Source organism: Buttiauxella agrestis (assembly GCF_900446255.1).
GTDB classification, from domain to species: domain Bacteria; phylum Pseudomonadota; class Gammaproteobacteria; order Enterobacterales; family Enterobacteriaceae; genus Buttiauxella; species Buttiauxella agrestis.
On the sequence record NZ_UIGI01000001.1, the window covers coordinates 4,596,763 to 4,712,105 of the forward strand.

Sequence of the window (115,343 nt, forward strand, 5' to 3'; positions counted from 1 at the left end):
CTGCCACGGGAGAGGATGTCCAGCCCCGCTCGAGCCGTAGGCTGGATTGCCTTCTCGAACATCAATGAGCCTTGCAAAATGTCACTCACCCCTTCTTTTTCCCGGACCCCAAGCAATTCATGCAATTTGCCGAGCCGTAAATCGGCATCAATTAATAAAATTGATTTTCCGGTGTCGGCCATAATCGCCGCCAGGTTACTGCTAATAAATGTTTTCCCCGCACCTGGGGTGGCACCAGAAATAAGAAGACTGTTCTTTCCCGCCTGTTTGAGTGCAATAAAAATAGACGTTCGTAAGCTGCGAAGGGATTCAATAGCCAGATCCTCCGGATGTTCCTGCGCAAGCCAGATATCCTGGCTGGTCTTTCCAGAAGTGAGCTTATGGCGCCGCTTACGTTGTGAGTATTCGCTAACAGGAATGGAAGCCAACACATCTACGCCGTGGCGTTCAATCATGTCTACATCTTCAAGCGTGCGACGGAACACATGAAGCGCCAGGCAATAACCGCAGGACAGTATGCCCCCCAGAAGCGCACCTAAAACGACATTAAGCCCCTTATTGCTACCCGTGGGAATGGGATTGCTAACGGCTTCATCAATAATTCTGATGCTGGCAACAGTGCTGGCACGGGTTATACCTAATTCATGCTGTTTGGACAGCAACTGCATATAAATTTCCTGCCCGGCTTCTATATCCCTTTTAATACTCAAAATCTCCTGCTGTTTTTTTGGCATGGCCGCAATGACCTGCGAGAGCGCATTTTTGTCTTGATTGAGTAATGCCTCTTTTTCCAGCAGAGCACGATAAACCGGATGGTTGGAGGTATATTTTTTCGAAAGTTCAACCTTCGCCAGTTGCAACTCATTTTGCTGTGACTGAATAGCGACGGATGAGTCCAGTGCCGCCTTCACTTCCATAGGCAAATCAATAGAACCATTTTCTTCTTTAAAATTATGCAACTGCCTGTCAGCCTGATTCAGTTTTTCCTGCACACCGGGGAGAAGGCTGTTAACAAAATCAAGTTTTTTGGATGCCTCTTCCGCCTTTCGCTGCCGGTTATCCTCCATGAAATTCAGGCTGATACTATTGAGGATAGCGATGATTTTTTGTTTATCTGGCCCAGAGAATGAAACATTGAGCAATCGACTGTCTTTATTAAGCTCCACGGCGGTAAGGCGTTTAAGCAACGCCTGTGTCACAGCATATCTTGAGTATTTAGTGAGGATAAACTTAGTCCCCTCTGGCGCATTCAATGCGGCAACATTTAGAGTAAAACCGTTTTGCTTCAGAGTTTGGTGAGTCTTTCCTGATACGACGCCTGATTCACCAGTATCAATCTGATAGCGGTCAGGGCCTAATACCGTGAGAGTCCATGGTTTGTCTTCGTTTTCAGTGGGTACATTGAAACTCGATACTGAAATGTCATGCGGGGATTCTTTTGTAAACGCTGAAAGCCATTGACCAATAAAAGGAAACTTCTTTTCCCGAACATCAATCTGCAACCCAAGTTTATCGATGGTTTGGTTAAGTACCCGGCGAGAGGTGAGGATGCCTATTTCGGTTGCCGAGGAAGTCGATTCATCAATCAATGGGTCCATCAATTTACTAATAAGATTATTTTGCGTATTTTTTTCCAGTTGGACTAATACACTTGCGGTATAGAGTGGTTCTATATTCACGCTATATAAAAAAGCAAGGAGCGCGCAGAGTAGTGTCGTAATAATTATTTTATACTTATGCGCGAAAAGTGTTAATAAAATATCTACCAGGTCTATTTCTTCCGTGCCATTCAGCTGCGCGGGAAAATGTTCATTTGTTTTCATAGGTTGTCGTTCCATCTATTTAATCTTGTAAGGCTTGAGTCCATGTATTTGCAGCAGCAACCAGTCGTTGATAAACAAATCGATAGTATTCCTGGCTTTTTTTATAAGGATCAGGAATATCTTCCCGGCCATTCCAGTAAGTGAATAGATGGCATTTACCGCTGAGTTGCGGATATTGTTGAGAAATAATGCGAGCTTGTTTTTTTTCCATGACAAGAATGAGATCATGCTCAAGCCCCTGTTCAAGAGTAAATTTTTGCGAGCAATGATCAGCAAGCGCAATACCATTTTCCCTGGCAAGTTCCGCCATCGTGCTATCTGCTGGCATTCCTGGTGAGGCGATTAATCCCACAGAATGCACCGTGATATGCGGCAGAAAGCTGCAAAGTAACCGCTCGGCGACGGGCGAACGGCAAAGGTTTCCCATGCAGATAACCAAAATTGACGTGATCACTTATTCATTCCAGCCGCGAATGAAACGCGTTGTTTCTGTAATATCTTTAATTCCGCTGATAGTCGGAATTAGCTGGCTGATCACGCGATTCCAGCGAGCAATGGGTGCGCTGGTAACATAGACAATGTCGTAAGGTTCGAGTTGAAAGGCCGCGCCCATAACCAGAGCGCTAGCGTCTGAAGCATTCAGTTGATAAATCTTTGCTATTTTATTGTCAGATTGTTTATCACGCAGGGCGCGGATGATGAAAATACCCGTCGCATCAGAAGTTATTTGATTCACACCTTCCGCCCGACCCAGGGCTTCCGCGAGAGTCATACCACTGCTATCCATTTTCAGCATGGTTTGTTTATTGACTTCACCCATCACAAAAACTTTCAATTCATCATTGCGGGGTACATAAAAAATATCACCTGCGAGAAGTAACCGATTTTGTGTCAGGTCGCCGGATTTAAGTAATGCTTTTAAAGAAATAATTTCTTTTTTGCCTGCCCGACTTAATACCGCATGATTCCAGTCAGCAAACTCTGTCAATCCTCCGGCTTTATTGAGAGCGTCAACAATCGTGAGAGGGACATTGGTTATCGCTTGCTGCCCTGAATTTGCGACTTCCCCAGTGATGTAAGCCTTTTGAGAGCGGAAATCTGCCACGCTTACATCAACCTGCGGGGATTCAATCCATGGTGCGAGTTTTTCCGTTAGTATTGTGCGTACATCCTCTAGTGTTTTTCCCGCAACATGAACCTTTCCCGCATAGGGATAAAATATAGTGCCATTAGCTTGCACCCAATTCCCAGTATCGCTCGCACTACGATATTGCCCGGCCGGGGTTGTGAGTTCAGGGTGATCCCAAACTGTCACCATCAGTATATCGCCCACGCCAATTCGGTAATGGTATTCTTGTAATAGTGCTTCAAGGGAAGGATTGGCTTGCGCCGTAACGCTGGGAACCAACAGCGAAGCGATAATCTTTGGTGAAATCGGATAAATGTCGACCAGTTCATTCACATCTACTGGGCTATTCTTATCGTTAACAATATTTTTATTGGAAACATTCAGATGAGTACCCGGCACCACGGTGCAACCGCCAATAAAAATAACCAGTGACAGGTTTATTATTTTTGAAAATATTATTTTTTTCATCATGCTCACAAAAACAAAAGTAGTACGACAGTAACAAATGAACTGTCATTTTAATAAAAACCGACTTTCTTGATGCCTAAATGAATAAATACATGCGGATTAAAAACCGAATAATATCCATAAAGCCCAGGTTGTCAACTTCGTGAAAATTAACGTTTTATTAAGAACTACTAACATCCTTGTGATGATAGCGATCGTTGTACTAAATTAAGAAAAAGTGAGGTTTTTATTTTTCATATTACTCTGCAAAAAATACAAAAAATGAATTAACATTACAGAATACATAATCAACAGGAATAGTTATGGACATCCGGACGCTGCGTTATTTTGTTGAAGTGGTTCGCCAGCAAAGTTTTACCCGCGCTGCCCAGAAGATGTTCGTGACTCAGCCAACCATCAGCAAGATGCTACGCAATCTCGAAGATGAACTGGGTTGTACGCTGCTGATCCGCGATGGCCGCAAGCTCTTGATGACGGATACCGGCGAAGTGGTATATCAGCGCGGTTTGGCGATTTTGGCGGAGTTTCGTCAGCTAGAAGCCGAACTTGGCGATATTAACCATCTGAATAAAGGCGTGCTGCGCCTCGGTATTCCGCCAATGGTGGGTATGCTGATGGCCGGGCCGATTAGCCTCTATCGCCAGCGCTACCCCGGTGTCGAGCTGAAGATTTCCGAATTTGGCGGCTTAACGGTGCAACAAGCCGTGCTCAACGGCGAGCTGGATTTAGCCATGACCGCACTTCCGGTTGATGACGAGCACACGTTCTCCTCGCTCCCTCTGCTGCACAATCCACTGTGCGTTCTGGTTCCGCGTTCCGGCCCGTGGATGAAGCGCGAAAGTATCGACCCAATTGAACTCGCCGCACATCCATTGCTGATTTATAACGAAGATTTCGCCCTGAGCCGCCAGCTCATTCAGCTGTTCCACGAGCACGGCTTTACGCCGCGCATTGCGGTGCGCAGCGGGCAATGGGATTTCCTCGCTGCGATGGTGCAGGCAGGCGTGGGGATTGCCATTTTGCCGGAAACGATTTGCCAGAAGCTGGATAAAAACACGCTGATGTGGCTGCCGTTAAATAGCGATTTAACCTGGCAACTGGCGATGATTTGGCGCGAAGGGGTTTATATGTCGCAAAGTGCGCAGGCGTGGATTGCGTGCTGTAAGGAGTTTTGGCCGGTAGTGAGTGACAATGGTGGATGACGCTTCGCTTATCCACCCTACAAAACACACACCGTAGGGCGGGGTAAGCGCAGCGCCACCCGCCGCTTATTGCTGCTCGACCAGCAACGCTTCGAGCAAATCGAGATCGTGCAGCAGTTTCATCAGCGTTTCATTGCTGATTTTCTGCGTGGCACGTAAATGGTACAGCTCGGCGCGTTCGGAACGTAATGCCGCCAGGCGGAAGCGTCGCTCAAGATTTTCTTCCAGCTCGCTGCTTTCCACATCGTTACGCCCGTCTGCCCGGCGACGCAAATTCCCGATAACCCGCGAACTCACCTCTTTTAGCAGTTGATCGTCGATGTTTTCGTTCACATCGGCTTGCAGACGCTCTTCCATTTTCTCAATGGCGGTAATCGCGACTTCTGCCGTGGCGGCGCGGGCGATACGTTCTTCCTTGCGTGCCATTGATTTATCGGGAACTTCCACGTTACGTAATAAAATCGGCAGCATGATAACGCCCACAAATAACGAGAACAGAATCACGCCCGCCGCGAGGAAGATAAGCTCATAACGCGCCGGGAAAGGCGTACCGTCGCCCAATAGCAGCGGAATTGAGAGTACACCTGCAAGCGTAATCGCCCCTCGCACACCGGCAAATGACGCAATGCAAAGCTCGCGAGTTGAGTAGCTGCCGAACTCCAGCGGACGCTTTTTCATAAAGCGCAGGCTGATGCGTTTCATGGTCCACAGCCATAAGAAACGTACCCCAATCAGCGCGAAATAGATAAGCCCGACATCAACAAACAGCATCCATAATTCAACGTTCGGGTCGGCATTCGCCGCCGCGACGGAGGTTTTCAGAATGCCCGGAAATTGCAGGCCCAGCATCAGGAAAACCATGCCGTTGAACACGAATTCGAGCATTGCCCAGACGCTGTTCGCACGCAGCCGCATCGCCAGTGGTGCGCTGCGCAACACGCCGGAACGCGTGATAGTCATACCCGCCGCAACGGCGGCCAGGATACCGGAAACGCCGATGTGTTCGGCAATCAGATAAGAAGCAAACGGCAACAGCAGAAGCAGCAGGATTTGGGTGGCCGGTTCGTCGCCGCTCCAGCGGCTCATCAGGCGCAGTGATTTACCATACAGCCAGCTCACGGCAATCCCCGCCAGCAGGCCGCCAATCGCCACTTTTAAGAACTCTACGGTCGCGCCACCGACGGTAAACACCATCGTGCCTACCGCCACCGCGACCGCCATTTTCAGCGATACCAGGCCGGATGCGTCGTTCATCAACGCTTCGCCCTGCAAAATCCCCATGATTTTCTTCGGTATGCGCCCTTCTCCGACAATGCCGGAAAGTGCCACGGCATCGGTCGGCGAGAGCACCGCCGCCAGTGCAAACGCCGGAATGAGCGGAATGCCCGGCACCAGGAAGTAAATCAGGAAGCCAATGCCGACCACCGTAACCAGCACCAGCACCAACGCCAGGCCGATAATTTCCCGCCCATGGTTGAGAAATTCGTGCGTCGGCGTTTTCCAGCCATCGGCAAATAGCAGCGGCGGAATAAACAGCACCAGGAACAGTTCCGGGTTGAAATCGACGTGTAATCCAAAGTGCGGCCAGGCGAGCAAGGCTCCAATCGCAATTTGCATTAACGGAAGTGGGATCTGGAACGGCAGCATGCGTGTAGCCACACCAGAGAGCGAAACCACAAGGGTCATGATGAGAATAGTAAAGAAGATTTCCATGCTTTCCTTAGTCGCGGTGTTTTGTGAAACCCTTTTTGCAGGATGTTGTTATACCCAATAGTAAAACAACTTTTTACCCCCGTCATACTTCAAGTTGCAGGTGCGTTGACTGCATCCGCGCGCCCCAGTCACATAGTTCACTATGCTCCTGGGGACTTGCGGTCTTGTCGCCTTTCTGCAACTCGAATTATTTAGGGGTTCACCGGAAGGAAACAGGAAAAGATTTGAGGTGTTTGGGAGGGATATTCTGAAAACTTTTTAATCAAAATAATTCAAGTTGCAGCCAGGCGGCAAAAGAGCGAATCCCCAGGAGCTTACAAAAGTAAGTGACTGGGGTTCGCGAGTGCAGCCAACGACCCTGCAGCTTGAAGTATGAAGTTAAATAGCCCAGCCGCCTGCGTAGAATGCGACCAATGCGATGGCAATCACCACCGTTCCGATGTTCAGCTTGCGCCATTCACCCGATACGATGCGGCCAATCACCAGAGAGGCGAAACCAATCATGATGCCGGTAACGATGTTACAGGTCAGCACGATGAACACCGCAGTGATCAGGCCCGCCATAGCATCAACGAAATCAGCGAAATCGATTTTTGCTACGTTGCTCAACATCAGCAAGCCCACATACATCAGCGCCGGAGCGGTGGCGTAAGCAGGAACCAGATAAGAGAGCGGTGAAAGGAACAGAATCAGCAGGAACAATACGCCAACGGTGATTGCCGTCAGGCCAGTTTTACCGCCCGCCGCCGTACCTGCCGCAGATTCGATGTAAACCGCCGCAGGCGCCGCACCCACCAGGCCCGAGAACACGGAGCTGAGGGAGTCGGTGGTCAGCGCTTTGCCGCCATCAATGATTTGACCGTCTTTATCCAGCAGATTTGCCTGGCCCGCAACGGCGCGAATGGTGCCGGTTGCATCGAATACCGCCGTCATGACCAGCGCCAGAACGCTTGGCAATACCACTGGGTTCAGCGCGCCCATAATATCCAGGCTGCCAATCAGTGAGTTACCCGCTTCGTCTTTCAGCGAAGGCATCGCGAAGATGCCGGAAAAATGCACTGTCGGATCGAAAATCAGGCCGAAAACAGAAATCCCGATGATAGTCAGCAAAATGCCGCCAGGGACTTTCAGTTTTTCCAGACCAATGATTACCGCCAGGCCAATCAAAGACATAATCACCGGGAAGCTGGCGAAATGGCCAAGCGCAACAGGCAGGCCGTCCAGTGGGTTTTTGATAACCAAACCGACACCGTTTGCCGCAATCAGCAGCAGGAACAGGCCGATACCGATACCGGTGCCGTGCGCAACGCCCATCGGCAAGTTACGCAAAATCCAGCTACGAATACCGGTTGCGGAGATGATGGTGAACAGCACACCCATCAGGAACACGGCACCTAACGCAACCGGAACGCTGATGTGTTGGCCGAGCACCAGGCTGAATGCGGTGAACGCGGTCAGTGAAATAGCGCAACCAATGGCCAGCGGCAGGTTCGCCCACAAGCCCATCACCAGAGAGCCAACACCGGCGACCAGACAAGTTGCCACAAAGACCGCCGCAGGAGGGAAACCTGCTTTACCGAGCATGCCCGGTACCACGATCACGGAGTACACCATCGCGAGAAAGGTCGTTAAACCCGCAACAACTTCCTGGCGAACGGTGCTGCCACGTGCAGATATTTTGAACCAGGCGTCGATGCCGCTGGTTGCACGCGGAGAATGATTAGACATAGTGAAAAATCCCCTGAGATTTTTATGATTAAGTCGGTATGCGTGGCGGAATCCGCTTCTAATTAAACGTTCATATTCAAAAAAAACGACGAATAAATCCCTGTGCTGCGTTTGCGACAAAAAAGGGCGTCACAAAAAAAGCAAACGTTTAACTCCACGCATACAAACTGTGCGTCAAAATTAAGGCAAACGATTATCCGGCCTTCTTACATGGATTTTCAACCGAACTTTGCCGCTTTTTGCCGAAAAATGCGTTAGCCGGTCAAAATATCGCCACCTCATGCGCAAACGTTATCGTCGATGCGCAATTTAGCAACAATGATGCAAGATACGGGTAATGCATTTTCCTGGCTCATAGGATTTTTCAATATCCAAAACTAATATCCTAAATCATTCGATTCGCATTGCGGCGGCAAGAGAAAGAGTCCCAATGAGCTGACATAAGTCAGTGATTTGGGCGAGTGAGCGCAGCCAACAAAAAGGCGAATTGAAGAATGACGGATATTACGGGATTTCGAATGGCCCGCCTTGCTGAATTGCCCGTTGCCAGGCAGGGCGCATTTGCACCTGGTTATACCAATTCTGCAAATTCGGCAGGTCGCTTATGCCACCGCGAGACAGCAAAGCGATAACCGGGAAACTCATCTGAATATCCGCCGCACTTATCGCTTGCCCGGCAAACCAGGGCGTTTTTTGCAGACAATCTTCGAGGTAACGCGCATGCGTCAAAATCTGTTTGTTCAGATACGCCTTTTGCACGCCCTGCCCCAAAACATTGCCGACCGGACGTAACAACCACGGCACAGGCGCTTTGCCCAGGCTACCAAAGACCAGTTTCATCATCAGCAAGGGCATCAGCGATCCTTCGGCATAATGGAGCCAGAATCGATAACGCAGTTTATCCTCGCAGGAAATCGGCTTGAGACGGCTTTCGGGGTCATAGGTTTCTTGCAGATATTCGATGATTGCCCCGGATTCCACGAGGATATTGCCGTTATCTTCCACCACCGGCGATTTCCCTAGCGGGTGCACGGCTTTTAATGACTCTGGTGCGAGCATCGTGGGTTCGCGCTGATAGCGAACGATCTGGTACGGCACCTGAAGCTCTTCAAGCATCCATAATATGCGCTGTGAGCGGGAGTTATTGAGATGATGAACGGTAAGCATGAGTTAACCTTCTGTTTAGCAAGATGAGTTAACTATAGGAAACGTTGCGCAATGTGGCGCATTAGAATTGTTCAAAAAACATGCAAACTCACCTTGAAACCTGACTATGCCTGGCTACACTTAAATTGTCAGTGCAATCCGGAACCTCCTGAGAATGTGTAATTGAGGGACGCTGATGTCGGGGGAAACCCTCCTTGCGAAAAGCGGGATAGATCGAAAGACAAAGACCGGGTAATAAACTAAAGCGCCGAAGTTGGGCGCTTTAGTTTTGCCTGCGATTCACCTTAATCATCTTCTAAAAGACGTGCGCCAGTCCCCTCTTCACCAAGTTTATCGCCAGGATTTCGCAGCGGGCAGTCGGCACCCGATAAACAACCGCAGCCGATGCAGCCATCAAGTTCGTCACGCAGCGCAGTCAGCATGTTGATGCGCCGATCGAGCTCTTCACGCCATTGCGACGACATCTTTTTCCAGTCGTTTTTATTAATTTTATGGCCGTCCGGTAGCACGCCAAACTCTTCACCAATAGTCGACAGCGGAATGCCGATTCGCTGGGCGATTTTAATAATGGCGACGTTTCGCAGCACATCACGCGTATAACGCCGCTGGTTTCCGCTATTTCGTCTGCTTTTGATCAGCCCCTTGCTTTCGTAGAAGTGCAAAGCGGAAACAGCCACGCCGCTGCGCTTTGCCACTTCACCAGGACTGAGTAACGGTTTAAAGCGCGGTGTTTTCTTTTCCATAATCCTCTTTACCTCAAGTTAACTTGAGGAATTATACTCGCTGCCAACAAAACCTGCTAACGAACACACAGGCTTGAGGATGACTTATGGCGCATCAGGACATTATTCAAACTTTGACTGAATGGATTGACGATCACATTGATCAACCGCTGAACATTGACGTTGTGGCAAAAAAATCAGGCTATTCAAAATGGTACCTTCAACGAATGTTCCGTACCGTTAAGCGCCAGACGTTAGGTGAATACATTCGCCAGCGCCGTCTGTTGATGGCAGCGAAAGAGCTGCGAAATACCCAGCGCCCCATTTTTGATATCGCGATGGACTACGGTTATGTTTCTCAGCAAACATTTTCCCGCGTTTTCCGCCGTGAGTTTGACCGCACACCGACTGATTATCGTCACCACGCCTGACGGTATTTGCCGCAGTATTGTTGCCTGAACATTCGAGAAATGGGTCAGAAAATGCGCCACAGAACTGGCGATTAAAAGAACAAATGTGATATAGTTCACAAATCCTGTGAGACAGGATTCTTCTTACATTTTTTGTACCCACTTATTCCCCTGACGGTCCCGAGTTGTCATTGCTGCGCCTTATGTCGCGCATAACCGTTTAGCGTGATGAGTTATGTGATTAAGGAACAATTTTCATGGCGGCAATTACTACCAGCGTTTTATTAATGCGCTGGCCTTTAGTCAGTGCGGTTCTGATGTTTTTAGCCAGCACGTTGAATATCCAGTTTCGCAAATCCGATTACACGTTTTTTGCCATCGTCAGCAGCATGCTGGGGATTGCGTCTGCGTTGTGGTTTGCGACCGGCTTATTGGGGCTGGAGTGGGCCGATTTCCCGGTCATCTGGGCATCGTTTAAAGACATTATGGTTGAGATCTCAAGCCATGCGCCACCTGAATGGCCGATGGTAATGACCTGATTGGTCAGCCAGAAATGTGAAAGGCCTCTGTTAAATACGAGGCCTTTTTTGTTTTTGTCGATCAGCGTTTTGCGTCGCGAGCATTCACCGTGCTTTGCCTGAATACCAATTCCGCTTTGGCTCTGCTGCCCGGTGGTTCATCATGCCGGGCGAGTTTTTCCAGCATCATCTGGCAGGCTTCTCGCGCAAGATGCTTCTCGTTTTGGCGCATTGCCCAAATATTATTCGCAAGGAAACTGAGCATAATATTGTCATCGAAGGTGCCAATGTTTATCTCGTGCGGAATATAGCCGTAGCGCTCGCGCAATACCCCTAGCGCACCTTGTAAAATTGGCAACGACGACGCAATAAAATGCTGCGGCCAGCGGTGATGGGTATCGATATAATCCGCCATCATTTTTTCACCGTCGCTTAGCTGGTTATGCCCGGCGCTGCTGATGTGCTCGGGCATAATTTTGATGCCATGCTGTTTCATCGCCGCGCGATAACCGGTCAGGCGGTCAACGATTGACGGTGAATTCGGGTCGCCAACGAAGAACTGAATCGGCGCGTGAGTGTGGTTCAGCATCGCGTCCGTCAGCCGAAAGCCGCTATCCACGTTATCCGTCACCACGCAACACGCGCCTTCAACGCCAAAATCCCTGTCGAGAAACACCAGCGGTTTCTGGCAGTTTTTCAGGTAATGCGCCTGGCTTGTTGCGTTGGTCGAGACGACAAAAATCCCATCAACGTTGCGATTCTCCAGCGATTTCACCAACAAGTTTTCATACGCCGTATCGTTGTTGGTGCAGCTAATCATTAACTGATAACCCTGCTCACGACAGCGTGCTTCCAGTAATTCGGCCAGTGCAGAAAAGAAGGGGTTAGACAGGCGCGGGATCACCAGGCCAAAGGTGTCCGTCTTATTAAGCTTTAAACTCCGCGCAGCAAGATTGATGGTATAGCTATGTTTTTTAACGTAACTATTGATTCTTTCCTGGGTCTTTTCGCTAATGCGATATTTCTGCGCATTGCCATTCAACACGGCTCGCACCGTGGTGATTGAAACGCCAAGATCCGTGGCGATTTGCTCAATTGTCTTTGCCAATCTGACTCTTCCTTAGCTGGTTTGTCTACGCCATAAGGCTTTTAAACGCGGGCCAAAAATCGGTAACAACAGCGTCAGTATTGCGATACCTAAAAACACTGCGCAGACCGGGCGCGTGAGGAATATCATCGGGTCGCCTTCGGAGATAACCAGCGTGCGGCGGAAATTCGACTCTGCCATCGGCCCAAGAATAATACCGATAACAATGGGCGACATCGAAAAATCCAGCTTAATCAGAATATACGCCGCAAGCCCTGCGCCCATCATGACAAACACATCGGTCATATCATGGTTAACGGAATATGCCCCAACCGAGCACAACACAAAGATAATCGGCACCAGTACACGGCGCGGCACGCTCATCACTTTGGCAAATAAGCGCATCCCCATAAAGCCCATGATGCCCATAAAGATATTCGCCGCAAACAAACCGATGAAAATGGAATTGACTTCAACCGGATGATCCGTGAATAACTGCGGCCCGAGCGCCAGCCCTTGCACCATAAACGCGCCCATGATAATTGCCGTCGCGCCATCGCCCGGAATACCCAGCGTCATCAGCGGCACCATTGCGCCACCCGCCACGGAGTTTGCCCCCGCTTCCGGCGCTGAAACGCCTTCCGGTGAACCGTGCCCAAATTCTTCCGGGTGTTTTGACCAGCGTTTGGCTTCGTTATAAGCAATAAACGAGGCGATATCGCCGCCAGTCCCAGGAATTGCACCGATACCCGTACCGATGATTGATGAGCGGATATAGGTTGGCATCACGCGTTTAATATCAGACCAGGTGGGCAGAATGCGGTCAATTTTACTTTTGGTCTGGCGAACAATTCCCGCCAGCTTTTCGCGATGATCCTCTTCAAGGCTTAATAAGCCCTGCGAGAAAGCGAACAGGCCAACGAGAACTGGAATAAAGGAAATCCCACCCATCAGGTAAATTGAATCAAAGGTAAAACGCATGCCGCTGGTCATCGGGTCCAGACCAATGGTGGCAATAAATAAGCCCAGCACGCCGCCGATTAAACCTTTAATAACCGACTGCGAGGAAACGCTGGTAATAATGCTGATGCCAAAAATAGCGAGAGCAAAATATTCCGCGGAAGAAAATCCGGTAGCCACTTTTGCCAGCAGCGGCGCAATTAAAACCAGTGCGATGGTACTGAACACGCCACCGAACATCGATGCCAGCGTGGATAAACCCAGCGCGCGTCCCGCTTCGCCACGTTTTGCCATCGGATAGCCATCAAGCACCGTGGCCGCAGAAGCAGGCGTGCCTGGCGTGCTGATTAATATCGCCGTAATTGAACCGCCATAAACCGCACCGCAATAAACCCCCAGCAGCATCAGGATGCCGGTCATTCCCTGGAAGGAATACGTTAGCGGCAGCAGCAGGGCGATACCCATATTCACCGTTAAACCCGGTAGCGCACCAATGATGATCCCCGCCAGAACGCCAAGCAAAATCATGCCGGTCGTTTCTAAGCTAAAGACAATCATCAGGGCATCAAGAATTTCGTTCATCTTAGCCTCTTAGAATGACTCGGAAAATATGGATTCCGGCAGCGGTGAATTAAAGACAACTTCAAATGAGACATATATACACAGCACAATCAGCGCGGTGGTAATGGCTAAAAATAGCGGACGCCGCTCACCCATTACCCACATAATTGCGGGGATCAAAATTACCGATGAAGCAATAAACCCGGCATAACAAAGGGCCACCGCGTATATCACCATCAGGACCGTGACACCGTAGGCTTTACGCACCGGATAAGAGCTAAGATCGGCTTTTTCGCCATCTGCAGTATCACGTTGCAAATAAATACTTATCCATTGGATAACACCTAAGCCAATAAATAACCAGGCCAGGGTATAGGGCCAGAAACGCTCACCTAATATGCCGTTTTCATCAAACATCGGCATATTGCGCGAGAGGAAGATAATCGCTATCCCCAATACCAGAGAGAACATCCCAACAAAAAAATTCTGCGTTCGCATTGTCGAATCTCCCTCCTGCCGGCATTCACCGACAGGAGATGGGTGATATTTTTATCGATTATTTCTTCGTGGTTTCGGCAATCAGTTTGCCGTACAACTCGTGGTCGTCTTTCATCATTTCATAGGCATCGTCACCGGTAATCACGACCGGCATAATGCCTTGTTTCTTCAGCGCTTCCTGGTATGCCGGGGTTTTCACCACTTCGGTAAACGTATCAACCAGTTGTTTCTTGATGTTGTCGTCCACTTTTGCGGTGGTCGCCAGAACCGCCCAGGCGCGCATTTTTACGTTTACATCCAGATTCAGCGCTTCTTTAAATGTCGGAACATCCGGGAATAACGGGAATCGTTTTTCATCCATCACACCGAGTACTTTTAAAATACCGGCATCGACCTGAGATTTAACTGAACCCGGAGTGGTTAACACCGCGTCTATGTGCTCGCCCACTAATGCGGCGATGGAAGGACCGGTGCCTTCGTTATAAGGAATACGGTTGAATTTCGTGCCAGTAATTTTCTCAATGTTGATGGTCGCGAGATCGTAAATGGCACCCATGCCGGAGTTACCCACTTTAATTTTCCCTGGGTTCGCTTTCGCGGCATCAATAAATTCTTGCAGCGTGTTGTACGGTGATTTGGCATTTACCACCACCGCAACCGGGTCAGCGATGGTAGTGACGATGGGAGTGAAATCTTTATACGTTACCGGTGATTTCCCCTGGTGCGGGAACATCGCCAGCTCAACGGTCGTCATCACCAGTTTGTAGCCGTCCGGACGCGCTTTTGCGACTTCCAGCAGGCCCGTAATTCCGTTGCCCGCAGGTTTATTAACCGGAACCATCATGGTGCCGGACGGCATTCTGTCACGCGCAAATTCAATGACGGTACGCGCGGAAGTATCCGTGCCGCCACCAGGGTTTTTAGGGATAACGACATCAATGTTCTTTTTCGGGTAGGTCAGGGTTTGTTCGGCATGAACGGCACCAAACGGTAGCAACATCAATAGGGCACATAACAGGTTCTTTTTCATAGGGTCTCCACTGTTTTTATTTGTTGTGTGTAATTGTCTGATAAACGATGTTTGTTCGGTTGAAAGTCCAGGTCAGATGTAAAACCTCCCCCTCGGCAATAATGGCTGGATAGGAAAACTCACCTTTGCTGTGTTCTAAAGCCCAGGGTTGCGACCACGTTGCGCCATTATCCTGCGATTCCAGTAAAGCAATCGGATAACGGCGACCCCAGTTTCCTTCGATGGGATTACATGCCAGAACCAGCGTTCCATCACTGAGTCTCACCACATCAATTCCACTGTTATTATTAGGAAGCGCTGTGGCATAGGCCGCGCACCAGCTACGACCATAATCAACAGAATCAGTACGATAGATCTTTCCACGCGTGCTGCGTAGCAACGCATGAATATTCCCCGGTTGGGATTCCCACAACGTGGGCTGAATCACACCATCCCAGGCAAACACTTGCTTTAAATTGCACTCCCACAGCGCATTATCTTTAAGCCCCTGCCAGGTGTTTTCGTCCGCGCCTTGCTCCGGTGCCTGGTGCTCAAAAGGAATATCGACTTTGTACCAGGACTGCCCGCAGTCCGCAGAAACATCGACAAACGCATCCCAGTGCTGGTCATTTTCCGTTGAACCTGGCGCTAACCACTCGCCGTTACTCATCACCAGAATTTTATTTTTCACCGGCCCGCGTGGCTGTGTATCGCCGCTTATCAGTGAGCGCGGTGCGCTCCAGCTCAGGCCACCATCGTGCGAAACCGCCACGCGCGTCGTCCAGGTGTGGACGTCCGGTCCGACTTTATAGAAAAGCCATACCGCGCCTTGCTGGTAGTGAAGCACCGGGTTCCAGTGCGCCACACCCGGCTCTGCCATGATGCGCTGTGCAGGCAACCATTCACTGTTTTCAGAGCGCGACAGCCAGATGGCGGTGTCGCCACTGCCTTCTTTTGTTCCGGCAAAAAAAGCCACCAGCACGGAATTATGCTCCGGCAATGCCACCAGCGTGGAGGCATGGCATTGGGCAAAATCCGTTTGCGTTTCGGACAGTAAAAACTGGCGGCTTTGCTGAGTGAACGGCATCGGTTATCTCCTTATATCGCCAGCGTTTTCTGAATATCGCGCCCCAACTGCACCATGCTGTCGATAGCCTGCGGGAAGAAGGTTTCACGATAGCCCTGGCTGCTGCGGACCCGGCAGGTGTGGGTTGAGAAATTACCAATTTGCTGCTGGAAAGATTTCGCGCAAACCGGGTAATCCAGGTTTTCTGCCAGGGCTGCCGTGGAAAGGTAATCTGCCAGTCGTTGAGCTTTTTCTGGCTGTGTCTGGAAGTTTTCGTACAACCAGACATACAGCTCAGGATGGAAGTTCGCCATCACGCCGCTGTAGGCCTGGCAACCTTCTTGCAGCGATGAAAGCAGCGTCTGACTATTCGCGTTTGCCAGATGCAGGCGGCTACCTTTGGTTAATGCCAGGCGGCGCTTGATCATCGGCAAGCTGCAACAAGTGTCTTTGATAAAGGTGTAGCGACCGCTTTGCGCACACCACGCCACGGTTTCTTCACTCAACAAACGCTTATAAGGGAACGGACATTCGTAAATACCGAGATCGACATGCTTTGGCACATCTAAGGTCAGGCGCTGTAGATTTTCCAGCGCTAGTGCGTCGCTTTCTCCGGCCAATGCCAGGCGGTTACTGATGAGAATCACCGCGTCCACGCCGGTATCCGACATCTTAATCAACTGCTCACGCTGGTGATTGAAGGCGTTGGCGGTATGGCCGGAAGCCACCACCGGCACGCGACCTTTCACGCACTTCACAACGAATTTCACCAGTTCGAGAGATTCTTCGTCGCTGAGAAAGAACATTTCACTCGACTGGCAATCGGCGAATAAGCCATGCACGCCAGCCGACAGATACCACTCGATCAAGCGTTCCAGCGATGTCCAGTCGATCTCTTTTTGTTCGGTAAATGGCGTTAACATCACCGGCCAGATACCACGGTATTTTTGCTCGTTCATCCACTCGTCCTCTTACAACAACCGAATTGCGTCACCGGCAACGTGAACCCGAATACCCTGGGTCAGCGACTGAGCAACGAAGGCCTGCAAAACCGTTTGCAGTTCATTTTCTGGAACATACGCCACCGTCAGGTGGTTACTTTGATGGCCTGCCATCAGGTCGTCGCGCCCGACACCATCCAACACGGCGTTAAGCAAAGGCCATTCGTAGCAGGTCGCACGGCGACGGCGTTCGAACTCGTCGGCCGGTAATTCCACCGCGTGCCCGGTGCCGATATGCATGATGACGTCAGTCCCTTCGTAGTGCGCACGCGCCCAGATAAAGCGCCCGGCTTTGCCCTGGCCGCTAATGGTGGAGCCACCATACGGGAAGTACATCGCTGGCTGGCGATAACCTGTCGCCCCGGCAATTCCCCCTTTCAGGTGTTCAAACGGTACGGCACCAGAAATTTCCAGATCCCAGTAAAATGTATCCTGATAAACGCTGCCCCAGCGGATGTCGTGCAGCGTAGTTTCGGCAGGTAAGGAGAAGGAGGTCAGCAAGCGCCACAGCATGGTTTGCGGGATGGCGGTGCCCATATCGACTTCATTGATACATGGGATCGGCTGGCCTTCGCAGATGATATTTCCCTGCTCGTCAGGGATAGGGAAACGCTCGGTTGAGCCAATCGCACCTTCGGCAAAATCAGAAGCCGCGCAGCTATCTTTCAGGCCTTGCTGGTATTGCACACCCACCGCAGAAAGACCAAAACGCTGCACAAATCGCGCCATCGCAATCATCATGGCGCACTGCTCTTTAACTTGTTCGCGGGTCAGTTCTTCGCGGCTGTTTTCACCAAACTGGAATTTCATGCCGCGTTCCTGATACCAGGCCAGGCACGTTTCACGCAGGTCGTCAGGCACTTTTGCCATTTCCACCAGCAGCGCCGACTGCGAAAGGGATTCGATTGGCATGCCGATATTCACCATCGCCTGCTGCGGGAATACGCCGTTAATCATCCCCATACAGAAGGTGTCGAACAGGCCGAGGATCTCTTTGTTTTTCAGGATAAATTCACCGGCGTTTCGCCCCATTGCCCCGGCTTGCGTCGCCATCACCGGGTGGGTAGGTGCTATCTCTTGCAAATAGCCGGTGGAGTGCTGCAAAGAACCATAGCGCAACCAGGTTTGCAGGCCATTGACGAACAGGTCGTCATCGAAATTTTCTGACCACAAACGCGAGTACGATTTCCCGAGGCTGGTCAGCGATCCCGCCAGGCAGAGCATGCCCACCAGACCCGGCCACGTGCCGTCAAAGTTTGCCAGCAGCAAAACCGGCCCTTTGTGATGAACCAACGAAGGTGCAACGTGATGAGAATATTGCCAGGCGGTCAGCAGCACTATCACCGGCGCGTTTTCGTCAATTTGAGCGAACAGCGAGCTACCCTGGCGCTGGCTGCTGATAAATCCGTGGCCACGCTCTTCATCTATCGGATGAGCGCGCTTCATGCTGTAACCCAGCGAACTCAGGGCATCGTGCAATTTCGCTTCGTATTTTTGTTGTACCGGCCAGCAGGCGAGGTTCGCTGATTCGCGTAAATCTGCATTAGTCACCATCAGGATTTCATTGTTACCCGCAGTGATTTTTTGCGACACAGAAGGCAGAGTTTGTGTAAGCACTTTCTTTTTCCTTTTATGTAATTAAGAGGCCACGAGGGTTTTCTGCATCACAGCCTGATAGCGCTGCTGGTCCTGGTACATTTGCAGGTAAACCTGATATTTCGCGTCGTGGAATGCACGGTGTGCAGCGTCGGGCTCAATGGTTTTATCGCGCCTGACCATGGCGCTAGCCGCCGTTGAAAAACTGCTGAATGCCTTGCAGGCAACAGCGCCATTGAGTGCCGCCCCAAGCGTAACGGCATCTTCTTCTTCAACCAGATGGATGGCGCGCCCGGTGACGTTGGCGTATTCGCGCAGCCAGAGCGGATTTTTACTCGCGCCGCCGCATAGCGTTATTGAGTCAATGCGCTGGCCGTTGTGTTCCATGGTGTCGATGATGTGGCGCGTGCCGTAAGCAATGGCCTGCAAGGTGGCGAGGTACAATCGCGCAAGCTGAGACGGGCCTTTTTCGAGCGTCAGCCCGGCGATCATGCCACGGGCGTTAGCGTCGGATCGTGGAGAGCGGTTGCCGTGGTGGTCCGCCAGAATATGGAGTTGGCTGGTAGGATATTTTTCTGCGGCTTCGAGTTGCGCGACCCACTGGTTAAGGATTTGGTAAACCCTACAGCCCAGCGCGTCGGCTTCATTTTTTAATGCAGGCCAGGCGTCGCTTTGCGTCAATGCCCAGTCCACCAGCGCCCCGGCAGCACTTTGCCCGCCTTCGTTGAGCCACCAGCCTGGGTACATCGCAGCGAAATAAGGTCCCCACACGCCAGGCACCGATTTCGCCTCTTTGCTGACAATCATGTGGCAATTAGAGGTGCCGCTGATAATCGCGAGATTAGCTTCAGGAGCCGCCGCCACTAATGCCAGGCCGCCCGCGTGGGCGTCAATCAAACCGCTGGCGACAACGACATCAGGCGTTAAGCCCAGTTGCGCGGCCACATCAGTGCGCAGAGTGCCTACGGGCTGCCCCACTTGAATAATGCTCGGTGGGATTTTATTCACCAAATCCGCTAATTCGACGGACTCAAGCAAACTCTGGCTAAAGCGTTCTTCATGCGCCAGATAGTTCCATTTGCAGGTCAGCGTACAAACGCCTGCCGCATCCACGCCCGTGGCACGCCATACCAGGTAATCGGCTAAGTCGAAGAACCGCCAGATGGCGGCATAACGCTCAGGAAAATGGTTTTTCAGCCAAAGAATTTTAGGCAATTCCATCTCAATGCTGACCTGTCCACCGACGTATTGCAGCGCGGAATCATTCGTGGCGTTGATACGTTGGGTTTCTTCGCCTGCACGGTGATCCATCCACATCACGATGTCGTGGTCAGCATCACCTTCCTCGCCTACCGCCACCGGCTGCCCGCGTTCACCCACTGCCACCAGTGAACATGTCGCGTCAAATCCAATCGAGACCACTTGCTGTGATTGCGCACCCGCAAGGCTTATCGCCTCGCGCACCGTGGTGCACACCTGCTGCCAGATATCACTGGAGGATTGTTCGACTCGGTTAGTCTGGTAGTGAAATTGCTGGATGGGACGAACAGAAAACGCCAGGCGGGTGCCTTCCATTGTGTAAATACCGGCTCTGACACTTGCGGAACCCACATCAACGCCAACAAATAATTTCGTCATTTTCGTGCTCTCATCGGCTACTGCGTCGAGAAAGCATATTGGTTAAGTGAATAGTTAAACACAACTGCTCACTGTTTAATTTGTGATCAGCCCGACAAGCTGGAAGGAGCTTCAAATGAAGATTAAAGGTTAAGATGTTGTTTTTGAATTGTTTAATGATGCGCGATTTTTAGACTATTTTTTGGAGCACAACGAAGCGACTGAAGAAAAGCACCAGGCCAGTTTGCACCTGGTGCTGTACTGAAATTACGTCCCGGAATAGATATCAAAACTGAAGTATTTATCCGCCAGTTTCTTGTAGGTTCCGTCCGCAATGATTTGGCTTATCGCGCCATTTAGCGCTTCGCGTAATTGCGCATCATCTTTACGCAAGCCAATCGCCGCACCTGCCCCAAATAATTCCGGGTCCTGTAATGCTTTGCCGACCATAGCAAAATCTTTGCCCTGCGGTTTGTTCAGGAAGCTATATTCCGCCATCACCCCGGAAAGGACTGCCGCGTCGATGCGTCCGGATTCTAAATCCTGTACCACTAATCAGCCCCCTGATAAGCCACCACGTTAACCCCGGCACTGCGCCAGTTTTTATTCGCGTAAGTTTCCTGGGCAGAGCCTTGCTCAACGCCGATGGTTTTACCTTTCAGCTGATCAATTTCCGGTTTGATGGGATTATTTTTATGTGCGACTAAAAAGACCGGACCGTTATATATTTTGTCGGTAAAGGCGATTTGTTCTTTGCGTTTTTCCGTCATGTACATGCCGGAAAGAATGGCATCAAATTTTCTGGCTTGCAGCGCGGGAATAATGGCATCAAAGTTATTTTCCACCCACACGCATTTAGCCTGTAGCTTCTCGCAAATAGCATTGCCTAAATCAATATCAAAGCCGACCACTTTCCCCGCGGCATCTTTTGACTCAAAGGGAGCAAATGTAGGATCCACTCCGAAGCGTATTTCTTTAATATTATTTGCGAATGTCGAGCTTGTCGCCAGCAGAGCAATTAATGGCAGAATGTATTTTTTCATATTAGCTCCAGGATATTAGCGACAGTAAGTTTGTACTAAGCGGGAAAAGAATGAGGCACCGGTGGAAATAATGTCATCATTAAAGTCATAACCTGGGTTATGCACCATGCAGCCGCCTTTCTCCCCTTTTTCGCCATTGCCTAATAAGAAATAGCTGCCCGGTCTTTCTTGCAGCATAAAGGCAAAATCCTCGCTGCCGGTGGAAGGAAGCACCGTATCGAGCACCGCATCTTTACCGAAAAACTCGACAGCCAGCTCACGGGCAAAGGCCGTTTGTTCATCATCGTTAATCAAGACGGGATAGGAGTCGTAAACTTCCACGTCGCAGCTGGCGCCAAAGCTTTTCGCCGTGAAGTCAGCTAATTCTTCAATTCTCTTAATCAGCAGGTCGCGAATTTCTGGTTTCATGGCGCGCACGGTTAATTCCATTACCGCGCTGTCGGGAATTACGTTGGAGGCAATGCCCGACTGGAAGGTTCCAACGGTAACAATGGCGGTTTCGCCAGGTGTGACATTGCGGGAAACAATGGTTTGCAATGCGGTGATTAGCGCCGCGCCCGTCACAATGGGGTCAACGGTACGTTGCGGATAAGCACCATGGCCGCCGTAGCCTTTGATGGTGATTTTTACGGTGTCTGCCGAGGCCATAAAGTTGCCTGAGTAGAAACCTAGTTTTCCGGTCGGCAAGCCTGGCATATTGTGCAGGGCAAAGACACGGTCGCATGGGAAACGCTCGAACAATCCCTCTTTAATCATTAAGTCCGCGCCGCCAATGGCTTCTTCGGCTGGCTGGAAAATGAGATGGACTGTGCCGTTAAATTCGCAGGATTCAGAGGCAATATATTTTGCCGCCGCCAATAAAATAGTGGTGTGCCCGTCGTGGCCGCAGGCGTGCATTTTCCCGGCCACGGTACTGGCCCAGGGTAAATTCGTTTCTTCAAAAATAGGGAGTGCGTCCATATCAGCCCGCAAGCCAATAGATTTATTCGAATCCCCTTTTTTCAAAGAACCCACAACCCCAGTGGTGCCAATTCCTCGCGTGACTTTATATCCCCAGGATTCAAGTTGCTTTGCTACTAAATCACTGGTTTTAAACTCCTCCAGACTTAATTCCGGGTTAGCGTGTAAGTAATGCCGTATAGCAATCATTTCATCTTCTGAGGCTTTTATTTCTGGAATTACGAAATCCGTCATGCTGCTCTCCGGTGGAGTTATAAGTGTTTGTGTTTGCATAAACAACTTAGCTGGATAACGTTTTAATGCAAGCAGGAATACTTATGACGCGGAGCAATACATTCAGATTGTTAATAGTTAATTTAATCTGACCGGATAAAAAAACCCGCGGATATTATCAATATCCGCGGGCCTTATAATGCACTCACTCTAACGAATGATCTTAGAATGGAATATCGTCATCGAAGTCCATTGGTGGCTCATTGTTAGATGGCGCTGGAGCACTCTGCTGCGGACGAGATTGCGCGCCGCCGCTGAACTGGTTGCCACCCTGCTGTGGTTGCTGAGGCTGACCCCAACCACCTTGCTGCTGGCCTGGAGCGCCACCACCGGCAGGAGCACCGCCCGCTGCACGGCCGCCCAACATTTGCATGGTGCCACCCACGTTAACCACGATTTCGGTAGTGTATTTTTCAACGCCAGCCTGGTCGGTCCATTTACGCGTCTGCAATGCGCCTTCGATATAAACCTGGGAGCCTTTACGCAGGTATTCGCCTGCAACTTCTGCCAGTTTCCCGAACAGCACAACACGGTGCCATTCAGTTTTTTCTTTAGTTTCGCCGGTTTGCTTATCGCGCCAGGACTCTGACGTGGCCAGAGTAATGTTGGCAACTGCGCCACCATTTGGCATGTAGCGCACTTCCGGGTCTTGACCCAGATTCCCGACGAGAATCACCTTGTTTACGCCTCTGCTGGCCATGATCGTGTCTCCTGAAACGTTTATTAATAGTGTAAACCCTCGATTCTACCACGCCACCCCTAATCTTTATAGCTGCGGGATGCATTCCAGAATGTCGGCAGGATATACATTATTGCATTAAAGCACTGGATATCCATTCAGGTTTTATTGTGTCATAATTAGCCGTTTGTGATCGTCGGCGGCCTCCTGTGCGGCCTGGCAAAAAGCGTTTAAACCGGGAAAGGTGAATGGATAAGATCGAAGTTCGGGGCGCCCGCACCCACAATCTCAAAAATATTAACCTCGTTATTCCGCGCGACAAGCTGATTGTCGTGACTGGGCTTTCGGGTTCTGGCAAATCCTCACTGGCTTTCGACACCTTATACGCCGAGGGGCAACGTCGTTACGTTGAGTCCCTCTCCGCCTATGCGCGTCAGTTCCTGTCGTTGATGGAAAAGCCAGATGTCGACCACATTGAAGGCTTGTCGCCTGCGATTTCTATCGAGCAGAAATCCACCTCGCACAACCCGCGTTCAACCGTCGGCACTATTACAGAAATTCATGATTACCTGCGCCTGCTGTATGCCCGCGTGGGTGAGCCGCGCTGCCCGGATCACAACGTGCCGCTAGCGGCGCAAACCGTCAGCCAGATGGTCGATAACGTTTTAGCGCAGCCGGAAGGCAAACGCCTGATGCTGCTTGCCCCCATCATTAAAGACAGGAAAGGCGAGCACACGAAAACGCTGGAAAACCTCGCAAGCCAGGGCTACATCCGCGCCAGGATCGACGGCGAAGTGTGCGATCTCTCGGATCCGCCAAAATTAGAATTACAGAAAAAACATACCATTGAAGTGGTCGTTGACCGTTTCAAAGTGCGCGAAGATATCGCGCAGCGTCTGGCGGAATCCTTTGAAACCGCGCTGGATTTATCCGGCGGTTCTGCGGTTGTCGCCGATATGGACGATGAAAAAGCGGAAGAGTTGCTGTTCTCGGCAAACTTCGCCTGCCCGATTTGCGGCTACAGCATGCGCGAGCTGGAACCACGTCTGTTCTCGTTCAACAACCCGGCCGGTGCCTGCCCAACCTGTGATGGGCTTGGCGTGCAGCAATATTTCGACCCGGAGCGTGTCGTACAAAACGGCGAGCTTTCCCTTGCGGGCGGCGCGATTCGTGGTTGGGATCGCCGTAATTTCTACTACTTCACCATGATGCGATCGCTTGCGGAGCATTATAAATTCGATGTCGAAACGCCGTGGAATGAGCTGAGCGCCAGCGTGAAAAACGTGGTGCTCAATGGTTCTGGCAAAGAGAGCATTGAATTTAAATATATTAACGACCGTGGCGATACGTCTGTACGCCGCCATCCGTTTGAAGGCGTTCTGCATAATATGGAACGTCGCTATAAAGAAACCGAGTCTTCCGCGGTGCGGGAAGAACTGGCGAAATTTATCAGCAACCGTTCATGCGCAAGCTGTGAAGGTACGCGTCTGCGCCGTGAAGCACGCCATGTGTTTGTTGAAAACACGCCGCTGCCAACGATCTCTGATATGAGCATCGGTCATGCGATGGAATTCTTCCACAACATGAAGCTCAGTGGGCAACGTGCGCAAATCGCTGAAAAAATCTTGAAAGAGATTGGCGATCGCCTGAAATTCCTGGTGAACGTCGGCCTGAATTATCTTTCCCTTTCTCGTTCCGCAGAGACACTTTCCGGCGGTGAAGCGCAGCGTATTCGTCTGGCCAGCCAGATTGGCGCAGGTCTTGTGGGCGTAATGTATGTGCTCGATGAGCCGTCAATTGGTCTGCATCAGCGCGATAACGAGCGCCTGCTGGAAACGCTGATTCACCTGCGTGACCTCGGGAATACCGTGATTGTGGTCGAGCACGACGAAGATGCGATCCGTGCCGCAGACCATATTATTGATATCGGCCCAGGTGCGGGTGTTCACGGCGGCCATGTCGTTGCTGAAGGCACGATGCAGGATATTATCGACGCACCGGAATCACTGACCGGGCAGTTCCTCAGCGGTAAGCGTGAAATTGCGCTGCCGAAAAACCGCGTTCCAGCAGATCCCGAGAAGGTGTTGAAGCTGGTTGGCGCGAAGGGCAACAACCTGAAAGATGTGACGTTGACGCTGCCCGTCGGCTTGTTTACCTGTGTGACCGGGGTTTCTGGTTCCGGTAAATCGACGCTGATTAACGATACGCTTTTCCCGATTGCTCAAACCCAATTGAACGGTGCAACGCTTGCAGAACCTGCGCCGTACCGCGAAGTTCATGGTCTGGAGCATTTCGACAAAGTTATTGATATCGACCAAAGCCCGATTGGGCGTACACCACGTTCAAACCCGGCGACTTATACCGGCGTGTTTACGCCAGTGCGCGAGCTGTTTGCGGGCGTGCCGGAGTCCCGTGCGCGGGGTTATACGCCAGGGCGTTTTAGCTTTAACGTGCGTGGTGGGCGTTGTGAAGCGTGCCAGGGCGATGGCGTTATCAAAGTTGAGATGCACTTCCTGCCGGATATTTACGTGCCGTGCGATCAGTGCCGTGGCAAGCGTTACAACCGCGAAACGCTGGAAATAAAGTACAAAGGCAAGAGCATCCACGAAGTGTTGGATATGACCATTGAAGACGCTCGTGAATTCTTTGATGCCGTACCTGCGCTGGCGCGTAAGCTGCAAACGTTAATCGACGTTGGCTTGTCTTACATTCGCCTGGGTCAGTCTGCGACCACGCTGTCGGGCGGTGAAGCACAACGTGTAAAACTGGCGCGTGAGCTTTCTAAACGCGGCACCGGGCAAACGCTGTATATCCTCGATGAGCCGACGACTGGCCTGCACTTTGCAGATATTCAGCAATTGCTGGAAGTTCTGCACCAGTTGCGCGACCAGGGCAACACCATTGTGGTTATCGAGCATAATCTGGATGTGATTAAAACCGCAGACTGGATTGTGGACCTTGGCCCAGAAGGCGGTAGCGGCGGCGGTGAAATCCTCGTTTCCGGTACGCCAGAAACTGTCGCAGAGTGCGAAGCGTCACATACCGCTCGTTTCCTCAAGCCATTGCTGAAATTGAAATAGTCAGTCAGAAAGCTGCTGCCTGGTTTGCTGAGGCAGCAGCGATAACGCCTGCTGATACGAAGCATCCACCAGGTAGTAAATCTGCGAGTCCGGAAGTGTGCCATCCAGGTAAAGCGTGCTCCAGTGCGCTTTATTCAAATGCGCGCTAGGATGCACATCACTATGTTGTTCACGTAATAAATCGGCAAGTGCCGGGCTTGCCTTTAACGACACTGCCGGGCGCGCTTCCACGTCATGCACCATCGCGTACATCACATCTGCCACTTTGATTTGTGTGGCTTTCCAGTCGCTATGAACCGCTTGTTCGGCTCCGGGCTTGTTCATGCAGTACTGCAATAACTCCGAATTGGTCATTTTAATTCCCCTAGAGAGACTCCCGTGAAAAGGATGTGCTAGCCAGTTTAAGAAACCAGCACCTCTAAGTGTGCGAGCAACTCGCCAAAAGGTAAAACTCAACGGGGAGATTTTGATGAAAAAAACGGCAGCGGGATGGGTATAGCGTCATTAAAACCGATTTTACCCTAAATAATTCGAGCTGAAGGACAAAAGGCTTTAGCCTTTTGAGCAGCGCTTGCGCTGACCTCGACAGAGGCGAGGCTTTGCCGAGTAACGCGGCAAGTGAACTCATCCCCAGGAGCTTACTAAAGTAAGTGACTGGGGTGAGTGAGTGTAGCCAACGCACCTGCGGCTTGAAGTATGACGGGTAAAATTAGTATTCGGAGTTAACGATAACCTCTTCGCCAAATGCCCCTGCTTTTGGCAATGGCTGATAGCTCGAGTTAGAAGCACGTAACAGACGAATACCGCGCGCGCCTACGTCCTGCGCGGCAGTAATATCACCGTCTGAATCGCCGTAGAACACTTTGATTTTCTTATCTTTCAGCCACTGCGTTTTGGTGTTTTGCCCTGGCTGGTCGCCCGCGAAAATAACCGGGTTCACGCTGGCCTGCGGGATCTTGAAATCATTTTGCAGCGTTTTAGTCACGGTTTCTGTTTTAGTCGGGCTGCGGCCGGTGACGAAGTAAATGCTGTCGCCGCGTTTCAGGTGCATGGCTATCAGGTTTTTCGCCACCTCTTTTGGCATGCTGAAATCATCCCAGCCGTTGTTCATTTTTTCCCAGAACGCAGGGTTTTTCAGGTAATCCGGTTTACCTGGTGAATACTCTTTTTGCCCGCGATAGAAGCCAGGGCTTGAGAAGAGAACCGTGTCGTCGATATCAAAACCTACCGCCATCGGCGCACGCCCTGACAGGCTATTTTCGATTTGTGCGACCGACACCCAGTGCACAGGTACTTGCTGCGCCAGTTGCGCAACAGTGACGCCAGGATTCAGTGGAGCGGGAGCTGATTCTTTTGCGAGAGCAGACTGATTCAATCCAAGTAACAAACACGCGGCACTCAGTGCCATCGTTAGCTTACGCATTATTTTCCCTCTTTCTCGTTAATTTTTATGATTATAAATCGGAACAAGTGGTCAAAAATCAGATCGACAATACCGAGGCCTAAGCGCCAGAGAAAGGTTTTTTTCAAGATTTGTCATAGAAAAAGGCGATGATCACACATCGCCTTTTGGGGAAAGAAGTAAGTGAGTACTTACATTACTGCGGCAAACGCCTGCGCTACGCGCTGCACGTTGTTGCTGTTCAACCCGGCAACACACATGCGTCCGCTGGCAATCAGATAGACACCAAACTCATCACGTAGACGGTCAACCTGTTCCGCGCTCAAACCGGTGTAGCTGAACATCCCGCGTTGTTGCAGCAGGTAGTCAAAGTTGCGGTCTGGCATTTCAGCTTTCAGAACAGACACCAGTGCCTGGCGCATATCGAGAATACGGCGACGCATGGTTTCGACTTCCGCCAGCCAGTTGGCTTTCAGTTGTTCGTCATTGAGCACCAAAGCCACAACCTGCGCGCCAAAGTTTGGCGGGCTGGAGTAGTTACGGCGCACGGTGGCTTTCAATTGGCCCAATACACGGCTCGCGGTTTCGGCGTTTTCACACACAACCGACAGTCCGCCGACACGCTCGCCATACAGCGAGAAAATCTTGGAGAATGAGTTGCTGACCAAAGCGGGAAGACCCGCGCTGGCAATAGCGCGAATGGCGTAAGCGTCTTGTTCCATACCCGCGCCAAAGCCCTGATAGGCGATGTCGAGGAAAGGAATCAGTTCGCGAGCTTTGAGGATTTCGACCACCACATCCCACTGCGCATCAGTCAGGTCAGAACCTGTCGGGTTATGGCAGCAAGGATGCAGCAGCACAATGCTTTGCGCAGGCAGAATGTTCAGTGTTTCCAGCAATGCCTCGAAGCGCACGCCATTGGTTTCAGAATCGAACCATGGGTAGGTGTTCACTGCAAAACCGGCACCGCCAAAGATGGCGACATGGTTTTCCCAGGTCGGATCACTGACCCAGACCTGGGAATTTGGGAAATAAGTTTTCAGGAAGTCCGCACCGACTTTTAACGCACCAGAGCCGCCAAGTGTTTGAATCGTCGCGATACGCCCTTCGAGCAAAGCCGGGTGATCTGCCCCAAACAGCAACGGAGCAATCGCGCTGCGGTAGGTATTCAGGCCTTCCATCGGCAGGTAAATCGACGCGCCATGTGGTTGAGAATTCAGACGTTCTTCTGCCTGAGCGACAGCCTGTAACTGCGGGATGACCCCATTTTCGTCGTAATAGAGGCCAATGCTGAGGTTTACCTTGTCGCTACGCGGATCAACTTTGAAACGTTCCATAAGGGAAAGGATTGGGTCGCCAGCATAGGCGTCAACTTTTTGAAACACGGTGAGGTTCTCCTGGTTTACAGTGTCGCGGACAACCAATGTAAACCAGGGAAGGACAACTAGTCCAGATACTCCATCGCCACCCTTGAAGTCAGGCGCGTGATAAGTTCGTAAGCACTCACTTTTGTGATTTCTGCAATGCGTTCGACCGGCAGGTTATCGCCCCACATCACCACGCTATCGCCCACTTTTTCTGCTGAGTTCGGGCCAAGATCGACACAAATCATGTCCATGGCAACACGCCCGACAATCGGCACTTCGCGGCCATTCACCAGCACTGGCGTACCGGATGGTGCTGCGCGTGGATAACCGTCGCCGTAGCCAATTGCCACCACACCCAGGCGGGTATCGCGCTGCGCAATCCAGGTGCCGCCGTAACCTACCGCTTCACCCGCTTTGTGTTCGCGAACGGCAATCAGGCTGGAAGTGAGAGACATCACCGGCTGAAAACCAAAATCCGTGCCCCACGGTTTTTGCTCCAGCGGAGAAACGCCGTACAAGATAATGCCAGGGCGAACCCAATCCAGATGCGAGTCCGGCCACAACAGGATGCCGCCAGATGCGCCAATGGAACGCTCCCCTGGTTTGCCTGCGGTAAACGAATTGAAAATATCGAGCTGGCGCAGCGTGGCGTCAGATTCCGGCTCATCAGCACGCGCAAAATGACTAACGATATTTACCGGCTGGCTGACGTTTTTACAGCGGCAAAGGCGCTGATAAAAGGCCTCGGCTTCTTCAGGCAAGATGCCCAAGCGGTGCATGCCGGTATCCAGCTTCATCCATACGGCAATCGGATGGCTTAACTCGGCCTGCTCCAGCGCTTCAAGCTGTTCGATACAGTGGACGGCGGTCTGGAAATTTTGCCCGGCAATCGTCGGCAGGTCGGTTGCATTGAAGAAACCTTCGAGCAGCAGGATGGGCTGAGTGATTCCCCCTGCACGCAATCGAACACCTTCTTCAAGACGTGCAACGCCGAAAGCATCGGCATCAGTCAGGGTAAGGGCCGTCTCCAGAAGACCATGCCCATATGCGTTTGCTTTCACAACCGCCACCATTCGACTGTTTGGTGCCAGTTCGCGCAGGCGTTGCAGGTTGTGTCGCAGAGCGCGGCGGTTAATTTTTACGGTTGCCGCTTGCATGTTCGTTCCTTGCGAAATTTTTGTATATGGAATTGGAATGCCCAAATCCTCTAAATCATTCGGGCTGCAAGAAGGCGGCAAACTCGTGAATCCCCATGAGCTTACACAAGTAAGCGATTAGGGTAAGCGAGTGCAGCCAACGCACTTGCAGCGTGAAGGATAACGAGGATTTAATCTTCGTCGTATTGAGGACCAGCATAGTTATCGAAGCGCGAGAACTGCCCGTTAAACGTCAGGCGCACGGTGCCGATTGGGCCGTTACGCTGTTTACCGAGGATGATTTGCGCGATGCCTTTCTCGTCACTGTTATCGTTATAAACTTCGTCACGATAGATAAACATGATTAAGTCGGCATCCTGCTCGATGGAGCCGGATTCACGCAAGTCGGAGTTGACCGGGCGTTTATCAGCACGTTGCTCCAAAGAACGGTTAAGCTGCGAGAGCGCCACCACCGGCACCTGTAGCTCTTTTGCCAACGCTTTCAGGGAACGCGAAATCTCGGCGATTTCCAGCGTACGGTTATCAGACAGCGACGGCACGCGCATCAATTGCAGGTAGTCGATCATGATCAGGCTCAGGCCGCCATGTTCGCGGTAGATACGGCGAGCACGCGAGCGCACTTCCGTTGGCGTCAGGCCGGATGAGTCATCAATGTACATGTTGCGTTTTTCAAGCAAGATGCCCATGGTGCTGGAAATTCGCGCCCAGTCTTCATCGTCGAGCTGACCGGTACGGATTTTGGTCTGGTCAACGCGTGACAGCGACGCCAGCATACGCATCATGATTTGTTCGCCGGGCATCTCGAGGCTGAAAATCAGCACCGGTTTTTCCTGCAACATCGCGGCGTTTTCGCACAAGTTCATCGCAAACGTGGTTTTACCCATCGACGGACGCGCCGCCACAATGATCAGATCCGACTTTTGCAGACCCGCAGTTTTCTTGTTCAAATCCTGGTAGCCCGTATCCACACCCGTTACGCCATCGTGCGGTGTCTGGTAAAGCGTTTCGATACGCGAGACTGTCGCTTCGAGGATCTGGTCGATGCTTTTTGGCCCTTCGTCTTTATTCGCGCGGCTCTCAGCAATCTGGAACACGCGGGATTCGGCGAGGTCGAGCAAGTCTTCGCTGGTGCGCCCTTGCGGGTCGTAACCGGCATCGGCGATTTCATTCGCCACAGAAATCATTTCACGAACTACGGCACGTTCACGCACGATATCGGCGTAAGCGCTGATGTTCGCCGCACTTGGCGTGTTTTTTGATAATTCGGCCAGATAGGCGAAACCGCCAACGCTTTCCAGATTGCCCTGAAGTTCAAGGGATTCAGAAAGCGTGATCAGATCGATGGGCTTGCTCATTTCGAGCAAACGCTGCATCTCGGTGAAGATCATGCGGTGTGGACGGCTGAAAAAATCGTTAGCCACGACGCGCTCGGAAACGTTATCCCAGCGTTCGTTGTCCAGCATTAAACCGCCCAACACCGACTGCTCCGCTTCCAGAGAATGTGGCGGCATTTTCAGCCCTTCCATCTGACGATCGCGGGGTTCTTTCGGTTTGTTGAAGGGTTTATTTCCTGCCATAGTGAGGGAGTTACCAAAATCAGATAAGAGAGACGAGAGTTTACTCTATCTCCCTCCGAGGAAACAGAAGGAGTTCTCATGGCAACACGCATTGAATTTAGTCAACACGGCGGGCCTGAAGTGCTAAAAGTCGCGGAATTCACCCCAACGGCCCCCGCAGAACACGAAGTGCAAGTTGAGAATAAAGCGATTGGTATCAACTACATTGATACATACATCCGCAGCGGTTTATACCCGCCGCCGATGCTACCCAGCGGTCTCGGTACAGAAGCTGCGGGGGTCGTGACTAAAGTTGGCAGTGCAGTAACACATCTTAAAGTCGGCGACCGCGTGGTGTACGCACAGTCCGGGCTTGGCGCATACAGCAGCGTTCACAATGTGCCTGCCGATAAAGCCGCAAAACTTCCGGACGCTATCTCTTTTGAGCAAGCTGCCGCGTCGTTCCTCAAGGGGCTGACAGTCTATTATCTGCTGCGTAAAACCTACGATATCAAAGCCAATGAAGTTTTCTTATTCCATGCTGCGGCCGGTGGCGTTGGGCTGATCGCCTGCCAGTGGGCGAAAGCGTTGGGTGCCAAATTAATCGGCACGGTCGGCTCTGCGCAAAAAGCAGAAAGCGCCAAACAAGCTGGCGCCTGGCAGACCATTAATTATCGCGAAGAGAATCTTGTCGAACGTGTAAAAGAGATAACGAACGGCAAAAAAGTAGCTGTGGTGTATGACTCGGTTGGGAAGGATACCTGGGAATCATCGCTGGATTGTCTTCAGCGCCAGGGTTTGATGGTGAGTTTTGGCAACTCCTCCGGCCCGGTTACGGGTGTGAATCTGGGCATTTTGAACCAGAAAGGCTCGCTGTATGTTACTCGTCCGTCACTAAATGGTTACGTGACCACGCGTGAAGAGCTTGAGGAAGCCTGCAACGAACTGTTCTCGTTGATTGCCAGCGGCGTGATAAAAGTCGATGTGTCTGATAACCAGAAGTTTGCGTTGAGCGATGCCGCTCTGGCTCATACAACGCTGGAGAGCCGCAGCACGCAAGGCTCTAGTTTACTGATTCCATAAAAGAATTTGGGCCTCCCGAGGGAAGCCCATTCTTTTTTTGTTCGCACGGTATGTAGGGTACAGCGCGATGAATTCGTGTTTTCGCAACCCGTTAATAATGTCAGGTTTGGTAAATAATTGATATCCCGCGACCCGCAAACTTAGCCAGAAAGATGCGAGGTTGTGATCAACTCCGCAATACCCGAGCAATTCACAAAGGTATTACCGTCTAAAGTTAGCGTTTGTCAGCAACCAATGACAGTGCATGTTCCACGACATCAATTCCGGCACCCGCTTTATGGGCGTTTTCGCTCAGGTAACGACGCCACTGACGCGCACCGGGGATCCCCTGGAACAGACCAAGCATATGGCGAGTAACATGGCCTAAGTAAGTGCCGTTTGCCAGTTCACGCTCGATGTACGGGTACATGGCGCGAACTGCCGCAACGGTATCGACTTCCTGCGAATCAATGCCAAAAATCTCACGATCCACCGCCGTCAGCAGGCCAGGGTTTTGATAGGCTTCGCGCCCGATCATCACGCCATCCATATGTTCCAGATGCGCTTTCACTTCTTCCAGCGATTTGATACCGCCGTTAATCGACATCGTTAAATGCGGAAAATCACGCTTCAACTGGTAAACACGCGGGTAATCCAGCGGTGGAATTTCACGGTTTTCCTTCGGGCTTAAACCCGAAAGCCAGGCTTTACGGGCATGAATGATGAACATTTCACATTCGCCCTTCCCGGCAACCGTACCGATAAAATCGCACAAGAATTCGTAACTGTCCTGGTCATCAATGCCGATACGCGTTTTGACGGTGACAGGGATAGACACCACGTCGCGCATCGCTTTGATGCAATCAGCAACGCGCTGCGCATCCGCCATCAGACATGCGCCAAACATACCGTTTTGCACCCGATCAGACGGACAACCGACGTTCAGGTTAATTTCATCGTAGCCACGTTCTTCAGCCAGTTTCGCGCATTGTGCCAGCGCGGCCGGGTCGCTACCGCCTAACTGCAACGCGATGGGATGTTCGTCTTCGCTGTACGCCAGATAATCCCCTTTGCCATGAATAATCGCACCGGTGGTCACCATTTCGGTGTACAGCAGTGTCTGGCTTGAAAGCTGACGCAAGAAATAACGGCAGTGGCGATCGGTCCAGTCGAGCATCGGTGCAATGGAAAAACGATGTGGCTGGAATGGAGTCGGGCTGATTTGTGAGGACATAGGCACTGGCGTTTACGGGCTACGGTTAAAAAAGGGTCGCTACTATAGCATAAAGCAGCGTCGGGACACCCGCTCGTCCCGACGGCTATTTTTATCAGAAGGTGACGCTAAGCTGTGCGCCTGCACCCCATGTCTGGTCCTCGCCGTACAGCCCCATTAAATCAACATGTACGCGATTAAAGGGTGCAAAGCCAACACCGCCGGTAAAGACGTTGCTATCGTTTGCTTTAACATCTGCGCGATAGCCCGCCCGCACGGCAAGCCATGACAGCGGCGTAATTTCTGCACCGACCCCAACGTACTGCGAGTCTTCTTCGCTTTTGAAGCCTTTGGTTTCGGTGAGATCGCCATCGGCGCTAAGGGTAATGAGGTCGTTATGCCAGGAGACACCTGCGGTCACTAATGGACGAATTTGGTAAGTGTCTTTGTAATTAACCGTCTCACCGGTTCTACCATTAGTGATAAGGATGTCTTTGGTATCAATGTCACGTGAAACAAGGTTCTGACCGCTCAAACCTACCGTCCAGTTTTCGCCAAAATCGGCTGCCATACCCGCATCGACGTTGAAACCCGTGTCGTCATTACGGTAGCGACTACTGTTCCAGTCGTTGCTGTCATAGGAATAGATCGACGTGGTGTAGTTGTATAACCAGGTTTTTTGCAGCTTTGGCGTGATGCCAAATGAAACCGGTACGCCACCCAGATCAAACTGCTTCGCCAACGCTACACCATAGTCGGAGACAATAGCAGCGCGACCTGATGCGGTAGAGTTCAGCTGGCTGGTAATAGCATCGGAGCCGTTAATAGCGGCGTCCAACGCCACCCCACCTGCAACAACATTAGAATTAGCAATGCCGTTGAGGTAATCAATATCTTGTTGATCAATAGAGGAACTGACGTGCGCACGCGCATAAGCTTTCGCAACAAATGCCACCGAAAGCACGTCATTCGGAATGCTGACTGCGATGCTCGCCCCCGCTTTAGCGTTTGCGGTTTTCCCTTTCAGATCGTTTAGTTCACCAGCCAGATCGCCCGCCGCCCCCTGAAGCTGATTGAGTGACCCATTTGGGTTTAACAGGATATCCTGCAGGGTAAGATCGTCGATAACATTTTTGTATTGATCGACCTTATCGCTAATTTCATCAATCTGATCCTGCAGATTATCTTTATCAGTAATTTGCCCGCTGACCGCCGGCAGAATTACCGTCACCGTGTCATCCTCCTTTGCCTTTGCCAGCAAGGCGGGGTTGGTGAGTACACCACTGCCATAACTTGCGGAGGCAACACCTGTGCCCCCCATTGCATCACTACGTGCTTCAGCCCAGGTGCCAGCCGCGAAGACCGGATTTGCCACAAATAAAGATGCAGCGCTAAGCGCCACCAAACTTTTAATTTTTTTCATTCACCGCTCGTCTGTTGATCAGTTGTAATAACTAGCCCCCGCCAGTTATGACTGAACGCAGGCAGACTATTGCTGTGAATAAAAAGTTAAAAAGTGAGCTGTTTCGCCCATAGAAATCCTGTTTCTATCCATCAGGATTATCGGTTCAAAATTCCTTTGCAGACTTATTTATAGTTTACCGTTCGTTTTTCGGGAAGGCAGACCATCATGCTGACCAAAGAATTGCGGCGGATGGTCAATCCAGCGATCTTTACGTTGTGCTGCGTAAGAGGGGTTTAAGGGGTAGTAAATTCTGTTTTCCGCTTTATTGGCTTCGCCGACAATCAGCAACCGAACTTCATGTTCGGTGTTATTAATAAAAGTATGGCAAACGCCTGTCCCTGCCGGGAAACCGACACTATCACCTGGTTCCAGCGCATAGAGGTGCCCGTTAATCCACACTTGTGGATGCCCTTCCAGGACATAAGCAAACTCTTCTTCACTGCTTTCGGCATGGGGATAAGAAGTCCGGCGGCCGGGTAGCAGGCGTTCGTGATGAATCCCCAGGCGTGTTAAACCTAGTTTGCGAGCCAGCGGCGCGCCAATGGAAAATAATTCAGTGCTATCGGGATAGGTTGAATCATCTTCACCTTCCAGTTCTTTCCAGTGGCGAATGCAATCAGGTTTATTCATAACAAACTCCGGGATAGTCATCTCAAAAGGATGTGACCAGAATGGCGCACCATTCGGCGTTTTTTGCGCATTGTGGTAAAGTGTAGGGCTAATCTACAGGGGAATGCTGATGGACATCACGACTTCACAAAACGTGTTAGCGCAGGCTGAAAAACTATGCGAGCAGCGTAATGTGCGCCTGACGCCACAACGCCTTGAAGTGCTGCGTTTGCTGACACAGCAGGCAGGTGCAATCAGCGCTTATGACTTGCTGGATTTACTGCGTGCCAGCGAACCGCAAGCTAAACCCCCGACGGTGTATCGTGCGCTCGATTTTCTTCTCGAACAAGGTTTTGTACACCGTGTAGAGTCAACCAACAGCTATGTTTTATGCCATCTTTTTGATCAACCGACTCACTCATCAGCCATGTTTATCTGCGACCGATGTGGCGCGGTGAAAGAACAGGGTGCGGAAGGCGTAGAAGATATTATGCAGCAATTAGCAGCCCAATCAGGCTTTGCTCTGCATCATAATGTTATTGAGGCGCATGGATTGTGCAGTGCTTGTGCGGAGGTTGAAGCGTGTAGCCACCCGGAAGCGTGTGGGCATGACCATTCGATTCAGTCAAAGAAGAAGTCGCGTTAGGGTATTTGGTACGTCCGTGTACCTGGGCAGGGCTGAGAGTTAACACATCTGAGGGAAACTAATTACCAACGGTATTTGTTGCGAGTTTCCCAATCAACGACCTCTTCCTCTGCCTTATCCTTTTCATATCCATAACGTTCCTGGATTTTGCCGACAAGCTGATCGCGTTTCCCTTCAATGACGGTCATATCATCGTCAGTCAGTTTGCCCCATTTCTCTTTTACTGTGCCTTTGAACTGTTTCCAGTTACCGCCGATTTCGTCTTTATTCATAATAATATCCTCATCGTTCGGTGAAAAATTACTAACAAAAAATTACCATCGTCCGGGTGCTTCCGTTTGGCTGACACCCTGTTTCTGCTGGACGTGGAAATAATTGTAGTCAAGGATATGGCGGTATGGGGAAAACTAAGAATGTTTAACCTAACGGCTTAATTTTGAACATTGTTAAACCAGGTGTTTTTCTGCCAGTGGCGACGCCATATCCAGCCCAGCGACAAACCTCGTAACGCAAGGAATACAGCCAGCGAAAGCCACAGCCCGTGGTTGCCTAAATACGGTACGGTAAACATCGACAGGCCAAAGCCCAACGCCGCGACAGCCATGCTATTGCGCATTTCAGTCCCTCGAGTTGCACCAATAAACATGCCATCAAGCAAATAGCACCACACGCCGACAACGGGTAAAATTATCTGCCAATACAAATAGATATCCGCTTGCCGTTGCAGCTCAGCAATTGACGTCAAAAGGGAAACAATTTGCTCACCCAACAAGGCATAAACGGCGGCGAATGCCAGCGCGACTAAACCTGCCTGGCGACATGCAGCCCCCCAGACTTCGAGTAATTGCCCCCGATTTCTGGCCCCATAAGCCTGCCCGGAATGCGCCTCAACGGCATAGGCAAAACCATCGAGCGCGTAAGCGGTGAAGGTCAGCAACGTCATTAGTACCGCATTCACCGCGACGATTTCACTGCCCAAACGCGCGCCAAAGATGGTCACGGAGGCAAAGCAAATCTGTAATAACAGCGAGCGGAGCATGATGTCACGGTTAAGCGCCAACAAGCGCCGAACATTACCGCGCCAAGCCTGTTTGAGTATTTCACCACTGATTCCACGCAGGCCCATGACCTTTTTCACCATGAGCAAGCCGATGATAAATGTGGCGTATTCAGCCGTGACGGTAGCGAGTGCAGCCCCCTGAACATTCATATGCAGCCCCATCACCAGCCACACGTCGAGCACAATATTCAGAACGTTACCGACCACTAACAAGATAACCGGCGCGCGTGCGTATTGAACGCCCAGCAACCAGCCGAGCAAGACCAAATTAGCCAGGGAAGCCGGGGCGCTTAGCCAACGAATCTCAAGAAAACGTCGCGCTTGATAGAGCACATCCTGATTACCACCGACAATACGCAGAGCCAGTGAGATTAGCGGTTCGCGCAGCAAGACAATGGCAATACCCGCTCCGAGTGCCAGCAATAAAGGCTGAACCAGTGCGCGAGCTAAAGCGGAGGGGTTGTTTGCACCAAAGGCCTGGGCGGTTAAGCCGGTGGTACTCATGCGCAGAAACAGCAATAACATAAACAGGAAGCTGGTTGCTGTCGCACCAATGGCAACGCCGCCCAAATAAACAGGACTATCCAGATGACCAATAACGGCGGTATCGACAAGGCCAAGCAGCGGGACGGTAATGTTGGAGAAAATCATGGGTAAAGCGAGGCGCCAGAGCGCACGATCCGCTGTGGAGAATAATTGCATGACCTCTCCTGAAGGAGATCAAAGAGAATTAAGACAGTGATGCGCACTTAAATGCGCATCACCTAAAGAGATTTTACAGCCAGTCACCGTTGCGAATTACGCCAACAGCCAGCCCTTCAATCGAGAAGTTATGCTCGCGCAGGTCAACCACTATCGGCTCGAATTCGCTGTTTTCTGGCAGCAGGTGAACGGTATTCCCCTGCTGTTTCAAACGTTTAACTGTCACTTCATCATCAATGCGCGCCACCACAACCTGGCCGTTACGCACATCCTGAGTTTTATGCACCGCCAGTAAATCACCGTCCATAATACCGATGTCTTTCATAGACATCCCACTGACGCGCAGCAGGAAGTCGGCATTCGGTTTGAACAGTGAAGGATCTACCTGGTAATGGCCTTCGATATGCTGCTGCGCAAGGAGTGGTTCACCCGCAGCGACGCGCCCAACCAGCGGGATGCCGGTGATCTCTTCCACCAGCAAGCGAATGCCACGCGAAGCGCCGGAAACAATCTCAATCACGCCTTTACGGGCGAGAGCTTTTAAATGTTCTTCAGCAGCGTTCGGTGAACGGAACCCCAGACGTTGAGCAATCTCGGCACGTGTCGGTGGCATGCCGGTCTGGCTGATATGATCCCGAATAAGATCAAACACCTCTTGCTGCCTGGTAGTTAACGCTTTCATTCCGCCCCCTGGGTGTTTATACAGTTATGCTGTGAGTATATACAGTTAAAGGCGAATTTGGAACCACAAATTAAGCAAAAAACCAGGCACTTAACTATTCTGGAAAGACTATCGCAAATGCTGCCAAAGCAGCGTGACCCAGGTAATTACTGCAAGGATAATGGCGATTAATACAGCGGCTGAGCCCATATCTTTCGCTCGCCCGGAAAGCTCGTGATAGTCAGTACCAACACGGTCAACGAGGGCCTCAATAGCGCTATTGAGGATTTCGACAATCATCACCAGCACGACTGAACCAATCAGTAAAATACGGGTAATAGGGTCAACATCTAACCAGCAGGCAATAGCGATGGCGATGACAGCCGAAACGCCCTCCTGGCGGAAAGCAGCTTCGTTGATCCAGGCCGCTTTTAGCCCTTTCCATGAATAGCCTGCAGCTTTGATAATACGGGTAAGTCCAGTGGTACTACTCGCCATTTTGGGCAACCTTTTCAAATTATTTGCATCAATGCTTGTCAAAATTATAACGCCACAGAAATCTGGGTCAGATTCTGATATTCTTGCGGCGAATTTGCATCATTAACCTGAGGCTTTACATCGTTTATGTCAGGCTGGCCAAGAATCTACTACAAATTACTTAATTTACCATTAGGCGTTCTGGTAAAGAGCAAGTCTATTCCGGCAGATCCACAAGCCGAACTGGGCTTAGATCCCACACGTCCAATAATGTACGTGCTGCCCTATAACTCAAAGGCGGACTTATTAACCCTGCGCGCTCAATGCCTCGCGCATAACTTGCCCGACCCTCTCGAGCCGTTAGAAATCGACGGAGCGGTGCTGCCGCGCTATGTCTTTATCCATGGCGGGCCGCGTGTATTCACTTATTACACGCCAAAAGAAGAGTCGATCAAGCTGTTCCATGATTACCTCGATTTGCACCGTAGCAATCCAAATCTGGATGTGCAGATGGTGCCTGTTTCGGTCATGTTTGGCCGTTCACCGGGGCGCGAAAAAGGCGAAGTGAATCCGCCATTAAGAATGCTCAACGGCATTCAGAAATTCTTCGCCGTCTCCTGGCTTGGCCGCGACAGCTTTGTGCGTTTTTCTGCACCGGTTTCGCTGCGCCAGATGGCAACCGATCACGGTACAGATAAAAAAATCGCTCAGAAACTGGCGCGAGTGGCACGTATGCACTTCGCACGTCAGCGCCTGGCGACTGTCGGGCCGCGTCTGCCGGTACGCCAGGATCTGTTTAACAAACTTCTGGCATCAAAAGCTATCGCCCGCGCGGTAGAAGACGAAGCGCGTAGCAAGAAAATCTCCCATGAAAAGGCGCAGCAAAATGCTGTCGCGCTGATGGAAGAAATTGCGGCCAACTTCTCTTATGAAGCCGTTCGTTTGACCGACCGCGTGTTAGGTCTGACGTGGAACCGTTTGTACCAGGGCATTAACGTTCACAACGCTGAGCGTGTGCGCCAACTGGCTCATGACGGCCACGAGATTGTCTATGTGCCCTGCCACCGCAGCCACATGGACTACATGCTGCTGTCTTACGTGCTTTATCACCAGGGGTTAGTTCCTCCGCACATCGCGGCGGGTATCAACCTGAATTTCTGGCCAGCAGGCCCGATTTTCCGTCGCCTGGGCGCGTTCTTTATTCGCCGTACCTTTAAAGGCAGCAAACTCTATTCCACCGTGTTCCGTGAATATCTTGGCGAGCTGTTTAGCCGTGGCTATTCCGTTGAATACTTTGTGGAAGGTGGGCGTTCCCGTACCGGGCGTTTGCTTGACCCGAAAACCGGCACGCTGTCGATGACCATTCAGGCCATGCTGCGCGGCGGTACTCGTCCAATTACATTGGTGCCAATTTACATTGGCTACGAGCATGTAATGGAAGTGGGGACTTACGCCAAAGAACTGCGCGGTGCGACTAAAGAAAAAGAGAGCTTTATGCAGATGGTGCGCGGGCTGAGCAAGCTGCGTAACCTCGGCCAGGGCTATGTGAACTTCGGCGAACCGATGCCGTTGATGACATTCCTCAATCAGCGTGTTCCTGAGTGGCGTGATTCAATCGATCCAATCGAAGCGATTCGCCCGGCGTGGCTGACGCCAACGGTCAATGAAATTGCTGCCGAGTTGATGGTGCGTATCAACAATGCAGGGGCGGCAAATGCCATGAACCTGTGCTGTACCGCATTACTTGCGTCGCGTCAGCGTTCACTTACTCGTGAACAATTGACCGAGCAGCTCAATTGCTACTTGAGCCTGTTGCGTAATGTGCCGTATTCACCAGATGCGACTACGCCAGACCAGTCAGCAGAAGCACTGATTGAACACGCGTTGCAAATGAACAAGTTTGAAGTAGAGAAAGATACTATCGGTGACATCATCATTCTGCCGCGTGAGCAGGCGGTACTGATGACTTATTACCGTAACAACATCTTGCATATGCTGGTGTTGCCTTCTCTGCTGGCCGCGATTATCACGCAGCATCGCCACATTTCACGCGGAGAGCTTCTGCGTCAGGTCGAATTACTCTACCCGATGCTGAAAGCTGAGCTTTTCCTGCGCTGGGAAAAGGCGCAGCTTGTCAGTGAAATGGACGCGCTGCTCAATGAGATGGTTCGTCAGGAACTGATTACTCTTGCGGGTGATGAAGTACTGATTAACCCGGCTCGTTCACGCACTATGCAGCTTCTGGCTGCGGGTGTTCGTGAAACACTGCAACGTTACGCGATTACTTTCTGGCTGTTGAGCGCTAATCCGTCCATCAACCGCGGGACACTGGAGCGCGAAAGCCGCACCGTTGCCCAGCGCTTGTCTGTTTTGCATGGTATTAACGCACCGGAGTTCTTTGATAAAGCCGTGTTCACCTCGCTGGTATTAACCCTGCGTGATGAAGGCTATATCAGCGATACCGGGGATGCGGAGCCAACCGAAACCATGAAGGTCTACCAGATGCTGGCTGAACTGATCATGCCGGATGTGCGTTTGACGATTGAAAGTGCAACCTCGCAGGCTGCGACTGAGTAAAACGAAACAGGCGGGGAAACCCGCCTGTTTTTTTAGACTTGTAGGGCGTATAAACGAAGTGCCATCCGCCATTTAGTTTTTGATATCAAAAGTGCAGGTAACTCAGCACCAGGCCTATAAACAACACCAGCCCAACGTAGTTATTATTCAGGAATGCACGGAAACAGGCGTCACGATCGCGGTTCGCAGTCAGACGTTGCTGATGGATAAATAGCGCGCCCGCCAGAGCAATCGACCAGTAAAACGCCCCGCCCAACCCGTTCAGCCAGCCAATCACTGCCAGCAGTACCATCACCGAAACCTGCAAAACACCGATGATAAAATTGTCATAGCGCCCGAACAGTATCGCCGTGGATTTAATGCCAATTTTTAAATCGTCATCGCGATCGACCATTGCATATTGGGTGTCGTAAGCCACGGCCCAGCAGATGTTAGTCAAAAACATCAACCAGCAACTCAGCGGAACAGACTCACTCACCGCAGCAAATGCCATTGGGATTGACCAGCCGAATGCCGCACCTAACACCACCTGCGGCAGGTGGGTATAGCGTTTCATAAACGGGTAAACCCAGGCTAATGCCAGCCCCGCTACCGATAACAAAATTGTCATGGTATTGAGTGTCAGCACCAGTAAAAACGACAGCAGAACCAACACAGCAAATAAGATGCGTGCTTCTTTCTCGCTGACTGCCCCACTCGGCAGTGGCCGGTGCGCAGTGCGTTTGACATGCCCATCAAATTTACGATCGGCGTAGTCGTTTACCACGCAACCCGCAGCGCGCATCATCCAGACGCCAGCGATGAACACACATAAAATGGTCAGCGGCGGCACACCCGGTGTCGCTAACCACAACGCCCATAACGTGGGCCATAGTAATAAAAGCGAGCCAATCGGCTTATCAAGCCGCATCAGGCGTTGATACGCCTGCCATTTGCCTTGTTTCAGACTCCACTCCATTATTTTTCCTCTACATACAGCGGGGATGCGGGGAGAAACAGCTCGGTCAGCACTAATGGTTTTCCGGCTAATCTCAGGCGGGAACGACGCCCCCACAGCTCCTCATTGCGGCCAATCTCAATGAAATCCCGTGTCAGGGAAGATGCACTAAACAGGTAACGTCCAAGAGGTGTGGTTCCGAGTTGCTGCAATGCAAGCTCTGGCCCCTCGAGGGTAGATTCAGGAACGATGGTTCGCCCCAAAAGCCAGGGTTCATCGTCACCGCAGAGCATGATTTCACGCAACCAGTAACGTTTGGCTTCAGGCAGCAAATCAGCTTCGGGGATATCGGCGCGCGAATCGAAAAAACCTTCACGCACAATACGCACGCTGACTCGCGAGCAATATTGTTCAAAGCGCTGGGTCATTGAATCTTCAAGCAACAACCAGTCAAGAAGCGATGCACTCAGCCCCTCGGGGATCGTAGCCTCAAAGCGTAAGGCGCGCAGTGGCGAAAGCGCGTCAGACATGTGAATTTCTCCGAAACAAAACCGAAAGTCATTGTAACGCAGAATAGGTATGGCGGGGCAGGAAAAGCACAACAAGCGTTTAACAATGCCGAGTCAACTTGAAGGATGAAGAAGGAAAAAAGGTGCGCCAGGCGGCGCACCAAACCTCAAACATCAGCACTGCGGGGAGACGGTCACCCCTTGCCTTTTACACTGCTGATAAAAGTTTTACGGGCAGTCGTCGATCCCAGGCGTTCAGCTTCGTCGAGCAGTTTCAGGGCTTTGTCTACATCGCCTTTCGCTACTGCATCTTTGATTGCCTGGTTGAAGTACGTTTCGGTGTCACTTAGCACTGGCTCAGATTTTTTGGCAGGTGCTGCTGCGGCGGGTGCCGCCACTGGCGCGGCAACGGCTACCGGGGCAACGTATGTTGCGGCTGGCGCTGCGGTATTACCCACAGTGACCGGGCCTGGGCCGGATGAACCAAATAACGGTCCAACCAGAATGCTGGAGCTTGAAGAGGTTTTGACTTTCACTTTCAAGAGGCCGTCAGTGGTATGGCGGGCAATCGGGTCTGGAATATCCGGTACAGCGTTACCCGTGCCTTTTGCATAGGCTTTTGCCGGGTCGAGCATTTTGGTGGTTTGCTGTGTGTCTTTGTTGGTGGTGAAAACTAATAAATATACTTTTTGCTGACCCAGCGCAGGCGTCAGTTTAATCGTCCCTTCCAGGCGGTCGGCTGACATCACGCCAGGCTCCTGGTAGGTAAAGTAGCTCGACGGGAAATAGGCAGCAGGCGTCAAGTTCTGGTCAAGAACCAACACGTTCGGCGCAAATACCCCATTTTGTTTCACTTCACTGGTCAGCGTAATGTTCAGCTCACCAATATTGGCCGGCACGCTATAAGCCGCAACGGGGCCAGTAATATCGCCAGCACTCAGACGCTGTCCGGCGATAGAAAGATCGGTAGTTTGGGTTTTCGACTGATCCACTGGCGTCCATTGCAACTGTTGGAGTGCAGAAGCTGGGACGGCGGGAGCGGCCGAAATATCCTGTGGAACGATGTTGACGTCAGCCAGGCTTACGGCTGGCAGGCTTGCAAACAATCCCGCTGATAAGCAGATTGCGACGAGACTTTTTTTCATTTTCATTGTTATAACCTCGAGTGGAAGTCGATGAAAAGGTAGCCAGGCAATAGCGCTTTTCATCTGAAACGAGTATTGGCATACAAGGGTAATAATGATGAGGAGCCCAGTGGCGAGCCCCTCATCGAGTCATAACATCAGGTTAAAGCAGTATTACCACCAGATTTCCATCTGGGCACCGAAGGAGAACTCATCGCTGTCGCCGCGACCGAAGGACATGCCGTTAAAGCCGTCGCTGGTTGCTTTGCCAAAGTTTGGGTTGCCAGCAGCGCTGCCAGTGGTGTCATAACCCCATTTCTCATCCCACTTCGCATAAGTTGCGAAGACACGAATTGCCGGACGGGACCAGATGCTGTCGCCTGCCTGCCATTGTTGTGCCAGGGTGATTTTGTACTGGTTGTTGGTGTCGCCGGTGTTCTGGGACTTCACGTTGTCGTAACCGACTTCCAGCAAGGTACTCATGATTGGCGTCCATTTGTACATTGGACGGATACCGACGGTCCACCATTGGGTGCCGTTGTTGTTATCCCAGCTGATGTCCTGGTACATACCCACATACATCAGGTCCCAGTTGTCAGCCAGCGTCACAGCACCGTGGTCGATAACGCGCAGCAAGTGACCGTTGTTGTTGATGCCATAAGCGTACGGGCTACCGTCTTCGTTGTTGCCAAGACCAATACCGCCACCCTGAGACAGGCCTTTACCCTGCGAGGTCATGGAGTCAGTCGCGTACTGTACAACGAACTTGTTATAGCCTTTCAGCATGCTCTGGGTGTGTTCTGCGGTGAACATCCAGCCATCTTTAGAGGCTTCTGGCTGCAGATAGTAGTCGTCGTTAACGTTGGTGTGACCGTAATCAACACCGAATTCCAGCGTACCGCCTGGGTTAACTTCCATCTGACCTAAACGCACGTCGAAGACGTCGTTCGCAGTCGCTGTGGTGTAATCGCGAATATTGTCGCTGCCGAATGTAGAAGAACCACCCGCTTCAGTAGAACGTGTTGCAGCCAGGGAAAGTTTACCGAAGCCTACGTCTACGTTTTCCAGACCTGCACCCGGACCAGAAATATCCCAGTAGTAGAAGTCGATCATGTGTACGTCATGACGTTGATAGAAACGCTTACCGGCCCAGATAGTTGCGCCTGGCAGTGCATCAATCAGGTTTTTACCCTGCACGTTTGCTTCACGGAATGCCGGGCTGGTTGCTTCCCAGTCATTCTGCTGTGCTACGGAGTAAGCCACGTTGGTATCAAAGTAGAAGCTCTTATCGCCTTCTTTCCAGACTTCCTGACCAAATTTCAATTCCGCATAGGTTTCACATTCGTTACCAAGACGGTATTTAGATTGAGCACCAGTTGCCTGGAAGCACTGTTGTGCGCCGCCGCTACCGGTCCAGCCGATACCAGAACGGGCATAACCGTGGAAATCCACTGCCATTGCCTGAACAGACATAACGCCTGCTGCTACGGCGACTGCCAGTGGGAGTTTGCGCAGAGTAATCATCGTTCTATCTCCTGAGATCATTGCTTTTCTTTTTTATGGGAATGCTTAAACACCTGGCTCTTGATGCAGCCGACGACAAGCAGTGCCATCTTCACGGAACAGATGGCAGCGCTCTGGCGGCAAGCCAATAGCGAATGTGGCACCCTCTTTTACCAACACCACGTCATTCTGGCGGTACACCAGGTTCTGACGGATGGCGGGGATTTGGATATGAATCTGAGTTTCATGGCCGAGCTGCTCGACAACCTGTACTTCACCTTCAAGGGTCACGTCAGCGATGTCGCTTGGCAGCAGATGCTCCGGGCGAATCCCCAGAGACATATTGGCGCCGACCTGAACTTCTTTGCTTTCAACCGGCAGCCAGACTTGCTGACGGTTCGGTAATTCAACCTGCACTTGATCGATAGCCGTGGCGGTGACTTTCACCGGCAGGAAGTTCATTTTTGGCGAGCCGATAAAGCCCGCAACAAAACGGTCAGCCGGGTAGTGATACAGCTCAAGCGGCTTGCCAACCTGCGCGACACGCCCGGCGTCCAGCACCACAATTTTGTCGGCAAGCGTCATCGCTTCGACTTGGTCGTGGGTGACGTAAATCATGGTGCGGCCAAGGCGCTTATGCAGTCGGGAGATCTCAATGCGCATCTGCACACGCAGTGCCGCATCAAGGTTTGAAAGAGGTTCGTCGAGCAAGAAAACGCGGGGTTCAGCCACCAGCGTACGACCAATCGCCACACGCTGACGTTGCCCACCAGAAAGGGCTTTCGGGCGACGCTCTAATAAATGTCCCAGTTGCAAAGTTTCTGAAACCTGGGTGACACGCTGATTGATATCGCTTTTCTTCGCGCCCGCGAGCTTCAGCCCGAAGGACATGTTTTCAGCAACAGAAAGATGGGGATAAAGAGCATAAGACTGGAACACCATGCCGACGCCGCGTTCAGCGGGCGGAATGTCATTCATACGGGTATCGCCGATAAACAAATCACCGCTGGTGATGGTTTCCAGCCCCGCAATCATGCGCAACAAAGTGGATTTACCGCAGCCTGACGGTCCAACAAAAACCACGAACTCACCTTCCTGAATGTCCAGGTTGATATCTTTCGATACCACCACGTCACCCCAGGCTTTTGTTACGTTCCGTAGCTGTACGCTTGCCATGTACTTCTCCCTTCATTCCGTCACGCTGCTGATTGGCAGGTGATTCAAGATGTGTCGGACTATGACGGATCAATACATTTCATGAATCCTCCACCCTGCTGTTTTTTATGGGGGAGGAGGCGGGAGGATGAGAGGGGCTGGTCTGCAACCGGTTGCAGTGGGCGCGACAGTTTTTCGTGATCGTGGTTTCAAATTTCTGGGTGGTTTTGTGTGCTCCAACACACATAACTGTCAGTTATGGAATGCAGATCACAGATACCAGGGTGGGGGCGTAGGGCTAAGGAGGATGAGAAGCACTTGCCATCTGCGCAAACTGGCAACCGTAACGCCACTACCTTGACCTTGATGTATCCACGCGCAAAGCAAACCACCATTCAAAGGATGGGAATAAATATGAAAATTAAAACTGGCGCCCGCATCCTCGCTCTGTCTGCCCTGACAACGATGATGTTTTCCGCCTCTGCACTGGCAAAAATAGAAGAAGGTAAATTGGTCATCTGGATTAACGGTGACAAAGGCTATAACGGCCTGGCAGAGGTCGGTAAGAAGTTTGAAAAAGATACCGGTATTAAAGTCACCATCGAACACCCGGACAAACTGGAAGAGAAATTCCCACAAGTTGCGGCGACAGGCGATGGCCCGGATATCATCTTCTGGGCGCACGACCGTTTCGGTGGTTACGCACAATCGGGCCTGCTGGCCGAAATCTCTCCAGACAAAGCTTTCCAGGACAAGCTGTATCCGTTTACCTGGGACGCCGTTCGTTACAACGGCAAAATCATCGCTTACCCAGTTGCGGTTGAAGCCCTCTCTCTGATTTACAACAAAGACCTCGTACCTAATCCACCGAAAACCTGGGAAGAAATCCCGGCGCTGGATAAGCAGCTGAAAGCGAAAGGTAAGAGTGCGTTGATGTTCAACCTGCAAGAACCGTACTTCACCTGGCCGCTGATTGCCGCTGACGGCGGTTATGCGTTCAAACTCGAAAACGGCAAATATGACGTGAAAGATGTGGGCGTGGACAGCGCGGGTGCGAAAGCGGGCCTGAGCTTCCTGGTCGACATGATCAAAAACAAAGAAATGAATGCGGATACCGATTACTCCATCGCAGAAGCGGCCTTTAATAAAGGCGAAACGGCGATGACCATCAACGGCCCGTGGGCCTGGTCGAACATTGATAAGAGCAAAATCAATTACGGCGTGACGCTGCTGCCAACGTTCAAAGGCAAAGCGTCTAAACCATTTGTTGGCGTGCTGAGTGCCGGTATCAACGCCGCCAGCCCGAACAAAGAGCTGGCGAAAGAGTTCCTGGAAAACTACCTGCTGACCGATCAGGGTCTGGCTGAAGTGAACAAAGATAAGCCATTAGGTGCCGTTGCACTGAAATCTTACCAGGACCAGCTGGCGAAAGATCCACGTATCGCCGCTACCATGGATAACGCCCAGAAAGGCGAAATCATGCCTAACGTGCCGCAAATGTCTGCGTTCTGGTATGCCGTTCGTACCGCTGTTATCAACGCCGTTAGCGGTCGCCAGACTGTTGATGAAGCGATGAAAGACGCTCAGGGACGTATTACTAAGTAAAAAAATGGCGGATGCCGCGCTGCTTATCCGCCCTACGTAACCCCGTAGGGTGGATAAACGTAGTGTCATCCACCGCTTTGAAAAGCTGTTGAGGAACACCCCATGGATGTAGTTAAAAAGAGCCACTGGTGGCAAAGCGATGTGCTGAAGTGGTCAGTCATCGGCCTGTTGGGACTGCTGGTTGGTTATCTTGTCGTATTAATGTACGCCCAGGGGGAGTACCTGTTTGCCATTATGACGCTGATCTTAAGCTCACTTGGCCTGTATATTTACGCTAACCGCAAGGCTTATGCCTGGCGTTATGTTTACCCCGGTCTTGCCGGCATGGGATTGTTCGTCCTGTTCCCACTGGTCTGTACCATCGCCATTGCTTTCACCAACTACAGCAGCACCAACCAACTGACGCAGGAACGTGCACAAGAAGTGCTGATGGACCGCCAGTATCAGGCGGGCAAAACCTTTAACTTCGGCCTGTACCCGGCGGGTGACGAGTGGCAACTCGCGCTGACTGACGGCGAGTCAGGTAAGAATTTCATCTCCGATGCCTTTAAATTTGGTGGCGAACAGCACCTGAAATTGAAAGAAGCGAATGCGCTGCCAGAAGGTGAAAAAGCCAATCTGCGCGTGATTACGCAAAACCGTGCGGCACTGACCCAAATCACGGCTGAAATGCCTGATGAAAGCACACTGACCATGAGTTCCCTGCGCCAGTTCTCCGGCACTCGCCCTCTGTATACCGTGGCTGATAACGGTGAGATGACCAACAACCAAAGCGGCGTGAAGTATCGTCCAAACAATAAAATTGGTTTCTACCAGTCAGTTAACGCCGACGGTAACTGGGGCAACGAACAGTTAAGCCCAGGCTACACCGTGACTATCGGCTGGAAGAACTTCCTGCGCGTGTTCCACGATGAAGGCATCCAGAAACCATTTATGGCGATTTTCGTCTGGACGGTGATCTTCTCCATCCTGACGGTGATTCTGACCGTAGCTGTCGGCATGATTCTGGCCTGCGTCGTACAGTGGGAATCCCTGAAGGGTAAAGCGATTTATCGCGTGATGTTGATTCTGCCCTACGCGGTGCCATCGTTTATTTCCATCCTGATTTTCAAAGGTTTGTTCAACCAAAGCTTCGGTGAAATCAACATGATGTTGAGTTCGCTGTTTGGTATCAAACCCGCCTGGTTTAGCGACCCGACCACCGCGCGTTCAATGATTATTATCGTGAATACCTGGCTCGGTTATCCATACATGATGATTCTGTGCATGGGCTTGTTGAAAGCGATCCCGGACGACTTATATGAAGCCTCGGCAATGGACGGCGCAGGCCCATTCCAGAACTTCTTTAAAATCACGCTGCCGCTGCTGATTAAGCCGCTGACGCCGCTGATGATTGCCAGCTTTGCCTTTAACTTTAACAACTTCGTGCTGATTCAACTGTTAACCAACGGTGGTCCGGACAGGCTCGGCACCACAACGCCTGCGGGCTACACGGACTTGCTGGTGAGCTACACCTACCGCATCGCCTTTGAAGGCGGCGGCGGCCAGGACTTTGGTTTAGCTGCGGCTATCGCCACGCTTATCTTCATCCTGGTTGGCGCATTAGCGATTGTTAACCTGAAAGCCACCCGCATGAAGTTTGATTAAGCCTGAAAAGACCAGGCGCAATTGGCGCAGTCAGTTTGAACACGGACTGCGCGGAAAAACCGGAGCGTACACGTAGTACGTGAGGATTTGACTCACTTCGTTCACCCTGCGGGCCGCCCTATGGGCGTTCAAATGTGAACATTTGTGAGCACAGCCCAGGTTCAAAATGGCAAGCAAAATAGCCTGGAGCGGTGTTTAAGGAGTAATAAATATTATGGCTATGGTACAACCCAAATCCCAAAAGCTGCGTCTGTTTACTACGCACTTACTGTTATTGATATTTATCGCGGCAATTATGTTCCCACTGCTGATGGTTATTGCGATTTCACTGCGTCCGGGTAACTTCGCCACCGGCAGCCTGATCCCGGATCAAATTTCCTGGGAGCACTGGAAATTAGCCCTGGGTTTCAGCGTGCAACATGCCGATGGTAGCGTAACGCCACCGCCGTTCCCGGTGCTGTTGTGGTTGTGGAACTCGATCAAAATCGCGGTGATTACCGCGCTGGGTATCGTGACGCTTTCAACGACTTGTGCTTACGCTTTTGCCCGTATGCGTTTCCCTGGCAAAGCGACGTTGCTGAAAGGAATGCTGATTTTCCAGATGTTCCCGGCGGTGCTGTCACTGGTGGCGTTGTACGCCTTGTTTGACCGCCTCGGCCAGTACATTCCGTTTATCGGCTTGAACACGCACGGTGGGGTTATCTTCGCCTATCTTGGCGGTATCGCGCTGCATGTGTGGACGATTAAAGGCTATTTCGAAACGATTGATAACTCGCTGGAAGAAGCGGCAGCGCTTGACGGTGCAACCCCATGGCAGGCCTTCCGACTGGTGTTACTGCCTCTTTCCGTGCCGATTCTGGCGGTAGTATTTATTCTGTCGTTCATTGCCGCGATTACCGAAGTCCCGGTTGCATCGTTGCTGCTGCGCGATGTGAACAGCTACACCCTGGCGGTCGGTATGCAGCAATATCTCAACCCACAAAACTATTTGTGGGGCGACTTTGCCGCAGCCGCTGTGCTTTCAGCCATTCCGATTACTGTCGTGTTCTTACTGGCGCAACGCTGGCTGGTGAGTGGCCTGACGGCTGGCGGGGTGAAAGGTTAAGATTTCCTGTTAGTTATTGCTCTACCTTGTTTTAAAAGCCACTGTACCCCTCATTTGACTTTGTATTTTCTTCGGCGGCCTGCGGGCCGCCTTTTTTATTCTCGTTTTAAGCGGCTGCTATTACACAACCACAGCGTAATCACCAGCAGCAAAATCGCCCCGGAATAAATCAGCACATCCAGCGGTTGCTTATGATCAATGATGATCAGCCGCACAATGGCCGTAATACCGATATAGATAAAGTAACGCAACGGGAAGTGATACCCCGACTGAAAGTACTTAACAATCAGCGCGATAAATTCGAAATACAGGAAGTAAACCACCAACCCTTCGATAAACAGATATTTGCTGGCCTGTTCGCTGGGCGCGAAGAGCACATTAGCCAGGTGCAGCGTTTCTTTGCCAAGAAAGATGATGAGAATCAGACCAAGAGTGAGCAGAGCCAGATTAAGGACCGTTTGCATAACGGTAGCGATTAACTCGACGCGGGCGATAGATGTCATAAAACACCTCGTGGGTTAGGATACCGAAGTGTTGTTATACGTTGAAAGTGTGATCTGGATCTAGATTTTTTACTTATATACGCAAAGTGCCCAAAGCAACAATCTAGGGCAGGATTTGATAAGTAATAATTGAGAGGATGCTGATTTTTACTGAGGTTGCGGGCAGTTTGCTTTACACTGGTCGCCACTTCTTAAGAGGCCGCAACAATGTCCACATCAAGACTAACACAACAAGATATGACCGAAGCCGAGCAGCGCGAACTGAAAACGCGGCTAGACCGCGCACGCATCGCCCATGGTCGCCCCCTGACAAACTCAGAAATCAACCACGTTAAAAAAACTTATATCGACCAACTGATAGCAGAACGTGAATTGGCGGCCAAAAAAGTCCGCCAGATTAAAAAACAGAAAGCGTTAAAACCGGATACGTCTGCAACCTATTCCTGGTCTGCAAACAGCCACTCTCGTGGGAAACGCTAACTTAGCGACCCTTTTTCTTGCGTCCTGGCTGAGCGAAGCGTTTACGTGAAGCAAGCTCTGCCGGGGTTTTAGCACTGCTCTTCGACCCGCTCACGGCAGGTTTTTTAGCAACAACCGCCTTCGGTTTTGCTTTTGCCTTAGCGGCTGGCTTCGCTTCGGAAGAAGAGTTTTCAATCAGCTTAAATAACTCAATCAATTCATCGTCGGTTAAATCACGCCATTCACCCAACGGCAGCCCTTTCATGCTGACATTCATGATGCGGGTACGCTCAAGCTTCGTCACGTCATAACCAAAGTGTTCGCACATCCGGCGAATCTGACGGTTAAGCCCCTGCACCAACGTGATACGAAACACAAATGGAGCTTCTTTCTTCACTTTGCATTTCTTGGTGACGGTTCCCAGCATTGGAACACCCGCCCCCATGCCGCGAATGAACTCGTCAGTGACCGGTTTGTTGACCGTAACAACATATTCTTTTTCGTGGTCGTTCCCGGCCCGCAGGATTTTATTCACCAGATCGCCATGATTGGTGAGGAAAATCAGCCCTTGAGAGTCTTTATCCAGACGCCCAATCGGGAAAACGCGTTTGCTGTGGTTAACGAAATCGACAATGTTATCTTTCTCACCGTCTTCCGTTGTACTCACGATGCCCACAGGCTTGTTCAGCGCAATCAGCACCAGATCGTCTTCATCACGGGGTTCAATGAGCTGGCCATTAACCTTCACCACATCTCCGGAAAATACCTGATCGCCAATCGCGGCGCGTTTACCGTTAATAAAAACATTTCCCTGTTCGATGTAACGGTCGGCGTCACGGCGCGAGCAGATGCCGCTCTCGCTAATGTATTTGTTCAGACGTATAGATGAGTTAGGCAGCATGGTTCCTCCGTAAAACCGGGAATATACCTTACCTGAGGGGCGATGCGAACAGGCAGAGCGCAGATTGTCTGATTATCCCGGCATGTCTCGCATAACGGAAATGTAAGTTGCGGCGTGCTTTCCAGATTGATAACGACTCAGTTGTAAGCCGTCTGCGTAAACGAATAGGTTCGGGTTCCTGGCCACTATTCATTACGTATTTTATAAACTACAATCAAATGAAAGAACTCATACAATCTGCCACTTTCCGAAAGTGGTTTTCAAACATCAGGGACAAGCGAACGCGAACTGCCATCATCTCACGGCTCTTTCGTTTAGCTGCTGGTTTGCCCGGAGATGTTGCTGCAGTTGGTGAAGGCATAAGTGAATTAAGAATTCATTATGGCCCCGGATATCGGATCTATTACCGACAACAAAAAAACGAAATTATATTAATTGCTTGCGGCGGTACTAAGCGTTCGCAATTGCATGACATTGCTATGGCAAAAATACTGATAAAAACCTGGGAGGAGCAAGAGGATGAGTGGAACATTTACGATCTTTGATCCCGCAAATGCATTGGTAGATGACGAAGAAATTGCCTTTTTCATGGCCGACGCACTAGAAACAGGCGATGCTGCATTCATAGCCCAGGCTCTGGGCGTTGTGGCGCGGGCAAAAGGAATGACATCCGTTGCTACTGAGACGGGCTTGTCTCGCGAGCAGTTGTATCGCTCATTCAGTGAAGAAGGAAACCCTACGCTCAAAAGCACTCTGGCAGTGATGAAAGCGCTGGGGATTGAATTGACGATTAAATCCCCGCACTCCTGACAAAAAAGGCAATAAACGCGAAGTTCATTGCCTGTAGAGCGGTTTTACTTAGACGGTGACGCCGCCATCACCGCTAATTTCTTCTGAATATCTTTATCCAGATTATTCACCCAGTGATTATAAGAACGGTGAATTTCGCCATCGGATGCCAACAAATTCACACTGCTCACATAGTTAATTGAGTAGTTTCTTTCACTGTAATTAATGCGAACTGTCACGCTGTGCTTGCGGATATTTTGCGTCGCATTAATGACTCCAGGGCCTGCCACGGACATGATCCAGTCTCGCCCTTGACCGGCATTGATAATCGCGTTTTTAACCTGCTCCGCCGTTACGTGCTGAGTGATAATGGTCTGCGGCGTGCGCACTGGCTCGGTTCGTTCGAGTGCTGTACAACCGGCTAGCGCCACAACGCAAAGCACACTGGCAACTATCTGTTTTAGCTTCATCATTAAATTCCTTTTTTATAAAAATTACCGTCCCGATTATAAACAGATAGCCACGTCAGGATAATTAGTATTCGTCTCTTTCGTCATCATCAGGTTGCTCAAGAACGCTGTAAGCGACGGCACAAAACAGTGAGTTCAGGCGCTTCATATCACCGAGCAAACCGAGGTGTAGCGAGCTGGTTTCGATACTTTGGACGTTTTGCTGATGCAGGCGATCAACGTGCGCATGCGAGAAGCGGCGATTCAAAATACGGAAGCGATGTTTATTACGGCGCAAACGGCGAGCGCTGTTCACGTCTGCGGAGAAAAATACCGACAGGCTGAGTTTCAGGTTGCTAGTTAATTGCTGGAGCAGAATATCCAGCTCTTTCAGACCATCTGGCGAAAATGCCCGACGTGCAGCCAGCGATTTATCTGCCACTTCGCTACCCATGCGTTCCAGAATATCCGCCGCCTGCTCAAGGTTCAGCGACATCTCAATAATTTCAGCCCAGCGACGAGATTCAACTTCTGCCAGTTCCTCTTTTTGCATCTGCGCCATATACAGTTTGATTGCGGTATACAGCACGTCCACGTCGTCAGCGAGTTTGCGTAATTCTTTCTCCTGACGCGGTTCGCCATGCATGACTTTGCTCCAGGTTTCGAGCATCTGCTCGAGAACATCACCCATGCGCAAGGTTTCACGTGCGGCGTTGGAAAGCCCGAGCGCTGGCGTATCCAGAGCCGTGACATCAAGATGTTTTGGCTTCATCCGCGCATCAACTTCTGGTACTTCGCTGATTACACTCCGGCAAAAACGCGCCATCGCACCCGCAAATGGCACCATCGCCAGGCAGCGAATCAGGTTGTAGAACACGTGGAAATAGATAACCAATTCAGATTCCGGCTGCGAAAGTTTTTGCATCGCGTCTGCAAGAATATGAACAAACGGCAGGACTATCACCCCGCCCACCAGCTTGAATAACAAACTTCCGAGCGCGACACGGCGAGCAGCTGCATTGGCGGTACTGTTATTGATCATCGCCAACAGGCCAGAGCCAAGGTTGGCACCAATCACCAGGCACAGTGCGACATCAAACGAGATAATTCCGGCGGACGTCAGCGTGGCGGTCAGCAGCACAGCGGCAAGGCTGGAATAACTGATAATGGCGAACATTGCGCCAATCAGCGCATCAAGCATGATATCGCCCGTCAGCGAGGCGAAAATAACCTGTACACCGGAGGCCTGGGTTATCGGCGTCACAGCGGCAACAATCAGCTCCAGCGCCAGTAAAATCAGCCCAAGGCCAATGCCTACACGGCCAAGTTGCCCGGCACGTGTTTGTTTGCGGCTAAGGAAGAAAATAACGCCGATGAAGATGAGTAGCGGTGAAAGCCAGGAAAGATCGAAGGTCAGGATTCGCGCCATCAGCGCAGTACCCACATCGGCCCCCAGCACAATCACCAGCGCAGGGGTAAGCGCCACCAGATCCTGTGCCACAAAAGAGGTGACCAACATGGTGGTCGCGTTGCTGCTTTGCACCAGCGCGGTAACACCAATCCCGGCACAAAAGGCGAACGGTTTTTTTTCAACACTGCGGCTGAGTACGCTACGGAGATTTGCACCGTAAACGCGCATGATTCCGGTACGCACAATGTGCGTACCCCATACCAATAGCGCCACCGCAGAAAGTAGATGCAGTAATGTCAGCACACTTTCTCCTGGAAATGATAAGACGAGAAATTCCTTCTCTTTCCAGTATATAACGCCTGGTGAGAATTAAACGTTTCGGGATGTAAGAAGGGGAAAAGGAAGGAATTTATTGATCGGCCGTCGATGTCGCAGCCAGTTTGAACTCGGACAGCGCACAGCCCCCGGAGCGTACACGTAGTACGTGACGGGGGCGAGCACTGCCCAGGTTCAAAATGGCAAGTAAACCAGGCCGAAACGAACTAATCCGCGTCGTAGCCCAGGTTTGGGGCTAACCAGCGCTCCACATCCGTGACTGACATCCCTTTGCGACGTGCGTAGTCTTCCACCTGGTCGCGCTGAATCTGCGCCACGGCGTAATATTTGCTGTCAGGGTGGCTGAAATACCAGCCGGAAACGGATGCGCCAGGCCACATGGCGTAGGATTCAGTGAGTTTCATACCCACGACATTTTCTACGTCCAGCAGCTCCCAGATGGTCGCTTTCTCAGTATGTTCCGGGCAGGCTGGATAACCTGGCGCCGGGCGAATCCCCTGGTAGTTTTCGCGGATAAGCTCTTCGTTACTGAGATTTTCCGTTGGCGCGTAGCCCCAGTAAACTTTACGCACGCGTTCATGCAGATACTCGGCAAAGGCTTCCGCCAGGCGGTCAGACAGCGCTTTCACCATGATTTTGTTGTAATCATCGTGCTGTGCTTCATACCCTTCCGCTAACGCGTCTTCTTCCATACCTCCGGTGACGGCAAAGGCACCGATGTAATCCGCTTTGCCACTGTGTTTTGGCGCGACGAAATCGGCGAGGCAGTAGTTGGCGAAACCGACTTTCTCAGTTTGCTGGCGCAAATGATGAGCCACCGTTTGCACACGAGTCCGGGACTCATCGCGGTAAATTTCGATGTCGTCGTCCACACGGTTTGCCGGGAACAACCCGACAACGCCACGCGGCGTCAGCAATTTTTCTGCATGAAGTTTGTCGAGCATGTCGTTCGCGTCTTTGAACAAACGCTGCGCTTCTTCACCGACCACTTCATCTTCCAGAATGCGCGGATATTTCCCGGCCAGCGACCAGGTCATAAAGAACGGCGTCCAGTCGATGTAATTACGCAGCGTCTCGATGCTGGCCGTCACTTCCTGTACACCAGGGCGATGGGGAACCGGAGGCGTGTAGCTTGTCCAGTCAAAGGCCAGATCGTTTTCACGCGCGGCGGCAAGTGACACTGGCGGCGTGCGTGGTTTTTTACGCGCATGCTGAGTACGCACCGTGACGTATTCTTTGCGCGTGCGTTCTACAAAATCATCGTGCTGAGTCGGAGAAAGTAGCGCTGAAACCACACCGACGGTACGCGAGGCATTTTGCACGTAAACCGTTGGGCCGCTGTAGTTCTGCTCGATTTTCACCGCCGTATGCGCTTTAGAAGTCGTCGCCCCGCCAATCAGCAGCGGCAGCGTAAAGCCCTGGCGCTCCATCTCTTTGGCGACGTTAACCATTTCGTCCAGCGACGGCGTAATCAGGCCAGACAGACCAATAATATCGGCGCCCACTTCACGCGCGGTTTTCAGGATCTTCTCGGTTGGCACCATCACACCAAGGTCGATGATTTCGTAGTTATTACATTGCAACACTACGCCGACGATGTTTTTGCCGATGTCATGAACATCGCCTTTCACCGTTGCCAGCACGATTTTTCCGTTGGTGGAGCCTTTTTCTTTGCTGGCCTCAATATACGGCTCAAGGTACGCCACCGCTTGTTTCATCACGCGGGCAGATTTCACCACCTGCGGCAGGAACATTTTCCCTTCGCCGAACAAGTCGCCAACGACGTTCATGCCGTCCATCAGCGGGCCTTCAATAACCTGAATCGGGCGTTCGGACTGCTGACGGGCTTCTTCGGTATCGAGTTCAATAAACTCAGTGATACCTTTCACGAGTGAGTATTCGAGGCGCTTTTTCACATCCCAACTACGCCATTCGGCTTGTTGAGCGTTCGCGCTATCGTCACTTTTGCTGCCGCGATATTTTTCAGCCAGATCCAACAAGCGTTCGGTGCTGTCATCACGACGGTTCAGAATCACATCTTCGACGGCATTACGCAGTTCTTCAGAGAGATCGTCGTAAATCGCCAGTTGTCCGGCATTCACAATCCCCATGTCCATACCATTGCGAATGGCATAATAGAGGAACACGGCGTGAATCGCTTCACGTACCGGATCGTTACCACGGAAAGAGAACGACACGTTCGATACGCCACCGGAAATCATCGCATGCGGCAGTTCGCGTTTGATGTCTTCACAGGCACCGATAAAGTCCTGGGCGTAGTTGTTGTGTTCTTCAATACCCGTCGCGACGGCAAAAATATTCGGGTCAAAAATAATGTCTTCTGGTGGGAAGCCAACTTCTTCGGTCAGAATTTTGTAGGCGCGACGGCAAATTTCGATTTTGCGCTCGCGGGTGTCGGCCTGACCGACTTCGTCAAACGCCATGACCACCATCGCGGCACCGTAGCGGCGCACCAGTTTTGCATGGTGGATAAACGGCTCGATCCCCTCTTTCATGGAGATCGAGTTCACGATGCCTTTGCCCTGAATGCATTTCAGGCCTTTTTCGATGACGTCCCATTTCGAGGAGTCAATCATAATTGGCACACGGGCGATGTCTGGCTCACCGGCAATCAGGTTGAGGAAACGCATCATCGCCGCTTCGGCGTCGAGCATCCCTTCATCCATGTTGATGTCGATGATTTGCGCGCCGCTTTCAACCTGTTGAAGTGCGACTTCCAGTGCTTCGTTATATTTATCTTCTTTGATCAGACGCTTAAATTTGGCAGAACCCGTCACGTTTGTACGCTCACCGACGTTCACAAACAGGCTTTCGGCGGTGATATTTAGCGGTTCAAGCCCTGCTAAACGACAGGCAACGGGCAGGTCAGGCAGTTTACGCGGCGCCACGCCCTCAACGGCTTTGCTCATCGCGGCGATATGTTCCGGCGTGGTGCCACAGCAACCACCGATGATATTCAGGAACCCGGCCTGCGCCCATTCGCCAATCTGTTTTGCCATTTCTCTGGCATCCAAATCGTATTCACCGAAAGCATTCGGCAGCCCGGCGTTAGGGTGCGCGGTAACGTAGCATTCGGCAATGCGCGAAAGTTCTGCCACGTACTGACGTAATTCATCTGGCCCCAGTGCGCAGTTCAGGCCGAAAGTCAGCGCGTCCGCATGGCGCAATGAGTTATAGAACGCTTCGGTCGTTTGCCCGGAAAGCGTACGGCCAGAGGCATCGGTGATGGTGCCGGAAATCATGATCGGGAGATCAACGCCCAGCGCTTCAAATTCGGTTTTCACGGCAAAAATCGCCGCTTTGGCGTTCAGGGTATCGAACACCGTTTCAATCATTATCAGGTCAGAGCCACCTTCCACCAGCGCACGGGTGGATTCGCGATACGCGTCCACCAGTTGGTCAAAGCTCACGTTACGGAACGCAGGATCGTTAACGTCTGGAGAAATAGAGGCGGTGCGGTTGGTTGGGCCTAACACACCTGCCACGTAGCGCGGTTTTTCAGGCGTGCGTGCAGTCCATTCATCGGCGCAGGCGCGGGCCAACTTCGCCGCTTCGTAGTTTATTTCTGCCGACAGGGATTCCATTTGGTAATCCGCCATCGCGATGGTCGTTGAGTTGAAGGTGTTGGTTTCGACGATGTCGGCACCGGCTTCAAAGTAGGCGTAGTGAATAGCGGCAATCGTTTCCGGTTTGCTCAGCACCAGCAAGTCGTTGTTCCCTTTCAGGTCACACGGCCAGTCAGCAAAGCGCTCACCCCGGAAATCGCTCTCATCAAGACGGTAACTCTGAATCATGGTTCCCATGCCACCATCCAGTACCAAAATGCGTTGTTGCAACTGCTGATGCAGTTTTTCTACTTTGTTGCTCAACTCAGACTCCTCGCGCGTATTGTGCTTCATCCACATATCGTTTTTGTTGTGGGATGTAATTTCATCCTACCACAGGTGCCTTCGAGGTCTGCTTGAGAGTTTTTCAGGGTGAACAGAAATACAATATGTCGTGTTTGAGCCATTCCAAAGACTCCGAATGATATATATACCTTTTCAATTACACTGAACTATACAAACTATTTATATAACAATTCGATTTTATTTCGGACACTATCAGCATCTCTTTTATGAGAGAAATCAACTTCGCCTCAATCGAAGGGAATAACATCTTTTCTTTTATAATGAGAATAGAAAAGATGACTTACTCACCTGATGAACTCTTCGCTTCCTTATCTAATGCAAAGGAATATACCTTCACTTCGCCCTTATTGCCTGGAGAGTACTTTTGCACTGAACCTGATACTCCACTGCCTCCATTCTCAGCACCTATTATTGATGATGAAAGCGGCATTTGTCTTGGTTACGCACGTAAGCACGGAGGTGGTCTTTATGATATTTTTGATGCAGAAGGGAAACTTGTTACTTACCATGAGCTCCCTTTAGAATCGCCACTCGTTGATCCTATCGATATTTTATTCTTAGGAGCTTTGTTATATAAAGGCGTTCGCCTGGGTTTTCACACTTTTGAAGCGCTCACAGAACGTAGGATCGCTGTTAAATTCTCATCAATATTTACCGAACAAATTATCGGCATGCTTCGTGGACGGTTAAAGGTTGGCTTATCTGCAAAAATGTTAAAGTTCACACCTACCCCAGCTCGTCATATGAGTGAAGCGGGCAGCTATGTTCCCGTTTATATTCTTGAAAAGGCGATACGTTATGGTAAAAGATTGCCTGATATAAAAGGGAACTCCGGGCGAATCCTGAAACGCTATGAAATAAAAATTCGCCGATCGAGGTATAATGACACGGCTAAGATATTTGAAAACAAAGACTACACTTTAGAAGTCATTGTCGACGAAAGAACATGGACAATAACTCACTTTGCCTATAAATCTTGAGGTAAACATGCTGAAAATAGTTAATAGTGTTATTGAATTGGAAATAACACCTTTTGAAAAAATAACCAACACTCCAGAATTTGGTTTTTATCATAAATTATTGAATATGTATGTCGAATTCAAATCAAAAGGAATTCATCTTGCAACAACATGGGATTGCTATCTTGGGGAACTAGAGGAATTTCAACATAACCTTTGTCATTTACGAGAAAATAATGCCGCCGATGAAGTAACTTTTAGCCCAATGGAAGGAATGATTACATTGATTGTTGGAAAAAACATCATACCTTTTGAAACATATTATTTGAAATTCAAATTATCAACCGAAGCACATGCTGATATTTTTATCGAAGGTAGTACCGGCTTAGATCAGACTTACATTCAGGAAATTATCCAGGGAGTGCACGAACTTATCGTTTACTAGTTCACCTGACTGCTCCGATGAGTCTGATGCTGGTTGCATTATCGCCAAATAAAACGAAAATGATTTCCACGATACGAAAACAGGAGTCAGTTATGGTTGCTGCCGTTCCCGCTAAACGTGGAAAAAAACCACGCGCTGCCACAGTGGCTGCACCTCAGCCAACCGGGCAAGTTCAGTCACTGACGCGTGGCCTGAAACTGCTTGAATGGATTGCCGAATCGCATGGTAGCGTTGCGCTCACCGAGCTGGCACAACAGGCTGGTTTACCGAACTCCACCACACATCGACTGCTCACTACCATGCAGCAACTCGGCTTTGTTCGCCAGATTGGCGATCTCGGCCACTGGACGATTGGCGCACATGCGTTTGTCGTCGGCAGTAGCTTCTTGCAAAGCCGTAATCTACTCGCCATTGTTCACCCGATCCTGCGCAAACTGATGGAAGATTCCGGCGAAACGGTAAATCTTGCGGTGCTTGATCATAGCGATCACCAGGCGATTATCATTGACCAGGTGCAATGCGCGCAGCTTATGCGTATGTCAGCGCCGATTGGCGGCAAGCTCCCGATGCACGCTTCAGGTGCCGGGAAGGTGTTTCTGGCAAATCTGAGTGACGAGCAGGTCGCAGCTTTACTGCATCGTAAAGGGTTGCACAGCTACACGCCTGCAACGCTCACTTCTCCGCTGCATCTGAAAGAAGATTTGGCACAGACTCGCAAGCGCGGTTACTCGTTTGATGATGAAGAACATGCGCTGGGGCTGCGTTGTGTGGCGTCGTGTATTTATGACGAGCACCATGAAGCGTTTGCCGCGATTTCAATTTCCGGCCCAATTTCACGCGTGACAGATGACCGCGTTACCGAGTTAGGTGCGTTAGTGATCAAAGCGGCGAAAGAGATTACTCAGGCTTACGGCGGCGGGCGCTAATAATGTTAAGCTGTGAATAATTTAACCAATGTTTCAACCTACTGTCATTTAAAAGGAATTTAAAAATGCTAACCCAGTCTGAGCTTAATAAAATCAAGGAAATGCTTTACGAACGGCAACAGCTTCAACCAATAAGCGTTATTTTACCGTCGTTGCAAGAACCAGCAAATAAAATGAATATCTACCAGTTACAACGATATCAATTAGATAATTATTATTTAATACCAAAAGTAATGAGTTCAAATAGTTTATCTGACGTTAATGGGCGATTCATTTTTGTGATCAAGGCAAACGAACCAGGGGTAATTTATTGCGCGAAGGCTTTCGATCAGCTTAATCGATATTTATCGGACAATAAACGAGGTATTGAAGGTCATACATCACTAACAAAAAGAAAAGATGTTTTGTTTGCAGGCAGTTTGATATTTAATAATAAAGAGTTAGTTTCCTGGTCCAATGATAGTGGTCATTATCAACCGAAATCAGAATTAAGACATATAAATTTATTACCTCATATAAAAATGCTCCTGCCAGAAACATTATACATCCCGATTAGTTTTGATCAGTTAAGTACCGGACAACATAGTGTTGCCAGCAGCGGCCGAATGAATGATTTCTCATCTATTGATTCAACTTCTTCAAATAGCTCATACAAATGGCCATCATAGTCTGATATATATTACAAACAAGTAATATGGCGCTGGCAAAAACGCTGCCGTTTGCGGTAGGCAAAAACATCCTCCACATGCCCGTTGCGGATTCTTTCCTGCAATGCGCGCCAGTAATCAGCACGGAATAAGTCGCCGTGCATTTCATCGAATATCAGGCGAATACGCGGGTCGGCGCATAAATAGTGGCGAAACTCTTCCGGGAAAACATCTCCGGGCGCCACGCTGTACCACGGTTCGGCAGAGAGTTCGTCCTCCGGATAACGCGGTGGAGGAACGTTGCGGAAATTCACTTCGGTCATATAGCAAATTTCATCGTAATCGTAGAACACCACACGCCCGTGACGGGTGACGCCAAAGTTTTTAAATAGCATGTCGCCGGGGAAAATATTCGCCGCCGCAAGCTGGCGGATAGCGTTGCCATATTCTTCAACGGCATCGCGTAATTGCTGGCCTTCCACCTGTTCCAGCCACAGATTCAACGGCACCATTCTGCGTTCAATATACAGATGGCTGATGGCAATACTGTCGCCAAGATCGGTCAGTTTTTCAGGCACTTCCAGCTTTAACAGGTCAAGCAGCGGCTGGCTTATCTGATGTTTAGACAGCACAAAATTTTCAAACTCCTGAGTATCGGCCATACGACCGACACGATCGTGTTCCTTCACCAGTTGATAGCATTCGCGAACGCGCTCGGCAGTGACTTCTTTTTGCGGGGCAAACTTATCTTTAATCACTTTAAAAACCCGGTCAAAACCAGGAAGAGTAAATACCAGCATCACCATGCCGCGAATACCCGGCGCTTCAATAAACTGCTCATCGGTGGCTGAGATATACGTCAGATATTCGCGATAACTTTCTGTTTTACCGTGTTTTTGACAACCAATCGCCATGTACAGCTCGGCTGTGGTTTTTCCCGGCAAAAGTTCACGCAACCATTCGACTAATGCCGCAGGTTGCGGGGCGTAAACCATGAAATAAGAGCGGGCAAAACCAAAAACGATGCTGGCTTCAGCGCTGCTGGTTAAGCAGGTATCTACCACTAAATGTCCGTCATCGGTGCGATGTATCGGCAACAAAAAGGGCACCTTGCCCGTCGGAAGAACCAGCTTCCCGACCAGCCAGGCGGCTTTATTTCGATAAAATAATTCGTTGGCAATTTCGATAGATGCCTGCTGCAAAGCCTCATTACCAAAGGTTTCAGTCAGATGCGCGATGATATACCCGGCGTCACGGGCCAAATTTTGCCACGGCAGGCGCAAAGGCAAATCCCGAAGTACTGAGCGTAAAAGCGGCTGCCAGCCTAAAGCTGGGGTAAAGGTTTTTGACAGCGGGCGAGGAATAGCGCGAAAGCGCGTTTCATCCTGAGAGCTGAAAATAAAAAGCCGCTCGGGAGATAACGAGCGGTGATCGAAGAGCCGACAATAAACTGAATTGAAAAAGCTTTCGGCAATTTCAAAGCGAGGGTAATCGGGCAATAACTGGGTGTACTGCGCTTTAACACGCAATAAAAATTCGTCGTCCGTATGCTGACCATCGGTAATGCAGCGCAATTGTTCAACTACCAGACCGACGTGGTGATCGTAGAGATGGATGCGGCTTTTCATCGCCCGCTGTACCGCGTGCCAGTCGGCTTGTTCGAAGCGCTGCTGCGCTCCGGAGGTGACTTCAAGAAAGCGGCCATACTGCGCGTCAAAACCTTGCAGGATAGTGTGGGCGATTAACAATTCCAGCCTACGAGTCATAGGTTTCTCCGTCGTGAATTTCCCCCTCACCCTGACCCTCTCCCTGAGGGAGAGGGGATTGATCGTGTTTTTCTCCTTCTCCCTCAGGGAGAAGGTTGGGATGAGGGTTGTTTTAGAACTGCTCTTCTTCCGTTGAACCCGTTAATGCAGTGACTGAAGAAGCCCCCCCCTGAATAATCGTCGTTACACGGTCAAAATAGCCGGTGCCCACTTCCTGCTGATGGGAAACGAAGGTGTAGCCTTCAGGCGCCGCAGCAAATTCTGGCTGCTGCACTTTTTCAACGTAATGGCGCATACCTTCGCCCTGCGCGTAAGCGTGCGCCAGGTCGAACATGTTGAACCACATGCTGTGAATGCCAGCGAGCGTAATGAATTGATATTTGTAGCCCATTGCTGATAGCTCTTCCTGGAACGAAGCAATAGTTTTATCGTCGAGGTTTTTCTTCCAGTTAAACGATGGCGAACAGTTGTAGGCCAGCAGTTTGCCTGGGAAGCGAGCATGGATGGCATCAGCAAAGCGACGCGCCTGTTCAAGGTCAGGTTTGGACGTCTCGCACCACACCAAATCGGCATATGGCGCGTACGCCAGGCCACGGCTGATAGCCTGCTCAATGCCAGCACGAGTACGGTAGAAACCTTCTTGAGTGCGCTCGCCCGTAACAAATTCGCGGTCGTATTCGTCACAATCAGAGGTGATTAAATCCGCAGCATCGGCATCGGTACGGGCAATGACTAGTGTTGGAACGCCCATTACGTCTGCTGCCAGGCGGGCAGCGACAAGTTTCTGAATGGCTTCCTGAGTCGGCACCAGCACCTTGCCACCCATGTGACCGCATTTCTTCACGGATGCCAGTTGGTCTTCAAAGTGTACCGCTGCTGCACCGGCCTGAATCATCGATTTCATCAGCTCAAACGCGTTCAGTACACCACCAAAACCGGCTTCCGCATCGGCTACGATCGGCAGGTAGTAATCGACATAGCGCGGATCACCTTCCTCAATGTTGGATGCCCATTGGATCTGATCGGCGCGACGGAATGTGTTGTTGATCCGATCGACCACCGCCGGTACGGAGTTTGCCGGATATAACGATTGATCCGGGTACATGCTGGACGCGAGGTTGGCATCTGCCGCAACCTGCCAGCCAGACAGATAAATGGCTTCAATACCCGCTTTCGCTTGTTGCAACGCTTGCCCGCCAGTTAACGCGCCAAGGCTGTTGATGTAGCCCTTTTTCGATTCACCATGCAGCAAGCGCCACATTCTGGCCGCGCCATTTTGCGCCAGCGTACATTCCGGGTTCACAGAACCACGCAATTTCACGACCTCTTCCGCGCTGTATGGGCGCTTGATGCCTTCCCAGCGAGCTTGCGTCCAGTCTTCTTGTAATTGTTGAATTTGTTGGTTGCGTGAGGTTTTCATAGCAGATGCTCCATATTTTTTTATGTCGTAGGGTTTAAGCAAGCAGGCGGTAGCCCGGCAGCGTCAGGAAGTCGATTAACGTCTCGGAAGTGGTGATTTGCTCCATCAGGCGAGCCGCTTCATCAAAGCGTCCCTGGCTGAAACGCTTGTCGCCGAGTTCTTCCTGAATAACGAACATTTCTTCGGCCAGCATATGGCGGAACAGCGCCTTAGTGACCGTTTCGCCGTTACTCAACGTTTTCTCATGGTGAATCCACTGCCAGATAGAGGTACGGGAAATTTCTGCCGTCGCGGCATCTTCCATCAAGCCGTAAATCGGCACGCAACCATTGCCCGAAATCCATGCTTCGATGTATTGCACAGCAACGCGGATATTGGCACGCATGCCTGCTTCGGTGCGCTCGCCAGGGCAAGGCTCAAGCAGTTGTGCCGCCGTAATCGGTGCATCTTCCTCACGCAAAATATGTAGCTGGTTTTTATTGTCACCCAGCGCTTTATCAAAGACTTCCACGACCGTGTCAGCAAGCCCGGGATGCGCAATCCAGGTACCATCGTGGCCGTTGGTCGCTTCCATTTGCTTGTCTGTTTTAACTTTATTGAGCACCCATTCGTTGCGGGCACTCTCTTTACTCGGAATGAATGCCGCCATTCCGCCCATGGCAAAAGCACCACGGCGATGACATGTTTTGATCAGCAGACGTGAATAAGCGTTCAGGAAAGGTTTGTCCATGGTGACGGACTGACGATCCGGCAGAACACGATCCGGATGGTTTTTTAATGTTTTGATGTAGCTGAAAATATAGTCCCAGCGACCACAGTTCAGCCCAACGATGTGATCGCGTAGTGCATGCAGGATCTCATCCATCTGGAATACCGCTGGCAGCGTTTCAATCAACAGCGTCGCTTTGATGGTGCCGCGCGGGAGGGAGAAATGATCTTCGGTAAAACTGAACACTTCGCTCCACCAGGCCGCTTCCTGCCAGGATTGGGTTTTAGGCAGGTAGAAATACGGGCCACTTCCTTTTGCCAGCAAAGCATCCACGTTGTGGAAGAAGTAGAGCGCAAAATCAAACAGGCTGCCTGGGATCGGCTCATCACGCCAGATCACATGTTTTTCCGGCAAGTGAAGACCACGCACGCGGCAAACGAGGACCGCTGGATCAGGCTTCAGCTGGTAAATTTTCCCGGCTTCGTTGGTCCAGCTAATGGTGCCGTTGATCGCATCGTGCAGGTTGATTTGCCCATCGATAACTTTGCTCCAACTGGGTGCGAGCGAATCTTCAAAGTCAGCCATAAACACTTTGACGTTAGCATTCAACGCGTTAATCACCATCTTGCGTTCGACCGGCCCTGTGATCTCGACCCGTCGATCCAGTAAATCGTTCGGCACCCCACGAATCGTCCATTCAGATTCTCGAATGGAACTTGTTTCCAAAATAAAATCTGGAAGCTTACCGGCGTCGATTTCTGCCTGCTGAACGGTGCGTGCCGCCAACAGCTTATTACGTTGTGGAGTAAACCGGGTGACGAGTTCACTGAGAAACTCTACTGCATCGGGCGTCAGAACCTGCCGCTCTTGTTCACCAAACGGCTGGCTAAAGGCCAACTCTTCGCTAACTGTCTGTTGTGTCATTGGATTTATCCCCTCATCTCATCCCGTCGCTAAAACCGATTTTATCTGGTACGTCCAGTGAGGTGTTTTCACTCAACAGGTTTAAGACTACTTCATGATTTTTTAAAATCAAAAACTATTTCCATTTTTGAAATGGAAATAGTTTATCGTATTGATATATATGAGATTAAAATTTATTCATTTGGGGAATGTATTTTTAGAAAACAAAAAAGGCACCCGAAGGTGCCTTGATCTCAGTGCTGATGGGATGCTGAAACGCTTAATCGAGCGTTGGGTTCATATGGCGCAGATCGAATGGCGTGATCTGGTAAACGTAGTAATTTAGCCAGTTGGTGAACAACAAATTCCCATGGCTACGCCATGTAGCATGCGGCTTTCTCTGCGGATCGTTATTCGGGAAGTAGTTGTACGGGACGTCAGGATTCAGGCCTGCTTCGACGTCACGGAAATATTCACCTGACAGCGTGTGCGCATCATATTCCGGATGGCCCGTGACAAAAGCGATGCGTTTATCTTTGCTACCAAAAAGGTAAGCATCCCCTTCTTCTGACTCAGCCAGAACTTCGAGATCGGTATAGTCACGGATCAAAGATGCCGGGAAATCTGCATAACGTGAATGTGGCGCCAGGAAGGAGTCATCAAAGCCGCGTGTTAACAGGGCGTGTGGATAAGTGAGGTTGTGTTCATATACGCCAGAGAGCTTATCTTTACGCGTTTGCTTCGGAATCCCGTAGAGGATATTTAGCGCTGCCTGCACCGCCCAACACACAAATAGCGTTGAGGTGACGTGATCTTTTGCCCAGTGAATCACTTGTTCAATTTGCGGCCAATAAGCCACATCATTAAATTCAACCAGGCCCAATGGCGCACCGGTCACGATCAAGCCATCAAAATTTTCATCCTGTATATCTTCAAAATTACAGTAGAAATTATTGAGATGTTCAGTCGGTGTATTACGGGATTCACGGGAATCAATGCGCAACAGCTGGACGTCAACCTGTAGAGGAGAGTTAGAAAGCAGACGTAAAAACTGGTTTTCCGTCTCAATCTTTTTTGGCATCAGATTAAGTATGAGCACCTTTAGCGGACGGATCTCCTGATTACTCGCACGCGATGTCGTCATAACAAAGACATTCTCATCACGCAGGAAATTGACGGCTGGTAACTCATCCAGTACCCGAATTGGCATAACCTTTTATCCTCACAGCATACGTATAAACGTTTAGACATCCAGATAGCTGAAGATAACTCGCCGCCTGTCAAATGTCGAGTAATCATAAGATAGTTGAAAATGTTTCACTTAAGCACAGATTTTACGGGTAGTGGAATAGACTGGGTAATAGCTTGTTTTGCAGTGGATTATAATGATGAAATTGGCTTGCAGAGATAGGACTATGAAGGGTGATCGCATAAATCGCAGACAGCAAAAAGCCCTGTACGTCAGTACAGGGCTTTCCACTTATTTGGAGCCTGGCAGTTCCCTACTCTCGCATGGGGAGACCCCACACTACCATCGGCGCTACGGCGTTTCACTTCTGAGTTCGGCATGGGGTCAGGTGGGACCACCGCGCTACTGCCGCCAGGCATATTCTGTTTCATCAACCGTTGTGTTATTCACACAACCATCAACTTAAAATCTCGGTTCAAGCTGAAAATCAAATGCTTAGTCTCTCAACCAAAACACCTTCGGTGTTGTAAGGTTAAGCCTCACGGATCATTAGTACTGGTTAGCTCAACGTATCGCTACGCTTACACACCCAGCCTATCAACGTCGTAGTCTTCAACGTTCCTTCAGGGGAATCAAGTTCCCAGGGAGAATTCATCTCGGGGCAAGTTTCGCGCTTAGATGCTTTCAGCGCTTATCTTTTCCGCATTTAGCTACCGGGCAATGCCATTGGCATGACAACCCGAACACCAGTGATGCGTCCACTCCGGTCCTCTCGTACTAGGAGCAGCCCCCCTCAATTCTCCAGCGCCCACGGCAGATAGGGACCGAACTGTCTCACGACGTTCTAAACCCAGCTCGCGTACCACTTTAAATGGCGAACAGCCATACCCTTGGGACCTACTTCAGCCCCAGGATGTGATGAGCCGACATCGAGGTGCCAAACACCGCCGTCGATATGAACTCTTGGGCGGTATCAGCCTGTTATCCCCGGAGTACCTTTTATCCGTTGAGCGATGGCCCTTCCATTCAGAACCACCGGATCACTAAGACCTGCTTTCGCACCTGCTCGAGCCGTCACTCTCGCAGTCAAGCTAGCTTATGCCTTTGCACTAACCTCACGATGTCCGACCGTGATTAGCTAACCTTCGTGCTCCTCCGTTACGCTTTAGGAGGAGACCGCCCCAGTCAAACTACCCACCAGACACTGTCCGCAACCCGGATCACGGGTCTACGTTAGAACATCAAACATTAAAGGGTGGTATTTCAAGGTTGGCTCCATGCAGACTGGCGTCCACACTTCAAAGCCTCCCACCTATCCTACACATCAAGGCTCAATGTTCAGTGTCAAGCTATAGTAAAGGTTCACGGGGTCTTTCCGTCTTGCCGCGGGTACACTGCATCTTCACAGCGATTTCAATTTCACTGAGTCTCGGGTGGAGACAGCCTGGCCATCATTACGCCATTCGTGCAGGTCGGAACTTACCCGACAAGGAATTTCGCTACCTTAGGACCGTTATAGTTACGGCCGCCGTTTACCGGGGCTTCGATCAAGAGCTTCAGCTTGCGCTTAACCCCATCAATTAACCTTCCGGCACCGGGCAGGCGTCACACCGTATACGTCCACTTTCGTGTTTGCACAGTGCTGTGTTTTTAATAAACAGTTGCAGCCAGCTGGTATCTTCGACTGCCTTCAGCTCCATCCGCGAGGGACTTCACCTACCGACAGCGTGCCTTCTCCCGAAGTTACGGCACCATTTTGCCTAGTTCCTTCACCCGAGTTCTCTCAAGCGCCTTGGTATTCTCTACCTGACCACCTGTGTCGGTTTGGGGTACGATTCGTTGTTACCTGATGCTTAGAGGCTTTTCCTGGAAGTGCGGCATTTGTTACTTCAGCACCGTAGTGCCTCGTCATCACACCTCAGCGTTAGATAAGAGTCCGGATTTACCTAAACTCTCCGCCTACATGCTTAAACCGGGACAACCGTCGCCCGGCTAACATAGCCCTCTCCGTCCCCCCTTCGCAGTAACACCGAGTACAGGAATATTAACCTGTTTCCCATCGACTACGCCTTTCGGCCTCGCCTTAGGGGTCGACTCACCCTGCCCCGATTAACGTTGGACAGGAACCCTTGGTCTTCCGGCGAGCGGGTTTTTCACCCGCTTTATCGTTACTTATGTCAGCATTCGCACTTCTGATACCTCCACCAGACCTCACAGTCCAGCTTCAACGGCTTACAGAACGCTCCCCTACCCAACAACGCCTAAGCGTCGCTGCCGCAGCTTCGGTGCATGGTTTAGCCCCGTTACATCTTCCGCGCAGGCCGACTCGACCAGTGAGCTATTACGCTTTCTTTAAATGATGGCTGCTTCTAAGCCAACATCCTGGCTGTCTGTGCCTTCCCACATCGTTTCCCACTTAACCATGACTTTGGGACCTTAGCTGGCGGTCTGGGTTGTTTCCCTCTTCACGACGGACGTTAGCACCCGCCGTGTGTCTCCCGTGATAACATTCTTCGGTATTCGTAGTTTGCATCGGGTTGGTAAGCCGGGATGGCCCCCTAGCCGAAACAGTGCTCTACCCCCGAAGATGAGTTCACGAGGCGCTACCTAAATAGCTTTCGGGGAGAACCAGCTATCTCCCGGTTTGATTGGCCTTTCACCCCCAGCCACAAGTCATCCGCTAATTTTTCAACATTAGTCGGTTCGGTCCTCCAGTTAGTGTTACCCAACCTTCAACCTGCCCATGGCTAGATCACCGGGTTTCGGGTCTATACCCTGCAACTTAACGCCCAGTTAAGACTCGGTTTCCCTGCGGCTCCCCTATACGGTTAACCTTGCTACAGAATATAAGTCGCTGACCCATTATACAAAAGGTACGCAGTCACCCCATAAAAGAGGCTCCCACTGCTTGTACGTACACGGTTTCAGGTTCTGTTTCACTCCCCTCGCCGGGGTTCTTTTCGCCTTTCCCTCACGGTACTGGTTCACTATCGGTCAGTCAGGAGTATTTAGCCTTGGAGGATGGTCCCCCCATATTCAGACAGGATACCACGTGTCCCGCCCTACTCTTCGAGTTCACAGTATGTGTATTTTTGTGTACGGGAGTATCACCCTGTACCCTGCGACTTTCCAGACGCTTCCACTAATACACAAACTGATTCAGACTCTGGGCTGCTCCCCGTTCGCTCGCCGCTACTGGGGGAATCTCGGTTGATTTCTTTTCCTCGGGGTACTTAGATGTTTCAGTTCCCCCGGTTCGCTTCGTTAAGCTATGTATTCACTTAACGATAGTGCAACGAATTGCACTGGGTTTCCCCATTCGGAAATCGTCGGTTATAACGGTTCATATCACCTTACCGACGCTTATCGCAGATTAGCACGTCCTTCATCGCCTCTGACTGCCAGGGCATCCACCGTGTACGCTTAGTCGCTTAACCTCACAACCCGAAGATGTCTCGTGAGACACAATCGATGTTGTGAAAATTTGAGAGACTCGAACACACCGCATTTTCCTTTCTTATTACGGAGAAAGGAAACAGTGTGTCGTTTCAATTTTCAGCTTGTTCCGGATTTTTAAAGAGCAATATCTCAAACGTGACTCGAAAGTCAGTTTTGAGATATGTGTGATAATGTCTTTCACATCATTATCTTAAGATGGCGTCCCCAAGGGGATTCGAACCCCTGTTACAGCCGTGAAAGGGCAGTGTCCTGGGCCTCTAGACGATGGGGACACGATATCCCGTTGAAGGGATCGCTTGCTCATTTACTTCTATCAGACAATCTGTGTGAGCACTACGCGGGTTTGTATCTATTAGGTAAGGAGGTGATCCAACCGCAGGTTCCCCTACGGTTACCTTGTTACGACTTCACCCCAGTCATGAATCACAAAGTGGTAAGCGCCCTCCCGAAGGTTAAGCTACCTACTTCTTTTGCAACCCACTCCCATGGTGTGACGGGCGGTGTGTACAAGGCCCGGGAACGTATTCACCGTAGCATTCTGATCTACGATTACTAGCGATTCCGACTTCACGGAGTCGAGTTGCAGACTCCGATCCGGACTACGACGCACTTTATGAGGTCCGCTTGCTCTCGCGAGGTCGCTTCTCTTTGTATGCGCCATTGTAGCACGTGTGTAGCCCTACTCGTAAGGGCCATGATGACTTGACGTCATCCCCACCTTCCTCCAGTTTATCACTGGCAGTCTCCTTTGAGTTCCCGGCCGAACCGCTGGCAACAAAGGATAAGGGTTGCGCTCGTTGCGGGACTTAACCCAACATTTCACAACACGAGCTGACGACAGCCATGCAGCACCTGTCTCAGAGTTCCCGAAGGCACTAAGCTATCTCTAGCGAATTCTCTGGATGTCAAGAGTAGGTAAGGTTCTTCGCGTTGCATCGAATTAAACCACATGCTCCACCGCTTGTGCGGGCCCCCGTCAATTCATTTGAGTTTTAACCTTGCGGCCGTACTCCCCAGGCGGTCGACTTAACGCGTTAGCTCCGGAAGCCACTCCTCAAGGGAACAACCTCCAAGTCGACATCGTTTACGGCGTGGACTACCAGGGTATCTAATCCTGTTTGCTCCCCACGCTTTCGCACCTGAGCGTCAGTCTTTGTCCAGGGGGCCGCCTTCGCCACCGGTATTCCTCCAGATCTCTACGCATTTCACCGCTACACCTGGAATTCTACCCCCCTCTACAAGACTCTAGCCTGCCAGTTTCGAATGCAGTTCCCAGGTTGAGCCCGGGGATTTCACATCCGACTTGACAGACCGCCTGCGTGCGCTTTACGCCCAGTAATTCCGATTAACGCTTGCACCCTCCGTATTACCGCGGCTGCTGGCACGGAGTTAGCCGGTGCTTCTTCTGCGAGTAACGTCAATCACTGCGGTTATTAACCACAATGCCTTCCTCCTCGCTGAAAGTACTTTACAACCCGAAGGCCTTCTTCATACACGCGGCATGGCTGCATCAGGCTTGCGCCCATTGTGCAATATTCCCCACTGCTGCCTCCCGTAGGAGTCTGGACCGTGTCTCAGTTCCAGTGTGGCTGGTCATCCTCTCAGACCAGCTAGGGATCGTCGCCTAGGTGAGCCATTACCTCACCTACTAGCTAATCCCATCTGGGCACATCTGATGGCAAGAGGCCCGAAGGTCCCCCTCTTTGGTCCGAAGACGTTATGCGGTATTAGCTACCGTTTCCAGTAGTTATCCCCCTCCATCAGGCAGTTTCCCAGACATTACTCACCCGTCCGCCGCTCGTCACCCAGAGAGCAAGCTCTCTTGTGCTACCGCTCGACTTGCATGTGTTAGGCCTGCCGCCAGCGTTCAATCTGAGCCATGATCAAACTCTTCAATTAAAAGCTTGATTTACTTCAACTCGTGAAGCGGTGCTCAAAAATTAACTTTCGTAATAATTCAACTAAATGAATTACTGCTTGGTCACTCTTCAAGACTTGATATTTTTTTGATACCCGAAGGTATCTGAGATATCAATCCTGCGAGTGCCCACACAGATTGTCTGATAAATTGTTAAAGAGCAGTGAGTTAGGCGCTTTCGCTTGCTAACTCGAGGTGGCGTATATTACGCTTTCCTCTTTCAGAGTCAACCCTTAATTTCAGGATATTTGACTCTCATCGCCGCCGTTACTCTGTGATGTTGTTCACATGTTCCGTGTCGATGGAGGCGCATTATAGGGAGTTCTTCTGAGGCTGCAACCCTAAATATGCAGTAATTTTACTGACTGCTGCATTCCACAGCAAAACCCCGCCTTATACGCAGTTGTGCACAAAGTTATCCACAATCGTGATGAAGTCCTAAATTATGCGAGCGTGACGCAAACGTTTTCGCTACAATGTGCGCGCAATAAAAGGACGCCCCGTTTTGGGGCGTTAGCTGAGTTTTAGGGAAAATAACTAAAATTCAGCTAACGCTCTTCTATATGCGAACCAAAGCTAAGGGATCAAACCATGCAACAACGTCGTCCTGTACGCCGCGCTCTGCTCAGTGTTTCTGACAAAGCCGGTATCGTCGAATTCGCCCAGGCGCTCTCCCAACGTGGCGTGGAGCTGCTGTCCACTGGCGGAACCGCTCATCTGCTGGCTAAAGCTGGCCTGCCGGTAACCGAAGTCTCTGACTACACCGGTTTCCCGGAGATGATGGATGGACGCGTCAAAACCCTGCATCCAAAGGTGCATGGTGGCATTCTCGGTCGTCGTGGCCAGGATGATGCGATCATGGAACAACACGCTATCTCCCCAATTGATATGGTTGTCGTCAACCTCTATCCGTTCGCCCAGACTGTTGCCCGTGAAGGTTGCTCTCTGGAAGATGCGGTAGAGAATATTGATATCGGCGGCCCAACCATGGTGCGCTCGGCGGCGAAGAACCATAAAGATGTGGCAATCGTCGTAAAGAGCAGCGACTACGAAGCGATTATTAGCGAGCTGGATACTAACGAAGGCTCCCTCACGCTCGAGACACGTTTCGATTTGGCGATTAAGGCATTCGAACACACCGCCGCCTACGACAGTATGATCGCCAACTACTTCGGTAGCATGGTTCCTGCATATCACGGCGAAAGCAAAGATCCTTCCGGTCGCTTCCCTCGCACGCTGAACCTGAACTTCATTAAGAAGCAGGATATGCGCTACGGTGAAAACAGCCACCAGCAAGCCGCCTTCTATATAGAAGAAATTAAAGAAGCGTCGGTTGCCACCGCGACACAAGTTCAGGGCAAAGCGCTTTCTTATAACAACATTGCTGATACTGATGCGGCACTGGAATGTGTGAAAGAGTTCAGCGAACCTGCCTGCGTTATCGTGAAGCATGCCAACCCTTGTGGCGTGGCAGTCAGCGATTCCTTATTAGATGCATACGACCGTGCCTATAAAACAGATCCGACTTCCGCATTCGGCGGCATCATCGCGTTCAACCGTGAACTGGACGCTGAAACTGCACAAGCGATTATCTCTCGCCAATTCGTCGAAGTGATTATTGCGCCGTCAGCAAGCGAAGAAGCACTGAAGATCACAGCCGCTAAGCAAAACGTTCGCGTTCTGACTTGCGGCCAGTGGCAGCAGCGTGTTCCGGGTCTGGATTTCAAACGCGTCAACGGTGGTGTGTTAGTCCAGGATCGCGATTTGGGTATGGTAACAGCCGCAGACCTGCGTGTTGTCAGCAAGCGCCAGCCAACAGAGCAAGAACTGCGTGATGCGCTGTTCTGCTGGAAGGTGGCGAAGTTTGTTAAGTCTAACGCTATTGTCTATGCCCGCGAGAATATGACTATCGGTATAGGCGCAGGCCAAATGAGCCGCGTTTACTCCGCCAAAATTGCCGGTATCAAAGCCGCCGATGAAGGCCTGGAAGTGAAAGGCTCTGCAATGGCATCTGATGCGTTCTTCCCGTTCCGTGACGGTATTGATGCCGCTGCGGCAGTCGGCGTGAGCTGTGTTATCCAGCCTGGCGGTTCAATTCGCGATGACGAAGTGATCGCTGCCGCTGACGAACACGGGATCGCAATGATCTTTACCGACATGCGCCACTTCCGCCATTAATCCGGAGCGACCATAAATGAAAGTATTAGTGATTGGTAATGGTGGGCGTGAACACGCGCTGGCCTGGAAAGCATCGCAGTCGCCTTTGGTTCGCACGGTATTCGTCGCCCCCGGCAATGCGGGCACGGCTCTGGAACCCGCTTTACAAAACGTGGCGATTAACCCAACGGATATTTCCGCGCTGTTGAGCTTTGCACAGAATGAAAAAATCGACCTGACGATTGTTGGCCCGGAAGCGCCGCTGGTGATTGGCGTGGTCGACGCCTTCCGTGCGGCGGGCCTGAAGATCTTTGGCCCAACTCAGGGGGCTGCGCAGTTAGAAGGTTCAAAAGCTTTCACCAAGGATTTCCTGGCTCGCCACAAAATCCCGACCGCTGAGTACCAAAACTTCACTGAAGTCGAACCCGCTTTGGCTTATGTCCGTGAAAAAGGCGCGCCGATTGTCATTAAGGCCGATGGCCTGGCCGCAGGTAAAGGCGTAATCGTAGCGATGACGCTGGAGGAAGCTGAAGCTGCGGTAAACGATATGCTGGCGGGTAACGCCTTTGGCGACGCCGGGCACCGCATCGTTGTAGAAGAGTTTTTGGATGGCGAAGAAGCCAGCTTCATCGTGATGGTGGATGGCGAAAACGTTCTGCCAATGGCCACCAGCCAGGATCACAAGCGTGTGGGTGATGGAGATACGGGTCCCAATACCGGCGGTATGGGCGCGTATTCTCCGGCTCCGGTTGTGACGGATGAAGTCCACCAGCGTGCAATGGACCTGGTTATCTGGCCAACCGTGCGCGGCATGGCGGCGGAAGGGAATACTTATACTGGTTTCCTGTACGCTGGCCTGATGATCGACAAGCAAGGCAATCCGAAGGTTATCGAGTTTAACTGCCGCTTTGGCGACCCGGAAACTCAACCGATTATGCTGCGCCTTCAATCAGACCTGGTTGAGCTGTGCCTTGCCGCGTGTGATGGCAAGCTGGATGTGACAACATCGAAGTGGGACGAACGCCCATCTCTGGGTGTCGTGATGGCGGCTGGCGGTTATCCGGCGGATTATCGTAATGGGGACGTGATTCACGGCCTACCACTGGAAGAAGTCGCAGACGGCAAAGTGTTCCATGCCGGAACCCAACTGCGTGAAGACGATATGGTTGTGACTAACGGTGGCCGCGTTCTGTGCGTGACCGCATTAGGTGATACCGTCGCACAAGCGCAGCAGCGTGCTTACGAGTTGATGAAGGATATCCACTGGGATGGCAGTTTCAGCCGCTCAGATATTGGCTATCGCGCCATTGAACGTGAAAACGCGAAGTAATATTTGAAGTGATATTAAAGACCGCCGCGTGGCGGTTTTTTTACATCTAGAATGTCGCCGGCTTAGGCTGCCAGCTACAGTAATCCTGATTCGCGACCAGCAGAAGTTGTGATCCTTCTGGCGCTTCAAGCCAGGCCACGCTCACCTCCATCGAGGAGTGACGTTGACGATTCGCGATATGACTCAAAGATACGCTGTCGAGTTTAGGCTTGATTGTCTCACCTTCGCAGGTGGTGACTGTTCCATCGTCATGCCAGCGCCCTTGCCGCAAAACTACACGTCCAATACGTAATGCTTCGCTGGTTGCTTTGGTCCGGCTCGCTTGATACTGATACAAAGCGATTTGGTCGTTGGAAAGCTGTTGCTTTTGGCCGTTCACTTCGCGCTGCATAAAGCTCAACTCGCCGTTTTCATCAAAGCGAACTTTGATGTGTTCAGACGGCTCGCTCTGAATTGTCGTTTCAATCGACATTAGCTTTTCACCCAACCAGCGGTAATCACTGGTGGTCGTAGCGCCTTTCTGTATTGGACTCAGAACCGCAAGCATATGAATGCTGTGGTCGTCGCTATTATCTTTACGCCAGATACGCACCACACCTTTATCGGCGATATAGCCACTTGCCGTAAATGGTGGAAGCGGAGGCTGACTGCTGCATGCCATTAGCAGCACTGTGCCTGTCAGTACGACCAAAGGACGCCAGACAAACAAAAGGGGCGTAAACGCCCCTCTGCTAAAACTGTTCACTGACACTATTAGCTCTTAACAGCGTCTTTCAGTGCTTTGCCTGAAACAAATGCCGGCACGTTAGCTGCGGCGATTTTGATTTCATTACCGGTCTGTGGGTTGCGGCCAGTGCGCTCAGCACGGTGGTTTACCTTGAAGGTACCGAAACCAACCAGTTGGACAGCATCACCTTCTTTCAGAGACTCAGTAATTGCAGCCAGGGTGGATTCCAGAGCAGCTTTAGCCTGTACTTTAGACAGATCAGCCTTGTCAGCAATTACATCAATCAGTTGAGTCTTGTTCATAAGTTATCCTTACAATGTGTTTATCGCTTGCTAAGCATCGAGTGCGACGGAAATGCCAAAAAAGCACTCTCCTGCATACACGCACCGATAGCCACTTTTTTTCGCCCCACAAATGTAGACCAGACGGGGGGCTAATTGGAAGCCTTCAGGGGTGACAATTCGGACTGTAAGTCACGTTTTGCTGTCTTACTGCTGCAAATTTATACCAATATTGCTGCTACCCGCTTCGCGCAGGTCTGCACGCAGCCCTTTGATCAGCTCAATGTCGCGTTCTTCGCAGTCGGCTAACAGGCGGAAAATCTCCCATTGAATGTCCCATTCTTCTTCAACGGCAGGGTTTTCTCTCAGCTCTTCGTCGGTCATTTCACGACCAGCCTGGGTCATTTCCAGCATCGCAACGGTCGTAATTGACGCCTTACTGACTTCAATCGCATGTTCCAGAGTTTCCCCGGAAAGACGTGAATGAAGGAGTTCGCTCAACGCAACGCATGCATCAATCGCCGGGTAGACACCGTAAATATCATAGTCATCAGCAACCGGGATGCCTTCCTCGAGCTTCTCAAGTTGGCTATCAAAGTTTACTTTCGCATCTTTGACCGTCAAGGTTTCCCAAATCAAATCAAGAATTTTGCGATATAACTGAGGATCACCAAATTCAGTCTGCTGGCAGAACATGGCGTAATTCGGATACATACGTTCGCATAAAGAAGCCATGAAAGTGACATGTTGCCAGCTTTCCAGTTTCTCCAGGCGCAGATGGATTGGGTTTTGTAACATAGCGATGTCTCAAAGACGGAATATTAGCGGCAGTTTACCTTAATCACCCCTGAATTGCTTGCCACCGCGTGAAAGCGGGGCGACCTGATGCCACGGCATCAGCCCAGCGAGTCGGCTCCGGTAAACGATATCCCACCAGACAACGATTCACCCATAACAAGGCCGTATCGAGGCTGACACGATGGCCTGTTGAGACAAACAACGGATTGCAGCGCTTTTTACTGCGCAGCACCCACGCCAGCGCTTCGCCTTTATCAGTCAGCAAATGGCACGAACCGAGTTCTTCCGATAACGGTTCAAACTTCCCACACAAACGTTTCTTGGCAACGCCGATGGTTGGAACGTCCACCAGCAGGCCAAAATGGCTCGCCACACCCAAACGCCGGGGATGCGAAATACCGTGGCCGTCAACAAACAGCAGGTCAGGTTTTTGCGACAGCAATTCCCACGCGGCAAGCAGTGCGGGATATTCACGAAATGAAAGGAAGCCGGGGATATAAGGCATTGAGGTGGCGACTCGCGCCACCTGATATTCAACCAGCTCGAGGGAAGGATATTTTAAAAGCACGATGGCGGCGCGCGTGACGTCGCCGCCCTGCTCAAACCCGACGTCAGCCCCGGCGATTAACCGGGGAGGATCTTGCTCCAGGCGATCTTCGCGGATCACCTTGGCTGCCAGTTCGATCTGTTGTTTACGAAGGATTGCAAGATCCATCCACTCTCCTGACTCTTACAGGTGATACGGTTTCGACAAACGGTGCACCGCTTCAACAAATGCACCCGCGTGCTCTGGCGGCACATCCTGATGAATACCGTGACCGAGGTTAAAGACGTGGCCTTCACCTTTACCGAACCCAGCCAGAATCGTTGCGACTTCTTCTTCAATACGCGCAGGCTGTGCGTACAGCATTGACGGGTCCATATTGCCTTGCAACGCAACTTTATGGCCAACACGGCGGCGAGCATCAGCGATGTCGGTCGTCCAGTCTAAGCCCAGCGCATCACAACCCGTTTCGGCCATCGCTTCCAGCCACTGACCGCCGCCTTTGGTGAACATCGTCACCGGCACGCGACGACCTTCGTTTTCACGCAGCAAGCCATCAATGATTTTGTGCATGTAATAGAGCGAGAACTGCTGATAATCACGCCCGGTCAGCACGCCACCCCAGGTATCGAAAATCATCACCGATTGCGCACCGGCTTTGATTTGCGCATTCAGGTACAGCGTGACGCTTTGCGCCAGCTTATCGAGCAGAAGATGCAGCGCTTGCGGATCGGCATACATCATTTTTTTGATAACGGTAAACGCTTTGCTGCTGCCGCCTTCAACCATATAAGTCGCCAGCGTCCATGGGCTGCCGGTGAAACCAATCAGCGGCACTTCGCCTTTTAGCTCACGGCGAATAGTACGCACCGCGTTCATCACATAACCCAGTTCATCTTCTGGATCAGGAATGGGCAGTTTTTCGACATCGGCACGGCTGGTCACAGGCGAACGAAAACGTGGGCCTTCACCGGCTTCAAAATAGAGACCTAGCCCCATCGCGTCGGGAACGGTGAGAATATCGGAGAAGAGGATCGCCGCATCCAGCGGGTAGCGACGCAGCGGCTGCAATGTCACTTCACAAGCCAGCTCCGCATTTTTGCACAGCGACATAAAATCGCCTGCGACAGCGCGCGTGGCTTTGTATTCTGGCAAGTAACGACCTGCCTGCCTCATCATCCATACTGGCGTGGTATCTACAGGTTGGCGTTGCAGCGCCCGCAGGTAACGGTCGTTCTTCAGTTCAGTCATTTTGAATTTCCTTTGGCTGTATCGCTCAAGTTTATCACTCATAGTCCGCGCGACACAGGGCGACGGTATCTTCAATCAAACGACGCGCCACCGTACCTGGCGGCGGCAACAGCGGGAGCTGATCATATCGATACCAGCCCGCGTCAATTAACTCTTTCGGGTCAATTTTAATCTCGCCACTGTGATAATCCGCCATAAACGCAGTCATCAACGATTGCGGGAACGGCCAGGGTTGCGAGGTGACGTAACGTAAGTTTTTCACGCGGATGCTGCTTTCTTCCATCACTTCACGGGCCACAGCTTGCTCGAGGGTTTCCCCGACTTCGACGAACCCAGCCAGCACGGTGTAAATCCCGTTGCGATGGCGTGTGTGTTGGGCGAGCAGAATATGATCGTCGCGGCGAATCGCCACAATGATGCACGGTGAGATTTGCGGGTAGTAGCGTTCCCGACAATGGGAGCACAGCATCGCCCATTCTGTCTTACTAACGTGCATCTCGTGGCCGCAATAACCGCAGAATTTGTGCGAACGGTAAAACTCCGCCAGTTGCACGCCACGGCCCGCCAGTTGGAACAACCCCACATCCTGGTCAATCACCTGGCGCACAGACCCCATATCCGCCTTGCGATTTTCTCGCACCAGCCAGACAGGCTCATTTTCCCATTCGCCGATGGGTATCCCCACCGCGCCATCTAATTGAAATTCCTCTGCCGCTCCGTGAGGTAGCTCACCTTTAGGCAGCCACAGTTTTTGTTCATGACTGACGATAAACCAGCCCTGATCTAACTTTTGAATTACGCGTTCCATAACCTGGTGCACATCCCCGAGTTCGCTGGTATAAACAAATAGTCGTAACACTTTTGGGTACGTTTGCGTCACATCTCTACTCACGGAGTCAATCATGCTTAACCAGTTAGAAAACCTGACTGAGCGCGTTGGTGGTAGTAATGAGTTAATCGACCAATGGCTTCATGCCCGCAAACATCTGTTGGTAGCTTATTACAATATGGTTGGGATCAAGCCTAACAAGGAATCCCATACCGCGCTCAATGAAAAGGCTCTGGATAATTTTTGCCATAACCTCGTGGATTATCTTTCTTCCGGCCATTTTAATATTTATGAACGCATTATCAGTGAAATGGAAGGTAGCAGCCCACTTTTAGCCGCCACTCATCTTTACCCACAGCTTGAAGCCAACACCCAGCAAATCATGGATTTCTACGATTCGCATCTCGAAAGCGCAATCGATCATGATAACTATATTGAGTTCCAGAAAGCACTTTCCGGCATTGGTGAAGCATTAGAATCACGCTTTTCGCTGGAAGATAAACTGATTCAGTTGGCGTACGACCACGATCTAAATGACAGTGCGAACGAGACCGGTAGCCTTGCACGTCCGGCTTGAGTTCTGCTCTGTTAACGCGTAATTTACATATTGACCCGTAGCAATACGGGTTTCTTCTTGTCGGAGTGCCGAGTGTTTAACTTAGTTAAGCACCGGCTGAGACCGTTAATTCGGGATCCGCGGAACCTGATCAGGTTAATACCTGCGAAGGGAACAAGAGTAATTCTGCTTTTGGGTTCACCCGTGCGCGGGCGCCCCACATTCATTACTCCTCCGTTGTTCTGACAAGCCACTTCCTGATAATTACTGGAATGAGCTATGTCTACTACTGAAAAAAAACCAAACCGTCGCGAACAGCGTGCTGCTGCCCAACACTTTATCAATACCCTCGAAGGCACTGCTTTCCCTAACTCTCAGCGCATTTACCTCACCGGCTCGCGTGATGATATTCGCGTGCCGATGCGTGAAATCCAACTTAGCCCGACTGCCACTGGCGGTAGCAAAGAAAACCCGCAGTTCACCCCTAACGATGCCATTCCGGTTTATGACACTTCTGGCGCGTATGGCGACCCGGCTATCAGCATCGATGTCCTGCGCGGCCTTTCGCCACTACGTGAAAACTGGATTGCCGAACGTAATGATTGCGAAATCCTGACCGACCGCAGCTCTGCCTACACCAAAGAGCGCCTGGCCGATGACGGTCTGGATGAATTGCGTTTCGAAACACAGCTCACGCCTAAGCGGGCTAAAGCCGGGAAAACCGTCACGCAACTGCACTATGCACGCCAGGGAAGAGTGACTCCGGAAATGGAGTTCATCGCCATTCGTGAAAATATGGGCCGCGAGCGTATTCGCGATGAAGTGTTACGCCACCAGCATCCAGGCCAGGGTTTTGGCGCTCGTCTGCCAGAAAATATCACGCCGGAATTTGTGCGCGACGAAGTGGCGGCTGGACGGGCAATTATCCCCGCCAATATCAACCACCCCGAATCCGAGCCGATGATTATCGGGCGTAATTTCCTGGTGAAAGTGAACGCCAATATTGGCAACTCGGCGGTCACATCTTCAATCGAAGAAGAAGTGGAGAAGCTGGTGTGGTCAACGCGCTGGGGCGCAGATACCGTGATGGATCTGTCTACGGGCCGCTATATCCACGAAACCCGTGAATGGATTTTGCGTAACAGCCCGGTCCCCATCGGCACCGTGCCAATTTACCAGGCGCTGGAGAAAGTGGATGGCATCGCCGAAGACCTGACCTGGGAAATGTTCCGCGACACGCTGTTGGAACAGGCCGAGCAAGGCGTGGACTATTTCACGATTCACGCCGGAGTACTGCTGCGTTATGTGCCGATGACCGCTAAACGCCTCACCGGGATTGTTTCGCGCGGTGGATCGATTATGGCGAAATGGTGCCTGTCGCATCATCAGGAAAACTTCCTGTATGAGCACTACCGCGAAATCTGCGAAATCTGCGCGGCTTACGACGTTTCACTCTCTTTAGGCGATGGCCTGCGCCCCGGCTCCATTCAGGATGCCAACGATGAAGCACAATTCGCTGAGCTGCATACGCTTGGCGAGTTAACCAAAATCGCCTGGGAGTACGATGTGCAGGTGATGATTGAAGGTCCGGGGCATGTGCCAATGCAGATGATTCGCCGCAACATGACCGAAGAACTGGAGCATTGCCACGAAGCGCCGTTCTACACGCTCGGCCCGCTGACCACCGATATTGCACCGGGTTACGACCATTTCACCTCGGGTATTGGTGCGGCCATGATTGGCTGGTTTGGCTGCGCGATGCTGTGTTACGTCACGCCAAAAGAGCATCTCGGCCTGCCGAACAAAGAAGATGTTAAACAGGGGCTGATTACCTACAAAATTGCGGCCCATGCCGCAGACCTCGCAAAAGGCCACCCTGGTGCGCAGATACGCGATAACGCCATGTCGAAAGCCCGCTTTGAATTCCGCTGGGAAGATCAGTTTAACCTCGCACTCGACCCGTTCACTGCCCGCGCGTATCACGATGAAACGCTGCCGCAGGAGTCCGGCAAAGTCGCGCACTTCTGTTCCATGTGCGGGCCAAAATTCTGCTCAATGAAAATCTCCCAGGAGGTTCGCGATTTCGCTGCTAAACAAGCCATAGAAGTCGGACTGGAAGATATGTCGCAAACCTTCCGGGCAAAAGGTGGCGAAATTTATCTGCGTCAGGAGGAAGTGTGATGAACAAACCTGCATTTCCCGCTGTGCCGCAGCGGCTGGGTTTATATCCGGTAGTTGATAGCGTTAAATGGATTGAACGACTGTTGGGAGCAGGCGTGCGCACCATTCAATTGCGCATCAAAGACAAACACGACGATGACGTTGAGGCCGATATTGTTGCGGCCATCAATTTAAGCCAGCGATACAAAGCGCGCCTGTTTATTAACGATTACTGGCGGCTGGCAATAAAACATCGCGCTTACGGCGTGCATCTCGGCCAGGAAGATATGGATGTGGCTAATCTGGATGCTATTCGCGACGCGGGTTTACGCCTCGGGCTTTCGACACACGACAATATGGAAATGGATCGCGCCCTGTTGGCGCGCCCTTCTTACATCGCATTGGGGCATGTTTTCCCGACCAACACCAAACAGATGCCGTCCGCCCCACAAGGGCTGGCGCAGCTAGCTGCACATATCAAAACGTTGGGCGATTACCCGACTGTCGCGATTGGCGGGATAAGCATTGAGCGCGTTCACTCCGTGCTAAAAACAGGTGTGGGCAGTGTCGCGGTGGTTAGCGCAATAACTCAGGCTGCTGACTGGCGAGCGGCTACCGCACAGTTGCTGGAACGAGTGGGGGCTGGCGATGAATGATTCCGACTTTATGCGTTACAGCCGCCAGGTGCTATTGGAAGACATCGCCATTGAAGGGCAGCAAAAGCTGCTCGCCAGCAAAGTCTTAATCGTCGGATTAGGCGGACTGGGTTCCCCGGCGGCGTTGTATTTAGCTGCCGCAGGCGTTGGCACCCTGATTCTGGCCGATGATGACAAGGTGCATATCAGCAATTTACAGCGCCAGATTCTATTCACCACACAAGATATCGACCAACCAAAATCGCGGGTCGCCCGGCATCATCTCCAGAAGCTTAACCCGGATATAAACCTACAGGCGATTAGCGAGCATCTGGCGGGTGAGGCGCTCACGCACGCCGTAAAAAGTGCCGATCTGGTACTGGATTGCAGCGACAACATGGCAACGCGCCATGCGATTAACGCCGCCTGCGTCGCGCACAACAAACCGCTGATCTCCGCAAGTGCCGTGGGATTTGGTGGGCAACTTATGGTGCTGACGCCGCCATGGGAAAACGGTTGTTACCGCTGCGTGTGGCCTGATGAACACGAACCGGAACGCAACTGCCGCACGGCAGGCATCATCGGCCCGGTGGTGGGCGTGATGGGCACATTGCAGGCGCTTGAAGCGATAAAACTCCTCAGCGGTATGGCTCCGGCTGCGGGTTCTCTACGCCTGTTTGATGCCCGCCAACATAGCTGGCGCACTCTCATCATGCAGAAAGCAGCAGGCTGCCCCGTTTGTGGAGGGCAACATGCAAATCCACTTTAACGACGAGCTAATGCAATGCCCGGACAACCTGACGCTGGCGATGCTGCTGGAACAACTCAGTTTATTGAAACCAGGCGTTGCATTAGCGATCAATCAGAGAATCGTTCCACGTGAGCAATGGGAAAACCATTTGTTGAATGATGGCGACCAAATCGTGCTTTTTCAGGCCATAGCCGGAGGTTAAATGCTACAGATTGCTGATAAAACTTTCTCGTCACACTTGTTCACCGGCACCGGAAAATTTGCCTCACCGCAGGTGATGGCCGACGCCATTCGCGCCTCGGGTTCGCAATTAGTGACGATGGCGATGAAACGGGTCGATTTGCGTAATCGTAACGATGCGATTCTGGCGCCTTTACTGGAAGCAGGCGTGCAATTGTTACCCAACACTTCAGGTGCTAAGACGGCGGAAGAAGCGATTTTTGCCGCTCAACTGGCACGTGAAGCGCTCGGTACGCATTGGGTTAAATTGGAAATTCATCCTGATGCTCGCTACCTCTTACCCGACCCTATCGAAACGCTGAAAGCTGCGGAACAACTCGTAAAAATGGGGTTCGTGGTTCTGCCTTATTGCGGAGCCGATCCGGTTTTGTGTAAACGGCTTGAAGCAGCAGGATGCGCGGCGGTGATGCCACTGGGGGCACCTATCGGCTCAAATCAAGGCTTACAAACGCGAGCGCTGCTGGAAATTATCATCGAACAGGCAAGAGTTCCGGTTGTCGTTGATGCTGGAATTGGCGCACCAAGCCATGCCGCTGAAGCCCTGGAAATGGGAGCTTCAGCGGTATTAGTCAACACCGCCATTGCCGTGGCACGTGACCCGGTACAAATGGCGCACGCATTTCGCCTCGCCGTTGAGGCAGGCTTAATTGCCGCGCAGTCTGGTTTAGGAACACGCCACCAGCAGGCACATGCATCCAGCCCGTTGACGGAGTTTCTGCAATTTAGCCAGGAGAGTATGTGATGGCACAAACCTTCACCGACTACTGGCACCAGCTGGACTGGGATGACATTACGCTTCGTATCAACAGCAAAACGGCTGCCGACGTAGAACGTGCGTTGGCAGCACAGAAAATCACACGTGATGATTTCATGGCTTTGCTCTCCCCTGCCACCAGCCAATTTCTGGAACCGCTCGCGCAAAAGGCACAGTATTTAACTCGCCAGCGTTTTGGTAACACGGTGAGTTTTTATGTGCCGCTTTATCTGTCAAATCTCTGTGCTAACGATTGTACTTACTGTGGATTTTCCATGAGTAACAAGCTCAAACGTAAAACACTCAATGCACCAGAGATTGAACGCGAGTGCGAGGCGATTCGCAAACTGGGCTTTGAGCATTTGCTGTTGGTGACCGGTGAGCATCAGACCAAAGTGGGGATGGACTATTTCCGTCAGCATCTTCCCACCATTCGCCGCCAATTCAGCTCATTACAAATGGAAGTACAGCCGCTGGAGGAACACGAATACGCCGAACTGAAAACCCTCGGTCTGGATGGCGTGATGGTTTACCAGGAAACTTATCACCAGGCGGTATACGCGCAGCACCATCTACGGGGTAATAAGCAGGATTTCTTCTGGCGCCTGGAAACACCTGACAGACTGGGTCGTGCGGGAATAGACAAAATCGGTCTTGGTGCGTTAATTGGATTATCAGATAGCTGGCGCACCGACTGTTTTATGGTGGCTGAACATCTCCTGTGGCTACAGCAAAATTATTGGCAAAGCCGCTATTCGATTTCATTTCCGCGATTACGCCCGTGCGCAGGCGGGGTGGAACCCGCATCTGTGATGACTGAAAGCCAACTTGTGCAGGTGATATGTGCATTTCGTCTGCTCGCCCCTGACGTTGAGCTTTCACTTTCTACGCGCGAGTCTCCATGGTTCCGGGACAACATGATTCCACTCGCCATAAACAACGTCAGTGCGTTTTCAAAAACGCAGCCTGGCGGCTACGCCGATAATCATCCTGAACTCGAGCAGTTTGCTCCACATGATGGGCGTACTCCGGTGGAAGTGGCTGAGGCATTAACACGCTCAGGCTTACAACCCGTCTGGAAAGATTGGGATAGTTTTCTGGGAAGAACCTCGCAGTAGCTTTGCATGCTGAAAGGGCGGCAACTTTACCTTTTCGTTGCCGCCCCGCCTTTCGATTAATAAACGGTGACTTTCGCGACCTTCGCAACTTTACCGTCTCGGGAAGGAGTATCTGGTGTGACGCCCAGCTCGATAGCGCTGTAAAGCCCGGCCAACTGCGCAAAAGCAACATAGAGTAAAGTCGTCCAGGATTCGTGATAATCCGCCAGTTCCGGAGAAGCAAAGTGGAAATAGCGATCCCCCGCTTTAACGCCAGCAGGCAGAGCATCATGGCCTATCGAGATCACCTGCGCGGCTGCACTTCGTTCACGAGCCAACTCAGTCATCATGTCGATGTCATAACGGTGAATTTCCGGTCGTGCTGCAAGATAGCCAATAAGTGTGGCATCGCGATTGATGATGAGCTTCGGCCCATGGCGGAACTCCAGCATTGAATGCCAGGCCGTCATCACCTGCCCGTTTCCCATTTCCAGCAGTTTGAGGCTGGTTTCACAGGCAATAGCTTTTAGCGATAATGAGCCGACCGCAACTACGTTGTTACGTGATTCTGCTGCCCACTGTTCGATTTCAGAGGCGTAGTTATTCAAGAAGTGGTTCATACCACGTTGCAAAACCGGCAGCACTTTTTCTGCTTCAGGCCAGCCTGCTGGAGCCACCAGCAGCATCAGGTACCACAAGGGAACGGTGAACTCGGAGGTTGCAGCAAAACTGCCGTTAGAAGTGCCTTCGGGTACCGGGACAAAAAGCCCTTCGGGATGCTGCTGCGCAAGCTGAGCCAAACGGCTACTGGCATTGTTCGTCACCACGAGATGGCGCAATTTCGGGTTAGCGGTGAGTGCTCGCTCCACAACCTTTACTGTTTCTGGAGTGTTACCCGAACTACTCACGGAAACCAATACAGTATTTTCTTGTACGCTTCCAGACATGAGTACCAGATCCGTTGCCGGAACCACTTCGATGTGATTTGGAACGACACTTCGCAACCAATTCACGCTCGCTTGTGCGGCCAACAAAGAGGAACCCGCACCAGTAATGAGAATGCGCGTGCGGGGCTCGCACTTCGCCCAAAATGCTTCAATATCCGCATGACGCGCTTTGATTTGTGCCAACCCTTCTTGCCATAAACGCGGCTGAGCCACGATGGCTTCAACGGTTAAACTGGCTCCCTTTTGCTGCCAGTACGCTTCATTATGATTTAACATCTTTATTTTCCACCTGTTACGAAACTTGCGCTACGCCGAAGAAGTGCTTTAGCATGCCGACATCCGCGCTATTCCAATTCATTAACAACCCTATCGGGGGAACCATGAAACCGGTATACATCCTTATTCGCGATACCCTTAAACGCGATATTCAGAACCAAAAATACCCGGTTGGCTCCCTGATCCCTTCTGAACGCGAACTGGCGGAAACCTACCAGGTCACGCGTGCGACGGTGCAAAAAGCCATTGCCCATATGGAACAAGAAGGCCTGGTTAAAAAAGTGGTTGGCAAAGGCACTTATGTAAACCGAACCTTTGCCCCGCCGGTTTATCTACTCAACCCTGACGGGGAAAGCAGTGCGCTAGGCGTCACAAAAGAATTGAGTGGTAAAGTCTCCATCACCAGCCGCCTGATTTACCATGTCCAGCAAGCTGCGGGTGATTACCTCGCAAACCAATTTAGTGTTTCCGCTACCGAACCCGTTCACGCCATCCGTCGCGTTCGTTTGTTTGATGGCGTGCCCGTATTGGTTGAGGACAGCTACATTCCATTAGCAATTGTCGATGTCATTGACGACGACGTTTTGCAAAACCACTCGCTTTACGCCTTCATCGAAGAAAAGTGCCAACAAAAAATGGGCGGTACCGATTCTGTTGTTGGGGCCAGTCTGTTCGATGACGTCATGGCAGCATTACTCGACGTCCCTGTTAACTCACCGATGCTGCACATTAAAGAAAGTACCTGGCTTGAGGACGGCACGGTTTTTAACTATTCCTGGAGCTATAACCGTGGCGACCTCTTCAGAATGCGCAGCCGAAAAACCCTTATTCCTTAAAGAATTGCGGTAGATATTCACGGTGTGCTTCAAGCAATTCATCAAGCACGACTTTTGCCACTTTGCCTGACGGCACAAGTGGGTTCAGCGTCAATGCCTGCAAAGCTGCACCGTAATCACCTGTAACAGCAGCCTCTACTGCCATTTCTTCCCACGACTTCATTAATGACACCAACCCAGAAACGGTAGCTGGCAGCGGATCGTTATTAAGAGGAATGGCACCATAGCGTCCAATCACACAGGTCGTTTCAATGGCGACGTTGTCCGGCAGTGAACGAATCGCACCGTTGTTGCGTACGTTGACCGTCATCAGGAGATTTTTGTCGTTATAGATTGCGCTGATTAGCTCGCAGGCCGCTTCAGAGTAATAAGCCCCGCCGCGCTGCTCTAACTGTTTTGGCTTTTCATGCAAATGTGGATTTCGATAGAGTTCGAATAACTCATGCTCGACCGCTTGCACCACTTCGCCACGCGTTCCATGTTCTTCGAATTCTTGAAGCTGCTTTTCTAGAACATCACTGGTGGCATAGTAATACTGATGATAAGGACAAGGGATCACGCCAAGATGCTGAATTTGCTCCTGAAGCCATGGAATGTCCGGGATATTTTTCGGTTTGTGTTCGCTGTCATATTTGAGATTTTTCAGCACGTCTGGCATGACATCTTTGCCGTCCATATAGACATGGGTGCCATACAGGAAATGGTTCAAACCAACGAGTTGCAGCAGGAAGCGAGATTTATCAACGCCGAGAATTTCGGCCACCATGCGCTGCATTGACTGTGAAAGATTGCATAAGCCGACACATTTGATTTTGCTGTGCTTGATAACCGCTTCGGTCACAATACCGCTTGGATTGGTGAAGTTAATCAGCCACGCGTCCGGACACAGCTCCTCCATATCACGACAGATATCCAGTATAACCGGGATGGTGCGCAAGGCTTTTGCCAGCCCACCCGCTCCGTTAGTCTCCTGTCCAATTAGCTCGTGTGACAAAGGAATACTTTCGTCTTTGATACGCGCGTCTAATTGCCCCACACGTAGTTGGGTTGTGACGAAGTCGGCATCTTTAAGCGCTTCACGCCTGTCGAGCGTGAGATGCACCTGGCAGTCAATGCCAGCCGCCTCAACCATGCGTTTTGCCAGGTTTCCAACAATCTCGAGCTTTTCGCGTCCGGCTTCTACGTCCACGAGCCAGATTTCTTTAATCGGCATTTCTGCATAGCGTTGGATAAAACCTTCGATAATCTCTGGCGTATATGAACTGCCACCACCGATGGTCACTATCTTTAATTTATTATTCATTACGTAATCCTTCTTTATATTCCAGGACTATTTCATCCTGATTAACGATATTTTCTTCCAGCTCGTTTTCTTCTCGCAGATACTGCTTATCCAGCGTCATAACGAACGGATAATAAATTGTCATCGCGACAGCGAGGTTAATGGCCTGGAATAACATGCCTTTCCAGCCACAGATTAAAAAACCACTGATGAAAATAGGTGTAGTCCAGGGGATTTCCAGACCCGATGTCAATGGCAGCCAGCCAAAAGCCATCGCGCTGTAGGTAATTACACACAGTACAACCGGAACGATAATAAATGGGATAAACAAAAGTGGGTTTAGTGCAATGGGAACGCCAAATATAATGGGCTCATTAATATTAAAAATAGCCGCTGGAGATGCAAGCTTAGCGATTTCACGCATGCGTTTGCTCTTCGCGCGGAACAACATCACCAGGAGCATCGCAAGGGTAAAACCTGTCCCGCCACAAATCAAAAACACATCGCGGAACTGTTGGGTAATGATGTTTACTGGCGGCAAACCTTGTTTCATTGCCTGCATATTTTCAAGAGTCAATGAACGCCAGATTGGCCCCATGATGGCAGTCACGATAGAGTCGCCATGCAGACCGAAGAACCAGAAGAAGCTGACGAAGAACTCCGCTACCATCTGCGACGGTAGCGTGTTACCCAGATGCATCATCGGTGCTTGCAGCACTTTGAAAATCATCTCCTGGGCCGTACCAAACGGCGTTATTTCAAAGACCAGGCGAAGCAGCCAGAAGATCACAACAATCAAAAATGACGGAATGAGCGAGCTGAAACTATTGGCTACCGCTGGCGGAACGCTATCCGGCATTGAAATCATCAGCCGTGGATGGTTGAACAACCTGTAAAGTCGAACGGCCACCAGCGTGACGATTAAAGACAGGAACAGTCCCTGCGCACCAAGCGCAAACGTCGGAATAACATCAGTGATTGCACTGCCATTTTCTTGGGGGATCCTGAATGGAGTGACAATTAAAAAACTCACCAGGGAAATTAACACACAGGATATTTCATTTAACTGCCAGCGCTTTGCGAGGCTGATACTGGTACTCACTACCACCAACAATGCCATTACAGAATAAGTGGCATCAAGAATATAATTCAATTGCCCAATAAAATGCTCACCGAAAATTCGAATAATAAATTCGCTATATCCCGGAATAGGTAAATTGGCTATCAGCAAAAAGAAAGAACCAATAATCAGAAATGGCATAATCCGAATAAAGCCATCTTTAATGGCCGAAAGATAATCATTCCCTTCAATCTTCATTGCCAGAGGCAATATTTTCCTTTCCATAAATGCAGTGAAATTGTTCATGTTGTCACTCACTGTGCTGGTTTTTGTGTTGGTGGTATATACCACTAAACTGAAGACTATGTAGTTCACCGTTTTGTGTCAATGGAGCACAAACGTGTTTGTCTGGATTATGCGGATTTTGTGAGCAGCGACACAATCAAAGCGGTTATGGCAACTAAAAAATGTAACCGGTTTCAGCCCTGATAAGTTTCTTTTGTGATACCTCACACACAATCATCGTAAAGCGGTTGTTGTAGCGAGGCGTCACGGATAATTATCAGTGTATCGAACGGACACTGAGAGCAGATCTATGAAGAATATCGTTTTGTGTTGTGCAGCGGGTATGTCGACTAGCATTTTGGTCCAGCGTATGAAGGACGCCGCTCAGAAGAAAGGTATTGAAGTCTCTATCAAGGCTGTGCCAGTTGCCGAGTTCAAAGACAACATCGACACCGCGGATATTGTGCTGCTGGGTCCACAAGTTAAGTATGAGCACGCCAAACTACAGGCGATCGCAGAGCCAATGGGGAAAACCGTTGCGGTCATCGATATGATGGATTACGGCATGATGAAAGGTGATGTCGTACTGGATAAAGCTTTGAAAATGATGGAGTCATAAGACGTGGAAGATTTAGAATCGATTATCATGGAATTGTTGGTCAATGCAGGTAGCGCACGTAGCCAGGCACTGACAGCTCTGCAAATGGCGCGTAAAGGTGATTTTGCAGCGGCTCAACAAGCGATGGAAGAATCTCGTGAGTTTGTGAAACATGCACACAAAATTCAGACTCAACTTATCGGGCTGGATGAAGGCACCGGCAAACTGCCAGTGAACCTGATTACCGTACACTCCCAGGATCACCTGATGAATGCGATGGTTATCCAGGATTTAGCCGAAGACATGATTGAACTGTACCGCCGTCTGCCGTTAGCTAACTGATTTTTCGTTCCATTCAGTTTTAACGCTTCAGATTTCAGGCATAAAAAAACCGCTCTTTCGAGCGGTTTTTGTTTTTGGCGTCTCTAACGATTAATCGTTATCGTTACCGCCCAAGTTACCCGCGTTCAACAATTCTGCCAGGCTGGCAGTTGCATCTGCTGCAGTTACCTGAGGAACAACAGGTGCTTCACCCGCTGCACGACGGCGCATACGATCCTGGTGATACGCATAACCCGTACCAGCTGGGATCAGACGACCCACGATAACGTTCTCTTTCAGGCCGCGCAGTTCGTCACGTTTACCCGCAACAGCTGCTTCGGTAAGCACACGAGTTGTCTCCTGGAACGATGCCGCGGAGATGAAGGACTCGGTTGCCAGAGAGGCTTTGGTGATACCCAGCAGATCACGTGAGAAGGACACGTTGATTTTGCCGTTCGCTTCCAGTTCGCGGTTAGCGATCTTGACGCGAGAGTATTCAGCCTGCTCACCTTCCAGGAAGTCAGAGCTACCAGCGTTAACGATGGTTGCTTTACGCAACATCTGACGCACGATGACTTCGATGTGTTTATCGTTAATCTTAACGCCTTGCAGACGGTAAACGTCCTGCACTTCGTTGGTGATGTAACGAGTCACAGCATACACGCCACGCAGACGCAGAATGTCATGCGGAGATTCTGGACCATCGGAAACAACGTCACCGCGTTCTACAACTTCGCCTTCGAACACGTTCAGCTGACGCCACTTAGGAATCATCTCTTCGTAAGCATCGCTGCCGTCGAGTGGAGAGATTACCAGACGGCGTTTGCCTTTGGTTTCTTTACCGAAGGAGATGATCCCGCTGATTTCAGCAAGGATAGCTGGCTCTTTCGGACGACGCGCTTCGAACAGGTCAGCAACACGTGGCAGACCACCGGTGATGTCTTTGGTACCACTGGATTCCTGAGGAATACGCGCCAGGGCGTCACCAGAGTGAATCTGAGTACCATCTTCCAGCTGAACAATCGCTTTACCTGGCAGGAAGTACTGAGCTGGCATATCTGTACCAGGGATCAGAACGTCGTTGCCTTGAGCATCAACAATTTTCAGTGCTGGACGCAAGTCTTTACCACCCGCGGTACGTTCTGCAGAATCCAGAACAACCAGAGATGACAGACCTGTCAGTTCGTCAGTTTGACGAGTAATGGTCTGGCCGTCGATCATGTCAGTAAAGCGGATGAAACCACTTACTTCAGAAACGACTGGCATTGTGTGCGGATCCCAGTTTGCTACGGTCTCGCCCGCTGCAATCTGCTCGCCATCACCTTTGCCCATTACCGCACCGTAAGGAACTTTATAGCTCTCTTTAGTACGACCGAATTCGTCAATCAGTTTCAGTTCAGTGTTACGAGAAGTCACTACCAGTTTACCGGCAGAGTTCACAACAGACTTCGCGTTGCTGAGCTTGATGCTACCTTTGTTCTTAACCTGAATGCTGGATTCAGCAGCAGAACGAGATGCCGCACCACCGATGTGGAACGTACGCATCGTCAGCTGAGTACCAGGTTCACCGATGGACTGTGCCGCGATAACCCCGATTGCTTCACCTTTGTTGATGATGTGGCCACGAGCCAGGTCACGACCATAGCAATGCGCACATACGCCGAAGTCGGTTTCACAACCCACAACAGAACGTACTTTCACGCTATCAACAGAGTTAGCTTCTAACAGGTCACACATTTGCTCATGGAGCAGAGTGTTACGCGTAATCAGAATATCAGCAGTACCAGGTTTCAGTACGTCTTCCGCCGTTACACGACCCAATACGCGGTCACGCAGTGGCTCTTTAACGTCGCCGCCTTCGATAACCGGAGTCATCGTGATACCTTCGAGGGTGCCACAATCGTCTTCGGTAACAACCAGATCCTGTGCAACGTCAACCAGACGACGCGTCAGATAACCGGAGTTCGCAGTTTTCAGTGCGGTATCCGCCAGACCTTTACGAGCACCGTGCGTGGAGATGAAGTACTGGAGTACGTTCAGACCTTCACGGAAGTTCGCGGTGATTGGCGTTTCGATGATGGAGCCATCTGGCTTAGCCATCAGACCACGCATACCAGCCAACTGACGAATCTGTGCCGCAGAACCACGAGCACCGGAGTCGGCCATCATGTAAATGCTGTTGAAGGAAACTTGCTGCTCTTCGACGCCGTCACGGTTAATAACGGATTCAGTTTGCAGGTTGTCCATCATCGCTTTAGATACACGATCGTTCGCCGCAGCCCAGATATCGATAACTTTGTTATAACGCTCGCCCGCTGTTACCAGACCGGACTGGAACTGTTCCTGAATCTCAGCAACTTCAGCTTCCGCTTCAGAGATGATTTCAGTTTTCTTAGCTGGGATGACCATGTCATCGATACCAACAGAAACACCTGAACGCGCTGCATAAGCAAAGCCGGTGTACATAGTTTGGTCAGCAAAGATTACTGTCGGTTTCAGACCCAGAATGCGGTAACAAGTGTTCAGCATTTTGGAAATGGCTTTCTTACCCAACGCCTGGTTGATGATGGAGTAAGGCAGACCTTTCGGTACGATCATCCACAAAATCGCACGACCAACGGTGGTGTCGATAATGCTGGTTTTCGCAACGAATTGTTCGTTTTCGTCTTTTTCATACTCTGTGATACGCACTTTAACACGCGCATGCAGAGAGGCCAGACCTGCGCGATAAATACGCTCAGCTTCTTTAGGGCCAGTCAGCACCATGCCTTCGCCTTTGGCGTTAACACAGTCACGGGTCATGTAGTACAGACCCAATACAACGTCCTGAGAAGGAACGATGATTGGCTCGCCGTTCGCTGGTGACAGGATGTTGTTGGTAGACATCATCAGCGCACGCGCTTCCAACTGAGCTTCAAGCGTCAGTGGAACGTGTACTGCCATCTGGTCACCATCGAAGTCGGCGTTATATGCCGCACAAACCAGCGGGTGAAGCTGGATAGCTTTACCTTCGATCAGTACTGGCTCAAATGCCTGGATACCCAAACGGTGCAGAGTTGGTGCACGGTTCAGCAGTACCGGGTGTTCGCGGATAACTTCGTCCAGGATATCCCAAACGACAGCTTCTTCGCGCTCAACCATTTTCTTCGCAGCTTTAATGGTGGTAGCAAGACCACGCAGTTCCAGCTTGCCGTAGATGAACGGTTTGAACAGCTCCAGTGCCATTTTCTTAGGCAGACCGCACTGATGCAGACGCAGGTATGGACCTACGGTGATTACAGAACGACCGGAGTAGTCAACACGTTTACCCAACAAGTTCTGACGGAAACGACCCTGCTTACCTTTGATCATATCGGCCAAAGATTTCAGAGGACGCTTGTTAGAACCCGTGATCGCACGACCGCGACGGCCGTTATCCAGCAGGGCATCTACCGCTTCTTGCAACATACGTTTTTCGTTACGTACGATGATGTCAGGAGCAGCCAGATCCAGCAGGCGTTTCAAACGGTTGTTACGGTTGATAACGCGACGGTACAGATCGTTCAGATCTGACGTTGCGAAACGACCGCCATCCAGCGGAACTAATGGACGCAGATCTGGCGGCAGAACCGGCAGAACTGTCAGGATCATCCACTCTGGTTTGTTACCAGACTGAACGAACGCTTCCAGCAGTTTGATACGCTTGGTCAGCTTTTTACGTTTGGTTTCGGAGTTGGTTTCGTTCAGCTCTTCGCGCAGAGTTTCACACTCTTGCTCCAGATCCATGTTTTTCAACAAGGCCTGAATAGCTTCCGCACCCATCTTCGCATCGAATTCGTCACCGAACTCTTCCAGCGCATCCAGATACTGCTCTTCAGTCAGGATCTGACGACGCTCGAGGTTGGTCATGCCGCCTTCGATTACCACATAAGATTCGAAGTAAAGAACACGTTCGATATCACGCAGTGGCATATCCAGCAGCAAGCCGATACGAGACGGCAGAGACTTCAGGAACCAAATGTGTGCAGTTGGGGAAGCCAGTTCGATGTGACCCATGCGCTCACGGCGCACTTTAGTTTGGGTTACTTCAACGCCGCACTTCTCACAAATTACACCACGGTGTTTCAGGCGCTTGTACTTACCGCACAGGCACTCATAGTCTTTCACTGGCCCAAAAATACGAGCACAGAACAGACCGTCACGTTCTGGTTTGAACGTACGGTAGTTAATGGTTTCCGGCTTTTTAACTTCGCCGAACGACCATGAACGAATCATGTCTGGCGATGCCAGAGCAATTTTGATCGCATCAAACTCTTCGGTCTTAGTTTGCGCTTTCAGAAACTTAAGTAAGTCTTTCACGGATTAGCTCCCGTCGGAGTGAGACTTCTCAGAGACGTCCGGTGTGACCCGGACATCCTGTAACCAGTACAGCAGATACGAGTGATTACTCGCCTTCCAGCTCGATGTTAATACCCAGCGAACGGATTTCTTTCAACAATACGTTGAAGGATTCCGGCATGCCTGGTTCCATCTGATGGTTACCATCCACGATGTTTTTATACATCTTGGTACGGCCATTAACGTCATCAGACTTAACAGTCAGCATTTCCTGCAGGGTATAAGCAGCACCGTAAGCTTCCAGTGCCCACACTTCCATCTCACCGAAGCGCTGACCACCGAACTGAGCCTTACCACCCAGCGGCTGCTGAGTAACCAGGCTATAAGAACCGGTAGAACGCGCGTGCATTTTGTCATCAACCAAGTGGTTCAGTTTCAGCATGTACATGTAACCTACGGTTACTGGACGCTCAAACTGCTCACCGCTACGGCCGTCGAACAGTGTGATCTGGCCGGAAGTCGGCAGGTCACCCAATTTCAGCAGCTCTTTGATTTCCGACTCTTTTGCACCGTCGAAGACAGGAGTAGCAATCGGCATACCTTTTTTAAGGTTCTCAGCCAGACGCAGAACTTCATCGTCGGTGAAGGTGTTCAGGTCAACTTTCTGACGAACATCTGAACCCAAATCGTATGCTTTCTGGATAAATTCACGCAGCTTGGAAACTTCTTCGTGCTTCTTCAGCATAGCGTTGATTTTCTCGCCGATGCCTTTCGCAGCCATACCCAAGTGGGTTTCCAGAATCTGACCGATGTTCATACGAGATGGTACGCCCAGCGGGTTCAGTACGATGTCAACCGGTGTGCCGTTTTCATCGTAAGGCATATCTTCGATCGGGTTGATCTTGGAGATAACACCTTTGTTCCCGTGACGACCAGCCATCTTGTCACCAGGTTGGATCTGACGTTTAACGGCCAGATACACTTTAACGATTTTCAGCACGCCAGGTGCCAGGTCATCGCCCTGAGTGATTTTGCGGCGTTTAGCTTCAAGTTTCTTCTCAAACTCGTGCTTCAGCTCGTCGTACTGCTCTGCCAGCTGTTCCAGCTGGTTTTGCTTCTCTTCGTCAGTCAGACCCAGTTCCAACCAGCGATCGCGTGGCAATTTGTCGAGCTTCTCAGCTTCAACACCGCCAGCAACCAGCACAGCATGGATACGAGCAAACAGACCAGCTTCAAAGATTTGCAGTTCTTCAGTCAGGTCTTTCTTCGCCTGCTTCAGCTGCATCTCTTCGATTTCCAGCGCGCGCTTGTCTTTTTCCACGCCATCGCGGGTAAAGACCTGCACATCGATAATGGTACCGGAAACGCCGTTTGGTACGCGCAGAGAAGAGTCTTTAACGTCAGACGCTTTCTCACCGAAGATTGCACGCAGCAGTTTCTCTTCTGGAGTCAGCTGGGTTTCACCTTTAGGCGTTACCTTACCAACCAGAATGTCACCACCGGTCACTTCAGCACCGATATAAACGATACCGGATTCATCCAGTTTGGAGAGAGCAGCTTCACCCACGTTAGGGATATCAGCGGTGATCTCTTCTGGCCCCAGCTTGGTGTCACGAGACACACATGCCAGTTCCTGGATGTGAATAGTTGTGAAACGATCTTCCTGAACAACACGCTCGGATACGAGGATGGAGTCTTCGAAGTTGTAACCGTTCCACGGCATGAACGCTACGCGCATGTTCTGGCCAAGAGCCAGTTCACCGAGGTCAGTAGACGGACCGTCTGCCAACACGTCGCCACGTTCAACTGGCTCACCCAGAGATACACAAGGCATCTGGTTGATACAGGTGTTCTGGTTAGAACGGGTATATTTGGTCAGGTTGTAGATGTCGATACCAGCTTCACCAGCCAGCATTTCGTCTTCGTTAACTTTGATAACGATACGAGACGCATCAACGTACTGAACAGTACCGCCACGTTTAGCAACCGCAGTAACACCGGAGTCAACAGCAACAGCACGTTCCATACCTGTACCAACCAGCGGCTTATCAGCGCGCAGAGTTGGAACGGCCTGACGTTGCATGTTCGCACCCATCAATGCACGGTTGGCGTCATCGTGTTCCAGGAACGGGATCAGGGACGCACCGACGGAAACCACCTGTTGGGTGGAAACGTCCATGTAGTCAACCTGGTCGTTGCTGAACAAGCTTGATTCGCCTTTGCTACGGCAAGTTACGAGGTCGTCGACGAAACGGCCTTCTTCGTCCAGGTTGGTGTTCGCCTGAGCGATAACGTAGTTACCTTCTTCAATAGCAGAAAGGTAATGAATCTCGTCAGTCACAACACCTTCAACAACGCGACGATACGGAGTTTCTAAGAAACCGTATTCGTTAGTCTGTGCATACACAGACAGGGAGTTGATCAGACCGATGTTTGGACCTTCAGGGGTTTCGATTGGACATACACGACCGTAGTGGGTTGGGTGTACGTCACGTACTTCGAAGCCTGCGCGCTCACGGGTCAAACCACCCGGGCCGAGTGCGGAGATACGACGTTTGTGCGTAATCTCAGATAACGGGTTGTTCTGGTCCATAAACTGAGACAGCTGGCTGGAACCGAAGAACTCTTTAACCGCAGCAGAGATAGGCTTGGCGTTGATCATATCCTGAGGCATCAGGGTATCGAGATCGCCCAGCGACAGACGCTCTTTAACCGCACGCTCAACACGTACCAGGCCAACGCGGAATTGGTTTTCCGCCATTTCGCCTACGGAACGGATACGACGGTTGCCGAGGTGGTCGATATCATCCACTTCGCCCTGGCCGTTACGAATGCCGATCAGCTTACGCATTACCTGGATGATGTCGTCTTTGCTCAGGATACCTGAACCTTCGATCTCATCACGCAGCAGGGAACGGTTGAACTTCATACGACCAACCGCTGACAAGTCATAACGGTCTTCGGAGAAGAACAGATTCTCGAACAGATTTTCAGCCGCTTCCCGAGTTGGTGGCTCGCCAGGACGCATCATGCGATAGATTTCAACCAGCGCGCTCAGGCGATCATTGGTTGGGTCGACACGGATGGTCTCAGAAATGTATGCGCCGTGATCCAGGTCGTTGGTAAACAGCGTTTCGATACGCTTATGACCACACTGGCTCAGCTTAGCCAATAGATCCAAAGACAGTTCCATGTTCGCCGGGCAAATCAGTTCGCCAGTCGATGCATCAACGTAGTCTTTAGCCGCGACTTTACCAGCAATGTATTCAACCGGAACTTCGATAAGCTTAATATCGTCTTTTTCCAGCTGGCGAATATGGCGCGCAGTGATACGGCGGCCTTTTTCGACATAGATTTTGCCGTCAGCTTCGATGTCAAAGGATGCAGTCTCACCACGAAGGCGTTCTGGCACCAATTCCATCTGCAGCTTGTTGTCGCGGATTTCGAAATTAACTTTCTCAAAGAACAGATCAAGAATCTGCTCAGTGGTGAACTGTAACGCACGCAGAATAATGGTCGCTGGTAATTTGCGGCGACGGTCAATACGTACGAACAAGTTATCTTTCGGGTCGAATTCGAAATCCAGCCAGGAACCACGGTAAGGGATGATACGTGCGTTATACAGCACCTTCCCTGAAGAGTGGGTTTTACCTTTGTCACTATCGAAGAACACGCCTGGGCTACGGTGTAACTGAGAAACGATAACACGCTCAGTACCGTTGATAACGAAGGTGCCGTTATCAGTCATGAGTGGAATTTCACCCATGTAGACTTCTTGTTCTTTAATATCTTTAACGGTGCCTTCCGGCGCTTCACGCTCGTAGATCACCAGACGCAGTTTTACGCGCAGGGGAGCGGAATACGTCACGCCGCGGATCTGACATTCTTTAACGTCAAATACCGGCTCACCCAGACGATAGCTCACATATTGCAGCTCAGAGTTACCGCTGTAGCTTGCAATAGGGAACACGGAACGGAAAGCCGCTTCCAGACCGTACTGGCCTTCAGGATCTTGCTCGATGAACTTCTGGAACGAGTCAAGCTGGATAGAAAGGAGATAAGGAATGTCCAAAACTTGTGGACGCTTTCCAAAATCCTTACGAATACGTTTTTTCTCGGTATAGGAGTAAACCATAGGGTTCCTCAGCTCGCTGACAAGTCGACCCATCTGCCCGACAAGGGGACAGTTTGTGCAACACTATTTTGTGGACCGGAAAGTGGAACACTTTCCGCAATACCTGTTTCTATCACTCTTAAACCATTTCGCTACGCTTTACCCCGGAACTCCCGGCATAGAAAGTCGTAGTATATTAAGTCGTAGATAGAGACAAGCATTGAAAGGCAACCAGCAGTCAAACAGTGTGAAATGCTACTGGTACCCTACAGCGCAAAAAGGCTGGTGACTAAAAAGTCACCAGCCATCAGCCTAATTTCTCAGGCTGCAACCGGAAAGGTTGGCTTATTTAACTTCAACTTCAGCGCCAGCTTCTTCCAGAGATTTCTTCAGAGCTTCTGCGTCATCTTTGCTCACGCCTTCTTTCAGCGCAGCTGGAGCGGATTCAACCAGGTCTTTAGCTTCTTTCAAGCCCAGACCAGTTGCGCTACGTACTGCTTTGATGACGGCAACTTTGTTAGCGCCAGCAGCTTTCAGAATAACGTCGAACTCAGTTTTCTCTTCTACAGCTTCAGCAGCAGCAGCAGGGCCTGCAACAGCAGCAGCAGCGGAAACACCGAATTTTTCTTCCATTGCAGAAATCAGTTCAACAATGTCCATTACAGACATAGCGGATACTGCTTCAATGATTTGATCTTTAGTGATAGACATAACAATTGTTCCTGAAAATCAGAATAAGTTTATACGTAAGCAAATGCGTGAGAAAGAAAAGTGCTATTAAGCAGCTTCTTTCTGATCGCGTACAGCAGCCAGAGTGCGAACCAGTTTGCCTGCAGAGGCTTCTTTCATGGTTGCCATCAGGCGTGCGATTGCTTCTTCGTAAGTTGGCAGAGTTGCCAGGCGATCGATCTGGGCCGCCGGGATCAGCTCACCTTCAAAGGCTGCAGCTTTAACCTCGAATTTTGCATTCGCTTTAGCGAATTCTTTGAACAGACGAGCAGCAGCGCCCGGGTGTTCCATAGAATATGCAATCAAGGTTGGACCAACAAACGTGTCTTTCAAGCACTCAAACTGAGTACCTTCAACAACGCGGCGCAGCAGGGTGTTACGAACAACACGCATGTAAACGCCAGCTTCACGACCTGCTTTACGCAGTTCAGTCATTTTACCTACGGTAACGCCACGGGAATCCGCAACAACCGCAGACAGCGCACCTTTGGCTACTTCGCTGACTTCAGCAACAATCGCTTGTTTGTCTTGAAGATTTAAAGCCATTAGCTTTGCTCCTGGATATTAGCCGGGGTTGCCCCCGGAACTCACTTCATTCATTACCAAAACGATAATGAACGTCGAAATACGGTGAGCAGAAACAAGCCAAAGACTATCAAAAATATTCTTCAGGTTCTGTCACCGTCTACGCAGGCAATTAAGTCTCTTGCGAAACACCTGCGGTCTTGGACGGAGGCCTGGATAAGGCCAGGCTCCAACCGAAAATTCTTTGTGCCCTGCATTGCAAGGCAACGGGCGTAAGATTTTAGACTAATCTTTCGCCCGCGTAAAGCAGTGAATCTTAGTTCACTACTGCGCTCAGACCTGACTGGTCGATCGCAACACCTGCACCCATAGTGGTAGACAGGCTAACTTTCTTAATGAAAACGCCTTTAGCTTGAGTTGGTTTAGCTTTTTTCAGCGCAACCAGCAGAGCTTCCAGGTTTTCTTTCAGTTTGTCAGTGTCAAAATCCACTTTACCGATGGTGGTGTGAATGATGCCGTTTTTGTCGTTACGGTAACGAACCTGACCTGCTTTAGCGTTCTTAACCGCTTCAGCAACGTTAGGAGTTACAGTACCAACTTTCGGGTTAGGCATCAGGCCACGTGGACCCAGTACCTGGCCCAGTTGGCCAACAACGCGCATTGCATCTGGAGATGCGATAACAACGTCGAAGTTCATTTCGCCTTTTTTGATCTGGTCAGCCAGATCTTCCATACCTACCAGCTCAGCGCCAGCAGCTTTAGCTGCTTCAGCGTTAGGGCCTTGGGCAAATACGGCTACGCGAACTGAACGGCCAGTACCGTGCGGCAGTACAGTTGCACCACGTACGTTCTGGTCAGATTTACGAGCGTCGATGCCGAGGTTTACAGCAACGTCAACGCTTTCTACAAATTTCGCAGTGGCCAGCTCTTTCAGCAGGGCAACGGCTTCGTTGATGTCATACTGTTTAGTTACATCAACTTTGTCACGGATCACGCGCATGCGCTTGGTCAGTTTAGCCATTTCTTAATCCTCCACTACCAGGCCCATGGAACGAGCAGTACCTTCGATGGAGCGAGTCATCGCTTCAACGTCAGAACCAGTCATGTCCGCAGCTTTGGTTTCTGCGATTTCACGCACCTGAGCACGGGTCACTTTACCCACTTTGTCTTTGTTCGGCTTACCGGAACCAGACTTGATACCCGCAGCTTTCTTCAACAGAACAGCAGCCGGTGGAGTTTTAGTAACGAAGGTGAAAGAACGGTCAGCATAAACGGTAATAACAACCGGAATTGGCAGACCTTTCTCCAGGGATTCAGTTTTTGCGTTGAACGCTTTACAGAATTCCATGATGTTCACACCTTGCTGACCCAGAGCTGGACCAACTGGTGGACTTGGGTTCGCCATACCAGCTGCAACTTGCAGCTTGACGTAGGCTTGTACTTTCTTAGCCATCTTAATTTCCTCTAGTGGGTTATAGCGCCTTACAGAATGAAGGCTCCCCGTGAATAAATCGTTTTACGTGTACGAGACCCGTAAAAACAAAAGGCGCGAAATTGTAGTCCAATCTCGCGCCTTGTGCAACGAATAATCGCTGCTTTTACAACCTGATTATTAGGCTTTCTCTACTTGAGCAAAATCAAGCTCAACCGGCGTAGCACGACCGAAGATAGATACAGAAACCTTCAAGCGGCTCTTTTCGTAATCTACTTCTTCAACTACACCGTTAAAGTCTGCAAACGGGCCATCGCTGACTCGTACCATCTCGCCTGGCTCAAACAACGTTTTAGGACGCGGTTTATCACCAACCTGCTGCAGGCGGTTCATAATCGCATCAACTTCTTTATCGCTGATTGGTGCAGGACGGTCAGAAGTACCGCCGATGAATCCCATTACGCGCGGAACGCTACGCACTAAGTGCCAGCTCGCGTCGTTCATAACCATCTGGACCAGAACATAGCCCGGGAAGAATTTACGCTCGCTTTTGCGACGTTGGCCACCACGAATTTCGACGACTTCTTCAGTCGGAACCATGACTTCACCAAACAACTCTTCCATGTTGTGCAATTTGATATGCTCACGCAGCGATGTTGCTACGCGGCCTTCAAAACCGGAAAACGCCTGAACGACGTACCAGCGCATTTTAGGGGCTTCAGACATCTCAGAACCTCAGGCCAGTAATAAAAGAAACCAGGCGGACAAGAATACCATCCAGCCCCCACAAAATCAGTGACATTACAGCGGTAACTGCTGCCACGATTAAGGTGGTGTGTAAAGTTTCCTGGCGAGTTGGCCAAATCACTTTACGAACTTCGGTTCTCGCTTCGCGGGCGAAAGCAACAGTCGCTTTGCCTTTCGTCGTTAACAGCGCGACACCACCCGCTGCAGCAATCAGAACAACCACTGCCAGGGCACGCAGAGGCAGAGATACATCACGATAAATGTAGTTGCCCACGATCGCCACAATCAGCAGAGCAGCAACTGCCAGCCATTTCATCGCTTCCAGGCCGCGCCCGCTTCCTTGAGCTTCGGTATTCGCACTCATAAACCAACCCGTCACAGTAATTCAGACAAACATTTTTGCCCCGCATATGCGAGGCAAAACCAAACCGAATGGCAATTTTTCAGGCACTATTCGGTATAACGCCTTCTTCAGAGCCTGTCTCAGCAATGATTATGAGTAAAAAATCACTGATGAGCCAGGTTCTGGGCAGAGAGCGTACAAAAAGGGCATCAAATGATGCCCTTTTCTTGCGCGTTGCGTCAAATGTTATCAGCGATTAAGCGATAACTTTAGCAACAACACCAGCGCCTACAGTACGGCCGCCTTCACGGATTGCGAAACGCAGGCCGTCGTCCATTGCGATTGGGTGGATCAGGGTAACAACCATCTGAATGTTGTCGCCCGGCATGACCATCTCAACGCCTTCTGGCAGTTCGATGGTACCAGTCACGTCAGTTGTACGGAAGTAGAACTGTGGACGGTAGCCTTTGAAGAACGGAGTATGACGGCCGCCTTCATCTTTGGACAGGATATAAACTTCTGACTCGAACTGAGTGTGCGGCTTGATAGAGCCTGGCTTAGCCAGAACCTGACCACGTTCGATATCTTCACGCTTAATACCACGCAGCAGAACACCAACGTTCTCGCCAGCACGGCCTTCGTCCAGCAGTTTGCGGAACATTTCAACGCCAGTACAGGTAGATTTCACGGTATCTTTGATACCAACGATTTCTACTTCTTCGCCCACTTTAACGATACCACGCTCTACACGACCGGTAACAACAGTACCACGGCCGGAGATGGAGAATACGTCTTCGATTGGCAGCAGGAATGGCTTGTCGATAGCACGCTCTGGTTCTGGGATGTAGTTATCCAGGTGGCCAGCCAGCTCGATGATTTTAGCTTCCCACTCTGCTTCGCCTTCCAGCGCTTTCAGCGCTGAACCACGTACAACTGGGATATCGTCGCCCGGGAAGTCATAAGCAGACAGAAGTTCACGAACTTCCATTTCTACCAGTTCCAGCAGCTCTTCGTCATCAACCATGTCACATTTGTTCATGAACACGATCATGAATGGAACGCCAACCTGGCGACCCAGCAGGATGTGCTCGCGGGTCTGTGGCATTGGGCCATCAGTCGCAGCAACAACCAGGATAGCACCGTCCATCTGAGCAGCACCGGTGATCATGTTTTTGACGTAGTCGGCGTGCCCTGGGCAGTCAACGTGCGCGTAGTGGCGAGTCGGGGTGTCATATTCAACGTGGGAAGTGTTGATGGTGATACCACGAGCTTTTTCTTCTGGTGCGTTATCGATCTGGTCGAATGCACGAGCAGAACCGCCGTAGGTTTTAGCCAGAACGGTAGTGATTGCTGCAGTCAGAGTGGTTTTACCATGGTCAACGTGGCCGATAGTACCGACGTTGACGTGCGGTTTTGTACGTTCAAATTTTTCTTTAGACATCGATTGTCCCTCTAAGACACGGATAAATCGGTGATATCACCACATCAACCAGGCTAAAGCCTGAATTTGTTGAATTCATTAACAGAAGAGAAACAGGGAGGATAAAGGAGGTGGTGCTGATAGGCAGATTCGAACTGCCGACCTCACCCTTACCAAGGGTGCGCTCTACCAACTGAGCTATATCAGCACATCTGGAGCGGGCAGTGGGAATCGAACCCACATCATCAGCTTGGAAGGCTGAGGTAATAGCCATTATACGATGCCCGCACTCTGGAACTCGGCTACCTGCTTGAATTCTGTATTGACCTGAGAAGAAGCTTCTCAGTATTCGAGTCGACTAGTTGGATCTCGTCGCCTCGGGCTACGCATAGCGCGGCCTGAAAATGGTGGTGGGGGAAGGATTCGAACCTTCGAAGTCGATGACGGCAGATTTACAGTCTGCTCCCTTTGGCCGCTCGGGAACCCCACCAAGCACTTGATGGTGCCGACTACCGGAATCGAACTGGTGACCTACTGATTACAAGTCAGTTGCTCTACCTACTGAGCTAAGTCGGCATCAAGTAGCGCGCATTCTAGGAACACCGGCTCCGTGATGCAACAAAAAAATTAAAGAAAATGCACTACCGCTTATATTTTGCGCGATAGCTCGTAAAAATGGTGGATTAATCAGCGTTTCGGTGTGATTTTTGTACGCAGAATCCAGCAGGGTGACCCTCAACTTACCGCACAGTTGTACCTGCACCGTGCAAAATGTCCTTTTTTAATGCCCTACGGTTACGCAAGTATCCTTTCATATGCATTGAAAGGGTAGTTATAGCGACTTCTGCGGCTTTGGATCACTTCTTACCTTTATGGATGTGTCCATATAAGGGGAAACCAATGGACTAAATCGCGCATCATCGATGGGTTATTGTGTGTAGATGTCCAGGCAAGTATGTCTGCCGAAGCATTCTATCGTTAATAAGGCATACAGATACCAGAGAGAGTTACCGGATTACATCTGTTCGCCGAATAGCGAGTTAAGGGTCCCGACCCAGGCGAGGTTTTCCTCTGAAAGCATCACCGCTATGTTTTTTTCTTATTATTATCCCCCATCTGGTGTTACCCTCCTGCCCATTGTGAAAAGATATATACGTTGCACGCCTTTGATTACCTGAGATGAGTCTCCTTTTCTCAGTCCGCGTACTACGTTCATTTTTGTCCTGAATTACAGGCAGAAGCATGCTTATGAGTAATAAAGAGCAAATGTTGACGACTCCTTATATGCACTTCAACCGCAACCAATGGGCAGCTTTACGCGACTCAGTGCCGATGACCTTGACTGAAGGTGAAATCGCACGGTTGAAAGGTATCAATGAGGACCTCTCTTTAGAGGAAGTGGCAGAAATTTATCTGCCACTTTCGCGTCTATTGAATTTCTATATCAGTTCGAACCTACGCCGCCAGGCAGTACTTGAGCAATTTCTCGGTACGAATGGGCAGCGTATTCCGTATGTTATTAGTATCGCGGGGAGTGTTGCGGTAGGTAAAAGCACCACAGCCCGTGTGTTACAAGCCTTGCTTAGTCGCTGGCCTGAGCATCGTCGCGTAGAGTTAATTACGACTGATGGGTTTCTGCATCCGAATAAAGTGTTGAAAGAACGCAATCTGATGAAGAAAAAGGGATTCCCGCAATCCTATGATATGCATCGTTTGGTGAAATTCGTTTCTGATATTAAATCAGGCGCGCCGAATGTGACCGCCCCAGTTTACTCTCATCTTATTTATGATGTCATTCCCGATGGGGATAAAACAGTTGCTCAGCCTGATATTTTAATTCTTGAAGGATTGAATGTTTTACAGAGCGGCATGGATTACCCACACGATCCGCATCATGTGTTTGTTTCAGACTTTGTCGACTTCTCTATATATGTCGATGCACCTGAAGATCTACTCCAGGATTGGTATATCACTCGCTTCCTGAAATTCCGTGAAGGTGCTTTTACCGACCCAGACTCTTATTTCCACAGCTACGCCAAGCTTTCAGAAGATGAAGCTGTTAACGTCGCATTACAACTCTGGAAAGAGATCAACTGGCGGAATTTAAAAGAAAATATCATGCCTACGCGTGAGCGCGCTAGCTTGATCATGACGAAAAGCTCGAATCATGAAGTCGAGTGTGTTCGACTGAGAAAATAAAAAATGGGGGTCGCCCCCCATTTTTTTAATTAACGCCGCGCAGTGATATTTCACCACCGACCCAAGGTTTAATTACACCATCCTGCTCTAATAGCAATCCACCCTGTTCGTTAATTCCTCTGGAAATACCGTGAATTTCTCTGTCACCTATTATTAACTTCACCTGACGGTTAATAAAGTTATCGAGTGATTCCCAACGAGGAAGAAAAGGAACTAAACCTTCATCTTCAAATAATTGTAATGCCTTACGCAACTCTTTTATTATTTTAATTGCTAATGCATTACGATCTATATTAATTCCAGCTTCCTGGAGATTAATCCAGCTTTGATTAATGACATCCGTTGCCACATTCCGCATTGCAAGGTTAATCCCTGCACCAATAACAATTTGCGCCGCATCACCCGTTTTACCGGTTAACTCAACCAGAATACCAGCCAACTTTCGATCGTTGAGATAGAGATCATTTGGCCATTTCACTCTGACATTTTCTGCACCTAGCTCTTGCAGAACTTCGGCCATAACAATCCCAATAACGAGACTTAAGCCCACCGCAGCTGCTGGCCCTTGTTCAAGTCGCCAGTACATAGACAGGTAAAGATTGGCCCCGAAAGGTGAAAACCATTGGCGCCCGCGACGACCACGGCCCGCCTGCTGGTATTCAGCAATACAAGCATCACCAGATTGGAGTTTGTCTAGCCTTTCAAGTAGATACTGATTAGTAGAGTCAATCACTGGGAGTACTGCAATTGATCCCGTATCAATTTGCGACTTTATCAGCTCTTCATTAAGTAACTGGATAGGGTCTGGCAGGCTGTATCCTTTGCCCGGCACAGTAAAAACATCCACGCCCCAGTCTCTTAGAGTTTGAATATGCTTATTAATAGCAGCTCGGCTCATACCTAGCTGCTCGCCTAAATGTTCGCCAGAATGAAACTCACCATCAGAAAGGATGCTAATCAGCGTTAGAGGAATTTTGTTATCTTTCATGCAATGGTCTCCACAGCGCTAACCTCACCAGATAGCCCGATAAAGCGAACTTCCGGCTCCAGCCACACATTAAATTTTTCTCCAACGCACTGACGAACATAATGCGCGAGATCCACAACGTTTTGGCTGGATGCGCTTTCTTCGTTTATCAATACCAGAGCTTGCTGTTTATGGACTGCGGCACCACCAATCTTGTAGCCTTTCAGTTGGCACTGATCGATTAACCAACCAGCGGCGAGTTTTACGGAACCATCGGTCTGCGGATAATGTGGAATAGCTGAAAAAGTAGACATTAACGTTGCTGCTTGTTCGGCCGTCACCACAGGATTCTTAAAGAAACTCCCTGCATTACCATTAACACGCGGATCGGGCAGCTTTGTCATACGCATGTGGCAAACGGAATTGAACACTTCTTGAGGGGTAACATTCGCGGCATCAAGGCGGGTCAGGTCACCATAAGTTAACACCGGCAGCCATTTTTTCGGTAGACGCAGACCGACGGCAATAATTGCATAGTGACTCTGATACTTGTGCTTAAAAATACTGTCGCGATAACCAAACTGGCACTGTGAATTATCCAGACGATGCATTTCACCACTGAGTAAATCAACACAATCTACGTAATCGCAAACACTCTTAAGCTCAACACCGTACGCACCAATATTTTGAATAGGCGAAGATCCTGCACAGCCCGGAATCAAAGCCAGGTTTTCGAGTCCTGGCATGCCATGCTGCAAGGTATATTCAACCAGCTGATGCCAGTTTTCACCTGCACCAACATGTAAATACCAGGCATCATCTTCCTCGGTAACCTGTATGCCTTTTATGCGGTTGATAATTACGGTGCCAGAATAATCTTCAAGAAAGAGAACGTTACTCCCTTCTCCCAGTAGCAACACCGGCATCTGTGCTGCAACCGCCTCGCTCCAGGCATCTTTTAGCTGCAACAGCGTTTCAGCAATGACAATATGTGAAGCGTTAGCCTGAATACCAAATGTATTGAAAGGCTTAAGAGAGGTGCTCATATCGGTATCTTTCCTGAGTTTAAACCCGGTTAGTTTACCTTATATGCCAGGGGTTGGCTTGTGTGAAGGGAGGCAGGAAGGAGTAATTGCATAAATCGCAGACAGCAAAAAGCCCTGTACGTCAGTACAGGGCTTTCCACTTATTTGGAGCCTGGCAGTTCCCTACTCTCGCATGGGGAGACCCCACACTACCATCGGCGCTACGGCGTTTCACTTCTGAGTTCGGCATGGGGTCAGGTGGGACCACCGCGCTGTTGCCGCCAGGCATATTCTGTTTCATCAACCGTTATGTTATCCACATAACCATCGACTTAAAATCTCGGTTCAAGCTGAAAATCAAATGCTTAGTCTCTCAACCAAAACACCTTCGGTGTTGTAAGGTTAAGCCTCACGGATCATTAGTACTGGTTAGCTCAACGTATCGCTACGCTTACACACCCAGCCTATCAACGTCGTAGTCTTCAACGTTCCTTCAGGGGAATCAAGTTCCCAGGGAGAATTCATCTCGGGGCAAGTTTCGCGCTTAGATGCTTTCAGCGCTTATCTTTTCCGCATTTAGCTACCGGGCAATGCCATTGGCATGACAACCCGAACACCAGTGATGCGTCCACTCCGGTCCTCTCGTACTAGGAGCAGCCCCCCTCAATTCTCCAGCGCCCACGGCAGATAGGGACCGAACTGTCTCACGACGTTCTAAACCCAGCTCGCGTACCACTTTAAATGGCGAACAGCCATACCCTTGGGACCTACTTCAGCCCCAGGATGTGATGAGCCGACATCGAGGTGCCAAACACCGCCGTCGATATGAACTCTTGGGCGGTATCAGCCTGTTATCCCCGGAGTACCTTTTATCCGTTGAGCGATGGCCCTTCCATTCAGAACCACCGGATCACTAAGACCTGCTTTCGCACCTGCTCGAGCCGTCACTCTCGCAGTCAAGCTAGCTTATGCCTTTGCACTAACCTCACGATGTCCGACCGTGATTAGCTAACCTTCGTGCTCCTCCGTTACGCTTTAGGAGGAGACCGCCCCAGTCAAACTACCCACCAGACACTGTCCGCAACCCGGATCACGGGTCTACGTTAGAACATCAAACATTAAAGGGTGGTATTTCAAGGTTGGCTCCATGCAGACTGGCGTCCACACTTCAAAGCCTCCCACCTATCCTACACATCAAGGCTCAATGTTCAGTGTCAAGCTATAGTAAAGGTTCACGGGGTCTTTCCGTCTTGCCGCGGGTACACTGCATCTTCACAGCGATTTCAATTTCACTGAGTCTCGGGTGGAGACAGCCTGGCCATCATTACGCCATTCGTGCAGGTCGGAACTTACCCGACAAGGAATTTCGCTACCTTAGGACCGTTATAGTTACGGCCGCCGTTTACCGGGGCTTCGATCAAGAGCTTCAGCTTGCGCTTAACCCCATCAATTAACCTTCCGGCACCGGGCAGGCGTCACACCGTATACGTCCACTTTCGTGTTTGCACAGTGCTGTGTTTTTAATAAACAGTTGCAGCCAGCTGGTATCTTCGACTGCCTTCAGCTCCATCCGCGAGGGACTTCACCTACCGACAGCGTGCCTTCTCCCGAAGTTACGGCACCATTTTGCCTAGTTCCTTCACCCGAGTTCTCTCAAGCGCCTTGGTATTCTCTACCTGACCACCTGTGTCGGTTTGGGGTACGATTCGTTGTTACCTGATGCTTAGAGGCTTTTCCTGGAAGTGCGGCATTTGTTACTTCAGCACCGTAGTGCCTCGTCATCACACCTCAGCGTTAGATAAGAGTCCGGATTTACCTAAACTCTCCGCCTACATGCTTAAACCGGGACAACCGTCGCCCGGCTAACATAGCCCTCTCCGTCCCCCCTTCGCAGTAACACCGAGTACAGGAATATTAACCTGTTTCCCATCGACTACGCCTTTCGGCCTCGCCTTAGGGGTCGACTCACCCTGCCCCGATTAACGTTGGACAGGAACCCTTGGTCTTCCGGCGAGCGGGTTTTTCACCCGCTTTATCGTTACTTATGTCAGCATTCGCACTTCTGATACCTCCACCAGACCTCACAGTCCAGCTTCAACGGCTTACAGAACGCTCCCCTACCCAACAACGCCTAAGCGTCGCTGCCGCAGCTTCGGTGCATGGTTTAGCCCCGTTACATCTTCCGCGCAGGCCGACTCGACCAGTGAGCTATTACGCTTTCTTTAAATGATGGCTGCTTCTAAGCCAACATCCTGGCTGTCTGTGCCTTCCCACATCGTTTCCCACTTAACCATGACTTTGGGACCTTAGCTGGCGGTCTGGGTTGTTTCCCTCTTCACGACGGACGTTAGCACCCGCCGTGTGTCTCCCGTGATAACATTCTTCGGTATTCGTAGTTTGCATCGGGTTGGTAAGCCGGGATGGCCCCCTAGCCGAAACAGTGCTCTACCCCCGAAGATGAGTTCACGAGGCGCTACCTAAATAGCTTTCGGGGAGAACCAGCTATCTCCCGGTTTGATTGGCCTTTCACCCCCAGCCACAAGTCATCCGCTAATTTTTCAACATTAGTCGGTTCGGTCCTCCAGTTAGTGTTACCCAACCTTCAACCTGCCCATGGCTAGATCACCGGGTTTCGGGTCTATACCCTGCAACTTAACGCCCAGTTAAGACTCGGTTTCCCTGCGGCTCCCCTATACGGTTAACCTTGCTACAGAATATAAGTCGCTGACCCATTATACAAAAGGTACGCAGTCACCCCATAAAAGAGGCTCCCACTGCTTGTACGTACACGGTTTCAGGTTCTGTTTCACTCCCCTCGCCGGGGTTCTTTTCGCCTTTCC

At 50.7% G+C, this 115,343-nt stretch carries 93 protein-coding genes, 5 tRNA genes, 5 rRNA genes, 1 pseudogene and 1 riboswitch (2 of these 105 only partly in view); of the genes and pseudogenes, 30 read left to right on the plus strand and 74 right to left on the minus strand.

What is annotated here, in order from left to right; all coding sequences use genetic code 11:
* The 3 genes in view from DY231_RS21740 to DY231_RS21750 are tightly spaced (at most 19 nt apart) and all read right to left on the minus strand, a layout consistent with a single transcriptional unit that may run on beyond the window.
* Positions 1 to 1,823, minus strand: partial view of a polysaccharide biosynthesis tyrosine autokinase gene (locus tag DY231_RS21740; RefSeq protein ID WP_172588721.1) — the 5' portion only. The gene continues 316 nt to the left of window position 1, outside the view; 1,823 of the gene's 2,139 nt are visible here — the first part of the coding sequence; the start codon lies at positions 1,821 to 1,823; its stop codon lies off the left edge, out of view.
* A gap of 19 nt (positions 1,824 to 1,842) precedes the next feature.
* On the minus strand, positions 1,843 to 2,277 hold the full coding sequence (locus tag DY231_RS21745; protein WP_115631508.1) for an arsenate reductase/protein-tyrosine-phosphatase family protein: 435 nt from the start codon (positions 2,275 to 2,277) through the stop codon (positions 1,843 to 1,845).
* Positions 2,278 to 3,423 carry a polysaccharide export protein gene (locus DY231_RS21750; RefSeq protein ID WP_115631925.1) on the minus strand — a complete coding sequence of 382 codons (1,146 nt, stop codon included), beginning with the start codon at positions 3,421 to 3,423 and terminating at the stop codon, positions 2,278 to 2,280.
* 299 nt (positions 3,424 to 3,722) lie between these two features.
* Between DY231_RS21750 and DY231_RS21755 the strand changes: the two genes are divergently transcribed.
* Positions 3,723 to 4,622: a LysR family transcriptional regulator gene (locus DY231_RS21755; RefSeq protein WP_115631509.1), complete on the plus strand. Its 900-nt coding sequence runs from the start codon at positions 3,723 to 3,725 to the stop codon at positions 4,620 to 4,622.
* Between the two features lie 66 nt (positions 4,623 to 4,688).
* Here the strand turns inward: DY231_RS21755 and DY231_RS21760 are convergent, their stop codons facing one another.
* The 4 genes from DY231_RS21760 to soxR form a co-directional block, all read right to left on the minus strand.
* On the minus strand, positions 4,689 to 6,335 hold the full coding sequence (locus DY231_RS21760; RefSeq protein WP_115631510.1) for a Na+/H+ antiporter: 1,647 nt from the start codon (positions 6,333 to 6,335) through the stop codon (positions 4,689 to 4,691).
* A 378-nt stretch (positions 6,336 to 6,713) separates the two neighbouring features.
* Positions 6,714 to 8,063 (minus strand): NCS2 family permease, encoded by a 1,350-nt coding sequence (locus tag DY231_RS21770; protein ID WP_115631512.1) that lies wholly within the window; start codon positions 8,061 to 8,063, stop codon positions 6,714 to 6,716.
* A gap of 504 nt (positions 8,064 to 8,567) precedes the next feature.
* Entirely contained in the window at positions 8,568 to 9,230 is a 663-nt protein-coding gene (locus DY231_RS21775; protein ID WP_115631513.1) for a glutathione S-transferase family protein, read from the minus strand.
* Positions 9,231 to 9,514: 284 nt separating this feature from the next.
* Positions 9,515 to 9,973, minus strand: a complete 459-nt coding sequence (soxR, locus tag DY231_RS21780) for a redox-sensitive transcriptional activator SoxR (protein WP_115631514.1) — start codon at positions 9,971 to 9,973, stop codon at positions 9,515 to 9,517.
* A gap of 86 nt (positions 9,974 to 10,059) precedes the next feature.
* Here soxR and soxS point away from each other — a divergent pair, with 86 nt between their 5' ends.
* The gene (gene soxS / locus DY231_RS21785; protein WP_034492462.1) at positions 10,060 to 10,383 is read left to right on the plus strand and encodes a superoxide response transcriptional regulator SoxS; all 324 of its coding nucleotides are present in this window, start codon (positions 10,060 to 10,062) and stop codon (positions 10,381 to 10,383) included.
* A gap of 236 nt (positions 10,384 to 10,619) precedes the next feature.
* On the plus strand, positions 10,620 to 10,901 hold the full coding sequence (locus tag DY231_RS21790) for a YjcB family protein (RefSeq protein ID WP_115631515.1): 282 nt from the start codon (positions 10,620 to 10,622) through the stop codon (positions 10,899 to 10,901).
* A gap of 61 nt (positions 10,902 to 10,962) precedes the next feature.
* Here the strand turns inward: DY231_RS21790 and DY231_RS21795 are convergent, their stop codons facing one another.
* From DY231_RS21795 to ssb1, 11 genes and pseudogenes are all read right to left on the minus strand, one after another.
* On the minus strand, positions 10,963 to 11,988 hold the full coding sequence (locus DY231_RS21795) for a LacI family DNA-binding transcriptional regulator (protein WP_115631516.1): 1,026 nt from the start codon (positions 11,986 to 11,988) through the stop codon (positions 10,963 to 10,965).
* Between the two features lie 12 nt (positions 11,989 to 12,000).
* The gene (locus DY231_RS21800) at positions 12,001 to 13,509 is read right to left on the minus strand and encodes a tripartite tricarboxylate transporter permease (protein ID WP_115631517.1); all 1,509 of its coding nucleotides are present in this window, start codon (positions 13,507 to 13,509) and stop codon (positions 12,001 to 12,003) included.
* Between the two features lie 9 nt (positions 13,510 to 13,518).
* Positions 13,519 to 13,986, minus strand: a complete 468-nt coding sequence (locus tag DY231_RS21805) for a tripartite tricarboxylate transporter TctB family protein (RefSeq protein WP_115631518.1) — start codon at positions 13,984 to 13,986, stop codon at positions 13,519 to 13,521.
* Positions 13,987 to 14,044: 58 nt separating this feature from the next.
* A complete protein-coding gene (locus DY231_RS21810) occupies positions 14,045 to 15,016 on the minus strand; it encodes a tripartite tricarboxylate transporter substrate binding protein (protein WP_115631519.1) in 972 nt (323 codons plus the stop codon).
* A gap of 16 nt (positions 15,017 to 15,032) precedes the next feature.
* On the minus strand, positions 15,033 to 16,082 hold the full coding sequence (locus tag DY231_RS21815) for a sialidase family protein (RefSeq protein WP_115631520.1): 1,050 nt from the start codon (positions 16,080 to 16,082) through the stop codon (positions 15,033 to 15,035).
* Positions 16,083 to 16,093: 11 nt separating this feature from the next.
* Complete coding sequence (locus tag DY231_RS21820) at positions 16,094 to 17,020, minus strand: dihydrodipicolinate synthase family protein (protein ID WP_115631521.1); 927 nt, start codon at positions 17,018 to 17,020, stop codon at positions 16,094 to 16,096.
* Positions 17,021 to 17,032: 12 nt separating this feature from the next.
* Positions 17,033 to 18,679, minus strand: coding sequence for a signal transduction protein (locus tag DY231_RS21825; RefSeq protein ID WP_115631522.1), 1,647 nt, complete (start codon positions 18,677 to 18,679; stop codon positions 17,033 to 17,035).
* Positions 18,680 to 18,700: 21 nt separating this feature from the next.
* Positions 18,701 to 20,296 carry an FGGY-family carbohydrate kinase gene (locus DY231_RS21830; protein WP_115631523.1) on the minus strand — a complete coding sequence of 532 codons (1,596 nt, stop codon included), beginning with the start codon at positions 20,294 to 20,296 and terminating at the stop codon, positions 18,701 to 18,703.
* 246 nt (positions 20,297 to 20,542) lie between these two features.
* Positions 20,543 to 21,318, minus strand: a pseudogene (locus DY231_RS21835) (ABC transporter substrate-binding protein).
* Positions 21,319 to 21,333: 15 nt separating this feature from the next.
* Positions 21,334 to 22,512: a M20 aminoacylase family protein gene (locus DY231_RS21840; protein WP_115631524.1), complete on the minus strand. Its 1,179-nt coding sequence runs from the start codon at positions 22,510 to 22,512 to the stop codon at positions 21,334 to 21,336.
* A 202-nt stretch (positions 22,513 to 22,714) separates the two neighbouring features.
* Positions 22,715 to 23,251: a single-stranded DNA-binding protein SSB1 gene (gene ssb1, locus DY231_RS21845; protein ID WP_115631525.1), complete on the minus strand. Its 537-nt coding sequence runs from the start codon at positions 23,249 to 23,251 to the stop codon at positions 22,715 to 22,717.
* A 227-nt stretch (positions 23,252 to 23,478) separates the two neighbouring features.
* Between ssb1 and uvrA the strand changes: the two genes are divergently transcribed.
* Positions 23,479 to 26,310, plus strand: a complete 2,832-nt coding sequence (gene uvrA / locus DY231_RS21850; protein ID WP_115631526.1) for an excinuclease ABC subunit UvrA — start codon at positions 23,479 to 23,481, stop codon at positions 26,308 to 26,310.
* Here uvrA and DY231_RS21855 read toward each other — a convergent pair whose 3' ends face one another.
* From DY231_RS21855 to dnaB, 5 genes are all read right to left on the minus strand, one after another.
* Complete coding sequence (locus DY231_RS21855) at positions 26,311 to 26,664, minus strand: MmcQ/YjbR family DNA-binding protein (RefSeq protein WP_115631527.1); 354 nt, start codon at positions 26,662 to 26,664, stop codon at positions 26,311 to 26,313.
* A 355-nt stretch (positions 26,665 to 27,019) separates the two neighbouring features.
* Positions 27,020 to 27,733: an acid phosphatase AphA gene (gene aphA, locus DY231_RS21865; RefSeq protein ID WP_115631529.1), complete on the minus strand. Its 714-nt coding sequence runs from the start codon at positions 27,731 to 27,733 to the stop codon at positions 27,020 to 27,022.
* 170 nt (positions 27,734 to 27,903) lie between these two features.
* Positions 27,904 to 29,097 carry an aromatic amino acid transaminase gene (gene tyrB, locus DY231_RS21870; protein ID WP_115631530.1) on the minus strand — a complete coding sequence of 398 codons (1,194 nt, stop codon included), beginning with the start codon at positions 29,095 to 29,097 and terminating at the stop codon, positions 27,904 to 27,906.
* Between the two features lie 59 nt (positions 29,098 to 29,156).
* Positions 29,157 to 30,236, minus strand: a complete 1,080-nt coding sequence (alr, locus tag DY231_RS21875) for an alanine racemase (protein ID WP_115631531.1) — start codon at positions 30,234 to 30,236, stop codon at positions 29,157 to 29,159.
* 170 nt (positions 30,237 to 30,406) lie between these two features.
* On the minus strand, positions 30,407 to 31,813 hold the full coding sequence (gene dnaB / locus DY231_RS21880; RefSeq protein ID WP_034492420.1) for a replicative DNA helicase: 1,407 nt from the start codon (positions 31,811 to 31,813) through the stop codon (positions 30,407 to 30,409).
* A gap of 78 nt (positions 31,814 to 31,891) precedes the next feature.
* On the opposite strand from dnaB, the gene DY231_RS21885 reads away from it, so the two are divergent.
* Positions 31,892 to 32,875 carry a quinone oxidoreductase gene (locus DY231_RS21885; protein WP_115631532.1) on the plus strand — a complete coding sequence of 328 codons (984 nt, stop codon included), beginning with the start codon at positions 31,892 to 31,894 and terminating at the stop codon, positions 32,873 to 32,875.
* 214 nt (positions 32,876 to 33,089) lie between these two features.
* Here the strand turns inward: DY231_RS21885 and dusA are convergent, their stop codons facing one another.
* The 3 genes from dusA to DY231_RS21900 form a co-directional block, all read right to left on the minus strand.
* Positions 33,090 to 34,088 (minus strand): tRNA dihydrouridine(20/20a) synthase DusA, encoded by a 999-nt coding sequence (gene dusA / locus DY231_RS21890; RefSeq protein ID WP_115631533.1) that lies wholly within the window; start codon positions 34,086 to 34,088, stop codon positions 33,090 to 33,092.
* Between the two features lie 94 nt (positions 34,089 to 34,182).
* On the minus strand, positions 34,183 to 35,490 hold the full coding sequence (locus tag DY231_RS21895; RefSeq protein ID WP_115631534.1) for a conjugal transfer protein TraF: 1,308 nt from the start codon (positions 35,488 to 35,490) through the stop codon (positions 34,183 to 34,185).
* 168 nt (positions 35,491 to 35,658) lie between these two features.
* On the minus strand, positions 35,659 to 36,162 hold the full coding sequence (locus tag DY231_RS21900) for a cupin domain-containing protein (protein WP_034492408.1): 504 nt from the start codon (positions 36,160 to 36,162) through the stop codon (positions 35,659 to 35,661).
* 109 nt (positions 36,163 to 36,271) lie between these two features.
* Between DY231_RS21900 and zur the strand changes: the two genes are divergently transcribed.
* Positions 36,272 to 36,787 (plus strand): zinc uptake transcriptional repressor Zur, encoded by a 516-nt coding sequence (zur, locus tag DY231_RS21905; protein WP_115631535.1) that lies wholly within the window; start codon positions 36,272 to 36,274, stop codon positions 36,785 to 36,787.
* 62 nt (positions 36,788 to 36,849) lie between these two features.
* Here the strand turns inward: zur and DY231_RS21910 are convergent, their stop codons facing one another.
* From DY231_RS21910 to DY231_RS21925, 4 genes are all read right to left on the minus strand, one after another.
* Positions 36,850 to 37,059, minus strand: a complete 210-nt coding sequence (locus tag DY231_RS21910; RefSeq protein ID WP_034492637.1) for a CsbD family protein — start codon at positions 37,057 to 37,059, stop codon at positions 36,850 to 36,852.
* A gap of 158 nt (positions 37,060 to 37,217) precedes the next feature.
* Positions 37,218 to 38,549, minus strand: coding sequence for an MATE family efflux transporter DinF (dinF, locus tag DY231_RS21915; protein WP_115631536.1), 1,332 nt, complete (start codon positions 38,547 to 38,549; stop codon positions 37,218 to 37,220).
* Between the two features lie 73 nt (positions 38,550 to 38,622).
* Positions 38,623 to 39,231 carry a transcriptional repressor LexA gene (gene lexA, locus DY231_RS21920; RefSeq protein ID WP_034492403.1) on the minus strand — a complete coding sequence of 203 codons (609 nt, stop codon included), beginning with the start codon at positions 39,229 to 39,231 and terminating at the stop codon, positions 38,623 to 38,625.
* A gap of 108 nt (positions 39,232 to 39,339) precedes the next feature.
* Complete coding sequence (locus tag DY231_RS21925) at positions 39,340 to 39,708, minus strand: diacylglycerol kinase (RefSeq protein WP_034492402.1); 369 nt, start codon at positions 39,706 to 39,708, stop codon at positions 39,340 to 39,342.
* Between the two features lie 126 nt (positions 39,709 to 39,834).
* Between DY231_RS21925 and plsB the strand changes: the two genes are divergently transcribed.
* On the plus strand, positions 39,835 to 42,264 hold the full coding sequence (plsB, locus tag DY231_RS21930) for a glycerol-3-phosphate 1-O-acyltransferase PlsB (RefSeq protein ID WP_115631537.1): 2,430 nt from the start codon (positions 39,835 to 39,837) through the stop codon (positions 42,262 to 42,264).
* A gap of 85 nt (positions 42,265 to 42,349) precedes the next feature.
* On the opposite strand, the gene ubiA is transcribed toward plsB, so the two are convergent.
* The 5 genes from ubiA to malK all read right to left on the minus strand — a co-directional run bounded on the left by ubiA (position 42,350) and on the right by malK (position 47,513).
* The gene (gene ubiA, locus DY231_RS21935) at positions 42,350 to 43,222 is read right to left on the minus strand and encodes a 4-hydroxybenzoate octaprenyltransferase (RefSeq protein ID WP_115631538.1); all 873 of its coding nucleotides are present in this window, start codon (positions 43,220 to 43,222) and stop codon (positions 42,350 to 42,352) included.
* Positions 43,222 to 43,731: a chorismate lyase gene (gene ubiC, locus DY231_RS21940; RefSeq protein ID WP_115631539.1), complete on the minus strand. Its 510-nt coding sequence runs from the start codon at positions 43,729 to 43,731 to the stop codon at positions 43,222 to 43,224. Before ubiC ends, ubiA begins: the two co-directional genes overlap by 1 nt.
* A 173-nt stretch (positions 43,732 to 43,904) precedes the next feature.
* A complete protein-coding gene (malM, locus tag DY231_RS21945; protein ID WP_115631540.1) occupies positions 43,905 to 44,861 on the minus strand; it encodes a maltose operon protein MalM in 957 nt (318 codons plus the stop codon).
* A 147-nt stretch (positions 44,862 to 45,008) separates the two neighbouring features.
* On the minus strand, positions 45,009 to 46,358 hold the full coding sequence (locus DY231_RS21950) for a maltoporin (protein WP_115631541.1): 1,350 nt from the start codon (positions 46,356 to 46,358) through the stop codon (positions 45,009 to 45,011).
* Between the two features lie 45 nt (positions 46,359 to 46,403).
* Positions 46,404 to 47,513, minus strand: a complete 1,110-nt coding sequence (malK, locus tag DY231_RS21955; protein ID WP_064515357.1) for a maltose/maltodextrin ABC transporter ATP-binding protein MalK — start codon at positions 47,511 to 47,513, stop codon at positions 46,404 to 46,406.
* Between the two features lie 393 nt (positions 47,514 to 47,906).
* Here malK and malE point away from each other — a divergent pair, with 393 nt between their 5' ends.
* The 3 genes from malE (at position 47,907) to malG (ending at position 51,849) form a co-directional block, all read left to right on the plus strand.
* Positions 47,907 to 49,097 (plus strand): maltose/maltodextrin ABC transporter substrate-binding protein MalE, encoded by a 1,191-nt coding sequence (malE, locus tag DY231_RS21960; RefSeq protein ID WP_115631542.1) that lies wholly within the window; start codon positions 47,907 to 47,909, stop codon positions 49,095 to 49,097.
* A 102-nt stretch (positions 49,098 to 49,199) separates the two neighbouring features.
* Positions 49,200 to 50,744 carry a maltose ABC transporter permease MalF gene (malF, locus tag DY231_RS21965; protein ID WP_115631543.1) on the plus strand — a complete coding sequence of 515 codons (1,545 nt, stop codon included), beginning with the start codon at positions 49,200 to 49,202 and terminating at the stop codon, positions 50,742 to 50,744.
* Between the two features lie 214 nt (positions 50,745 to 50,958).
* Positions 50,959 to 51,849, plus strand: coding sequence for a maltose ABC transporter permease MalG (gene malG, locus DY231_RS21975; RefSeq protein WP_064515351.1), 891 nt, complete (start codon positions 50,959 to 50,961; stop codon positions 51,847 to 51,849).
* 95 nt (positions 51,850 to 51,944) lie between these two features.
* Here malG and psiE read toward each other — a convergent pair whose 3' ends face one another.
* The gene (gene psiE / locus DY231_RS21980; protein ID WP_034492374.1) at positions 51,945 to 52,352 is read right to left on the minus strand and encodes a phosphate-starvation-inducible protein PsiE; all 408 of its coding nucleotides are present in this window, start codon (positions 52,350 to 52,352) and stop codon (positions 51,945 to 51,947) included.
* A gap of 207 nt (positions 52,353 to 52,559) precedes the next feature.
* On the opposite strand from psiE, the gene DY231_RS21985 reads away from it, so the two are divergent.
* Positions 52,560 to 52,832 (plus strand): YjbD family protein, encoded by a 273-nt coding sequence (locus tag DY231_RS21985; RefSeq protein WP_115631544.1) that lies wholly within the window; start codon positions 52,560 to 52,562, stop codon positions 52,830 to 52,832.
* A gap of 1 nt (position 52,833) precedes the next feature.
* Here the strand turns inward: DY231_RS21985 and rluF are convergent, their stop codons facing one another.
* Positions 52,834 to 53,712 (minus strand): 23S rRNA pseudouridine(2604) synthase RluF, encoded by an 879-nt coding sequence (gene rluF / locus DY231_RS21990; RefSeq protein WP_115631545.1) that lies wholly within the window; start codon positions 53,710 to 53,712, stop codon positions 52,834 to 52,836.
* Between the two features lie 107 nt (positions 53,713 to 53,819).
* Between rluF and DY231_RS21995 the strand changes: the two genes are divergently transcribed.
* On the plus strand, positions 53,820 to 54,257 hold the full coding sequence (locus DY231_RS21995) for a type II toxin-antitoxin system RelE/ParE family toxin (RefSeq protein WP_256682694.1): 438 nt from the start codon (positions 53,820 to 53,822) through the stop codon (positions 54,255 to 54,257).
* Positions 54,232 to 54,522 carry an addiction module antidote protein gene (locus DY231_RS22000; RefSeq protein WP_115631546.1) on the plus strand — a complete coding sequence of 97 codons (291 nt, stop codon included), beginning with the start codon at positions 54,232 to 54,234 and terminating at the stop codon, positions 54,520 to 54,522. Before DY231_RS21995 ends, DY231_RS22000 begins: the two co-directional genes overlap by 26 nt.
* A gap of 44 nt (positions 54,523 to 54,566) precedes the next feature.
* On the opposite strand, the gene DY231_RS22005 is transcribed toward DY231_RS22000, so the two are convergent.
* The 3 genes from DY231_RS22005 to metH all read right to left on the minus strand — a co-directional run bounded on the left by DY231_RS22005 (position 54,567) and on the right by metH (position 60,587).
* Positions 54,567 to 54,974: a hypothetical protein gene (locus DY231_RS22005; protein ID WP_115631547.1), complete on the minus strand. Its 408-nt coding sequence runs from the start codon at positions 54,972 to 54,974 to the stop codon at positions 54,567 to 54,569.
* A 61-nt stretch (positions 54,975 to 55,035) separates the two neighbouring features.
* Positions 55,036 to 56,664: a Na/Pi cotransporter family protein gene (locus tag DY231_RS22010; protein WP_115631548.1), complete on the minus strand. Its 1,629-nt coding sequence runs from the start codon at positions 56,662 to 56,664 to the stop codon at positions 55,036 to 55,038.
* A gap of 239 nt (positions 56,665 to 56,903) precedes the next feature.
* On the minus strand, positions 56,904 to 60,587 hold the full coding sequence (gene metH / locus DY231_RS22020) for a methionine synthase (RefSeq protein ID WP_115631550.1): 3,684 nt from the start codon (positions 60,585 to 60,587) through the stop codon (positions 56,904 to 56,906).
* A gap of 248 nt (positions 60,588 to 60,835) precedes the next feature.
* On the opposite strand from metH, the gene DY231_RS22025 reads away from it, so the two are divergent.
* From DY231_RS22025 to DY231_RS22040, 4 genes are all read left to right on the plus strand, one after another.
* Positions 60,836 to 61,609 carry a hypothetical protein gene (locus DY231_RS22025; protein ID WP_256682695.1) on the plus strand — a complete coding sequence of 258 codons (774 nt, stop codon included), beginning with the start codon at positions 60,836 to 60,838 and terminating at the stop codon, positions 61,607 to 61,609.
* A 7-nt stretch (positions 61,610 to 61,616) separates the two neighbouring features.
* Positions 61,617 to 62,033 carry a hypothetical protein gene (locus DY231_RS22030; protein WP_115631551.1) on the plus strand — a complete coding sequence of 139 codons (417 nt, stop codon included), beginning with the start codon at positions 61,617 to 61,619 and terminating at the stop codon, positions 62,031 to 62,033.
* Between the two features lie 92 nt (positions 62,034 to 62,125).
* Positions 62,126 to 62,959, plus strand: coding sequence for a glyoxylate bypass operon transcriptional repressor IclR (gene iclR / locus DY231_RS22035; protein ID WP_115631552.1), 834 nt, complete (start codon positions 62,126 to 62,128; stop codon positions 62,957 to 62,959).
* A gap of 65 nt (positions 62,960 to 63,024) precedes the next feature.
* Positions 63,025 to 63,627, plus strand: a complete 603-nt coding sequence (locus DY231_RS22040) for a hypothetical protein (protein WP_115631553.1) — start codon at positions 63,025 to 63,027, stop codon at positions 63,625 to 63,627.
* A gap of 11 nt (positions 63,628 to 63,638) precedes the next feature.
* Here DY231_RS22040 and aceK read toward each other — a convergent pair whose 3' ends face one another.
* The 8 genes from aceK to DY231_RS22080 form a co-directional block, all read right to left on the minus strand.
* On the minus strand, positions 63,639 to 65,372 hold the full coding sequence (aceK, locus tag DY231_RS22045; protein ID WP_115631554.1) for a bifunctional isocitrate dehydrogenase kinase/phosphatase: 1,734 nt from the start codon (positions 65,370 to 65,372) through the stop codon (positions 63,639 to 63,641).
* Between the two features lie 112 nt (positions 65,373 to 65,484).
* Positions 65,485 to 66,792 carry an isocitrate lyase gene (gene aceA / locus DY231_RS22050; protein ID WP_115631555.1) on the minus strand — a complete coding sequence of 436 codons (1,308 nt, stop codon included), beginning with the start codon at positions 66,790 to 66,792 and terminating at the stop codon, positions 65,485 to 65,487.
* 34 nt (positions 66,793 to 66,826) lie between these two features.
* Positions 66,827 to 68,425: a malate synthase A gene (gene aceB / locus DY231_RS22055; RefSeq protein WP_115631556.1), complete on the minus strand. Its 1,599-nt coding sequence runs from the start codon at positions 68,423 to 68,425 to the stop codon at positions 66,827 to 66,829.
* 259 nt (positions 68,426 to 68,684) lie between these two features.
* Entirely contained in the window at positions 68,685 to 69,614 is a 930-nt protein-coding gene (gene metA, locus DY231_RS22060) for a homoserine O-acetyltransferase MetA (protein WP_034492341.1), read from the minus strand.
* Between the two features lie 279 nt (positions 69,615 to 69,893).
* Positions 69,894 to 70,009, minus strand: a 5S ribosomal RNA gene (gene rrf, locus DY231_RS22065).
* A gap of 112 nt (positions 70,010 to 70,121) precedes the next feature.
* Positions 70,122 to 73,030, minus strand: a 23S ribosomal RNA gene (locus DY231_RS22070).
* Between the two features lie 218 nt (positions 73,031 to 73,248).
* Positions 73,249 to 73,324 (minus strand) — tRNA-Glu (locus DY231_RS22075).
* 85 nt (positions 73,325 to 73,409) lie between these two features.
* A 16S ribosomal RNA gene (locus DY231_RS22080) occupies positions 73,410 to 74,951 on the minus strand.
* The 16S, 23S and 5S rRNA genes sit together here with 1 tRNA gene alongside, the layout of an rRNA operon.
* Positions 74,952 to 75,561: 610 nt before the next feature.
* On the opposite strand from DY231_RS22080, the gene purH reads away from it, so the two are divergent.
* Both purH and purD read left to right on the plus strand, forming a co-directional pair.
* On the plus strand, positions 75,562 to 77,148 hold the full coding sequence (gene purH / locus DY231_RS22085) for a bifunctional phosphoribosylaminoimidazolecarboxamide formyltransferase/IMP cyclohydrolase (RefSeq protein ID WP_115631557.1): 1,587 nt from the start codon (positions 75,562 to 75,564) through the stop codon (positions 77,146 to 77,148).
* A 16-nt stretch (positions 77,149 to 77,164) separates the two neighbouring features.
* A complete protein-coding gene (gene purD / locus DY231_RS22090; RefSeq protein WP_115631558.1) occupies positions 77,165 to 78,457 on the plus strand; it encodes a phosphoribosylamine--glycine ligase in 1,293 nt (430 codons plus the stop codon).
* A 46-nt stretch (positions 78,458 to 78,503) separates the two neighbouring features.
* On the opposite strand, the gene DY231_RS22095 is transcribed toward purD, so the two are convergent.
* From DY231_RS22095 to nudC, 6 genes are all read right to left on the minus strand, one after another.
* On the minus strand, positions 78,504 to 79,202 hold the full coding sequence (locus tag DY231_RS22095) for a DUF1481 domain-containing protein (protein ID WP_115631928.1): 699 nt from the start codon (positions 79,200 to 79,202) through the stop codon (positions 78,504 to 78,506).
* 8 nt (positions 79,203 to 79,210) lie between these two features.
* Positions 79,211 to 79,486, minus strand: coding sequence for a nucleoid-associated protein HU-alpha (gene hupA / locus DY231_RS22100; RefSeq protein WP_034492331.1), 276 nt, complete (start codon positions 79,484 to 79,486; stop codon positions 79,211 to 79,213).
* 186 nt (positions 79,487 to 79,672) lie between these two features.
* Complete coding sequence (locus DY231_RS22105) at positions 79,673 to 80,263, minus strand: YjaG family protein (protein ID WP_034492329.1); 591 nt, start codon at positions 80,261 to 80,263, stop codon at positions 79,673 to 79,675.
* 43 nt (positions 80,264 to 80,306) lie between these two features.
* Positions 80,307 to 80,978 (minus strand): deoxyribonuclease V, encoded by a 672-nt coding sequence (gene nfi, locus DY231_RS22110; protein WP_115631559.1) that lies wholly within the window; start codon positions 80,976 to 80,978, stop codon positions 80,307 to 80,309.
* 15 nt (positions 80,979 to 80,993) lie between these two features.
* Positions 80,994 to 82,058, minus strand: a complete 1,065-nt coding sequence (hemE, locus tag DY231_RS22115) for a uroporphyrinogen decarboxylase (protein ID WP_115631560.1) — start codon at positions 82,056 to 82,058, stop codon at positions 80,994 to 80,996.
* A 34-nt stretch (positions 82,059 to 82,092) separates the two neighbouring features.
* Entirely contained in the window at positions 82,093 to 82,866 is a 774-nt protein-coding gene (gene nudC, locus DY231_RS22120) for an NAD(+) diphosphatase (RefSeq protein WP_115631929.1), read from the minus strand.
* Positions 82,867 to 82,960: 94 nt separating this feature from the next.
* Between nudC and rsd the strand changes: the two genes are divergently transcribed.
* The 7 genes from rsd (at position 82,961) to thiH (ending at position 89,101) form a co-directional block, all read left to right on the plus strand.
* Complete coding sequence (rsd, locus tag DY231_RS22125) at positions 82,961 to 83,464, plus strand: sigma D regulator (RefSeq protein ID WP_115631561.1); 504 nt, start codon at positions 82,961 to 82,963, stop codon at positions 83,462 to 83,464.
* A 51-nt stretch (positions 83,465 to 83,515) separates the two neighbouring features.
* Positions 83,516 to 83,634, plus strand: a riboswitch (TPP riboswitch).
* Positions 83,635 to 83,722: 88 nt separating this feature from the next.
* Positions 83,723 to 85,624 (plus strand): phosphomethylpyrimidine synthase ThiC, encoded by a 1,902-nt coding sequence (gene thiC / locus DY231_RS22130; protein ID WP_115631562.1) that lies wholly within the window; start codon positions 83,723 to 83,725, stop codon positions 85,622 to 85,624.
* Positions 85,624 to 86,259: a thiamine phosphate synthase gene (gene thiE / locus DY231_RS22135; protein ID WP_115631563.1), complete on the plus strand. Its 636-nt coding sequence runs from the start codon at positions 85,624 to 85,626 to the stop codon at positions 86,257 to 86,259. The genes thiC and thiE overlap by 1 nt, the downstream gene beginning before the upstream one ends.
* Positions 86,252 to 87,007, plus strand: a complete 756-nt coding sequence (gene thiF, locus DY231_RS22140; protein WP_115631564.1) for a thiazole biosynthesis adenylyltransferase ThiF — start codon at positions 86,252 to 86,254, stop codon at positions 87,005 to 87,007. The genes thiE and thiF overlap by 8 nt, the downstream gene beginning before the upstream one ends.
* On the plus strand, positions 86,991 to 87,191 hold the full coding sequence (thiS, locus tag DY231_RS22145) for a sulfur carrier protein ThiS (RefSeq protein WP_115631565.1): 201 nt from the start codon (positions 86,991 to 86,993) through the stop codon (positions 87,189 to 87,191). Before thiF ends, thiS begins: the two co-directional genes overlap by 17 nt.
* Complete coding sequence (gene thiG, locus DY231_RS22150) at positions 87,192 to 87,971, plus strand: thiazole synthase (protein WP_115631566.1); 780 nt, start codon at positions 87,192 to 87,194, stop codon at positions 87,969 to 87,971.
* Positions 87,971 to 89,101, plus strand: a complete 1,131-nt coding sequence (gene thiH / locus DY231_RS22155) for a 2-iminoacetate synthase ThiH (RefSeq protein ID WP_115631567.1) — start codon at positions 87,971 to 87,973, stop codon at positions 89,099 to 89,101. The genes thiG and thiH overlap by 1 nt, the downstream gene beginning before the upstream one ends.
* A gap of 56 nt (positions 89,102 to 89,157) precedes the next feature.
* Here the strand turns inward: thiH and DY231_RS22160 are convergent, their stop codons facing one another.
* A complete protein-coding gene (locus DY231_RS22160) occupies positions 89,158 to 90,303 on the minus strand; it encodes an SIS domain-containing protein (RefSeq protein WP_115631568.1) in 1,146 nt (381 codons plus the stop codon).
* A 104-nt stretch (positions 90,304 to 90,407) separates the two neighbouring features.
* Between DY231_RS22160 and DY231_RS22165 the strand changes: the two genes are divergently transcribed.
* Positions 90,408 to 91,139, plus strand: coding sequence for a GntR family transcriptional regulator (locus tag DY231_RS22165; RefSeq protein WP_172588722.1), 732 nt, complete (start codon positions 90,408 to 90,410; stop codon positions 91,137 to 91,139).
* Here the strand turns inward: DY231_RS22165 and DY231_RS22170 are convergent.
* Positions 91,129 to 92,442: a 6-phospho-beta-glucosidase gene (locus tag DY231_RS22170; protein ID WP_115631570.1), complete on the minus strand. Its 1,314-nt coding sequence runs from the start codon at positions 92,440 to 92,442 to the stop codon at positions 91,129 to 91,131. The two genes, DY231_RS22165 and DY231_RS22170, sit on opposite strands and share 11 nt — an antisense overlap.
* Positions 92,435 to 93,787: a PTS sugar transporter subunit IIC gene (locus DY231_RS22175; RefSeq protein WP_147295661.1), complete on the minus strand. Its 1,353-nt coding sequence runs from the start codon at positions 93,785 to 93,787 to the stop codon at positions 92,435 to 92,437. The genes DY231_RS22170 and DY231_RS22175 overlap by 8 nt, the downstream gene beginning before the upstream one ends.
* A 289-nt stretch (positions 93,788 to 94,076) precedes the next feature.
* Between DY231_RS22175 and DY231_RS22180 the strand changes: the two genes are divergently transcribed.
* A complete protein-coding gene (locus DY231_RS22180; RefSeq protein ID WP_034492306.1) occupies positions 94,077 to 94,385 on the plus strand; it encodes a PTS sugar transporter subunit IIB in 309 nt (102 codons plus the stop codon).
* 3 nt (positions 94,386 to 94,388) lie between these two features.
* Entirely contained in the window at positions 94,389 to 94,706 is a 318-nt protein-coding gene (locus DY231_RS22185; RefSeq protein WP_034492305.1) for a PTS lactose/cellobiose transporter subunit IIA, read from the plus strand.
* Between the two features lie 90 nt (positions 94,707 to 94,796).
* Here the strand turns inward: DY231_RS22185 and rpoC are convergent, their stop codons facing one another.
* The 13 genes from rpoC to DY231_RS22250 all read right to left on the minus strand — a co-directional run bounded on the left by rpoC (position 94,797) and on the right by DY231_RS22250 (position 108,888).
* Positions 94,797 to 99,023: a DNA-directed RNA polymerase subunit beta' gene (gene rpoC, locus DY231_RS22190; protein ID WP_034492303.1), complete on the minus strand. Its 4,227-nt coding sequence runs from the start codon at positions 99,021 to 99,023 to the stop codon at positions 94,797 to 94,799.
* An 85-nt stretch (positions 99,024 to 99,108) separates the two neighbouring features.
* Positions 99,109 to 103,137 carry a DNA-directed RNA polymerase subunit beta gene (gene rpoB, locus DY231_RS22195; RefSeq protein ID WP_115631572.1) on the minus strand — a complete coding sequence of 1,343 codons (4,029 nt, stop codon included), beginning with the start codon at positions 103,135 to 103,137 and terminating at the stop codon, positions 99,109 to 99,111.
* 324 nt (positions 103,138 to 103,461) lie between these two features.
* Complete coding sequence (gene rplL, locus DY231_RS22200) at positions 103,462 to 103,827, minus strand: 50S ribosomal protein L7/L12 (protein WP_034461801.1); 366 nt, start codon at positions 103,825 to 103,827, stop codon at positions 103,462 to 103,464.
* Positions 103,828 to 103,893: 66 nt separating this feature from the next.
* Positions 103,894 to 104,391, minus strand: a complete 498-nt coding sequence (gene rplJ / locus DY231_RS22205) for a 50S ribosomal protein L10 (RefSeq protein ID WP_034461803.1) — start codon at positions 104,389 to 104,391, stop codon at positions 103,894 to 103,896.
* A 295-nt stretch (positions 104,392 to 104,686) separates the two neighbouring features.
* On the minus strand, positions 104,687 to 105,391 hold the full coding sequence (gene rplA / locus DY231_RS22210; protein WP_034492299.1) for a 50S ribosomal protein L1: 705 nt from the start codon (positions 105,389 to 105,391) through the stop codon (positions 104,687 to 104,689).
* 3 nt (positions 105,392 to 105,394) lie between these two features.
* On the minus strand, positions 105,395 to 105,823 hold the full coding sequence (gene rplK, locus DY231_RS22215; protein WP_034492296.1) for a 50S ribosomal protein L11: 429 nt from the start codon (positions 105,821 to 105,823) through the stop codon (positions 105,395 to 105,397).
* 159 nt (positions 105,824 to 105,982) lie between these two features.
* Positions 105,983 to 106,528 (minus strand): transcription termination/antitermination protein NusG, encoded by a 546-nt coding sequence (nusG, locus tag DY231_RS22220; RefSeq protein WP_034461806.1) that lies wholly within the window; start codon positions 106,526 to 106,528, stop codon positions 105,983 to 105,985.
* Position 106,529: 1 nt separating this feature from the next.
* Positions 106,530 to 106,913 carry a preprotein translocase subunit SecE gene (secE, locus tag DY231_RS22225; RefSeq protein WP_034461807.1) on the minus strand — a complete coding sequence of 128 codons (384 nt, stop codon included), beginning with the start codon at positions 106,911 to 106,913 and terminating at the stop codon, positions 106,530 to 106,532.
* A gap of 235 nt (positions 106,914 to 107,148) precedes the next feature.
* Complete coding sequence (gene tuf, locus DY231_RS22230) at positions 107,149 to 108,333, minus strand: elongation factor Tu (protein ID WP_115627101.1); 1,185 nt, start codon at positions 108,331 to 108,333, stop codon at positions 107,149 to 107,151.
* Between the two features lie 111 nt (positions 108,334 to 108,444).
* A tRNA-Thr gene (locus DY231_RS22235) sits at positions 108,445 to 108,520 on the minus strand.
* Positions 108,521 to 108,525: 5 nt separating this feature from the next.
* Positions 108,526 to 108,600, minus strand: a tRNA-Gly gene (locus DY231_RS22240).
* Between the two features lie 117 nt (positions 108,601 to 108,717).
* Positions 108,718 to 108,802: transfer RNA gene (locus tag DY231_RS22245), tRNA-Tyr, on the minus strand.
* 10 nt (positions 108,803 to 108,812) lie between these two features.
* Positions 108,813 to 108,888, minus strand: a tRNA-Thr gene (locus DY231_RS22250).
* A gap of 672 nt (positions 108,889 to 109,560) precedes the next feature.
* Here DY231_RS22250 and coaA point away from each other — a divergent pair.
* On the plus strand, positions 109,561 to 110,511 hold the full coding sequence (gene coaA, locus DY231_RS22260; protein WP_218568345.1) for a type I pantothenate kinase: 951 nt from the start codon (positions 109,561 to 109,563) through the stop codon (positions 110,509 to 110,511).
* Positions 110,512 to 110,536: 25 nt separating this feature from the next.
* On the opposite strand, the gene birA is transcribed toward coaA, so the two are convergent.
* The 4 genes from birA to DY231_RS22280 all read right to left on the minus strand — a co-directional run.
* A complete protein-coding gene (birA, locus tag DY231_RS22265) occupies positions 110,537 to 111,499 on the minus strand; it encodes a bifunctional biotin--[acetyl-CoA-carboxylase] ligase/biotin operon repressor BirA (RefSeq protein ID WP_115631575.1) in 963 nt (320 codons plus the stop codon).
* The gene (gene murB, locus DY231_RS22270; RefSeq protein WP_115631576.1) at positions 111,496 to 112,524 is read right to left on the minus strand and encodes a UDP-N-acetylmuramate dehydrogenase; all 1,029 of its coding nucleotides are present in this window, start codon (positions 112,522 to 112,524) and stop codon (positions 111,496 to 111,498) included. Before murB ends, birA begins: the two co-directional genes overlap by 4 nt.
* Before the next feature lie 149 nt (positions 112,525 to 112,673).
* Positions 112,674 to 112,789 (minus strand): 5S ribosomal RNA (gene rrf / locus DY231_RS22275).
* 112 nt (positions 112,790 to 112,901) lie between these two features.
* Positions 112,902 to 115,343: ribosomal RNA gene (locus DY231_RS22280) — 23S ribosomal RNA — on the minus strand (it continues 467 nt past the right edge of the window).

Excerpts from the sequence above, each read along its gene's own strand:
- DY231_RS21750 (WP_115631925.1), bottom strand. The coding sequence starts at position 3,423 with ATGATGAAAAAAATAATATTTTCAAAAATAATAAACCTGTCACTGGTT.
- DY231_RS21755 (WP_115631509.1), top strand. The coding sequence starts at position 3,723 with ATGGACATCCGGACGCTGCGTTATTTTGTTGAAGTGGTTCGCCAGCAA.
- DY231_RS21760 (WP_115631510.1), bottom strand. The coding sequence starts at position 6,335 with ATGGAAATCTTCTTTACTATTCTCATCATGACCCTTGTGGTTTCGCTC.
- DY231_RS21770 (WP_115631512.1), bottom strand. The coding sequence starts at position 8,063 with ATGTCTAATCATTCTCCGCGTGCAACCAGCGGCATCGACGCCTGGTTC.
- DY231_RS21775 (WP_115631513.1), bottom strand. The coding sequence starts at position 9,230 with ATGCTTACCGTTCATCATCTCAATAACTCCCGCTCACAGCGCATATTA.
- soxR (WP_115631514.1), bottom strand. The coding sequence starts at position 9,973 with ATGGAAAAGAAAACACCGCGCTTTAAACCGTTACTCAGTCCTGGTGAA.
- soxS (WP_034492462.1), top strand. The coding sequence starts at position 10,060 with ATGGCGCATCAGGACATTATTCAAACTTTGACTGAATGGATTGACGAT.
- DY231_RS21790 (WP_115631515.1), top strand. The coding sequence starts at position 10,620 with ATGGCGGCAATTACTACCAGCGTTTTATTAATGCGCTGGCCTTTAGTC.
- DY231_RS21800 (WP_115631517.1), bottom strand. The coding sequence starts at position 13,509 with ATGAACGAAATTCTTGATGCCCTGATGATTGTCTTTAGCTTAGAAACG.
- DY231_RS21805 (WP_115631518.1), bottom strand. The coding sequence starts at position 13,986 with ATGCGAACGCAGAATTTTTTTGTTGGGATGTTCTCTCTGGTATTGGGG.
- DY231_RS21810 (WP_115631519.1), bottom strand. The coding sequence starts at position 15,016 with ATGAAAAAGAACCTGTTATGTGCCCTATTGATGTTGCTACCGTTTGGT.
- DY231_RS21815 (WP_115631520.1), bottom strand. The coding sequence starts at position 16,082 with ATGCCGTTCACTCAGCAAAGCCGCCAGTTTTTACTGTCCGAAACGCAA.
- DY231_RS21820 (WP_115631521.1), bottom strand. The coding sequence starts at position 17,020 with ATGAACGAGCAAAAATACCGTGGTATCTGGCCGGTGATGTTAACGCCA.
- DY231_RS21830 (WP_115631523.1), bottom strand. The coding sequence starts at position 20,296 with ATGACGAAATTATTTGTTGGCGTTGATGTGGGTTCCGCAAGTGTCAGA.
- DY231_RS21840 (WP_115631524.1), bottom strand. The coding sequence starts at position 22,512 with ATGACGGATTTCGTAATTCCAGAAATAAAAGCCTCAGAAGATGAAATG.
- ssb1 (WP_115631525.1), bottom strand. The coding sequence starts at position 23,251 with ATGGCCAGCAGAGGCGTAAACAAGGTGATTCTCGTCGGGAATCTGGGT.
- uvrA (WP_115631526.1), top strand. The coding sequence starts at position 23,479 with ATGGATAAGATCGAAGTTCGGGGCGCCCGCACCCACAATCTCAAAAAT.
- DY231_RS21855 (WP_115631527.1), bottom strand. The coding sequence starts at position 26,664 with ATGACCAATTCGGAGTTATTGCAGTACTGCATGAACAAGCCCGGAGCC.
- aphA (WP_115631529.1), bottom strand. The coding sequence starts at position 27,733 with ATGCGTAAGCTAACGATGGCACTGAGTGCCGCGTGTTTGTTACTTGGA.
- alr (WP_115631531.1), bottom strand. The coding sequence starts at position 30,236 with ATGCAAGCGGCAACCGTAAAAATTAACCGCCGCGCTCTGCGACACAAC.
- dnaB (WP_034492420.1), bottom strand. The coding sequence starts at position 31,813 with ATGGCAGGAAATAAACCCTTCAACAAACCGAAAGAACCCCGCGATCGT.
- DY231_RS21885 (WP_115631532.1), top strand. The coding sequence starts at position 31,892 with ATGGCAACACGCATTGAATTTAGTCAACACGGCGGGCCTGAAGTGCTA.
- dusA (WP_115631533.1), bottom strand. The coding sequence starts at position 34,088 with ATGTCCTCACAAATCAGCCCGACTCCATTCCAGCCACATCGTTTTTCC.
- DY231_RS21895 (WP_115631534.1), bottom strand. The coding sequence starts at position 35,490 with ATGAAAAAAATTAAAAGTTTGGTGGCGCTTAGCGCTGCATCTTTATTT.
- DY231_RS21900 (WP_034492408.1), bottom strand. The coding sequence starts at position 36,162 with ATGAATAAACCTGATTGCATTCGCCACTGGAAAGAACTGGAAGGTGAA.
- zur (WP_115631535.1), top strand. The coding sequence starts at position 36,272 with ATGGACATCACGACTTCACAAAACGTGTTAGCGCAGGCTGAAAAACTA.
- DY231_RS21910 (WP_034492637.1), bottom strand. The coding sequence starts at position 37,059 with ATGAATAAAGACGAAATCGGCGGTAACTGGAAACAGTTCAAAGGCACA.
- dinF (WP_115631536.1), bottom strand. The coding sequence starts at position 38,549 with ATGCAATTATTCTCCACAGCGGATCGTGCGCTCTGGCGCCTCGCTTTA.
- lexA (WP_034492403.1), bottom strand. The coding sequence starts at position 39,231 with ATGAAAGCGTTAACTACCAGGCAGCAAGAGGTGTTTGATCTTATTCGG.
- DY231_RS21925 (WP_034492402.1), bottom strand. The coding sequence starts at position 39,708 with ATGGCGAGTAGTACCACTGGACTTACCCGTATTATCAAAGCTGCAGGC.
- plsB (WP_115631537.1), top strand. The coding sequence starts at position 39,835 with ATGTCAGGCTGGCCAAGAATCTACTACAAATTACTTAATTTACCATTA.
- ubiA (WP_115631538.1), bottom strand. The coding sequence starts at position 43,222 with ATGGAGTGGAGTCTGAAACAAGGCAAATGGCAGGCGTATCAACGCCTG.
- ubiC (WP_115631539.1), bottom strand. The coding sequence starts at position 43,731 with ATGTCTGACGCGCTTTCGCCACTGCGCGCCTTACGCTTTGAGGCTACG.
- malM (WP_115631540.1), bottom strand. The coding sequence starts at position 44,861 with ATGAAAATGAAAAAAAGTCTCGTCGCAATCTGCTTATCAGCGGGATTG.
- DY231_RS21950 (WP_115631541.1), bottom strand. The coding sequence starts at position 46,358 with ATGATTACTCTGCGCAAACTCCCACTGGCAGTCGCCGTAGCAGCAGGC.
- malK (WP_064515357.1), bottom strand. The coding sequence starts at position 47,513 with ATGGCAAGCGTACAGCTACGGAACGTAACAAAAGCCTGGGGTGACGTG.
- malE (WP_115631542.1), top strand. The coding sequence starts at position 47,907 with ATGAAAATTAAAACTGGCGCCCGCATCCTCGCTCTGTCTGCCCTGACA.
- malF (WP_115631543.1), top strand. The coding sequence starts at position 49,200 with ATGGATGTAGTTAAAAAGAGCCACTGGTGGCAAAGCGATGTGCTGAAG.
- malG (WP_064515351.1), top strand. The coding sequence starts at position 50,959 with ATGGCTATGGTACAACCCAAATCCCAAAAGCTGCGTCTGTTTACTACG.
- psiE (WP_034492374.1), bottom strand. The coding sequence starts at position 52,352 with ATGACATCTATCGCCCGCGTCGAGTTAATCGCTACCGTTATGCAAACG.
- DY231_RS21985 (WP_115631544.1), top strand. The coding sequence starts at position 52,560 with ATGTCCACATCAAGACTAACACAACAAGATATGACCGAAGCCGAGCAG.
- rluF (WP_115631545.1), bottom strand. The coding sequence starts at position 53,712 with ATGCTGCCTAACTCATCTATACGTCTGAACAAATACATTAGCGAGAGC.
- DY231_RS22000 (WP_115631546.1), top strand. The coding sequence starts at position 54,232 with ATGAGTGGAACATTTACGATCTTTGATCCCGCAAATGCATTGGTAGAT.
- DY231_RS22005 (WP_115631547.1), bottom strand. The coding sequence starts at position 54,974 with ATGATGAAGCTAAAACAGATAGTTGCCAGTGTGCTTTGCGTTGTGGCG.
- DY231_RS22025 (WP_256682695.1), top strand. The coding sequence starts at position 60,836 with ATGAGAGAAATCAACTTCGCCTCAATCGAAGGGAATAACATCTTTTCT.
- DY231_RS22030 (WP_115631551.1), top strand. The coding sequence starts at position 61,617 with ATGCTGAAAATAGTTAATAGTGTTATTGAATTGGAAATAACACCTTTT.
- iclR (WP_115631552.1), top strand. The coding sequence starts at position 62,126 with ATGGTTGCTGCCGTTCCCGCTAAACGTGGAAAAAAACCACGCGCTGCC.
- DY231_RS22040 (WP_115631553.1), top strand. The coding sequence starts at position 63,025 with ATGCTAACCCAGTCTGAGCTTAATAAAATCAAGGAAATGCTTTACGAA.
- aceK (WP_115631554.1), bottom strand. The coding sequence starts at position 65,372 with ATGACTCGTAGGCTGGAATTGTTAATCGCCCACACTATCCTGCAAGGT.
- aceA (WP_115631555.1), bottom strand. The coding sequence starts at position 66,792 with ATGAAAACCTCACGCAACCAACAAATTCAACAATTACAAGAAGACTGG.
- aceB (WP_115631556.1), bottom strand. The coding sequence starts at position 68,425 with ATGACACAACAGACAGTTAGCGAAGAGTTGGCCTTTAGCCAGCCGTTT.
- metA (WP_034492341.1), bottom strand. The coding sequence starts at position 69,614 with ATGCCAATTCGGGTACTGGATGAGTTACCAGCCGTCAATTTCCTGCGT.
- purH (WP_115631557.1), top strand. The coding sequence starts at position 75,562 with ATGCAACAACGTCGTCCTGTACGCCGCGCTCTGCTCAGTGTTTCTGAC.
- purD (WP_115631558.1), top strand. The coding sequence starts at position 77,165 with ATGAAAGTATTAGTGATTGGTAATGGTGGGCGTGAACACGCGCTGGCC.
- hupA (WP_034492331.1), bottom strand. The coding sequence starts at position 79,486 with ATGAACAAGACTCAACTGATTGATGTAATTGCTGACAAGGCTGATCTG.
- DY231_RS22105 (WP_034492329.1), bottom strand. The coding sequence starts at position 80,263 with ATGTTACAAAACCCAATCCATCTGCGCCTGGAGAAACTGGAAAGCTGG.
- nfi (WP_115631559.1), bottom strand. The coding sequence starts at position 80,978 with ATGGATCTTGCAATCCTTCGTAAACAACAGATCGAACTGGCAGCCAAG.
- hemE (WP_115631560.1), bottom strand. The coding sequence starts at position 82,058 with ATGACTGAACTGAAGAACGACCGTTACCTGCGGGCGCTGCAACGCCAA.
- nudC (WP_115631929.1), bottom strand. The coding sequence starts at position 82,866 with ATGGAACGCGTAATTCAAAAGTTAGATCAGGGCTGGTTTATCGTCAGT.
- rsd (WP_115631561.1), top strand. The coding sequence starts at position 82,961 with ATGCTTAACCAGTTAGAAAACCTGACTGAGCGCGTTGGTGGTAGTAAT.
- thiC (WP_115631562.1), top strand. The coding sequence starts at position 83,723 with ATGTCTACTACTGAAAAAAAACCAAACCGTCGCGAACAGCGTGCTGCT.
- thiE (WP_115631563.1), top strand. The coding sequence starts at position 85,624 with ATGAACAAACCTGCATTTCCCGCTGTGCCGCAGCGGCTGGGTTTATAT.
- thiF (WP_115631564.1), top strand. The coding sequence starts at position 86,252 with ATGAATGATTCCGACTTTATGCGTTACAGCCGCCAGGTGCTATTGGAA.
- thiS (WP_115631565.1), top strand. The coding sequence starts at position 86,991 with ATGCAAATCCACTTTAACGACGAGCTAATGCAATGCCCGGACAACCTG.
- thiG (WP_115631566.1), top strand. The coding sequence starts at position 87,192 with ATGCTACAGATTGCTGATAAAACTTTCTCGTCACACTTGTTCACCGGC.
- thiH (WP_115631567.1), top strand. The coding sequence starts at position 87,971 with ATGGCACAAACCTTCACCGACTACTGGCACCAGCTGGACTGGGATGAC.
- DY231_RS22160 (WP_115631568.1), bottom strand. The coding sequence starts at position 90,303 with ATGTTAAATCATAATGAAGCGTACTGGCAGCAAAAGGGAGCCAGTTTA.
- DY231_RS22165 (WP_172588722.1), top strand. The coding sequence starts at position 90,408 with ATGAAACCGGTATACATCCTTATTCGCGATACCCTTAAACGCGATATT.
- DY231_RS22170 (WP_115631570.1), bottom strand. The coding sequence starts at position 92,442 with ATGAATAATAAATTAAAGATAGTGACCATCGGTGGTGGCAGTTCATAT.
- DY231_RS22175 (WP_147295661.1), bottom strand. The coding sequence starts at position 93,787 with ATGAACAATTTCACTGCATTTATGGAAAGGAAAATATTGCCTCTGGCA.
- DY231_RS22180 (WP_034492306.1), top strand. The coding sequence starts at position 94,077 with ATGAAGAATATCGTTTTGTGTTGTGCAGCGGGTATGTCGACTAGCATT.
- rpoB (WP_115631572.1), bottom strand. The coding sequence starts at position 103,137 with ATGGTTTACTCCTATACCGAGAAAAAACGTATTCGTAAGGATTTTGGA.
- rplL (WP_034461801.1), bottom strand. The coding sequence starts at position 103,827 with ATGTCTATCACTAAAGATCAAATCATTGAAGCAGTATCCGCTATGTCT.
- rplJ (WP_034461803.1), bottom strand. The coding sequence starts at position 104,391 with ATGGCTTTAAATCTTCAAGACAAACAAGCGATTGTTGCTGAAGTCAGC.
- rplA (WP_034492299.1), bottom strand. The coding sequence starts at position 105,391 with ATGGCTAAACTGACCAAGCGCATGCGCGTGATCCGTGACAAAGTTGAT.
- rplK (WP_034492296.1), bottom strand. The coding sequence starts at position 105,823 with ATGGCTAAGAAAGTACAAGCCTACGTCAAGCTGCAAGTTGCAGCTGGT.
- nusG (WP_034461806.1), bottom strand. The coding sequence starts at position 106,528 with ATGTCTGAAGCCCCTAAAATGCGCTGGTACGTCGTTCAGGCGTTTTCC.
- secE (WP_034461807.1), bottom strand. The coding sequence starts at position 106,913 with ATGAGTGCGAATACCGAAGCTCAAGGAAGCGGGCGCGGCCTGGAAGCG.
- tuf (WP_115627101.1), bottom strand. The coding sequence starts at position 108,333 with ATGTCTAAAGAAAAATTTGAACGTACAAAACCGCACGTCAACGTCGGT.
- coaA (WP_218568345.1), top strand. The coding sequence starts at position 109,561 with ATGAGTAATAAAGAGCAAATGTTGACGACTCCTTATATGCACTTCAAC.
- birA (WP_115631575.1), bottom strand. The coding sequence starts at position 111,499 with ATGAAAGATAACAAAATTCCTCTAACGCTGATTAGCATCCTTTCTGAT.
- murB (WP_115631576.1), bottom strand. The coding sequence starts at position 112,524 with ATGAGCACCTCTCTTAAGCCTTTCAATACATTTGGTATTCAGGCTAAC.